This window comes from Ruminococcus albus AD2013, assembly GCF_000526775.1.
In the GTDB taxonomy this organism is placed as follows: Bacteria; Bacillota; Clostridia; order Oscillospirales; family Ruminococcaceae; genus Hominimerdicola; species Hominimerdicola alba_A.
Genome location: NZ_JAGS01000001.1, coordinates 173,015 through 288,357, shown reverse-complemented (window position 1 = coordinate 288,357; position 115,343 = coordinate 173,015). Strand labels below are relative to the sequence as shown.

The window sequence follows — 115,343 nt, the reverse complement described above, 5'->3', positions numbered from 1 at the left end:
TATCTCACCAACAGCTTCGCCGACAGCGCCAAAGCTTTTGCCCTCAAAAACTGTGCCGTTTTCAAGAATTAGATATGCCTTCTGCACTTTAAATCCTCCTTTAAACATTCTTCAAGATATTATAGCACATCACGACTTATTTGTAAAGGGCATTTAATACAAAATTCAGATATCCCGATCAGCCATTCGTACCCCATTTTGCTGTGTTGGTAAGAAACACAGGTGTGCGAAATAAAGATTTATTATTCAAAACTTTTTCTATTAGATATGCAGAACTTTCCAATATCCTGCAACGTTTCGCCATAAATATTATTTACAAATTATTAATAGCATATTAATCCCAAATATGATATAATTTATACCGTATCGAAAAAAGAGGTGTAGAACACTATGGAAAAAAAGAAAACTAACAAACATCTTAATTCATTCCAGATAATCATATTCGGTTTTCTCGGGATAATACTTCTGGGCGCACTGCTTCTGATGCTGCCCATATCTTCGCAGGCAAGGGCTTTCACGCCATTCACAGACTGCCTTTTCACTGCGGTATCCGCCACCTGCGTTACAGGTCTGGTGGTAAGGGACACGGCTACTTACTGGTCGCTTTTCGGAAAAGTCATAATACTGCTGCTGATACAGATAGGCGGCATGGGCGTTGTCACCATGGGTGTGACTATCATGCGGCTCTCGGGCAAAAAGATAGGTCTTGCACAGCGAAGCACCATGCAGGATTCCATATCAGCGCCGCAGGTCGGCGGTATCGTCAAGCTCACGGGATTTATACTCAAAACGTCCCTGATGATAGAGCTTATCGGCGCGATACTACTCTTACCCGTATTTATAAAGGATTTCGGAGTAGTTACGGGCATCGGTTACTCGGTATGGCACTCCATATCCGCTTTCTGCAACGCGGGATTTGACCTGATGGGTGTGCGCGAACCATTCTCGTCACTGTGTTCCTATCACGATAATATATACCTTAATATAGTGATAATGCTGCTGATAATCGTGGGCGGCATCGGCTTCCTGGTATGGAACGACATAAAGACCCACAAGCACCACCTCAAGAAATACAGCCTCCAGAGCAAGGTAGTACTTATAACCTCCCTGCTGCTGACATTCATACCTGCTGTATACTTTTTCTTCTGCGAATACAGCAAGCTGCCTATGGGCGACAGGATAATAAGCTCCATGTTCCAGTCGGTAACTACAAGAACTGCGGGATTCAACACTCAGGATCTTGCCGCTATGGACGGTTCGGGAACACTGGTCATGATAATGCTGATGATCGTGGGCGGTTCACCGGGATCAACTGCGGGCGGTATGAAGACCGCTACTCTTGCTGTTCTGTTTTTCTCGGCTATAACCGTATTCAGCCGCAGAAACGATGTACAGTGCTTCAAGCGCCGTCTTCCCGAGGAAGCTGTGCGAAATGCGGCGGCACTGCTCTTTACTTATCTCACCCTGTTCATAACAACAGGCATAGCTATAAGCCGTATCGAGGGTCTGCCTATACTCACCTGCCTGTTTGAAACAGGTTCCGCAGTAGGCACGGTAGGTCTTACACTTGGTATAACCAGCACACTTTCACTGGCACCAAGAATACTGCTGATGATACTGATGTTCTTCGGAAGAGTAGGCCCCCTCACACTGATATATGCGGCACTGCCTTCAACCGAAAATGTTAAGAGCAAACTGCCGATGGAGAGAATATCCGTAGGCTGACCGAAAGGAGAAAATAATTATGACAAGTGCATTGATAATAGGCGTGGGCGAATTCGGTGCCCATATCGCCAAGAGAATGAGCGAGCTCAACTGTGAGGTAATGGCAGTTGATTCCAACGAAGACCGCATAAACGAGATACTACCATACGTTACCAGCGCAAGGATAGGCAATTGTACCGATGCAGAGTTCCTGCGTTCACTGGGTATCGGTAATTTTGATATATGCATAGTTGCTGTCGGCGGACTTTTCCAGGTATCGCTTGAAACCACCTGCACGCTTAAAGAACTGGGTGCTAAGTACGTTCTTGCAAGGGCAACCAACGATGTGCAGATGAAGTTCCTGAGAATGGTGGGCGCTGACGAAGTAGCTTACCCCGAAAAGCAGACTGCTATCAGGATAGCAACAAAGTACGCATCGGAGACTATACTGGACTTTATCCAGCTTGACAACAACTACTCCATATACGAGCTGAAAATACCCAAGGACTGGTATGGCAAGAGCCTTGCACAGGTGGATATAAGAAAGAAGTACAATATAAATATACTTACTTTCAAGCGTGGAGACAACGTATTCCTGCCCACCGCCGACACCGTGGTGCTTGAGGGTGATATTGCTTTCGTTATCGGCGAGGTAAAGGACATCAACAAGTGCTTCAGGATATAAGTTATAATTTCTCATAAGACATAATGACCCGCTCATGTCACCTGACAGGGGCGGGTCAAACGATAGACGATACAGAAAACGGAGGATATAAAATGGCAATATCTGAAAAACTGCTGAGAAAATACGCACAGCTGATAGTCCGCATGGGCGCAAATGTTCAGCGCGGGCAGATAGTTCAGCTGACAGCAGCTGTTGAACAGCATGAATTCGCCGCGCTTGTAATGGAAGAATGCTACAAGGCAGGTGCAAAAAAGGTCAACATGAACTGGTCGAGCGATATGCAGAACAGACTTGACCTGCTGTATGCCGAGCAGGACACCCTCGCAAAAGTCCTGCCATGGGAAGAAGAAAAAATGAAGCAGATGGTAGAAGACCTGCCATGCAGGATATTCATAGTATCCGATGACCCGGATGCACTGAACGGAATCGACCCCAAGAAGATATCCGCAGTTTCTCAGGGCAGACAGGCAGTATTCAAGCCCTACCGCAACGCCATCGAGGGCAAACATCAGTGGGTGATAGCGGCTCACCCCTCAGAGAAATGGGCGAAGAAGTGTTTCCCCGATGCAGAAAATGCTGTTGACAAACTGTGGGAAGCTATACTTAAAACAGTCCGCGTAAGTGAGGACAACGACCCCGTTGCCGACTGGCAAGCCCATATGGACACCATAGTCACAAAGGCTGCATGGCTGAATGAGCAGGGATTTTCTTCCCTCGAATACAAAAGCTCCAACGGCACGGATTTCAAAGTCACCCTGATAGAGGGCGCTAAATGGGAGGGTGCAAAGGACCTCAATCCCCTGAACGGTGCCGAGTATATCCCCAACATACCCACCGAGGAGATATTCACCTCACCATATGCAGGAAAATGCGAGGGCACTCTTGTGGCAGTCAAGCCCCTTTCCTGGAACAGCCAGCTTATCGAGGATTTCTCCATAACATTCAAGGACGGCAAAGCCGTATCCTGCAAGGCAGGCAAAGGTCAGGAGCTTCTGGAGCAGATGATAAAGATGGATGACTGCGCTTGTATGCTGGGCGAGGTCGCACTTGTGCCAAAGGAGAGCCCTGTCAACCAGTGCGGCTTCCTTTTCTATGAAACACTCTTCGATGAAAATGCCTGCTGTCACTGCGCTTTAGGTATGGGCTTCAAGGAAGTTCTCCCAGACGGCGACAGCCTTACCGTTGAACAGGCTAAGGAGCGCGGCATCAATGATTCCATCATCCATGTGGATTTCATGGTGGGTGCTGACGACCTCTCCATAGACGGCATACGTCCAGACGGCACCAGAGTAGCTGTCTTCCGCAACGGTACATGGGCATGAGCGGAGATATTTTCAGCGAAGCTGACAGACGCATTCAGTGGGCGGATATCCGCGATGAACTCAGGCACGCCCTTTCAGAACTTGGCTACCCCACTGAATTTGCAGATGAAATAGCAAAGTACATCGGCAGTCCAAAAGGGATACAGCGCATGACATGGTACGTGAACTACGTCCGCCCCGAAAAGACCGAACTTATAGTCGATGAGATGCTTGCGATAAAAAGCGAGATAGACGCCTGGCGCGAACGCAAGGAAAGCCAGCAGGCAAACGCGGCGTACAATATGATACTCAACTACGGACTTGACGATGAAGAAGAATAGTACTTCTCTGAAATATACACCTATATAAGTTATGCCCCCAGACGCAGTCGCTTGGGGGCATTTTTCACTTAACACAGCACTACATTTTTCCACCGGTCCATCTTTTCCCGGTGCATACAGTCATTTACCCGAGATAATATCTTATTACATATTTCTCTTCACCTTTTTATAAACTGCTGAATATCAGAAAGAAACGCCATAGCACTTCTCTGAAATACTATGGCGTAAAAATTATTTATCTGCAATTTTTATTTTACAGCTATAAGCGGCTTAGTTCAGAGATCTCTTACCCTTTACAGCGGCTGCTATCCTTGCAAGGTCGCTGACATTTATCTTGCCGTCCTTGTTTATATCTGCAAATTTCTTGGCTTCATCATCAAGCTGTCTTTTGCCCTTGATGAATGCGGCAACCTTGGTGATATCAGTAATATTTATTTTACCGTCGCCGTTTATGTCGCCCATTTTTCTATCGGAAGGATCCACATGCTCACCATACTCGGGTCTGTCATAAGCACTGAGAGTGTCGTTCTTGAAAGTAGTTTCAGCGAACTTCATATCGTGAACTTCAGCATAGTCCTCGGGATATGTGCCCTTTACACCGTGTAGAGTTATGGTTTCACCGTAAGCGTTCTCATCGAAGTAGCTGAATGCCGATTCGGAGATATTTTCGATCTTATCGCCTACATAGATATCCTTGAGGGATATGCACTTGTCAAACACATTGTTGCCTATCTTCTTTACTGAATAGGGTATCTTTATCTCTTTGAGAGCATTGTCAGACTGGAATGTTTCACTCGGTACCTCTTCCAGTCTTCTGCTGAGGGTAACATCTGTCAGCTTGGGGCAGTTCTTGAAGCTGGCGCTTCCCATTTTGCTAAGGCTGTCGGGAAGAACTACCTTTTCCAGATTCTCGCAGTTCTCAAACACACCGTTGCCCATTTCTTCGATACCCATAGGCAGGGTGATCTCAGTGAGTGCGTTGCATCCATTGAATACATTGCTGCCGATCTTCTCGATTATTTCCTTGTCGCTGAAATTGACCTTTGTCAGTGCAGTACAGTCTTCAAATACGTTGCTGCCGACGGTTTTGCACTGTTCGGATACGGTAACTTCGGTCAGCTGAGTACACTTCTCAAAAGTGGAATCAGGCAGGGTTTCAAGCTTTGAGGGAAGAACAGCAGTTTTAAGACCGGAGCCTCTGAATACGCCCCTACCGAAAGCAGTAACTGTTTCGGGGATATCGATAGATGTGAGAGCGGTACAATCCTTGAAAGCTTCTTTTTCAAATTCCTCAATGCTCTTGCCGAAGTTCACCTTTTTGAGTGCTGTACAGTTATCAAAAGCACTTTCGCTTATCCTTACTACCGAATCGGGGATAGTTATTTCCTCAACTGCGGGAGCATATGCAAGCAGGTTGTTTACAACTTCAACTGCGCCGTCGGGAAGATTGACTGTTTTGAGAGAGCCGCACTTGCTAAAAGGACCTTCATTGTTTATAAATCCACAATCAACAGTCTCAAGGGACTTAGGAATATCTATCTCGGTGATAGCTGTGTTCTCGAAAGAATTTCCGCCCAGTATTCTGAGGTTTTTAGACAGCTTTACACTTGCAAGATCGGTGCAGTCTGCGAATGCGTATGTACTTATCTCCGTTACGCTGTTGGGTATCTCAACAGAAGTCAGACCTGTAGAACGGAATGCGCAGTCTCTGATAGTGACAACAGTATTAGGTATAGTTATCTGTTTTATCGCACCAAGGCCTGCAAGCAGTCCATCAGGGATAACTGTGATGCCGCTTTCGATGGTAACATCTGTCAGCGAAGGACAATTATAGAAAGGTCCTTTGTCTGTATTCAGGAAGCCTGTTTCTGTTACCTCTATCGATTTGGGTATGGTAACGGAAGTCAGACCGCTTTCCGAGAACGCATAGGTCTCCATTTTTGTAAGAGCCTTTGGCAGGTCTATCTGGGTAAGTGCCGAGCAGTAACGGAAAGCACTGTCGTTTATGGTCGTTACGGTGGAAGGTATAGTTACCGAAGTGAGCTGTTTGCAGCTTGCAAAGAAATAATCGGGAACAACAGTTATAGTATTCGGGAGAACAACGCTCTCAACTCCCGAGCCTGCAAGCAGTGCAATAGGAAGCTCGTCATCTTCGTCATTGAATTTCACTGTTTTGAGGTTTTCACATCCATCGAAAGGACCTCTGTCAAGGCTGAGAAACGTTGTTTCGACTGTATTGAGTGAAAGAGGAACAGTTATGCTCTCAACTGCGGTCTTCTCAAAACACCTTGTTCCCAGCTTTTCGAGTTTTGCGGGCAGGTCGAAGTCTTTGAGCTTTTCACAGCCTGAAAATGCAAAGTTCTCGATCTCTTTTACATTTGCGCCGAACTTTACAGTCTGGAGGTTTGAGCAGCCGTAAAAAACATTTTCACCTATGAACTCAACTGTATCGGGGATAGTTACGCTCGTAAGCTCCTTGTAGTTCATGAACAGCTTATCATCCAGCCTGACAACAGGCTTGCCGCCTATCTCTGCGGGGATATCCACAACAGCAACAGCGGCATAGTTCTTGCTGTCGGTCTTTGGCAGAAATTTGTTGAGTACTGCGCTGCCTGTTTCAGCATCTAAATAGTACTGGAACAGACCCTCGGTTTCCAGGTCGTCCGCAGATACGGTAATACTTGTCCTGAAAGTACCGATGGTACTCTCGGGCAGAACAGCCGCACCTCCGAATACAATTGTTAACGCCAGAACAGATGCCAGAATTTTTTTCATTATGGTTTCCTCCCTTATAGAAAATAAAATTTGTCCTGCCAATTATGACAGTGATTTTGACGAATGAGATATCTAACATTATAATTATATTACATTACACAAAATTTGTCAATGAGTACTAACAATTATTATTGAAACTATCAGTTTGAGAGTAGCAAACCATGACCAAATTGTTAAATATCCCCACTGAAACCAAAGCTTTGCACTTCCATGTTTCTGAAAATATAATACCATTTCCGAGTCGGTTTTTCTACCAACAGGAGTTTGAAATTACGCAACAAACAGTTGCAATTTTTCAGAATATACGCATATTATCAGCGAATATACACATTTCTGCAGCTTAGTCCGAATAAGCTCCAATAATGATACATACTGCACGTTGACCAAAGTCCATAACAACCGTCAGATCATTCCACTTGTTTCTGTCAGATATGTGTATATAACAAAAATATTCTGTTACGGAACATCATATTTAGCATTGTTAATAATTGACAAAGTCAATAGTCAGGTGTATAATTATGAACATAAAGCAAAAGCACTGTAAACAAGCAGTCGGGAGGAACTATATGGAAAAGAGATACGAACTAACCGCCGCACAGAAAATGCACTATCGGTGGATAAAAGAATACGGCACACAGCAGGTGTCGGGACTCAGCATAGTTGCGGCTTTTAAAATGGAACTTGATATCGGGGTACTGAAAAAGTGCATCGAGCTTGAAAAGCAGAGGTATTCATGTCTTCGGCTGAGATTCACCAAGCCCGATATGAACGGCGAGATACAGCAGTACATAGCCGACTATCAGCCAGAAGAGATAAGGGAATACGATCTTACCGAAATGACCTTGAGTGAAGCTGACAATATCATGCAGAACTGGGCATACGAAACTTTCGATGGCGACGATATACCAATGTGCGAATTCCGTATAGTAATGCTGCCCGAGGGGTACACAGGGTTCTTTGTGCACATGGACCATAGGCTGAACGATTCGGTGGGCGTGGCTGTTATGGCGACGGATATAATGGGGCTTTACAAGCATTTCAAATTCGGTGATGAAGAACCTGCTCCCCTTGCGGATTTTGAAAAGGTGCTGATAAGCGACCTCGAAAAAGCTTCCAACGAAAAACGTCACGCAAAGGCAAAGCGTTTCTGGGAGGAGGAACTTGATACTCTGGGCGAACCGCTGTATTCTGATATACAGGGAACTTCGGTACTGGAAGAAGCCCGTAAAAAGCATGACGACCCTGATCTACGTGCGGCGGATATCGAGCGCAAAGAGCTTTTTGTGGCGGTAAAGGATTATCAGCTTGAAGTTGACAGTATGCAAAGGGCGATAAACTTCTGCCTGCACAACCAGATATCCCCCACCAACCTGATACTGCTGGTGATACGCACCTATCTTTCAAAGGTGAACGGCGGTCAGGAAGATATCACAGTGGAGAATTTCATATCAAGGCGCTCCACCAATGATGAACTGACCTCGGGGGGAAGCAGAACGCTTTGTTTCCCCTGCAGAACTGTTATTTCGGGAGATACCACTTTCATCGACGCGGCGCGTATGATACAGAATCATCAGAACCGCATATATATGTTCAGCGGATACGACCCGCAGTTTATCCGTGATGAGATGAAACGCCGCTACAATACTCCCGATGATACCACCTATGTCAGTGTGTATCTCACCTATCAGCCCCCGATGAATACTAAAGACCTTGACCCGAACGCGGAAAATCTTCCCATGTATGTAAAGTGGTTCGCAAACGGCGCGGCTACCAAAAAGATGTATCTGACGGTGTCCCATCTGCCTGACAGAAAACTGAATTTCTCATACCACTATCAGACAGCACACCTTACTGAAAAAGATGCTGAGCTGATGTACTATTACATGATGCGTATACTGTTCAGGGGCATAGAAGACCCCGGCAGGACTATCGCAGAGATAATCGATATGGTTTAAAAGACAAAAGAAAGTTTATATAGAATGGGGGATACCCCCGAAAGGAGTTTTATTATGGAAGAAAAATTCAAGGAGATAGCTGCACGCTACTGCAAAGGAGATATCGGAGAGATAACAGATGAAATGGCTATACGCGAAGATCTTGGGCTGAGTTCACTTGACCTTATGACATTTCTGGGCGATCTGGAAGACGAGTTCGATATAGAGTTCGATCTTGAAGAGGACGAGCAGAAACTCAGCAATCTACGCACTGTCGGCGACGCTCTATGTCTGCTGAATTCTCATATGGGCTGATTCGGGGTGATATCATGAAAAAAACTATTCACACCCTGTGGAACAGAAGTGTACAGGACTATGCCGACCTCCCTGCTGTGAGATGGCTGGTAAAAAAAGATATAAAAGAGGTAAGCTACAAGCAGGCCGACGAGATCATCAGCGGGCTGAGAAAAGGTGCCGCCGCACTGGGATTTGAGCACAGACATATCGCGCTGGTGGGAACAAATTCAGTTGAATGGATAGAAGCTTATATGTCGGTGGTGACAAGTACAAATACCGCTGTCCCACTTGATTCCGCACTGCCTGCCCATGACCTCATCGATCTTATCGACCGTTCGGATTCCGAGGGCGTTTTCATCGACCCTAAGTTTGCGACACTTGCAGATGAGATAAAAGACAAATGCAAAAAGGTGAAGAAGATATGGACACTTTCCGATGAAGCGATCAGCGGAACAGATTCCCTCAACGACCTTATCACCGCAGGCGAAAAAGCTGATGAACCCTCCGCCCCCGAAGAAGAGGATATCTCAATGATAGTTTTCACCTCTGGTACCACAGGCAAAAGCAAAGGCGTTATGCTCACCCAGAGCAACCTTTACACCAATATCGAAGCTGTGCTTTATGATGAGGATCCGGGACTTGTATTTTTAAGCGTACTGCCCGTACACCACTGCTTCTGCCTTGTTATGGACTGGCTCAACGGTTTCTGGATGGGGGCTGTTATATGCATAAATGATTCGCTGATGCATATGGTAAGGAATATGAGTATTTTCGAGCCCGATGTCATGCTGATGGTACCCCTTATGGTGGAGACTATATACAAACGTTTACGAACAGCTGACCGTACTATACCAACGGATACCATCGCAAAAAAAGTATTCGGCAGAAATCTAAAGTACATATTCACAGGCGGAGCGCATCTTGAACCCTACTATATAGAAGAATTCAAAAAGTACGGTATAGACGTTTACGAGGGCTACGGTATGTCGGAGTGTTCCCCTGTTATATCCTCCAACAAGATAGGCGACAGCAAAGCGGGTTCCATAGGCAGACCTCTGCCCAATGTTGAGATAAAATTCGTTAACGGCGAGATACTCGTCCGCAGTACCAGTGTGATGAAAGGCTATTACAAAATGGAAGAAGAGACCGAAGAGACCCTCAAAGACGGCTGGCTTCACACAGGTGACAAGGGCTATATCGACGAGGACGGTTTCCTGTTCATAAACGGCAGGGTAAAGAACCTTATCATACTTTCAAACGGCGAGAACATCTCACCCGAGGAGATAGAGACACGGCTTGGAGTAAACGACCTCATTGGCGAGATAGTAGTTACAGGCGAGGACAATATGCTGACTGCAAGGATATTCCCCGACCCCGAAATGACAGGCGGTATGACCGATGAGGAAATATACTCGGCACTTCAGGAGATACTGAACGGATACAACAGTCAGCAGCCCACCTACAAACAGCTTTCAAAGCTTGTGGTAAGAAAATATCCATTCCTGAAAAACACCACCAAAAAGATAATACGTGCCGAAGTTTACAGAGATGAGCAGGGCGCATGAACAGTCTTATAAATATAGTTGAAACTACCTATACCCATATCTCTGGTACGGACGGACTTCCCCTGAGGGTGCTGAGGATAGAACCCACAGACCCCGGAAGCATACGGGGGATAGTTCAGATGGTACACGGCAAGAACGAACACAAGGGACGGTATGCGCCGTTCATGAGGTACCTTGCGGCTAACGGATATCTGACCATCTGCAATGACCACCGCGGTCACGGCGAGAGCGTTCATCGTCCGCAGGACAGAGGTTATATGTATGAGGGAGGATATAAAGCACTGGTGGAGGACATTCACGAGATAACGCTGGAAGTCAAGGACTACGCCCATAAAAGATGCGGTGGAAAAGCTCTGCCGATGATACTTCTGGGACACAGCATGGGTTCGCTGGCGGCACGGTGCTATATAAGAAAGTACGATGATGAGATAGACAAACTTCTGCTTATCGGTTCGCCCTCAAAGTCAAAAAATATAAAACAGGGACTGATGATGCTGAGATCACTTGAACATATCGAGGGCAAAAGGGCACGTTCAAAGCTTGCCGATCTGCTCATCATCGGCGTGAACTATGAATTCAAATTCAGGAAAGAGGGTTTGAAAAACGCCTGGACAAACAGCGAACGAGAAGCAGTCATAGAACACAACAATGACCCTCTTTGCAGGTTCAGGTTCACCCTCAGCGGTTACGAGGAGATGCTTAAAATGTCCATGCTGACCTACTCGGGCGGGTACACTCCGAAGAATCCCCATATGCCCATAAGGTTCTTTTCGGGTGCGAATGACCCCTGTGCTATCTCAAAAGAGCGATTTATCGGGGCACTGCATCTGCTGAAAAAGATAGGCTATACCAACGTCCGCGGAAAGATATACAACTGTATGCGCCACGATATCCTGCACGAAAAAGAGAAGCATAAGGTGTATTGCGATATCCTGAAGGCTATTGGGGAATGATAACATAGCTTTTCTCCCCGGCATATATCACCACTTATCCGAAAACTATCCCCCGGTACTTTACATTTGCAGTTTTTTGTGTTATAATTTTAGTAAATAATTGGAAATAAATTTTCATTCCAATATTAACCGGGAGGTCATAATGCAAACAAACCAAAAGTACAAGATCATAGACCGTGACTTGATAAAATTCATAGCTATCATTCCCATGGCTATCGGACATTTTGTGGATCACTATTTCGGTGCTTCAGCAAGTTTGATAAACTCACCGCTCCTGTTTCTGATAGCGCAGGCTTCAATGATAGCACCGCCGATATTCTTCTATTTCATCGCCGAAGGATTCACGCATACTCATTCCGTAAAAAAATATGCCGCGCGATTGTTTATATTCGCTCTGATAACCCAGATACCATTCTGTCTGATGCTCAACGGAACGCTGATGCTATCAGGAATGATCACATACCTGAATGTGTTCTTCACTTTGTTTCTGGGATTGGTCGCGCTGATAGTCTGCGGAAGCAACATGAAGTTATGGGCGAAGATCTCACTCGTTGCTGTCTTAGAGGCGGTCACTTATTTTGTTACAGATACAATGGCTTATCTTCGGGATCCCGATGATCCTGATACTGTATTATTTCAAAGACAGACCATCAACACGCTTCGGACTTTTTGCACTTTGCAGTGTCGGCAGCCTTTTGATGACAACACTCCCTGCTGCATTGCTTTTTTACTCAAAAGACAAAACGGAATATTTTAATTCAAGCATAATTGGCGCAGTAATTGATCTCTGTTACCTGTTGGCAGGTTATTTTATTGTCACTTCATTCTACAATGGTGAAAAAGGAAAAAATCCTGTTTTTACAAAATGGTTCTTCTACATTTTCTATCCCGCGCATCTTTTTCTGATATTCATTGCAAAATCTATCGCAGGGAAATATTAACAGAAAATATCATGATATTTTCAGAATAGTGCAAAAAAGGACAGCCCCAAAAGCTGTCCTTTTTTCGTTATCATTTATTACCGATATAAGCGCTTATCGCTTTAGTCACAAAATCCGCTGTTCCTATGCCCCCTGCCTTGTCGATGTTCTCCTTGAATTCACCGTTTGCGGAATACATCTGTCCCAGGGACATCAGAATTTCGTCGGTGCAGTTGTAGTAGTTATCGGTTATGTACTGCTGAAGTCTCTTCACCTGTTCCATCGCTTCGGGAATATCAGGGGAACCGTCTTTCAGCTTGCCGAAATCAGCAAATACAGCCATCAGACCTGCGGCGATGTTCTTTTCGTCCTCCTTGGTACGTTTGCTGCTCTTGCTGGTATATTCTTCGTATTCCTTGGTATCGCCCCATTCCGCCTTGGCACGTTTGGTATACTCTTCTATTTTGCTTGTATCGAACACATTGAAATCCATAATATTTTCTCCTTTGTCTCTGATTTTATATGCGAGCCCGATAATGGCTTCAAGCCGCTGCTTTTTCAGCGTAAGCAGTTCTATCTGCTGAGTGATGGCTTTTTTTCTGTCAAAATCGGGAGCTTCAAGTACGGCTCTAATATCGCTTAGGGAAAACTCAAGCTCACGGAAAAGAAGTATCTGCTGCAAACGCTCCAGCGCTGTATCGTCATACAGCCTGTAACCCGCCTCCGTGCGCATCGCAGGCGTCAGCAGACCTATCTTATCGTAGTATTGCAGGGTGCGTATACTCACCCCTGTAAGCTTGCTTACCTCATTTACTGTTTTCATAAGCCTTACCTCCTCGCTTGATCACATTATATACTATTACGTAGCGTCATAGTCAAGACTTATTTCATAAATTTATCTGTATGCACAATTAGCCAAATAAATACGTATATCGATATGTTTCACTTTCACAAAATTCTGTATTCTAAATATAAAATTTTATATAATGGTAAAAAGTGGTTGAACTATTCGGGATAGTATGCTATAATAAGAAAAAACCAAATAACAAGGAGGTAAATCATGAGCAATATACTGTCACTTGCAAAAAGCTACGAAAAGTTTTTTAAGATAGGTGCAGCTGTCGCTTGCAAAAATATAGACAGCTATACCGATATTCTTCGCGAACATTTCAACAGTGTCACCCCCGAGAACGAGATGAAATATATCTCCACCGAACCCGAGGAGGGCAAGTTCACTTTCGGTGATACTGACAAGATATTCGATACTGCGAGAGCGCTTGGTATCAAGGTGCGTGCCCATGCCCCTGTATGGCATAACCAGACAGGCGGATGGATGTACAAAGACGGTGATAAGCCTGCTTCCCCCGAACTTATTTATCAGCGTATCGACGCACATTCAAAAGCTCTGTGCGAACGCTATAATAACGATGTTTATGCATGGGACGTTGTGAACGAAGCTGTTATTGATGAAGTACCCGAAGGTGCTTCTGGTGATGCAGCTATCTACCGCGACAGCGAATACTTCAAACTTTGCGGCGCTGATTTCATAGCAGCAGCTTTCCGTTCGATGGATAAGTATTCCCCTAACGCACAGCTTTTCTACAATGATTACAACGAGTGTGACCCGCAAAAGCGCGGACGTATAGTCAGCCTGATAAAGCGCCTGAAAGAACAGGGCTGCCGCGTGGACGGATTTGGTATGCAGCAGCATTATTTCGGCACCCCTGATTATGACGAGCTGAAACGCTCCATAGAGATATACGCAGGTCTCGGTCTGCGCCTGCATATCACCGAACTTGATGTATCCATCATGGCGACCTTCGGTCATAATGTATTCCCGCCCAGTGCAGAGGATATCGAAAGGCTGAAAGCTTCCCGCCCCGAGGATATCGCGGCGATAGAGGATATCTATCTTAAACTTTTTGAGATATACCGCAGTTACAGTGATGTCATCGACTGCGTGACCACATGGGGCGTAGCTGATGACTACACATGGATGGACGGTTTTGTTCCTCATGACAATGCACCTGCTGTAAAGCAGTATCCCCTGCTGTTCGATATCCACCATGCCCCGAAAGCCTGCATATCAAAGCTGATAGCAGCGGCAAAATAAATATGCGATAAATCGAGCCCGAAAAGGGTCGGTATCATTGGATATCGACTTTATTGCTGGCTCGTTTTTTGTTGTCCTTTGTTCTCTCTTTTTTTATCCGCTTGTTTTTGATTAAGTTAGCTATGATACTCCTCAACATTAACCTCACAATTTCTCTGCATTAACCAATCATTAAAATTCACACTTTAATCTTGTACAAATCAAACAGTAATTTTTTGATAACTTGTCAGTTTTTCTTAAACTCTCTTGACAATTAATTCAACTTTATGTTATAATTAAACAAATGAGTATGTGCAGAGTTTAAATGCTAACTCTGCGGGAAGGAGAAACTATGGATTTTCAGATGATCGTAGACAGCTTTGAAGAACCTACCTGTATACTCTCCGTTGAAAAAGACAACGAAGGCGGATATCATCAGATACGCATAGTTGCAGGAAATAAAAAATATTTACTGCCTTTCGAAGAACCTATTACTTACAGTAACGACAATGATAGCACCAATATTAAAGAACTTCCTGAGATATTCCATAAAAAAAAGACCTTTGTGCCCGATTCGCCTTATGAGCTTTATCTGCCGAAAGACATGGGCTTTGAAGATATCTGTTTTCGCGCCGCTGTGCTGAAAATACCTGTGCATACCTGTGTACACCTCAACGACCTTGATATGTGGTTCGATATCTATGCCATGCCGATGTGCATTGAAAAGGGAGATATCTGCTACTGCACGTACACTGTGATAGCCAAAGATAATACTGACATTATGATGAATTCGGCAAGTTCAGGGATATATGCCGAAAATGTCATAAAGACCTGCATAAAACTCAACGGCACAAATGATATCGAAGGCACCATGAACGATGTCATCAACGATATCCGCCTGATATGCAGGGCGGATGTATGTACGATAGCCCTCACCGACCCCGAGACAAAGGAATCCTCGGTGCTTGCCACAAGCTTTGACAAGGACTGCAAGATAAAGCGTGTTACCCATTTTGAAGAATTCGGGAATATCACCAAGACATGGATAGATATGTTCGGCAAGAGCGATTTCATAATTGCCAAAGACATTAATGATATGGAATATATCCGCGAGAGAAATCTTTACTGGTACGAAAACCTCATCGAGGCAGGAGTCGACAGCCTTGTTATGTTCCCGCTGAAGTACGACAGCGAGATACTGGGCTTTTTGTGGGCTACTAATTTCGCGGTGGAGGATACCATACGCATAAAGGAGACTCTTGAACTGACTTCATTTTTCATATCCTCAAAGCTTTCAAACTATCAGATGCTGGAACACCTGAAACATATAAGCTACACCGACCAGCTGACAGGCTTATCCAACAGGCTCGCCTGCACCGACCTTATCGAGAAGCTTATAAAGCACGGTGAGAGATTCTGCATAGTTTCCATAGATATAAACAACTTCAAGAGCATAAACGATACCATAGGGTTTGATGCGGGCAACAGAGTGCTTACACAGATCGCTTCACGCTGGAAAAAGATAGCCGAAAATAATCTCACAGCTACGCAGGATCATCTTGCGCGTATGGGCGGTGACGAATTCCAGCTGGTGATACAGGGCTACGATGACAACGAAGCCATCATACCTACCATAAAAACATACGAAAATGCCCTGGGCACTACCATGACCATAGACGGCTGTGACCTTTACATAAGCGCAAGCTTCGGGTACTGCCTGTACCCTGATGACGCAAAGACCAGTGACAGCCTGATATCCTATGCCAACGCTTCGATGAACGAGATAAAGCGTATGAAAAGCAGTCAGCATATCATGCGTTTCGTACCCGGGCTTCTGAAAGAAGAACACACTCTTGAGATAGAGCGCAAGCTTATCTATGCCCTTGAAAACGACCTGCTGTATTTCAATTTACAGCCACAGTTCGACCTTGACCACAAGCTGAGAGGTTTTGAAGCACTGGCACGTATGAAAGACAGCGACGGTACAGTGGTATCTCCGGGAGAATTCATACCTGTGGCTGAAAAAGTGGGACTGGTAGACAAAGTTGACAGCGCTGTGTTCAGGAGGTCGGCTATGTTCATCGGCGGACTGATACGCGAAACGGGCGCTGACATCATGCTGAGTGTGAACATATCGGTTCGCCACCTGATGAAGAACGACTTTCTCGATGAAGTCAAGGATATACTGAGTGCCAGCGGAATACCTGCTGACCATCTGGAAATAGAGATAACCGAATCCATAATGATAGATTCAGCTGAAAAAGCACAGCACTGTATAAATAAGCTCCACAAGATGGGCATACAGATAGCCATTGACGATTTCGGCACGGGATACTCTTCCCTCAGTTATCTGAACAATTTCCCTGCTAATATTCTGAAGATAGACAAAAGCTTCATCGACAAGATGAACACCAGCGACCCCTCAAAACAGTACGTCGCGGCGATAATATCCATCGGGCATATAATGGGCTTCGAGGTAGTATCGGAGGGCGTTGAGGAAAAAGAACAGCTGGCAACGCTGAAACTCATCGGATGTGATTACATACAGGGTTTCATCTGGGGCAGACCGCTGTCACCCGAGGACGCTGAAAAGCTTATTCGTGAAAGCATAGAATAGTTTATAGAGGCACTTTGTCCGAAAGAACGAAGTGCCTTTTGTATGCCATATGTTCATAAAACAAGGCTGCACAGTGAAATACCGTGCAGCCTGAATTTATCCTTTTATAAGTGCTTCAACTTCTTCAAGCTTCGGGGGATACAATGGCAGAGGAAAACGGGATATCGCAACTGCAGAGCAGGCGCTTGCGAAGCGCACAAGTTCATCATCGCCCATACCTTTCATCAGACCGTATACACAGCCCGCCTTGAAGGTATCACCTGCGCCGAGAGTGCTTTTTACTTCAACATTGAAAGGCTTCATACTGTGGATATCTCCGCCCCGCCTTGCGTACAGCATATCATCGCCGCCCTGTGTTATGATGGTCAGCCCATCACTTTCAGACTGCATCTGTGCCATAACTTCTTCGGCAGACATACCCTTGTAGCGCATGGAAGTACACTCACGGGATACCACATTGACAGCCGCATGACGGTGCAGGAAAGTATTATGGGGCGTATCTATGGTCACATAGGGCACACCATGTTTTACGCAAAGCTTTGCCGCAAGCAGGGACTCTTCACCGAAAAAGGGGTCTATGCCCGCAGCACCGCAGCCAATGATATCTTCCTCGCGAGGTATGCTCCACCATCTTGTGCCGCTTGAAAAAAGCTGTTGAAATCTGCCCATGGGTGAACGCACAAGACCCGCTATGACTACGTAGTCCATAATGCCTGCGTCCTCCTGCAAGGTGCCAAGTGAAGATAGGTCAACGGTCTTGTCCTTGTAAAAGTCCTTTAGCATCGGCGCGACCTCTCTGCCTATCTGTGTGCCGTCCATTTTAACACACACGCCAAGCGATGCGAGAACAGTTGCGGCTGTACCCGTTTCACCGCCGGGCAGAAAATAATGCTCAGCTATCTCGGAATACTCATCGGGTCTTAGAAAGCCGTCTTTCAGGAGAAACGAATGTGTTCCCAGTATCTGTCCGAAAAGATACGCCCTGTTATTATCGTCCATAGTCCTATGACCTCCATTTTGAAAGTCTTTATTCAACCGTCCTCATCTGATCTGTCAGGCTTTCCTTGTTTATCCTGTGCAGAGTTATCACCGATGCGATAACAGCCGCCACAAATGCCGCCGCTGCCGCTATCCATACTCTCGGAACAGGCTCTGCAAAATTCACAAGACTTCCAAGTTCATCGTCCAGCTTAACACGTTTCAAAAGAAGCAAGGTAAGCCCCATAAGAGCCTCTATCAAACCTGTTGCCAGCACGCCAGAAGTCAGCGAATACTGTAAACACTCCACGACAGTCATTCCGTACAGCTGACCTCTCGTCATTCCCATGCACTGCATTGAAGCAAGTTCCGACTTTCGGTTGAGCAAGCCCGTTGAGAGGATATTTACCATATTCACCAGAGCTATCAGACCGATAAGCACACTCAGGAAAGCCGAGCCTATCTTTATAGCACCTACACCCGAACGCATTTTCAGCAGATCGCCGTGATAGTCTTCGTCAAGGGTCATAAGCCCTGCATTGGCTTTAACAAAGCTCTTGGCTTTTTCGTAGTCATCATCATTTACAAGGTCAACATGGATATACTCCAGACCTTCAAGGTTAGCAAGACTTCCCTTCCCTGCCAGCGTAAATGCGCTTTTGTTGTAATAATCCAGAGTTCCTGCCATTATGTATGCATTGCCCGCAAGTTCCTCCTCGGAGGTCTTCTTTTTGCCCTCCTCGGTCTTATACATGGGCGCGGCAGCCACTAAATTTAGCGTAGTCGGGTAAAGCTCCGTAGTGAAGCGGTATTCCAGCTTTTTCTCACCTGTCTTATAGTCTTCGGTTATATACTCCTTGACGTTTTCCTTATCTGCCGCGGACATATTAGCATACTCTTCGTCGGAGATAACAGTCTTCTCCATCACGCCGACTTCGATCTGCTTGGGCTCATCATAGAGTTCTGCGGGTTCTTCATCGTTCACCGACATCATTATGTACGCACCCTGCTCGGTGAGTTCATCGTAGCTAACGGGCAGTTCGCCTTGGAATTTCTTTTCAAGAACACCCCGGGGATAGTACCTGAGCACGCAGGTCTGCAAAGTGCCGTCAGACATCTGTATATAGGATACCTGCTCCTTGCAGAAATCATTTACTTCAAACAGACCGCTTTCCATTACGGCATCATAGCCCTCTTTGTAGCTTCTGGGTTTATCCTGCTCGCTCTTTATGGCTATGCCCATATCGTAATTCAGTCCTGCTATATCAACCAGCTTTTCAAATGCATTCAGCGACTGTTTCAGCACTATCGTGAATGAAGCGAACAGCGCTATCGAAACTGTCAGCGATAAAACTGTTATAGCGAAGCGCTTTCTCTGACGGCTGTTATTGCGGGATGCAAGCTTGCCCTGCCAGCCGAATACCGACCCGAAGAACGAAGCCTTTCTAACCTTTACGGTCTTGTCGCTGTCACCGAATATAGCTTGTACAGGTGTCTTTTTGATAACACGCATACCCGTCTGATACGCCGAAAGGAATACCCAGACTAGTCCTGTTGCCGCCGCGAGAAGAAGCATCAGCGGGTCGATATGCAGATGCATGAGCTTCTCTGCTTTTTCTGCTGTGAAAAATGCCTCGGCAACTCCGCTGGTATCAACAACTTTCAGAGTGACCGCACTTACTCCGATACCCAGCAGCATACCCAAGGGCAGTCCGATAACGCTGAGGAACAGACCCTCAAATGTGACCATGCGGACTATCTGTGCAGGCTCCGCACCTACGCACTGCAATACACCGAAGTGCTTTTCCCTCTCTTTTGAGCTTATCTCAAAGGCAGTATCTATCATAAGTCTCAGTGCGATAGCAAGCAGAAGAACGAACACGAAGAACGCCGCAAGGTCGCGTACAGATTCGTATCTTGATGAAAAGTCCAGCTTATCGGCGCTTATCAGGTCATAGTTAACATCTATCTGTGAAGTATCGAATTCCTCATAGCGGTCGCTGTACAGCTGCTTTTCGGGGAAAAGTCCGTATATGAAAAGACCGATATCCTCATGATAGCTATTAATCATCACTTCGGCGGAAACGGTTCCGTCTATCTCTTTTATGGGGTCGCCTGTACTGAGTTCATCATTTGCCGCAAGTTCGGCATACTCTTCCTCAGTAAGTTTCATCAGCTTGAAATGGTAAGGCTTATCCATATACACCGAGCCGCGGACTATGCCCTTGAAGGTCGCAAATCCCGTAAACAGCAGGGTCATCAGCGCGATGGCTACCGTTATGCTGCATATGGTGAAGATGCTGTGGCGCTTCTGTGCCTTGATGTATTTAAGCGCCAGTGATCTCTCGAACATACACCTCACCTCCCCGACTTCGTAAGTTCGTCTTTGACTATTTTGCCATCGGACATGGTGATGATGCGGTCGCACTGCTGTGCTATGCCCTCATCGTGGGTTATGATTATCATGGTCTGACCCAGCTTGATATTCGATTCACGAAGAAGCCTGATTATCTCAGCGGAGTTCTTGCTGTCAAGATTACCTGTGGGTTCATCGGCGAGTATAACATCCGGGGCTGTGAAAAGTGCCCTGCCTATGGAGACTCTCTGCTGCTGTCCGCCTGAAAGCTGTGACGGCAGATGACCGCTTCTGTCCTTGAGATCCATAAGTTCGAGCATCTCTTCCACCTTTGCGGGGTCGGGCTTTTTGCCGTCCATAACGGTGGGAAGTGTGATATTTTCAGCCGCGGTCAGCACGGGTATCAGGTTGTAGAACTGGTATATCAGCCCTACTCTGCGCCGTCTGAACACAGCAAGCTCCTTGTTGTTCTGTGAATATACATCGGTGCCGTCGATGATGACCTTGCCCGAAGTAGGACGGTCAACACCGCCCAGAATGTGAAGCAGTGAGGATTTACCCGAACCCGACGCACCTATTATAGCTGCCATCTGCCCTTTAGGTATTGTAAAGCTGACGTTATCCACAGCTTTTACGGCGTTTTCACCGTCTCCGTAGGTCTTGCATATCGATTCGGCTGTAAGAAAACTCATGATGCAGTTCCCCTTTCATTAATATATTATTAATAGTATACCATAATATCTTACGATTGTAAAGATACATCAGAGCAAAAACACATAAAACAGGGTAATTTCCCGACATAATGTTCATATACCGCGGGGGAGCGGATAGGGGTGGGAGATAATTATTATTCGGGTAGCGGGCTCCGTGTTTTTGTGAAGTACCCTTTCACTATCACCCTTTTACCCCCAAAAAGTTGTACGTTTTTGTACAACTTTTGCAGAAATATGTCTGAATTAAATTTTAAAACAGTTATTTGCATAATATCATATGTGAGAATATAGGCAATCCTACAAAGGTTCAGGGGAAGATATGAATAAAAAAAGTTCGGAAGAAATGCATAAGAAGCCGCATCTATCCCTTGGCATTTTCATTCTAAATCGTTTTGAAAAAAGTGCAAAATGACAGAAAGAGTGATATTACACTGATAGAAGCCAAGTTTTTCCGCACGACGCTGAAACTCGGCAGGACATACTGCATCAACGGCTTTATAATGCGCAAAGAAAAGTTCTCGTGATGGTAAAAGTCCCGATTTTTTAAATTTATCCCAAAAGGTCTTGACAAATGACTTCTGATATGTTATCATATGAACAGTAGTTCAGATGTTTAAATGTTTATTTGATACATATGTACACCGAAAGGAAGTGATCTTCAGGTGAAGGAAAACAAAAATCCCGAATATCTTGCGCTGACACAGGAAGATATCGACAGGCTTGAAAGAGAGACACCCTCGGATGAGGAGCTTTACGATCTTGCGGAGCTTTACAAGGTATTCGGCGACAGCACGAGAGTACGCATACTTTATGCACTTCTTGAAAGCGAGATGTGCGTGGGTGATATGGCGCAGCTGCTGGGGCTTACGCCGACAGCCTGTTCACATCAGCTGAGGGTGCTGAAAAACAGCAAGCTTGTAAGATTCAGGCGCGAGGGCAAGATAATGTTCTATTCGCTGGCGGATGAACACGTAAGAAGCATACTGGCGCTGGGCATGGAACACATCCTGGAATAGTACAATAATTCAGACAGAAAAGAGAAACAGTGAGAGAAAGACAGGAGAATAACTTAAATGAAAAAGAGCTTCTGGGACTGCATTGCAGGTGTTTACGACCTTTTTGAACGGCTTTACAACAAAAGGTGCTATGACGGCACAGGAGCGAAAGTCGCTTCATATATCAAAGAAGGCAGCAGAGTTCTGGAATGTGCCTGCGGGACAGGTTCTATAAGCCGTTTTCTTGCACAGAAAGCAGGCAGACTGACTGCCGCCGACCTTTCGGACGGTATGCTGAGACAGGCGGCTAAGAATCTTCGCTGGTTTGACAATGTCAGACTTTGCAAATGCAACATAATGGCACTCAGATGCAGGGACAATTACTTTGATGCGGTAGTTGCGGGAAATGTGATACATCTGCTGGACGAACCCTACAAGGCTGTTGACGAACTTATGAGAGTCTGCAAAAAGGGCGGAAAAGTAATAATACCCACATATATAAATATGGGCAAAAGCGACAGCGAACTGCTGATAAAGCTGTTCAGCTTTTGCGGGGCACATTTCACGAAGCAGTTCAATGAAGAAAGCTACAAGCAGTTCTTCATTGACGGCGGTTACAGTAATGTGGAATTCGATATGGTGGAGGGCAGGATGCCCTGCGCTGTGGCGATAATCACAAAGGATTAGCTTTGGTATCGGCTGAATAATTATTAATTAAACTTCAGCCTGCAACAGGTGAAATTTCATAAGATCACCGATGATACGTTAGAAAAGTTCACCAAAGTTGGTGTGCTGTAAATATAATACTGAAAGGACAAAATGTTATGAAAAAAGTTTACAAACTGATCGATCTGGACTGCGCAAACTGCGCTGCAAAAATGGAGAACTCTATCAAGGATCTGCCCGAGGTTGAGGACTGCACAGTTAGTTTCCTGACACAGAAAATGACCATTAAAGTTCCCGACGGCACCGATATGGATGCACTGATGAACAAAGTAGTTAATCTGTGCAAAAAGGTCGAGCCTGATTGTCAGATAGTACTCTGATACCATATTGAGATAAGCCGACAGCTAAGTCAACTAAGAAAGAAGAATCAAGATGACGAAGAAGCAGAAAAATGTTCTGATAAGGATAATCGTCGCGGGGGTGCTGCTGGTGACAGCGGCACTTCTGCCGCTGGAAGAAAAAAGCCTGCTAAGATTGGCAGCATTTCTGGTGCCGTATTTTGTGATAGGCTATGATGTGCTGTGGAAAGCTGTGCGCGGTATAATACACGGGCAGGTCTTTGATGAGAATTTCCTGATGTGCGTAGCTACCGTAGGTGCGCTTTTCGTGGGCGAATATCCCGAAGCTTCGGCTGTCATGCTGTTTTATCAGACAGGTGAGCTTTTTCAGAGCGTGGCTGTGGGCAGATCGAGGAAGTCAATATCAGACCTTATGGATATCTGTCCCGAATATGCAAACGTTGAAAGGGACGGTCAGCTTGAAGAAGTTGACCCGGAGGAAGTTGAGCTTGACAGCATCATTGTTGTAAAGCCCGGCGAAAAGATACCCCTTGACGGCGTTATAATCGAGGGCAGTTCTTCGGTGGATACTGCGGCGCTTACAGGCGAAAGCCTGCCGAGGTCGGTAAAGGTGGGGGACGAAGTAATAAGCGGCTGCATAAATCAGAGCGGTCTGCTGAAAGTGAAGGTCACCAAGGAATATGAGGATTCCACTGTTACGAAGATACTGGAACTGGTGGAAAACTCGGCTACGAAAAAGGCCAAGTCCGAGAATTTCATTACACGCTTTGCAAGGTACTATACGCCTTCGGTAGTTATCGCGGCGGCGGTGCTTGCTGTACTTCCTCCGCTGATACTGGGCGGCGGCTGGGCTGACTGGATACACCGTGCGCTGATATTCCTTGTAATATCCTGCCCCTGTGCGCTGGTAATATCTGTACCACTGAGCTTTTTCGGAGGCATAGGCGGTGCCAGCAAGCGCGGCATACTGGTAAAGGGCGGAAATTATCTGGAAGCACTGGCTAATGCCGAAACTGTTGTGTTTGACAAAACAGGAACGCTTACAAAGGGCAGTTTTGAGGTAACGAAGATACACACCGATTCTATGGGCGAGGACGAACTTCTCGACCTTGCCGCCCATGCTGAAAGCTACTCCGACCACCCGATAGCAAAGTCGGTATGCGCCAAATTCGGCAAGGAAGTCGATCACGGCAGAATAACTTCCGATGAAGAGATATCGGGTCACGGCATACGTGCTGTGATAGACGGCAGAGAGGTATTTGCGGGAAACAAAAAGCTGATGGAACAGCAAAGCGTCAGTGTACCAGAATGCGGGTGCAGAGGTACGATGGTTCACGTTGCGGCTGACGGCGGATATGCGGGACATATCGTTATATCCGATGTTGTAAAGGAGACTTCCGCAGCGGCTATAAAGAGTCTTAAAGAAAACGGCGTAAAGCAGACTGTTATGCTTACGGGCGATGCAAAGTCAACAGCAGAGGAAGTTGCAAATACGCTTGGACTTGATAAGGTTTACGCTGAACTTCTGCCTGCGGACAAGGTGGAAAAGGTGGAAGAACTTCTGAAAGAAAAGCAGGAGGGTTCTTCACTGGTATTTGTGGGTGACGGCATAAACGATGCACCTGTTCTTACACGCGCAGATGTTGGTATAGCCATGGGAAGCCTTGGAAGCGACGCGGCTATCGAAGCGGCAGATATAGTTCTTATGGACGATGACCCCGCTAAGATATCACTTGCCATGAAGATAGCACGCAAGACGGTACGTATAGTTCGTGAGAACATAGTATTCGCACTTGGTGTAAAAGCGCTGGTGCTGATACTGGGTGCGCTTGGTATCGCTAATATGTGGCTTGCAGTGTTTGCAGACGTTGGTGTATCGGTTATAGCCATACTCAATGCAATGAGGACGATGAAGATACGTTCGTAAGGCTTCGTATACGGTCGTATGATCTGGTATACTTTCGTAAAAATTCGTATGCGCTCGCATTTTTGGCGGGCGCATATTTTGTGGAATGCCGATTTTTCAGGCGTTTCACGGCTGTAAAAAAATTCTGAAAAAAATTTTTTCTTTTTTTGCAACCTTTCGGCACTCTCAAACGTGTTATTGCTGAAAGGACCTTTCAGAGAGAAAAAACTAAGGAGACACCCGAATGAGACTGACAGCAGAAGAAGCCTACCGCAGATTCGCGGACAACGCCTTTGCGGCGGCATTCAGTATATGCCGCGACAAGACTGACGCAGACGATGCGGTACACGACACTTTCATCAAGTACATATCCAAAAATATGGACTATAATGATGAAGAACATATAAAAGCGTGGCTTCTGCGTACTGCTATCAACCGTGCAAAGGATTTCACACGCTCGTTCGCAAGAAAAAATTCCGTCCCGTGGGAGGACTATATGGACGAGCTGGAATTCGCCGCACCCGAGGACAGCGAACTATTTGAGGCAGTGATGAAGCTTCCCGACAAATATCGTATAGTTATACACTTGTTTTATTACGAGGAACAGAGCATCACAGAGATATCAAAAACACTGAAACGGCGAGAGGGCACGGTAAAAAGTCAGCTCAGCAGAGGGCGGGCTCTGTTGAAAGAAATGTTGACGGAGGAATGGAACAATGACTAACAAGGAAAAATATCAGCGGACATTTTCAGTGCTTCACGCCTCCGAATTTGATTTGGAGGAAACAGCAATGAACAAGAGAAAAGGTATCAGAATTTCAAAGAGAGTAACAGCAGTTTGTGCAGCAGCAGCTATCGTGGCAGCAATGAGCATTGGTGCTTATGCGACAGATATCGGCGGTATACAGAAGAAAGTGAATATATGGCTCAACGGCGAACAGACCGAAGCTGTTGTGGATATAAAGCAAAGTGAGGATATGACTGAATACGAGCTGAAATACACCGATGAGAGCGGCGAGGAAAAGGAGATACACGGCGGCGGTGTGGCTATGGACGGCTTTGGCAGACAGAGAGCCCTCACCGAGGAGGAGCTGATGGAGCATATCGGCAGCGCTCAGCCTACTTTAGATCACGGTGACGACGGTTCTGTCTGGGTTTACTACAAGGACTACAAGGAAAATATCACCGATAAGCTCGACGAAAACGGCTGCGGCAAATGCGAACTTGAATTCGACGATGCGTTTATCTACATTGAGATCGACCCCAACGGAGACGAAACTATAAGCACTACACCAATGAACTAATACGAAAAAACAGCGCCCGCACCTTGATGATGCGAGCGCTGTGTTATTTTTATTATTACTCGGTAATATCAGCGTGGTGAGCCTGGAGAGACTTAACGCCGAAGTGAGTCTTCTGCTTGATAGCACGTATGCCCTCGGCACTTGCCTTGGCTGCTGCCATAGTGGTGATGTAGGGTATGCGGTGCTTGATAGCATTCTTTCTGATATAGCTGTCATCGTGAGCGCTGGTCTTGCCTGCGGGAGTGTTGATTATCAGCTGGATCTCACCGTTTGCGATCTCATCAGCGATGTTGGGTCTGCCCTCGTAGATCTTGAAGATCTTCTTTGCGGGGATACCTGCATCAACTATCATCTCGTAGGTCTTGCCTGTTGCCAGTATATTGAAGCCGAGTTCGCTGAAAGACTTAGCTATCTCGATAAGCTCGGGCTTATCTCTGTCGCATACGCTGAGCAGTACTGTGCCCTCTGTGGGCAGTGCTGTCTTAGTAGCTTCCTGAGCCTTGTAGTAAGCCTCGCCGAAGCTGGGTGAGATACCCAGAACTTCACCTGTGGATCTCATCTCAGGTCCGAGTACAGGGTCAACTTCCTGGAACATATTGAAGGGGAATACAGCTTCCTTAACGCCGTAGTGACCTATCTTCTTGTCCTTCAGCTGAGGTACGGGAGAAGCATTGCCTGTCAGAGGTGCAGTGATTATCTCGGTAGCTATCTTTACCATGTTGATAGAGCAAACCTTGGATACCAGGGGAACTGTTCTCGATGCACGGGGGTTAGCTTCCAGTACGTAAACGGTATCGCCCTCGATAGCGTACTGCATATTCATCAGACCCTTTACGTTCATCTCCACAGCTATCTTCTTGGTATATTCCTTGATGGTAGCTACCTGCTTCTCGCTAAGGTTCTTGGAAGGCAGTATGCAAGCGGAGTCACCGGAATGTACGCCTGCAAGCTCGATGTGCTCCATAACAGCGGGAACAAAGCAGTGCTCGCCGTCTGATATAGCGTCAGCCTCGCACTCTGTTGCGTGGTTGAGGAAACGGTCTATAAGTATAGGTCTGTCGGGAGTTACGCCTACCGCAGCAGACATATAAACTCTCATCATCTCATCATCGTGAACTATCTCCATGCCGCGGCCGCCCAGTACGTAGGAAGGTCTTACCATTACGGGATAACCGATGCGGTTAGCGATCTCCAGAGCTTCGTCAACATTGACAGCCATACCTGCTTCGGGCATAGGAATACCCAGCTTGTCCATCATTGCACGGAAGTGATCTCTGTCCTCTGCGAGGTCGATAGTTTCGGGAGTTGTACCCAGTATATTTACGCCGTACTTTTTCAGGTCGTTAGCCAGGTTCAGAGGAGTCTGTCCGCCGAACTGTGCGATAACGCCCACAGGCTTCTCCTTATCGTGGATAGCCAGAACGTCTTCAAGAGTCAGAGGCTCGAAGTACAGCTTATCGGAAGTATCATAGTCGGTAGAAACTGTCTCGGGGTTGCAGTTAACGATTATGGACTCAAAGCCCAACTTTTTCAGTGCCAGTGCCGCATGAACGCAGCAGTAGTCGAATTCGATACCCTGACCGATACGGTTAGGACCGCCGCCAAGTATCATGATCTTGGGCTTATCGGTATTTACGGGGCTGTTATCCTCATCAAGGTGGTAAGTGGAGTAGTAGTAAGCTGCGTCCTTTGTGCCGCTTACGTGTACGCCCTCCCAGGCTTCCTTTATACCGAAGCCGATGCGGGCATTTCTTATCTCCTCCTCGGTAACTTCAAGGAGAGAAGACAGATATCTGTCGGAGAAACCGTCCAGCTTAGCCTGCTTGAGTACAGCTTCTGCGGGAACAGCGCCCTTATTTTTCAGCAGAGCTTCTTCCTCGTCAACAAGTTCCTTCATCTGTTCGAGGAACCAGTGCTTGATCTTGGTCAGCTGCCAGATCTCATCTATTGTAGCGCCCTTGCGGAGAGCTTCGTACATAACGAACTGTCTCTCGCTGGTGGGATAACGCAGTTTTTCAAGGAGTTCTTCCTTGGAAAGATCGTGGAAATTCTTTGCAAAGCCCAGACCGTATCTGCCTGTCTCCAGAGAACGGATAGCCTTCTGGAAAGCTTCCTTGTAGGTCTTGCCGATGCTCATAACCTCGCCGACAGCTCTCATCTGAGTGCCCAGCTTGTCCTCAGCGCCCTTGAACTTCTCGAATGCCCATCTTGCGAACTTGATAACTACATAGTCGCCGTCGGGAACATACTTATCAAGAGTACCATACTTGCCGCAGGGTATCTCATCAAGAGTAAGACCGCAGGCGAGCATTGCGGATACCAGTGCTATGGGGAAGCCTGTTGCCTTTGAAGCCAGTGCGGAAGAACGTGAAGTTCTGGGGTTGATCTCGATAACGACGATCCTGCCGTCCTCGGGATTTCTTGCGAACTGGCAGTTGCAGCCGCCGATAACTTCGATAGACTCGATTATACGGTAAGACATATCCTGGAGTTCTTTCTGAACGTCCTCGGGGATAGTCAGCATAGGTGCGGAGCAGAAGGAGTCACCTGTGTGTACGCCGATGGGGTCGATATTCTCGATGAAACATACGGTTATCTTGTTGTTGTTAGCATCTCTAACTACCTCAAGTTCAAGCTCTTCCCAGCCGAAGATACATTCTTCAACAAGCACCTGACCAACGAGAGAAGCCTGAAGACCTCTTGCGCATACAACTTTGAGTTCATCAACGTTGTATACCATACCGCCGCCTGCACCGCCCATGGTATAAGCAGGACGAAGAACTACGGGGTATTTCAGCTCCTCAGCTATCTTTACAGCCTCGTCAACGGAATAAGCCACCTGGCTCTTGGGCATACCGATACCCAGCTCGTTCATGGCGTTCTTGAACTCAATTCTGTCCTCGCCGCGCTCGATTGCGTCAACCTGTACACCGATGACCTGAACATTGTACTTTTTCAGCACGCCTGCCTTGTCAAGCTCGGAGCAGAGGTTAAGACCCGACTGTCCGCCAAGGTTAGGCAGCAGCGCATCGGGGCGCTCCTTATCGATTATCTGGGTGAGCCTGTCGAGATTGAGGGGCTCGATATAGGTGATATCGGCAACATCGGGGTCTGTCATGATGGTAGCGGGGTTTGAATTGACCAGCACTATCTCATATCCCAGATTTCTCAGTGCCTTGCAAGCCTGAGTACCTGAGTAGTCAAACTCACAAGCCTGACCTATAATAATAGGACCGGAACCGATGATCATAATCTTGTTGATATCCTGTTTCTTTGGCATACTAAACTCCTATCCCGCACTGTATCGTGCGTAAAATTTTTTCTTATAAAAACTTCTCTTAAAAAATCCCTAACGTATATCATAACATACTTCCGCATAAAATGCAAGACCAAAATCTTAATAATTCATAATTCACAATTCATAATTCATAATTATTTGGCATAGGACTGACTATCGTTTTTCTTATCCGATGTTTGTGCTCACGCACAGAAAATCCATCAGAGTATTTTCTGAATATTTTTCAATTTATGCAGTATATAACGTTCCCTTACCCAAAATATCAAGGCGCAAAAAAAGCGCCCACATCCCCCGATATGAGCGCAAGAAACTTACGTCCTATGTCAACAATTATGAATTGTGAATTATGAATTAGAACCTGTGTGGTGGTTGATTATATCGTTGACACTGCGGTAAACATAGGGTTTCAGCTTTTCAAGGCTGACAGGTTCACCGTAGAGTATGGCTGAATGACAGGCAGAGCTTACAAGTTCAACTATCATAAACAGCATTATCTCAGGTTCTTCTATGCCGTCGGGTGCGTCCGCAAGGATAGCGTCGTATACCGAACGGAGATCCATATCATTGCCCTTTGCCGGAGAATTTACAGCGTGCTTGAAAACACCCCAGCTCAGGTTCTTCGCAATAAACGCAACCATGGGCGGATTGCCCGAAAGCTGATCGAGGATATTGTCGATAACGTATATCATCTTCTCGTTGAAAGTCATATCCTTTTTCTCGGCTTCAAGTGCTTCAAGTGCATTTTTGAAAAGCTTGGAGGACTGGTGCGCCACCAGCTTGTTTTTAAGATCGTACTTATCTTTAAAATAAAGGTAGAAAGTACCCTTTGCAACCCCCGCACTCTTGGCTATATCCGATACCGAGGTCTTGCTGACACCGTTGGTGGTGAACAGCTTGTAAGCCGTAGCAAGGAGAGAATCCTCCTTGGCTTTTTTGTTTATATCAAGTTTACCCATTTTACAATCCTCCGTTTTTACAGCCGTGCTTTCATAAATAATATGGGGTACTTTTTTTATTATATGATATTTAGAAATTTTTGTCAATAGGTCAAAATCAACAGCGATTGCAAATGACTGACAGTCATTTTGTTTATCTCTACAAAATTATGACCAAAAGTCATTTTAGATATTGACCATTAGTCATTTTAGTGTTATACTACATATAAAGAAATGACCGGGAGTCATTAAACCAACAAAGAAAGGAACGGTAGTATGAAAAACTTCGGTAAAGCAGTTGTCAGACTGCGTATATTCATCGTCATACTGGCATTGGTGCTTGCGGTGCCCGCGACGATAGGTATGCTGAAAACAAGGATAAACTACGACATACTCTCATATCTTCCCGAAGATATCGACACGATGAAAGGTCAGCAGATAATGCTTGACGAGTACGGCAAAGGCGGATTTGCCCTGGTGGTCGTTGAGGGCATGGAGGACAAAGATGTTGCGGCGCTGAAAGCCAAATTCGAGAAAGTGGATACGGTAAGCGATGTGCTGTGGTATGACAGCATCGCAGATATATCCATACCGAAAGAAGTTCTTCCCGAGGACATTTATGAAGTCTTCAACAGTAAGGACGGCAAATCAACGATGATGGCTGTTTTCTTCGACAAAGCTACTTCGGCAGATGAATCCCTTGAAGCGGTAGTCGAGATGAGAAAGATAGCAGGCGAACAGTGTTTCATAAACGGTATGACAGCCATAGTTGAAGACATCAAAGACCTGACGATGAAAGAGACCACCGCATACGTCGGAATAGCGGTACTGCTGACAAGCATCATACTTGCGGTGACTATGGATTCACTGCTGATACCCGTATTCTTTATGCTTAGCGTTGGTCTGGCGATACTTTACAACCTTGGAACCAACATTTTCCTCGGACAGATAAGTTTCATCACACAGGCGCTTACAGCTGTTCTTCAGCTGGCGGTAACTATCGACTACTCCATATTCCTATGGCACAGCTACAAGGAGCAGAAAGAGAGATTCTCCGATAAATACGAGGCCATGGCAGAAGCTATCTCACTGACCATATCCTCCGTTGTATCAAGCTCGGTAACTACCGTTGCAGGATTCCTGGCACTGTGCTTCATGAGCTACACACTGGGTCTTGATATGGGCATAGTTATGGCGAAGGGCGTTGTTATCGGCGTTATATGCTGTGTAACTATCCTCCCCTCGATGATACTTGTTTTTGACAAACTTCTGGAAAAGACCATACACAAGGATATTATTCCAAGCATGGACAACGTTGCTTCATTTATAATAAAACACCATACGGCATTCGTGGTACTGTTCATCGCACTGCTTATCCCCGGAGTTTACGGACAGACTCACACAGATGTTTACTACAACCTGACAGATACTCTTCCCACCGACCTTAACAGCGTTATCGCAAACACCAAGCTTCAGGAAGAATTCGGTATATCCTCAACACACATAATCCTCTGCAAATCGGATATGAAGCGCAAGGATGTAGTAAAAATGACAGATGAGATGAACGAGGTTGACGGAGTCAGCATGACAATGGCTTTCGATACGCTGATAGGTTCATCTATCCCCGAGGAAGCTATCCCCGAATCGGTCAGCGGTCTGCTGAAAGAAGGCAAATGGCAGATGATGCTGGTAGGCTCCGATTACAAGGTAGCGTCACCCGAGGTAAATGCTCAGGTCGATAAGCTGATAGACATTCTTAAAAAGTACGACGATACGGGAATGGTCATAGGCGAAGCTGCCGCAACAAAAGACCTGATAAGCATAACAAAGCGCGACTTCACCGTTGTAAACACAGTTTCCATCGCGGCGATATTCGTGATAATCCTGATAGCACTGAGATCACTTTCACTGCCGCTGATACTGGTCGCAGTCATCGAATTTGCGATAACAGTAAATATGGCAGTCCCCTGCTTCACACATACAAAGATACCTTTCATAGCATCAGTAGTTATAGGCACGATACAGCTGGGCGCTACCGTTGACTATGCGATACTAATGACCACAAGATACAAGCAAGAGCGAGTATCAGGCAAGGACAAGACAGAAGCCGTAACGATAGCACTTTCAACTTCAATGAAATCAATCATGGTAAGCGCACTTGGCTTCTTCGCTTCTACCTTCGGCGTTGGCGTATACTCCAGCGTTGATATGATATCACAGCTCTGCACACTTATGTCCAGAGGTGCGCTGGTATCAATGGTAACGGTAATATGTGTTCTGCCTTCGATGCTGCTTCTGTTCGACAAGGTGATAATCAACAGCACAATAGGCATGAAAGATACTGCAAGACGCGAGAGGGCTTACAGCAAACCTGCGCTGAACAGTTAACCAAATAATTTACGGCAAAGGAGATATAGTTATGAAAAAATACAGCAGATTTTTAGCAGGTGTCCTGGCAGTTCTGATATCTGCAGGTTCAACAGGATTTTACGCAGTTGCAAACAAGGACGAAACTTCCGCAAATGGCAGTTCCTCAAAAACTTCGGACAAGGATAGTTCCGAAGATGACAATGATTACAAGTCACCCGAAATAAAAAAGCGCGACAAGAAAAAGTCGGAAGATACAAAGAAATCTGACGGCACCACTACCCGCAAGGAAGAGACAGTTTATGTCCTCACCGATGCAAACGGAAATCCCACTAAAACAATAGTCAGCGACCATCTCGTTAACCCGCAGGGACTTACCTCGCTGATGGATATGTCCACACTGACCGACATCGAGAACGTAAAGAACGATGATACATTCTCAGGCAGCGGCAAAGAAATGCATTGGAACACTTCGGGCGGTGATGTATACTACAAGGGCTACACCGATGCGGCATTGCCTGTTGATATCAAAGTTACATACACCCTCGACGGTAAGACGATCTCCCCGGAAGAACTTGCAGGAAAAAGCGGCAAGGTAACTGTAAGATACGATTATATAAACAATTCGACTGCCACAGTAAAGATAAACGGCAAGAACGAGACTATCTGCACACCTTTCCTGATGGCAACAGGCGCACTTCTGGACGGTGCTAAATTCAAGAACATTGAAGTAACCAACGGCAAGATCGTTTCAGACGGAGATAGACAGGCTGTTATCGGATATGCGCTTCCCGGGCTGACTTCAAGCCTTGGTCTTGATGAAGATGATGACCTGGGCATACCCGAGTATTTTGAGTTCACTGCCGATGTTACCGACTTTGAACTGAAAACCGTATTCACCGCAGGAACTAACAGCTTCTTCAACGAGATAGACTTCGACGGAATCGACAAGCTTGATGAACTGGAAGAAAAACTGGGCGAGCTTGCTGATGCAGTAGATCAGCTTTCTGACGGCTCACAACAGCTTTATGACGGCACAAAGGAACTCAACAAGGGTGTTGGAGATCTGAAAGACGGTGCAGATAAGCTGGCTGACGGCGGCAAACAGCTCAACGATGGTGCAGTATCTCTGGCTGACGGTGCAGGCAAACTTGCTGACGGAACTAAAAAGCTGGATAGCGGCGCAGGTGACCTGGTAAACGGCATCAAGAGTGCAAAGGACGGCGGCGACAAGCTGGTAGGCGGTTTTGCTCAGGTAAACGACGGTGCGGCTCAGCTGAAAGACGGTTCTGCAAAGCTGGCAAACGGTCTGGGCGATGCGGACACAGGCGCAAAGACTCTCGATGAGGGCGCTGCTTCTCTTGCAGACGGAGCAAGCAAACTCGATGAAGGTATACAGAAAGTTGCAGGCGGTTCGGGCGCACTGGCTGAGGGTACAAAAACTCTCGATGATGGCGCAAAGACTCTGCTTGACGGAATAAAGGCTGCAAAGAACGGTTCTACACAGCTGGTGGACGGCTTCATACAGGTAAATTCCGGTGCGGCAAACCTGAAAGTTGGTACAGCACAGCTGGCGGCAGGTCTTGTCGATGCAGATGACGGTGCTTCAAAACTGAAAGACGGCGCTGAAAAGCTCAAAGACGGTGCTGACACCGCCGCCGAAGGTGCAAAGACACTCAAAGACGGTACATCATCGGCAAAGGATGGCGCAAAGGCTCTGGCTGACGGCGCTAAAACTCTGGAAGACGGCATTAAGTCAGCCAAAGACGGTTCTGCAAAACTGAAAGACGGAACTGCACAGCTAAAAAACGGCGCGGACGAACTCAAATCCGGCACAGCAAAACTGGCTGAGGGCATAGGCTCCGCCGATAAGGGCGCAGCAGACGTTCACAGCGGCGCAAAGAAAGTCGCAAGCGGTTCTAAGGCTCTGGCTGACGGGGCTGTAAATCTCAATAACGGCGCGGCTAACGTAGCGGCAGGTTCTTCACAGCTTTCCACAGGCGCAGGTTCACTCAGCACCTCCGCAGGTACTCTTTCCGCAGGCATAACCTCCTCAAAGGCTGGTTCTGCAAATGTGCTTGCAGGGGCAAAGGCACTTTCAGACGGTATCGATACTCTCGCTGAGGGTGCAGCAGCTATCCCCGAAAAGCTGAATGGTGTTTCGGCTTCTATGACAAATGCCGCAGACAGCCTTAACTCTACCATAGAATACAACAAGCAGGTGCTGGCAGGATTACAGCAGGTATATGCCGCTAACCCCTCTGATGATATATCCGCCATGATAGGCACTTTACAGCAGACTATCGCTTCGCAGGAGCAGATAGCCGCAGGTCTGGCTGATGGTTCTTCTCAGATATCGGCTGATACAACCGAGCTTACAAACGGCATCGCAAGTCTAAAAACAGGTGCGGCTTCTCTGGTGCAGGGCGCACAGACTCTCGATACGGGGCTGGCAACTCTCGATGAGGGAGGCAAGGCTCTGGCAGCAGGTGCGGGCAAGCTCTATACAAGTTCAAAAACTCTGGCTAACGGTGCGGCACAGGTATCCAACGGTGCGGCAGGACTGAAAGCAGGAAGCAGTGAGCTTCTGACAGGCGCAAATGCACTTTCCGAAGGTACAGGTTCACTCTCCAAAGGACTGACTACCGCTTCCGCAGGTGCTAAGAGCGTAGACAGCGGCGCAGGTGCATTGCAGGCAGGCATCGGACAGGTAAACGCAGGCGCAGCAGCCCTTGATGAAGGTCTTGGCAAGCTGTCAGCAGGTTCAGGCGACCTCAGAGTTGGTGCAAACACTCTGTTCAACGGCATCGCCGCAATAGATACAGGTACAATTTCCCTTTACGAGGGCATAAAAGCTCTGTCAACAGGTGCGGGTTCACTCAGCGCAGGAGCTTCTTCCCTTTCCGCAGGACTGCACTCCGCGAATACAGGTGCGGCTGCTCTTGATGCGGGCGCAGAAAAGCTTCAGAGCGGACTTGGTCAGCTTTCAGACGGCGCATCAAAGCTCGATAACGGTCTTGGTCAGCTGAACGATGGCGGCGAAAAGCTGAAAGCAGGCACAGGCACACTGGCTTCAAGTGTCACCGAGCTTGTTGCAGGGGCAGGACAGCTGGCTGACGGCAGCACAGCCGTTGCAGACGGCGCTAAGAAAGTATCCGGCGGCGCACATTCCCTCGCAGAGGGTATAGCAGCGGCACGAAACGGCGCTGTACAGCTGGATACAGGCATAGGCTCATTGCAGGGCGGACTTACACAGCTTTCAGACGGCGCATATGCACTCGATGACGGTCTGGGACTTATCTGGCAGGGCGGACAGACCCTCAAAGACGGTACCTATACCGTATCAACAGGCAGTGCTCAGCTTTTAGAGGGGGCTGAAAAGCTCTCCGACGGCAGCGGTACACTTTATGCGGGCATAACTACCCTCGATGACGGAGCCGCAAAGCTGAAAGACGGTTCACAGAAGCTTGAAGACGGTGCTAAGAAACTCAACAGCGGTATGAAGAAATTCCGCCGTGAGGGCATCGACAAGATAATCAACGCATACAACGATGATATCACTCCCCTGCTTGACAGACTTGACGCACTCAAAGAAGCAAGCAAGGCTTACGATAATTTCTCGGGCAAGGCAGCTGACACCGAGGGCGAAGTCAAGTTCATATACGAGACAGCCCCTGTTGCTGTTGATAAAAAAGAGGACTGACATCACCCCTTGCATTTGCTGCTGACTTCTCCTTTAATATAACCTTTCACCCGTTTCTCCCATTGCAGGGAGAGGCGGGTGATTTTTCGTTAATATATTAAACATCAAATTAAAATGCCTGTTTTTAATCACAAAAACTATTGACAATGCACATATAAAGTGTTATCATATACTTATGAATAAATATTATCCTTAGATTGACGATTTTGTTACATGATTATACATAAAAGTATGAAATAATGCGACTGCATGACCTTGTATACAGACCGAAATACAGCCGTTTTGCCGACTGTGGGTATAAATACGGAGAGTGAGCAAAATGAAGATCAAATTCAGCTTTATTAACAGGATAGCAAAAAAACTGCTTTGCATCACGGCTTCGGCAGTAATTCTGACATCAGCAGTTATAGGTATGCCGTTCCGCGCACAGGGCGATGAGATAATTACAGAAGAAGAGCTTTCGGTTGACCCCACAGGCAAGAGCGAGGGCTACTCCACCGTGCTTTACGATAACACCTCGGGACTTCCCACCTCGGAAGCCAACGATATTGTTGAGACCAGCGAGGGATTCATATGGATAGGCAGTTATAGCGGACTTATCCGCTATGACGGCAATACCTTTGAGCGAATAGATTCCACAACGGGCATAGCCAGCGTTGTGAAGCTTTTTGTGGATTCAAAAGACCGTCTGTGGGTGGGCACGAATGACAGCGGTGCAGCTGTGATGGAAAAGGGTGAATTTACCTTATACAATAAAAACAGCGGTCTCACATCGCTTTCGATACGCTCCATAACCGAGGACAAGGACGGCAATATCTATCTCGGCACGACTCAGGGCATAGCACTGATAGATGAAAACGGCAGTCTTTCAATGATAGATGAACCCAGACTCAACAACTCCTATGTCCGTATGCTGAAACATGACTCGAATAACACGATATACGGTATTACCATCGACGGTGCGATATTCACACTGGAGAATAAAAAACTTAAAAGTTTCAGCAGTTCAGAAGAACTCAGCATTGAAGATATCCACTCTATTCTTCCCGACCCTGCCAGGAAAGGGTATGTATATATAGGCACCAAAAGCAATGAAATATATCACGGCGAACTCGCAAAAGGTTTTAAAAATATAACTCCAACTGATATCTCGCCGCTCAGGTACGTAAACTCAATGTGTACCGTGGGTGATATGCTTTGGATCTGCGCCGATAACGGCATAGGCTTTATCGACGGCGGAAAATTCACTGTTCTTGAGAATATCCCCCTCACGACATCCATCGAGGATATGATGACGGATTATCAGAAAAACCTGTGGTTCGTATCCTCACAGCAGGGTGTAATGAAAATAGTTCCCAATCAATTCACGGATATTTTTGAGAAATACAAACTCGACAGCGAGGTGGTATACTCCACCTGCGCAGAGGCCGGAAAGCTGTTCATAGGCACAAAGAACAGCGGACTTATCGTCCTCAGCAATGGCAGAAAGCTGGAAAACCTGCACATAACATCATCAAAAACAGCTTCGGGTGAAGTCTGTGACGACACAGATCTTATCAGCCTGATGCAGGGCCGTAAGATCCGTTCGATAATACGCGACAGCAAAAACAGGGTCTGGTTCTCCACCTTCGGTGAACAGGGACTTCTGAGATACGACAACGGAAATATAATAAAATTCACCGTGGCTGACGGTATGCCCTCGGAACGTGTGAGAACTGTAATCGAACGTTCGGACGGCACTTTTGTAGCAGTATGCACAGGCGGTGCGGCGGTCATCAAAGACGATAAGATAGTAAAAGTATACGGCGAGAGCGACGGCATAAGCAACACAGAGATACTCACAGCTGCCGAAAGTGCAGACGGCGACCTTATACTCGGTACGGACGGCGGCGGTATGTTCATAATAGGAAATAATTCTACCATTCACCGCGGCACAGATGACGGATTACATTCGGATGTTATCATGCGCATAAAGAAAGATATCTCAAAGGATATCTACTGGATAGTGACCAGCAATTCTCTGGCATATATGGACTCCGATTACAATATCACCACGATACAGAAATTCCCTTATTCAAATAATTTTGACCTTTATGAAAATTCCCGCGGCGAGATGTGGATACTCAGCAGCAACGGCATATATGTTGAAAAATGCGAGGAACTTCTGGCAAATAAAGAACACTTCCCCATATACTACGGCAGAGACAACGGTCTTTCCTGCATAACTACTTCTAATTCCTACAGCGAACTCACAGCCGACGGCGACCTTTACATCTCGGGTACAACAGGCGTGGCAAAGGTCAATATCGAAGAGAAATTTGAAAACGTTGAAGGCATAAAGCTTTCCGTACCCTACGCCGAGGCTGACGGCAAGATGATCTATCCCGACAGTTCGGGGAATATAGTTATACCCTCAACCGTGGAAAAACTGACGATATACAGCTATGCCTACAATTACTCTCTGATAAACCCCGAGATAACCTATTGCCTTGAGGGCTTCGACAAGACCCCGGTGACACTCAAGCGCAGTGAACTTGCACCCGTATCTTACACAAATCTCCACGGCGGAACATACAATTTCGTCATGCAGGTAAAAGACCCTCACAACGGCACCACAAAAGAACTTGTGGTCAAGGTGATCAAGAAAAAGGCGATATACGAAAAACTATGGTTCATGCTTCTCTGTGTGGCTTTTGTGATCGGTATCATCATTTTTGCAGTGAAGAGTTACATAGGCAGAAGAACCTCGCGTTTTCTTGAAAAGGAAAAGGAGCAGAAGACCCTTATCCGCGAGATAGTTGAAGCCTTCGCAAAAGTTATCGATATGAAAGACAAATACACCAACGGCCATTCCACCCGCGTGGCAGAGTATACAATGATGCTCGCCCGTGAACTTGGACTTGATGAAGAGACCATAGAGAAATATTACAATATCGCTCTGCTGCACGATATAGGAAAAGTCGGTGTACCGCCGGAGGTACTCAACAAACCCGGAAAGCTGACAGACAATGAATTCAAGATAATCAAATCACATTCAGCGCTTGGCTATAACACGCTGAAAAATATCAGCATAATGCCCGAACTTGCCATAGGCGCGGGCGCACATCACGAACGTCCCGACGGCAAGGGCTATCCTAAGGGTCTCAAAGGCGATGAGATACCCCGCGTAGCCCAGATAATCGCCGTAGCAGATACTTTTGATGCAATGTATTCCGACAGACCCTACCGCAAGCGCATGAATTTCGATAAGGCAGTATCCATCATGAAAGAAGTCAAGGGTACTCAGCTGACCGAGGATGTCGTTGACGCATTCCTCAGGCTGGTCGAAAAAGGCGAATTCCGAGCCCCGGACGATGAAGGCGGCGGCACAACAGAGGATATCGACAATATCCACAAGCGTCTGAATAAAGAGGCAGAGCAGGGATCCTGACAGAAAACACCGCGCATATCTGACGCAGGAAGTTCACGCTGTCCAAAAAAATTCATACTAAATTTGCAAAACTACTTGAAATTTGAAAATTTCTGTGTTATAATGTAATACAGAGAAAAAAAACGTACATCATCGACCGAATAGGAGTTATTGAAATGAGATGTCCCTTTTGCAGCCATGAGGATACAAGAGTAATAGATTCAAGACCCAGCGAGGGCAAAAAGCGCAGAAGGCGTGAATGTCCCAAGTGCGGCAGACGCTTCACCACATATGAGGTTGTTGAAAAACCTCTGCTGATGGTCTACAAAAAGGATGGTTCATTTGAACCCTTTGACAGACAGAAGCTGATAAAAGGCTTGCAGAACGCCATAAAGAAGCGTCCTGTCAGTGTTGAACAGGTAACTAATCTTGTAGATGATATCGAGAACACCTATGCCAATAAGATGCAGACCGAGACCACCACAGGTGAGATAGGCGATATGGTGCTCAGCGGGCTGAAAAAGCTGGATAATGTGGCTTATGTGCGTTTTGCTTCTGTATATAAGGACTTCAATGATGTTGATTCGTTTATACAGATAATCTCTGAACTCTCCGAAAAATAATTTTTCGGACTGAAAAAGTTTTCTCATTAAACTCAAATAAAGACCGACGAACGCCCTGCATAGTATTGCAGGGCGTTCGTCGTTGTATTCATCACTATTTCAGCAGAAAAGCCGCTGCTCCATGTGGCGGAAGTTCGGTTTTGATACTTTTGCATTTCTCGGCAGCATCACCATTCCAGAGGTCGGTGCAGGTGACAGGCTCGTATATCTCCAGATCGGCAAGGTCAAGGTTAAGGCTTCCTTTATTCTCACCCACATTGAATACCGCCGCGTACTGTCCGCCGTCGGCGCATACAGCCGTCCAGAGGATATGTTCGCTGCCGCCTATTTCCTTGTGCCATACCATATGCGCATGACGCGAAAGCTTGTTCAGGCCGATGATAGCCGCATTTGTCAGCAGTCCTTCGGTTAACTCGTCGTTCTTCGTCAGCTCTCCGCCTATCATCAGCGGTGAACGGAAAATGCTCCAGAGTGTCATCATGGTGCGCTGTTCATCCTCTGTAAATTTAGTCCTGTTTTCGGGACTGTAATCCTGCAATATCGCGCCGACAGGCAGCATATCCGCATCGGGATAATGTCCCGAGCCGCTGTGTATGCTCCATTTCTCGCACCTTTCAAACATATTGTACAGCGACTGCCAGTTATCCCAGAAATCATCGGTGATACGCCACATATCGGCAGTCTGCTTGTAGAGTTCGGATTTTTCAAGCAGCGCAGGTCCCGGTGACAGGCTAAGCACCATATCCCTGCCGCAGTTATGCAGACATTTGCTTAAAAGTACCAGTTCACTCTCCTCATGGGGCAGCTCGCGGCAGATATCATCGCACTTGATGAAGTCCACGCCCCATTCGGCGTACAGTGCGAAAATGCTCTTGTAGTATTCCTCCGCACCCTCCTTATCGGGGTCAACGCCATACATATCGGTGTTCCACGCGCAAATGCTGTTCATCTTCGCGACCTCGCGGGCTGTCCTCTCCGTTCCGAGAATAGCCGTGTTCCTGTGTACAGCCTGTCTTGGTATTCCGCGCATGATATGTATTCCGAATTTGAGTCCCAAAGAATGGACATAATCAGCCAGGGGCGCAAAGCCATTTCCTCCCGCCGATGACGGAAATCTTCCCTCATCGGGGATAAGTCGGGAATACTCGTCCATACAAAGCTCGGTGAAATGGTTGTATTCGTGGCTCTTAGCCTTCGGCTCATACCACTGTATATCAACCACCACGTACTCCCAGCCATACTGTTTAAGGTGTTTTGCCATATATTCGGCATTCCTGCGGACTGTTTCTTCATCTACCGATGCACCGTAGCAATCCCAGCTGTTCCAGCCCATAGGGGGCGTTTTTATCATCATTGAAATACCTCCGTTTCTGTCATCCATATAATACGATATGATAATTATATCATCGCAAAAGTGCAGAGTCAATAGACTATCCTGCTATTTTAAAAAAACTGTTTTGCACAATATGTTAGTTGAATATCTGCTCTTGACTTCCGACAGAAAAAGCGGTATAATCATTCCAGTTATTAAAAACGGAGGTCTTCCATGTTTGATAGATTTTTTGAAGATGTCGCCGCCGCAGGGATAAAACTTCACGGCGCACAGATAACCTACCGCGGAGTACCCGTGCTCAAACGCTGTTTTGACGCGGATATCCCCTATCCCGTCTACTCTGCCACAAAGTCAGTCACATCAGCCGCTGTGCTGATAGCACATTCCGAAGACAAGCTGTATATCACCGATAAACTGTACAGTTATCTGGACAAAAGATATGCAGATATCGTTCCGGAGCCTTTCAAATCCCTGTCTTTCCGCGACTTTATGACCATGTCCGCCGCCCCCTACCCTTTCCGCCCGCAGGAAGCCGTATCCCTTGTCGAAGTAGCCGATAAAAACGACTGGATTTCAAATATCCTGCGCCTGCCTGTTGATTACACTGACAGAAGCTTTCACTATTCAAATATCCCAGCTTATCTGGTCGGTGCCGCCTGTGAAAATGCAGTTGGTATGCCACTTATCGACTACCTTTCACCCCGTCTGTTTGAACCGTTGGGCTGGAACAAAATACCATATCAGCGATCCCCCGAGGGACATTTTTACGGCGCAACGGGCATGGAACTCACGGTAAGTCAGCTGGCAGATTTCGGACAGCTTTTCGTTCAGTCGGGTATATGGCACGGCAGTACGATAATACCTTCATCACTTGTGAATGAGGCAGTACGTACACAGGTAAAGACCGAAAAAGGCGGATACGGCTATTTCTTCTGGACAACGGATACCACCTTTGCCATCAGCGGCAAATGGGGTCAGCGCTTTGTAGCCAGTCCCGAAAAACAGCTTTCTGTTACTTACCTTTCGCATCAGCCCGAAAGAAGCGGCGAACTTGCAGATATCGCACAGCGCTTTATCGACGAATTTCAGGAGGTCTGAATTGTTCCGTTAACATTCGCTCCTGCTATTGACTGCATCATTCATATAGCGAGCTAATAGACGGACTCCCGAAACAGCTTTTAGCTGCAAACAGAACCGCTTAGCACAAATGTTCCACGTGGAACATTTGTGCTGTATATGATCCGTATACATAAAAATCCCCGAAGCGCGATCTTAACGCTTCGGGGAATATTGTATCATCAAATCAATCATATACATGACTGAGAACAAGCTTTTCAGCATCCTCCGTGGATAAAGGCTTGCCCCATATGAATCCCTGTATGTAATCACACCCGATATTTCTAAGGGTATCAAGCTGTTCTTCGTCCTCAACGCCCTCAGATATAACATCGAATTTCATGATGTGTCCTATTGAGATTATTGCGGCAACATACTGCTTTGAAGATTCGTTTGTGTTCATCTTATCGATGAAAGACTTGTCAACTTTAAGCAGATCGGCAGGGAAATTATAAAGATAACTCAGTGAAGAATAACCTGTTCCGAAATCATCTATCGCTATCTTAATGCCCATCTTCTTTATTTCGTTTATGCACTGAAGTGCCTTTTCGGCAGAATCTATCAGCACCGATTCGGTTATCTCTATCTCAAGCTGTTCGGGAGGAAGCCCGCTTGATCTTAATATTGATCTGACTTCTTCAAGAAAATCATTTTTCATCAGATGCCTTACCGATACATTTACGCTGAGGGTTATCCTTGCCCCCGTCGTTCTGATAAGCTCGCCAAAAAATTCCGCAGACCTTCTGAACACTTTGAGATCGACTTTATCGACCAGCCCGACTTTTTCAGCTACGGGTATGAACTCCGTAGGTGTAAGGATATTGCCGCTGCCGTCGTCGATACGAGCAAGGCTCTCAAAGCCCCGCAGCCTGTGTGCCATATCGAACTGAGGCTGGAGTTCAAAGTATATCGTATCATCTTCAAGAGCTTTTCTGACCTTGCGCTCTATCTCCAGTGTGCGCTCGATCTTCATCAGCTCTTTGGAAAATCTCATTACTTTCTCACTGCTGCTCATTCTTTTAACTTCATACATAGCAGCGTCAGCATAAGTAAAAAGTTGATCGCGGATATCTGCATCATCGGGATAAAGCGCATATCCGAAGCTTCCCCTTACATACAGATCACAGTCGTCTATCGTTACCTTTTCTTCCAGAAGAGCCTGATAATGCTTTATTGTCGCCAGTATATCCTCATCATTGTTATACCCGCGTATAATAAGCATAAATTCATCACCGCACTGTCTGGTGATAAAATCCACAGTTCCTGTTTCACCGTTGTTAGCGGAATTCTTCCATTTTTCGGCGATCCTGATTATCAGCTCGCTGCCAACATCACGGCCCATGGTATCGTTTATGCTCTTGAAGTTGTCAAGGTCTATAGACACCACAGCGAATTTCTCACCGTCATTCAGCAATGTTTCAACAAGCTCGTGACTTGCAAACCTGTTCGGCAGACCCGTCATAATATCAGTCACCGCCTGTTCGCGGATATTCTGCTGGAATTTGTTGATCTTTTCATTATTTACATATATCACAATAACTGCAATGATCGTCAGCAGATCCGTAAATGCTCCCGGCAGACTCTGCAGATTATGGTGATTGATTATCCCGTTTATCATCATCGGAAACTGCAGGATCAGGAAAAACAACGATGTAAGAAAGCCTTTTTTGCCAAAATACACCGTCATTAACACAATCGCAATATTCGATATCGCTGAAAACACCCCTGCAAATGCGTACACACCCAACTCACTGCCCGCTATGCTGAGAACTTTCTTCGAGCCTGCTGAAATGCCAACTATAGCCGTAGCCCCCAGATACATTACCAGCAATACAAAAAACAGACCTTTTGATGCTGTCCTTTTACCCATTATCCGTGCAAGCGTATCGGGTATGCTATTGCTTTTCTTCTCACGCTTGACCATTTTAACCCCCTGTACTCTATACCTGCTCCCCGATTTTCAGTCAGCAACAGACTTTTATATATATATTTCGGGGACCCTTCATAATATCTCATAATACCCATTCAGAACAAAGCTGTACCGTGACAGCTGACCAACATTCCACAAGGCATAACGAAAAACTATGGCTTTGACTTTACAAAAACTTACAATTATATCCAATAATTACCGAAAACGTTTCAGTCATGGATTCTTATTATATATGTCACGTATGCAAAATATTTGACATATTCATTATACATCATTGCGAAAAAAATGTCAAATAAAAAAGACGTTTTCTTTAAGAAATGTACTATTCCAATATATAAATATGATTAATTATGTATTTCATCTGTCGCTTTTTTCAATTAATCATCAGGTAAAAAATAGACCGCCGAGGTATACAATGACACATCGGCGGTCAGGGGTCTATTTATGCAGAAAACTTATTCACAATTATCAGTTTCTCAGACCTGTGATATTCCTTACGATGATGTCGTGCAGGAGTTCGACTTCGTAGTCGCCTACAATGGGTTCAAGGTGAGAACCGCCCACGCCCGAATCATCGGTCAGGAAGATATAGTTGCTGTTTGTCTCGGCGGCTATCGCTCTGCCGAAAAGTTCGGTATCGCGGTCTGCACCGGAAGATACTACGGGTACAAGGTGTATGCCCTTAGCGGCTGCGGTCTTTACAGCTGCTTCAAGCTTATCCTCTTTGCCATCGTGGGGAGGTGCATCGAATATCAGGAAAGCTATCTTGTTTGCGCTCTCGCTCCAGTTATCGTTGTTGGTTATGGTCTCTTCGAGTATCTCTGCAACAGCCTCGGGGAAATCTCCGCCGCCGTCTGCGCTCTCGCCATTGAGGTCAGACTGGATAGTCTTGATATCATTAGTGAAATCATTGCACTTGGTCACATAGGTGTCGCCCTCATCGCGGTAGAAGTTGACCGAGAAAGTAGTATGTCCGTCATCTACATCTTCCGCTATGGAAGCAAAATCCATCTGGAGATAGCTTATCTCATCACCCATGGAACCTGTGGTATCAAGTATGAACATTACCTGAGTATCATCAAGCTTCTTGCTGTCCCTGACTTCAAGGGTAGTTTCGGTAGTGCCTGCATTGCCCTGACCGTCACTGCTTGCGCCGACAACTTCCTGTTCAGCTTCGCCGCTCTTCACCTTGGCAGGATCCATACCCTTCTTATAGAACACATAAGCCATACCGTTCTTATCAGTACGTGCTGTCCAGATAACATTGCCGTCAGCATCGAGAAGTTCAACGGGCTGTTCACGAGCGGGCTCGCCATCCTTGGTGACTGTTACCGCTATCCTGTGGGTGGGATCAAAACCGAACACAGGGAAGCTGATAGTTTCGTTCTTGACAAGATTTGTAAAGAAGCCCCAGTTGTTGTTATCGTTCCACTCCCCTGCTGTAAGCACGAATGCTTTGCCGCTGTTTACAGGCTCTCTATCTTCGGGTGCGGTATCAGTATCTTTGTCTGCTGTGGGTGAAGCCACATCGTCCGCAATACCCTCTGCTTCGGTCGCCATGTCGGTCAAACCAAAGTCAGCTCCCGCATCTTTGGCTTCAGCTTTCATCTCGGATTCATACACCGCTTCGTCAGATGTTTCTCCTCTTGCAGCCGCAGGAGCGGTCGTTGTCTCGGCAGTCTCATCACTTGTGGTACTCTTCGATGTTCCTGTGGCTCTGCCGCCCTTGGCACCTTTGGTAGACGAAGTATTTGTCCGTCCGCAGGATGCCATTGATATGGTCATCACCAGAGCCGCTGTCATTGCTGTTATTTTTCTTATATCCATCTTTTTCATAGTTGTTCCCTCCGTTATTATTTTTCATCTGTTCTGCGGCTCTCTGCCGCTTACATCATATATACGTTTCGTCAGAAGAGTTTTTTTGGTGTGATTTTTCACAAATATGCAGAGCAGTCTATGTTTGATTTGCACAAAGTTATATTGATCTCTATTTAGATAATATATCAGGCATAGAAATTGGCATACGTCATCTTTATCACGATCTATCGGTTAAGGGTACCGCACACCCACATCAGGACTTTACTTTTCGAGGATAATATGTTATAATGTTTTTTGTGAATTCGCAGATATTCTGCGATATAAGGATATGGAGGTATATTAAAATGTTTACACGATCAGTGAAGCGGACAGCATCTGCCGCGGCAGCAGTTGTCTGGTTATTGAACATTGCTGCACCCCTTGGGGTAATGGCGGGTCAGCAGCTCGGGCAGACGGATTTCGATGACGGCGTTGGTCTGCCGTGGCATATATGCGAATCGAGGACTGCTGAGATGGATTTCGATATCTCGGGCGGAAAATACAAAATAACCATTGTAAATCCGGGCGGTGCTTCAAACGGCGGCGAGGACAGATGGGACTGCCAGTTTCGCCACAGAGGACTGAAGATCGTATCAGGACATCAGTACAAGGTCTCCTACGAGATAACACCCTCAAAGAGCGGAAAATACTACACCAAGATAGGCAATCTCGACGGCGATGTTGAGGTGTGGCACAATATGTCCAACGGCTATGACCTTGACGGAACATGGGACCCGATACCCGTAAGCGCAAAGGAGACCAAAAAGGTGGAACTCACCTTTACCGCAAGCCAGTCCCTTGATGTTGCTGAATGGGCTTTCCATCTGGGCGGTGACGGCCAGTACACTCAGGGCGGGTGCTTCCCTGCGGGCACTGAGATAACCTTTGATAATATGTCGCTTATCGACCTTACCAGTGACGAGAACGATTATCAGTTCCCCGAGGAATGGGTCCGTGCGGATATCCTCACAAATCAGGTCGGTTATTTTGCTGACCGCGAAAAGAAAGCGACTCTGCTCTGCACCGATAAAGGTTCTGTCAGCTATGAGGTAGTTGACGATTCGGGCAAAACAGTTTATGAAGGCAAAAGCGAATATTTCGGCTACGATGAAGATTCCGAGGATACAGTGCATATAATCGATTTTTCAGACCTTGATGAGAGCGGAACTTTCCATATAGTTGCCGACAACGGGGCTGAGAGCCGTGATTTCAAGGTATTCGCGGCGGACGAAGTCAGCGATTACTCGGCACTGCTGTATGATTCGCTGAACTATTTCTACCAGAACAGGAGCGGCATCGAGATAGAGAGCGAATATATCAGCTCGGGCGATAAATCAGACCTTGCCCGTGCGGCTGGACATACCTCTGATGATGCCGAGATACAGCACACATGGGGGTACAGCGCCACAAGCGGCAGAGTTGATGTGACAGGCGGCTGGTACGATGCAGGCGACCACGGCAAATACACCGTAAACGGCGGACTTTCACTATGGATGCTGCAAAACCTCTACGAGTTTTTCGTGTACACGGGAAATGAGGAAATATTCGCTGACGGTTCAATGATAATACCCGAGAGCGGAAACAGCTTCCCCGACCTGCTGGACGAAGCAAGATGGGAAATGGAATGGATGCTGAAAATGCAGTTGGATTCCAGCGAATACGAGGGCATGGCTTACCACAAGGCTCACGATGAAACATGGACGGGTCTTGGTGTAGCCCCTGCGGACGATGACAAAAACAGGATAATCAAGCCGCCTACGACAGCGGCAACACTGAATCTGGCTGCCTGCGCGGCACAGTCTGCAAGACTTTGGGAAGACCTCGACAGTGATTTCGCGGATACCTGCCTTGAAGCCGCCAAAAAAGCCTATGCTGCAGCAAAAAAGCACCCCGAGATGTACGCTCCCCTTGATGAGAGCGTGGGCGGAGGTGCTTACGGCGACAACGATGTTACCGATGAATTCTACTGGGCGGCTATGGAACTTTACGCCACCACAGGCGACAAGGATTACCTGAAAGATGCCGAGAAATCCGATTACTATATGTCAGTTCCAGTTTCTATGGGCAGCGGCGAGAGCGTTGACAGTGTAGGTACTTTCGACTGGGGAAATACCGCGGCACTGGGTACATTCACAGCACTGCTGAATGAAGACAGTTTCGATGATGCTGACAAAGCCGAGAATTCGCTGAAAAAGGCGGCTGACTTCTATATGGATATCGAGGAAAAGCAGGGCTACGGACTTCCCTACGGGCAGAGCACCCTCAGCTACAACGACAGCGACAAGGGCTACCTCTGGGGCTCGAACTCATTCGTGGCAGATAACGCCATCGTACTTGCTTATGCGGCTGTACTCAACGAGAACGACAGCTACACCGACGGTGCATTGCAGGGTCTTGACTATCTGCTGGGGCGCAACGCAATGGATTATTCCTACGTTACGGGCTACGGCAGTCACACTACGGAAAATCCACATCACCGCTGGTGGTCAAACCAGATAGATGACAAATTCCCGAAAGCGCCCTGCGGCGTACTCTCGGGCGGACCAAACTCGGGTATGCAGGACCCATGGGTAAAGGGCATGGGCTGGAAGAAAGGCGAGATAGCTCCCCAGAAGTGCTATGTTGACTCCATCGAAGCATGGAGCTGCAACGAGTGTACCATAAACTGGAATGCCTCCCTTGCATGGCTGACTGCTTTCTCTGCCCTTAACGCCGACATCAAACCCGGCGAGGGCGGCACGGACATCGGCAAGGAGAATGACGGCGGTGATGGTAAGCCTGCTGAGAAATCAACCTATGACAAGGACGAAGCTGACAAGAACAAGGCTAAGAACAAGGACAGAAAGTCAAATGATGACGACACCGCCGATGATGAAAATGACGGCGACAATAAAAAGTCAGCCGCATCAGGCAATGACAACAAGGTGCTTTACATAGCCCTTATCGCAGGAGCTGTGATAGTTCTTGTGATAGCCACTGAGATTTTCGTCTACAAAATGACAAAGCTGAAAATGCATAACAAGCCAAAAGAATAACACTTCAAACGGACAGGCACCACGCTTGTCCGTTTTTTTATGGTCAAACCGCTACATTTTTATTTGTGTATTCTGCAATTAACTTATTGACTAATCTGTTAATTTATGGTATAATTAATCAATAGCAAATACGGACACAGATATCATCGCAGGAGGCATTGTTATGAAAAAAAGAAAAACTATCTGCCTTATAACTGGTATGCCTGAAAGACTGCACGTAAGGCGTGTGGCTAAGGGCGTTTTTGGGCAGTGCGATAAGTACGGCTACAACGTGGCTGTGTTTGCTTCAATGTCTCACTTTCAGTTTTTTATCGAAGAGCACACGCGTGGCGAGAACAATATCTACTCTCTGCCGAATTTCATGCTTTTTGACGGCGTCATCATTGATACTGTGACCCTTTCGGAAGACAACAAGGGCAAGGTCATGAAAACTGTCAGCCGCAAGATAAAGGAATGCGGTGATATACCTGTGGTATGCCTTGGCATGGCTTATGAAGATCACCATACGATCAGCGGATACAATGATGATATCCTCCGCGAGATGTGCCGCCATGTTGTGAATGTTCACGGTAAGCGCGATATATGCGTTTTGACGGGTCCGAAAGGTCATTCAGAAGCAGAAGAACGTCTGGCGGTAATGGTGGATGAACTGGAAAAGCTTGGTATCACACTTGATGAAGATCACAAGATATACGGAGATTTCTGGTATACCAGCGGCATAGCCGTTGCTAAGGAGATAATCGATGGCAAACGCCCAATGTACGAAGCAGTGATAACGGCGGGCGACTACATGGGGCTTGGTCTTATTGAAGAACTTACAAAGCATGGTATAAAGGTGCCTGAGGATATCATAATTCTGGGATTTGACGCCACTGATGAAGGTATGCTTTCGGAGATAACACTGACTTCATATGAAACCAATTATACCAAAGTGGCGGCAGACGCCGTTGACTATCTGCGGAAATTTATCGACCCCGACGGCAGTATCGAACCTTATACGCCAGATATTCAGAATCTCTGCCACAAAGGTATGAGCTGCGGCTGTCAGCCCGATATCACAAAGTCTGCCCGAACTTTCAGAGATTCGCTATACTACATTTACCATAATTTTACTGCTGAAGACCTCTTCGATAATATCGATATAGGTATGCTGATGGAAAGCTATGCCTCCGAGACACTGACGGCTTCTGATACACCCGAGGAGTGTCTGGAAAACATATTCGGCAAGGTATACCTGCTGCTTCCCTTTGTGAATTTCAGGCTTTGTCTGCGTGAGGACTGGCTGAGCTACGACACTTATCTCAAAGAGGGCTATCCCGAAAAAATGCTGGTCGTGGTGGCGGATTCAACAGTTGGCGGATTAAAGTTCGGTAACGCGGAGGAAGCTTTCACCATCGATACCAAAGATATGATACCAGAGCTGAATGAATACACCGAAGAACCATGTGTGTTCTATTTTGCGGCAGTGCATTTCAGCGACAATACTCTGGGATATGCTGTGCTGCAAAGGAAACTTTCCGACAGGCATCTGCTGAATCTTGTGTTCAGAAACTGGCTGAGACTTGTGAACAATTCTCTTGAAATGGCAAGGGCGAAGAACAGATATGTTCAGCTTTCAACAAGGGATAATATGACGGGCTTATACAACCGCCGCGGAATGTACGAAAAATACAGCGAGATGGTGAAACGCGCCGGCAGCGGCGACAGGCTGATGATATGCGCCATAGATATGGACGGTCTGAAATACATAAACGACACCTTCGGACACAGCGAGGGCGATGACGCGATTATCAAGATAAGCAGCTGCATAAAGAAACTCTGCGGCGACAAGGAGATATGCATCAGGTCAGGCGGCGATGAGTTCATCATTATCGGCATTGGAAAATATAATGACGATGAACCGCAAAAGCGCATCAAAGGTCTGGCGGATATACTTGAAAAAATCAACGCGGAACAAGACAAGCCCTACCGACTTGATGCCAGCATCGGCTGTGAGTTGGGTGAAGAAAACAGCTTTGAGCTTGAAAAACTTCTGACCAAAGCTGATGAAAAGATGTACAGCTGCAAATCGGAGCGCAAGAAAAGCCGTACGGTCTTCCGACCAAACAGAACATAAAAAAATCCGTCGGCTCGTTTAGAACCGACGGTCTTTTTATTATCATGAACTATCGCAATTATTTAATAGTAACAGTGACAGCGTTCTTGATAGGATCAGTTGTATTCCACTTACCATTAACTCTTGCAGCAATAGCAACCTTGTAGGTCATGCCGGGAGTCAGGTTCTTAGGAGTTACAAAGCTGTTAGTTGTGATGTTGGAAGTCTGGATTCTCCACTTACCAGCCAGATATACGGCGATACCGTACTTGTCAGCACCCTGTACCTTATCCCAGATAAACTGTACCTGGTGATACTGAGTGTTGTAATTGACCTTAATGTTCTTGGGATAATCATCAGCGTTTGAAGTTGTCTGCTTGGGAGTTACAGTGATAGCATTGGAGTAATCATTAGTCCATGCATTGTTAACTCTTGCAACGACAGCTACCTTGTAGTTTGTACCATAGGTCAGACCTGTCCAGTTGTAGGAAGTGCTTGTTGTTTCGGTAACCTGCTTCCAGGAACCGTTAACGTTCTGGTATACAGCATACTTATCAGCGTTGCTGATGGAATTCCAGCTGAGCTTAACACTGCCTTCACCGGCTGTGGAAGAGATCTTGATGCTCTGAACAACAGGTGTATCATTGTTGACATTACCATTAGATTTCTTTCCGCCGTCAAGGTTGCTGCCCTCAGTAGATGAATACTTTGAATAGAACTCATTCAGAGAGATACCGTTCTTGCCAAGTGCTACCTGATGGTCAAGACCGATGTACTTGCCGGAAGAAGCTGTCTGCCAGAGTGCCTCCTCGAAGAGCTCATACTTTGGCTCGTTCCACTTGATAGTTGTACCTGTGCCTGCCATGAAACCGAGACCATCCCAGAGTCCGCCGGTATCGCCGGAGTTCGTATTGAGGCACCAGAATGTATGGCTGATATGGTGCTTGATCATGTAGTCACGGAGAAGAGTCATCCACTTCTGGTTCTCCTTGCCGTCCATATGACCGCCCCACTCACCGATAAGCTCGGGACCTATATCTTCAGCATTGATATATGCCCATGTATCATACCAGTAATCTTTCAGAAGAGTTTCCTCTGTAAAGTTCTTATTGAACCATGTCTGTGCATAAACAGAAGGACCGTAGTCATGAGGTGAGTAAACTATCTGTGATGTGCCCTGCTTGGGAACGATAGGATACTTTCTTGCGCCGCGGAAGTTACCGCCCCACCATGCGCCTATGTAAGGTGAGTTATCTCTTCTGTCAGGCATACCCCAGTAGTCGCCTGCCATAGCACCGCTCATGGACTGCTCAACGCCTTCAACGAGGATAAGTGCATTGGGGTTGACATCAAGGATAGCTTCTGCACATCTTGTAGCAGCATAAGCCCAGTTGTTCTCATCCTTGGAACCGTCCCACTTAGCTGCTTCATCGCCTTCCTGACCCTTGCCGTGAGGCTCGTTCTTGAGGTCATAAGCGATCAGTGTATCGTCGTTCTTGTACTTGTCAGCAAGCCATACCAGTGACTCTATCCATACATCGGTAGTAACGCCTGCCTTGCCGTACCAGAGGTTGTAGTTGTGACCCGAGTTGTCGGTATGAGGGCTGTGAACATCGATGAAAGCCTTGATACCGTACTTCTTGCATTTCTGCATCATGATATCGAATACTTCCATACTGTTCTTTGCAGTTTTACCATCAGCCTCGCAGAAATCGGCATTGATGGTGTAAGCAGGGTCTGTGTTGCAGGAGAAGCTGCTTACGGGCATTGGCTTGCCCTTCATCCATGAAACCAGGAGCTCGGAAGAAACAGGGAAACGGATAATGTTGATGCCGCGGTCTGCGATCTCTTTCAGACAGTCGTCAGCGTCAGCACTCCAGAGGTAGTGAGGGCAAGCCTCGCTGCAGTTGAAACCGAACCAGTTTGCACCTGTCAGCCATACCTCGTTGCCGTTTTTGTCATAAAGTCTGCTGCCCTTAGCGTGCAGCCAGTCGTCGTTGCAGTCATCAACTGTTGCAGCCGATGCTGTGGTGGTTCTGACTGCTGAAATGCCTGTAGCTGCTCCCGAAACGGAGAGCGCAGCTATTGAAGCAATAGCAGCCATTCTCTTCATCAAACTATTCATAAAATATTCCCCTCTCGTGATACCGAATGTTAATTTATTAAGGTATCTTACTATTTTTAATTGTATCATCGTTGCCGAAAAATGTCAATACCAATCTTGTAAAAACTAAACATAAAGTCGCGAAATCGATTAAACTTTTTGTTAATATATTATACGATACACAACATTGGAAAATTTATTGAAATTTTAAACAAAAAGACAGATGTGCGGTCGGGCACATCTGTTTTTCTGCTTTATAAAAATATCCGTTTTGTCTATTTTCTCTCTTTGATTATACTCTTGCTGCTGAAGAATGTTATGAGGAAATATCCGCCGTAGATCAGAGCAAGTATCAGTGAGGTAACAGTTATGGAAAGTCCCATATCCTCGGTACCGAATACCTCCAATGTCTTTACTGCAAAGTTCATGCCGAATACCGAATGTAGCACTGCAAGTATCAGGGGAATAAGGAAGAATATGCCTGTCTGTCTGAACAGTGATCTGTTGAGATCCTTTTCGTCTGCACCTATCTTTCTGAGCATCTCATATCTGCCTACACTGTCAGCACTCTCAGAAAGCTCTTTCAGCGCAAGTATCGCTCCGCTTGCTATCAGGAATACAAGTCCTACATAAAGTCCCACGAATGTAGCGATAGCACCTAAGCCAGCCGAATTTCTGTTAACTTCCTGGCGCGATGTGAACATGCAGGCGCCGAAATTTTGGTTTTTCATCAGTTCGTTGATTTTGTTATTTACGGTCTTTTCAGCTGTGTCTTTGTCATCGGAAAGATAGTTGCCTATAAAGTATTCCATTTCCAGCGGACTCGATTCCGTTATAACATCGTCGGGTACTACTATTATACCCTCGTTGGTCTTTGTTGAGCCGATCGAGATAAATCCATCGACTGTATCATCGTACTGCGATCTCAGCGTTCTGCCGAATACATTTATCTCATCGCCTTTGTCAAGGGTGCGGTCACGCAGTTCTTTAGTAGACTTGAAATTGCAGGAAACGATAAAGCTGTCTTTCTCAAGTTCAAGTTCGTCTCTGCCGTAAAGTCTCATAAGGTCGTTGTAATCACTGACTTTTACTATATACTCGGGATAATCGAACATTATCATACTATTACTTTTCTTGATCTCTTCCGCATCTTCGCCCAGTAATTTTTCAAATGTCAGACTTTCATCCAGGTAGGTGTAAAAATGAACATATTCACTGAAATCTTCAGTAATATCAATACCCTCCTCCTCAACGATCTTCATAACGTCATGTTCCGGATAATGACCGTTTAAATAGAACTGAAGGTCGTAATCCGCAGGGCAGAGTTCCTTGATATTTTTGTTCAGCGAATTGCGTATGCAAAAGGCTGCCGCAAGCATACAGATAGTTACGAAAAGCATAAGGCATATCATCGTCATGGACATTACCATAGTGTTCACCTTGCTGCTTATCTGGCGGAATGTGAAACTGTTAAGGCTGCGGAAGTACATACCCTTCATGGACATCACTGTGCGCAGAAGCATACCGGATACCGACCAGAATATAAAGAAAGTTGAAACAGCACCTGTTATGATGCTTCCTATGAATTTTGCTCTGCTGAGATCCTGATATCCCGCAGTTACTGTGTAGTAAGCCGCACCCAGAGCTATGGCGGATATGATGAATATAACCACGCATACGATTGGATTTTTCAGCTTTATCTGCTCGGAGCGTTTGCCCGACTGCATAAGATCAATAAGCTTCATCTTTGTGACCACTATGCTGTTGAATATCATCACAACCAAGTACATCACACCGAAGTAGAGGATCGTCTTTGTTATCGCCTTTACAGATACCGTGAACTTGTATGCGGTCATATCAGCTTCAAAAAGGTTCGCCACCAGTGCACTCATCAGCTGAGAAAGTCCTATGCCCACCAGCAGACCCGCTGCCAGTGAACCCAGACCGATGATACCTGTCTCTATAAGCAGCAGCCTTGATATACTACCCTTGCCCATGCCGAGAGTCATATAAAGTGCGAACTCCCGCTTTCTTCTCTTCATCAGAAAACGGCTGGCATAAACTATCAGCAGACCCAGTACGCCTGCCACGAAAATGCTTATGCCCGAGAGGACGGTGGAAAGCAGATCAATTATCTCATAGCTGCTTTCGTCCAGCTTCATCATGGCAGCCTGTCCGCTGATGGCGTTGAAAACGTAGAAGACCGAAACGCCTATCATCAGCGTGAAAAAATATATCGCATAGTCCCGCAGACTTCTGCGGATATTGCTTATCGAGAGCTTAAAGAGCATCGCTCATGTCACCTCCCAGAAGAGTTACTACATCTATTATCTTATCAAAAAACTGCTTGCGTGTATCACTGCCGCGATTTATCTCGTTGAATATCTTGCCGTCCTTGATGAATACCACACGGCTCGCATAGCTCGCAGTGAAACTGTCGTGGGTGACCATCATTATCGTTGTGCCGCACTCAGTGTTCAGATAACGGAAACGTTCGAGCAGCATCTTTGCCGACTTTGAATCCAGCGCACCTGTAGGTTCGTCAGCAAGTACAAGTTTAGGAGAAGTAACAATGGCACGGGCGGAAGCTACTCGCTGTTTCTGTCCGCCTGACATCTGGTAAGGGTATTTCGAGAGTACCTCGGTTATGCCAAGCTGTTCTGCAACTGTATTAACTGCTGTTTCTATCTCCTTGACAGGTTTCTTCTGTATAGACAGTGCCAGTGCGATATTCTCGTAAGCTGTCAGGGTATCCAGCAGGTTAAAATCCTGAAAGATGAAACCCAGCTTCTCTCTTCTGAACTTATTGAGCGCCTTGCCCTTTATCTCGGTGATATCGCTGTCTTCCAGATAGATATGACCTGCGGTAACACGGTCGATGGTGGAAATGCAGTTGAGCAGTGTGGTCTTACCGCTTCCCGATGCTCCCATTATAGCAACGAACTCGCCTTTTGATACGCTCATGGATATATCATCTATCGCCTTGGTAAGGCTCGATCTGCTGCCGTAGTATTTTTCGATATTCTCTATCCTCAGTAATTTCTCCATTATCTGTTTCTCCTTATCTTTGATATTCATTAAGACTGCATATCTCGCAGTGATCTTCTCTTTTGTTGAGGTAAGCCAGATACGCAAAAGCATATCCCAGTGAAGCAGTACCAAAAGCCGCGATGCTCATGATATCGAATCCTCTTATCTTTACGCAGTGTACTGCGATATATATCATTATAAATGCTATAAGCACTGTGCTCATCATGAGCATTTTTCTTGTCTCTTTCATACCTGTCACCTTTCTTCTGTTGGGTTTCCTTTACTGTATCTATATTATATCATACGTTCTGCTGTCTGTCGTTATTTCTATCTTACGCAACATTACAGATTTGTAATGTTGATATCTTTATAAAATCTGCTCTGCTTTCATTTTGTCATACTTTGTCTTTGCCGAACAGTACATTACGGTGCATATTGCAAGTACCGTAGTTCCCTGAGTATCAAAACTTCCTGTCTGAACAGTATTTATTACCATGCCTGCCAGAACTGCCATCATCGTTGCAAAACAAATCATTACCGAGATCTTTACCTTTTTCATAATTATCGACCTTTCCGCTTTAGCTCAATTTAATGTCTCAGGGTCGTTCCCCTTACTGTATCTATATTATATCATACGTTCTGCTGTCTGTCGTTATTTCTATCTTACGCAACATTACAATTCTGTAATGTTGGGTCTTCATCCTCTGCCTCTTCGGTCTCCTCTTTGTACTTCTGTGAAGCGCAGCAGTAGATGCCTGTACCGAAAGCTATCATCGTGCCAAGTGCGGGATCGAACACATCTGTGTGCGAGTAGTTTATCACCGCTATCAGAAACATAACGATCGTTGCCAGTGCGCTTATCACCATTACTTTTCTTGTGTTCTCCATAAAATATCATCCCTTCTTTTGTTACTTTTTTCGTGGGGTCTTTCCCCTTGCTGTGATCAAAGTATAACACAAAAAGGTGATCGGGTCGATATTTTAATATTACCTGACATTACAGTTTTGTAATGTTACTGATGGCATAAATACTCCCATATCCCGTGATCGGAATATGGGAGAGATGTATTCTACTGCTGAATATCGTGAAGCTTATCCTTGCCGAAAACTATGGTTATCTCGGTATATTTCCCCTGCACCGAATCTGCCTGCACGCTGTGTCCAAGCTTCGTACAGAGCATTTTTACTATATACAGACCCATGCCTGTTGACTTGGTATGAGTTCTTCCGTTTTCACCCGTGAATGACTTTTCAAAAATATATGGCAGGTCGCTTTCGGGAATACCAATGCCGTTATCACGGAAATGCAGTACGGTCTTGTCATCGTAGTCCTCTGCATAGACTTTTATCTCGTTTGCTTCGTACTTTATGCTGTTGCCCATCAGCTGCCCCAGCATAAATGCCAGCCACTTTGAATCGGTCATTACTTCGATATCAAGCCCCTCAGCCGAAAGCGAAATATTGCGTTCCAGAAGTTCACTGCGATTCTTTATTGCTATCTCGCTGAATACACGTTTCAGCGATACCGACTTGATGATATAATCCTTTTCAGCGTTGCGGCTTCGGGCGTAGTAAAGCACGTTCTCGATGTAATCATCAATGCGTTTCAACTGTTCTGAATAACGTGTACTTCCGTCGTTGTGGCACATCAGCTGAAGACTTGCCACGGGGAGTTTTACCTCGTGCACCCACATCTCGATATACTCGCGGAATTCAAGATTTTCGCGGCGGTACTCGGCTATGTGTTCGCACATCGCTTTGTCGGACTGCCTGAGAACATCGCATAGAAGTCTGCCGTCAAAAAAGTCAGGAGTTTCGGTCATTTCTACCAGAAGATATTTTTTATCAAGATTATCAAGGCAGTATATAAGCTTATCATAGAAACTCTTTTTCCTGAAAAATGTCCATAGTTCGGAAAAGGCACCGCCAATAAGGAGTATCACATATACTATGATGATGCACTCCCTGCTGATATGGAAAGCTGACATAAATATCAGCGCTATGACCAATGCGGAAAGGTATATCATGTATGCAGAAAGTCTGTCCTTTAAATATTCGGTGAAACTCATTTCAGTACATACCCCTGTTTCTTTCTGGTCTCGATGGCGTCTTCAAAGCCAAGGTCGGCAAGCTTTCCGCGGAGCCTGCTTATGTTCACAGAGAGCGCGTTGTCGTTGACGAACTCGTCATTGTCCCATAGGGCGGTCATAAGGTCATCGCGGGTGACTATCTCACCTTGTCTGTCAAGCAGCAGCTGAAAAATTATCATCTCGTTTTTAGTAAGCACCTGCTCTTTGCCGTTACGGTCGATGCTTCCCTTGACGGTGCTGACCTCGGCATCGTGATACATCTGGGAACCGCTTGTTTTGGTAAAGCGTTTAAGCACAGCGGATATCCTCAGCAGAAGTATCGTCGGGTTATAGGGCTTGGTGATATAATCATCAGCGCCGAAGCTCATGGAAAGCACCTCATCTATCTCTGTGCTCCTGCTGGTCAGCATAATAACAGGGGTATCGCTGACCTTGCGGAATTCCTGCAAAAGGGTCTCGCCGCCCACAAAGGGGAGGTTTATATCCAGCAGTATAAGGTCAGCCCCCGAGGACTTCATCTGTTCAAGAGCAGTACTTAGGTCAGTTACAGCATGAACATCATACCCTGAATTTTTTAGCAGAGTTGCCACTTCATCGCGCAGTACGGTATCGTCTTCGATTATCATTATCTTTTTCATGATCTTTCTCCTGTTCCAAGATATTCATATAATCATCGCTTTAATAATTATATCTTATTTACTTCGATACGTCAAGCGCGTAAACGCGCATTTACGTAAAAAACGGCAGTTTCCGAAGAAACTGCCGTTTTAGGTTCTGTGAAACTATATATTACTTAACAGTAACAGTGATAGCGTTCTTGATAGGATCAGTTGTATTCCACTTACCGTTAACTCTTGCAGCAACTGCTACCTTGTAGCTCATGCCGGGAGTCAGGTTCTTAGGAGTTACATAGCTGTTTGTGGTGATGTTAGTTGTCTGAACTCTCCACTTACCAGCCAGGTATACAGCGATGCCGTACTTGTCAGCGCCCTGTACCTTGTCCCATACGAACTGGATCTGGTGATACTGAGTGTTGTAATTAGCCTTAACGTTCTTAGGATAATCATCAGTAGGAATAGGAGTAGAACCACCGTTAGCATTATCCATCATGAATGTTGTCATCCATACCAGAGGAGCGTTCCAGTTGATGGTTACTTCGTTTACAGACCAAGACTCTGCGCTGTCTACGTAGCACTTCTGGTTAGCCAGTGTGCCTCTCTTGTAGCCCAGACCGCCGATGTAAGGATCCTGCATACCAGCACCGGGACCACCGGACAGAACTCCATCAGGAGCCTTCGGGAATTCAGGATCTATACCATTGGACCAGAATCTGTGGTGAGGCCATTCCATAGTCTTGTCGCCGTAGCCGGAAACATAGGAGAAGCCAAGACCGTTACGTCCGAAGATGTAGTCCAGAGCTTCAGCAGCACCGTTCAGGTACTTAGAGCTCTTAGAAGCATCATAAGCATAAGCAAGTACCATTGCGTTGTTGATTACGAAGGAGTTGGAACCCCACTCATAACCTGTTACATCGATACCTTCGCCGATGTTGATAGCATCCTGGAATGTTGCACCCTTGTAAGGAATGCCCATGCCTTCCTTGCTCATCTGAGTTACATAAGCATCAGCTGCAGATGTGATAGAAGACTTGATTGCGCTCTGCTCGGAAGAAGAGAGCTTGCCGGAGTTCAGGTACAGAGAAAGGGTACCCAGACCGGATGTACAACCCCAGTTGAAGGAGCTGAATGAACCGTTGTTCTCGCCGCCGCCCAGGTTAGTTGTCAGGCTGAATGCCTTATCATTGCCGGACTTATCGTTGGGGTTGCTGTACTTCTTGAGGAAGCTATAGTAAGTAGAATCGCCTGTTGTTGCGAAGAGTTCGCAAGCTGCCCAGTAAGCATCGTCTACTACATAGGTATCGCCGTAAGCACCGCCGCCGATAGCCTGATCCAGAGGAGCAAAGTAAGGATCAGTAGAAGAATCGCCCTGCTTAACATTCCACTTGCTCTCCTTAGCCATTATAGCTGTCCAGCTGGACTTAGCGTGGCTCAGGCACTCCTGAGCAAAGCTGTCATCGATGCCCTTCCACAGACGTGCTGCCTGTGCTGCGCAAGCGATCATGTTGAATGTAGCTGCATAGGTTGCGGGCTTAACTATACGAACTGTGCCCCAGCCCTTCTCGCCGTTCTCCATCTTTTCCTTATCATAGTCCCAAGACTTGGTAGCCAGACCTGTCCACTTATGGTCGTGCAGCTTGTGATATACAAATCCGTCGCTGTCGATCATCTTGAACATCCACTCCAGCTCATATCTTGCTTCATCAAGGATATCAGGAGCCTTGTCAGTGTTCTCGGGGATAGCTATAGTGCCGTTTGTCCACTTCTTGGTGGTGCCGTTCTTCTTGGTGAACTCATAGTCGTTCTGGAGAGTCCATACAGAGATACCGCCGTTAACAACGTACTTACCGTGGTCACCAGCATCGTACCATCCGCCTGTACCGTCGATAGTCTTGCTCTTCTCACCATCGGAGAAATCGCTGTCATAAGACTTGACCCACTTGCTCTGAACGTAAGCAGTATCAGGATTATGACCATACTTATCGTGAGCCAGCTTGCTCTTATCACCGGAAGTGATGTACTGAGACTTTATCGGAACGCCGGAACGGTTCTGATAGTAGTAGTTCATGGAGTCCTTCAGGAGCTGCTCACCATAGATGCTGTCGCTGATCTCGAAATCATGGCTCTTGTTCATTACGAACTGCTTCTTGGTCTTAGGATTTGTCCATACAAGATTGCCATTGCTGTACTTGGTATCGTTTGCACCCTTATTAAGCAAAACCTGAGTGCCGCTTACACCAACAGTATCCTTTACGAAGATATTATATGTACCCTTGGTCTGGAAGTCGGAGAAATCAATGATATGTACATAAGAACCGCTGTCCTTGAATCTGGTAACATTCTGGTTGCCTACCTTAACAGTAGTAGTCTTGCCTGTACCTGAATCAGGGTCATCACCGAATACCTTTGTTGTGCCCTTATACTTAACGTTGCCGTTCTTATCTCTGATCTCATACTGCAGAGGTGAAGAAGCGTCAGTTACATAAGAAGCCTTCTTAGCGAGCTTGGTATAATAACCCAGCTGGTTCAGACGAACGTTGCTCTCAGGTCTTACAACACCCATCTCATCGGAAGGATCCCATTCATCAACACCGATAAGTGAAAGGTTATCGAACTTCAGGACTGTACCGTTAGGGAAGCAGTCAACATCCTGATACTGACCCTTGCCGCCGTAGTGGAATGCCCACTCAGCAACTTCAACATCCTGCTCAGCAGTAAATGTTGCATCAAATTCATTATGACCCTTCTGGATCTTTACGCAGTTCCAGCACTGATTGAATGTGCCGTCTGTGTTGTTGTTGTGCCAAACTTCAACAGTTCCGCCGTAGTTACCGATCTTGGTGTACATCTCACCATCGCTGGTAGAATCAACTTCCCAGTGTACGGTATACTTACTGCCTGCACGAATCTTGAGCTTTCTGTGACGAAGCTGGAGATCCCATCTGGACTCGGGGCCGTCGTTGTTTTCAATAGTTACGTTGTAAGTACCGCCGCTGATGTCGAAAGACTGCTTAGCGGGGTTGGTCTCACAAGTGTGCCAAGGCAGACCTACGCCGTCATCAAAATTAGTTGCTCCGAGCATTTCGCCATCTGCAAATGCGCTGAAAGGAGCCATTGCAGCTGCTGTGGACAGAGAAACAACGCTTGCCAGAAGACCACTGGCAATTTTCTTCATTGGATTCTGCATGAATTAACCCTCCCTGAAAAAATAGAAAAAATTAAATTTGTTTGTGCTGCGGCATCAGTGCGACTGTCGCAACCACGCTCATTGTTGAATGAGAAATAAGGAAGCCGTTTTGCACGACTTGCACCACCCTTTTTTCCACCTGTTTATATTATAATAGATTTCTCAAAAAAGTCAATTGTTTTGATTAAATTTCATTTACTTTAACGATTACGCACGTGTTTATTTATACAATACGTACAACTCGTGATATGTCAAAAGTCAAGTAAAAACTGTTTTATCGTATAGTCTGTTAATTCTTAGCAGATTACATATGAATAAGTTGTATTATCACAAGTTAAAGCTTAATATACCTACAATAATCAATATTCTTTTATGCTGTTTCAGGCAGATATCCTTGAAAAAGTTCTGAAATGTCCATATAAATTCATTTCACAATTCAAGTCAATATCTTCACATCTGAGTTTTAAAAAATATTTAACATTTGTTGCTGTTAACAATTATCGCAAACGTTTTCTTGAATATTTTGTTCATTACATCCTTTGATCATTCTTACCGACAAAAAAAGCGGCAGCTTTCGAAAAAGCTGCCGTTATAGGATATGTTAAACTTTGTTTTTTACTTTACAGTAACGGTTATAGCATTCTTGATAGGATCAGTTGTATTCCACTTACCGTTTACTCTTGCAGCAACTGCTACCTTGTAGGTCATGCCGGGAGTCAGGTTCTTGGGAGTTACATAGCTGTTAGTAGTAACATTGGAAGTCTGGACTCTCCACTTGCCTGCCAGGTATACAGCGATGCCGTACTTGTCAGCGCCCTGTACCTTATCCCATACGAACTGTACCTGATGATACTGAGTATTGTAATTAGCCTTTACGTTTGTAGGATAGTCAGTTGTCTGAGTGCTGCTCTTCTGGGTTGTAACTGTTATAGCCTTAGAGTAGTCACCATCGTATTTGCCGTTGTTGTTTGCAAGAACTGCTACCTTGTAGCTTGTACCTGCTGCCAGACCGCTGACGGTGTAGCTGTTAGCGGTAGTCTCAGCAAGACCTGTCCACTTGCCGTTCTTGTAGATGTATACGCCGTACTTGGATACGCCGCTTACCTTGTTCCAGCTGATCTTTGCGGAGGAGGTAGTTACACTATCGCACTTAACGGTAGGATTGCTTATTGTAGAGCTTGATTCGCCGCCGTTTCTCTTGAACTTATACTCGGAACCTGTTGCAGTTGTTCCGTCAGGCTCAGTACCCCAAACGAGTACGCCGTTTACGTACATAGGAATATTCTTGTTGAGAGCAGAATCGCTCTTGATGTCGGAAGCTGTTGCTAAACCGCCCTTGTAAGACCAGTCGTTTGTAGGATCCCAAGCGCCTGCGGTAGACTTGCCGTTTATAGCATCGGGGATAGAGATCCTGAACTGTACTTCATCTCTGTGCTCGCTCTGACCAGTAGGCTGGATAGCTCTGCCGTCCTCGAACTTGACCTTAGCATAAAGTGTTTTGCCGGACTTATCGCCCTCGTATACATAAGGACCACTTACAGTACCGTAACCCTGCTCGCCTTCCTTATACTGCTGGCTGTTGCTTATTACCTTGATGTCGTCGATAGTCAGACCTGCGTCGAAAATCTCGGAAGCATCAAAGAAGTATCTGTATTCGATATCCTTAGCAACTCTTGCAGGCCAAGCGGTATGGTTCATAGCCCATGCCTTGATCTCGGAGTAGCTGTTGCCCTTGCCGTTAAGAACTGCTGCGACTTCCCATTCAGCCCACTTGGGAGTTTCCTTTACAGGGAAGTTATTGAGAGGTTTTCCGCCATAATCGTCGATCATAGCACACAGACAAGCAGTGTAGCCTGCGTTGTAGTCGATAGCAACCTCTGTATACTGGAAGTCAGCTACCTTGTAATCGCCGTAGTCGCCTGAACTGTCAGGACCGCCGATAAGCGCACCATAGAGAGTATGAGCATATTCTGTCTGCCAGCCTTCGTTTCCTCCGGATTCCTGACCGAGCTCGTTCCAGTGGTCATCGTGTACGCCGGAAGCGGTTCTGTGGTGGATAGCAGTAGGAGACTTATCGCCCATACCGAGAACATAGCTGTAGCCCATTTCGTTATCGCCAAAGCAGTAGTTCATCTGGAGATCGCCCCATTTGCTGAACTTATTCTCAACATCTGTACCCTTGAAGAGTGTATCAGAACCGAGCTTTGCAAGGAATGCTGTAGTAGTAGCGTGACGCAGACAGCCCCACTGGAACAGCCATGAAAGTCCCTTAGGTGTTATCTTGCCAAAGAAAGGCTTGGAATCCTCGCCCATCCAGTAAGTGAGGTGACGCTTTACGTGAGCAGTCCATTCCTTGTTACCTGTTATCTGAGCGTAGAGGAAAGCTGCACCCTGTGAGGTATCGTCCCAGCAGAGACCCCATGTGAACTTACGAGCTGTATCCTGTTCTTCCTTCGGGAATAACGGGATATAATCCTGTTCAACCTTATTGAGATATGACTTATCCCCTGTTGCCTTGTAAAGCCAGAGAGCAGCAAACATACAGTCGTCTACCCATGACTCTGTTTTGTACATACCTGTCATACCGCCGATATCTGAACAGTCTCTTATCTGGTCAGCTCCCTTGAAAAGGGACTTAGCGTGCTTGAGGTATTCGCTAGCTCTGTCGGGATCTGTATCCTTGAATACAAGATATCCTTCTGCAAGAGCAGCAGCAGAAAGACCTGCAACAGAAGCATTCTCGATCACATCATACGGACGCTTCCAGTCACCGTTGTTGAGGTGATGTTTGCGGAGATAAACTTCTGAGCTGCACCAGATGTTATGGTCAGTAGAACCACCTTTGAAATCACCGATAGTTCCGACCATTTTTCCGTTGCCCATATCGCAGTTCATTACATAGTCAAGTCCCCACTGGAGATTGTTTCTGTAAAGCTCGCCCATGCCTGCATTATCGACAGCATCTTTGTACTCAAGGTAGCCCCATGCAAGCATTGAAGCTGAATAAGCATTTGTAAGACAGAACTTGAAGTGGTCGCCTGCATCGAACCAGCCGCCCTTTACATAGTCAGTCTCATTGCCGTCTTCATCGACCATACAGTCGTCCTTCCACTGTACGGTGTTCCACTCGGGAAGTACACCCGACTGCTGTACCTCATAGAAGAACATAGACTTCTGGAGTGCCTCTGCATAGTTGTATGCCGAAGCTGCATTTGCCGTCAGTACCGGTGAACTGTTCTGAGGCAGTACAGAAACCATTCCTGCTGCCATAACAAGTGCCGAAACTGCTGCGGTAATCTTCTTAAATATCATTTCCATTCTCCTCTCGATAATTAAAGATTTCCGGTTTAGGCATAATAAATATAATATCCCTATATTTTTAAAATATACTATATTGTTTGTTGTTTGTCAATAGCTAATATAATTAATTAAACGATTACATGAAACAAAATCATTTAACGTATACACATTTTATCTTATCATATCAGTGCAGATTATTCCGAAAAACATACAAATTTCGCAGATACAGACAAGTTTTTCCGCCGCATATACTTACTAAAAAATCGATACCTTACATAATCTCAAAGAAATAAACGTGCAATTTTACCAAAACAAAAACAGGACAAAGAGAACAGCCTCTTTGTCCTGTGATATTCATATCAATGATCTGTTATTCTCTGATGGTAACCTCGAAAGTTCTGGATTCAAACTTTCTCAGATCCCACTCGCCGTTTATTCTTGCACAAACAACCATCTTGTAGGTGCCTGGCTCAAATTCAGGCGAGATAACGCTTGTAACGTCAGCGTCTTCTCTTGCAACTACGACCCATTCACCGTTCTTATAGATAGCGATAGCGTATCTTTCTGCATTTTCAACAGGTGTCCAGGTGAGCTTGAATCTCTTGTGGGATACTTCAACATCCACACCCGGGAACTTCGACTTGCAGCCAACACCAATTGCATTGGAGGTATCGGTGCTCCAGCTGCCGTTTGCATAAGCGATAACAGCTACCTTATAAACTGTTCCGGGGTTCAGACCCTTTATCTCGTAAGATGTACCGTCTACTTCCTCGAACTTGCGCCATACACCGCTGATATAAGCACATACAGCATATTTCTCGGCATCGGCTACAGGTGTCCATGAAAGCACTGCAGAACCATTGCCTGCTTCGTAAGAAAGCTTAGTAGCAGTAGACAGCTTGTCGATCTTTATCGTTCTGACATCGGTATACTCAACGCCCTCGATGGTCGCTGTTGCAGTATATATCTTCTTGCCCTCGGTGTTGTATGTAGGATTGATGATCTTCACTGAGATCTCAGCTTCGGCTGTAAGAGTATCACCGCACTTATCGCAGATGACATTTACAGTTGCACCGCTTGCATTCTTTTTCCATATCCACTCGGTCTTGGTATAAGAATGACCGGTTGCGTGAAGAACTATTTCCTTTGTTTCTGTGTATACCTCACCGCCAAAGGTTACAGTTGCAGTATAATAACCCTCGCCGTCCTTGGTACAGGTAGCGTCCATTATCTTAGAAGTTACGACAGCCTTTATATTCTCAACGTGGTCACAGTCTTCGCATTTAAATGAAGCCACAGCCGACCTGTGATCCTCTGCCCACTTCCACTCAGGCTCGCCATAGGTGTGACCTGTTGCGGGTATCTTCCAGGAATCCTTCTCGATCTCCTGATATGCACCGTCTGCAAAAATGTAGAATTTTCCGTCAGAACCTTCAAAATAACCGCTATTGCCATCCTTATCGCATGAAGCATCAGCTGCTTCATGCCAGGTGTACTTTATTTCAACATCAAAGAAGCAATAAGCCTCACCACCGAAATAATTCTCGGTCTCGGGTATTGTTGCCTTTACAACGTATTTACCGACCTCAGCAGGAACTTTATCGGTATAGGTCTTGTCATCAGAATCAATCGGCTTGTACTCGAAAGTAACTTCGCCATCGCCCTTGTTGCCTTCAACAACAGGAACTGAGGGTTCATCGCCGATAGCCCAGTTAGCTACGTATACAGAGGGTTCGATATCTGCTTTTCCAACAGTAACTTTCACAGCCTTGGCTGTGCAGTTGCCCATGCCATCCAGCTTATACCATACATTATATTCGCCTGCATCAGTTACCTTAGGTGTTTCCTCGGTGTAAGTGCCGTTAGCCGAAAGGCTGTAGACCAACTTAGCACCCTTTACAGAACCTGCTTTAACAAGCTCATGCTCTTCTTCGTCATATACCAGTTCCTCTTCAACAGCAACAGGAGCAGTGAAATCGGAAATTGCCTTTACTTCACCTGTGAAAGAAAGTGCGTTTGAACCAACAGCTTCAACAGTTGAATAAGTATCCTTTATAGTTACCTTGCCGCCCATACCATCGGAAATAGGGTTAATGATAGCTGCATCAGTACACTTACCGTCTATCAGGCAGTTATTTACAGTTATGTCAGCATTAGGACCGCACCAGCCTACAAGTGCGCAGGCAACGTCGGTAGCGCTTACAGTACCGCTGAAAGCGCAGTTTGTGAGCTTTACAGATGTTCCATAGCTGTGACCCACAAGACCACCGTTATGGGTTCCGCCACTTATATCAGCAGTAACCAGTACATTCTCCATCTCCAGAGTGCCCAGCACAGCGCCAACAACGCCTGCAGAATGTATACCGCTCTTAACAGAACCGTCTACTGTCAGATTCTTGATAACAGCGTCCTTAACGCCGCAGAAAGGTGCAGCGCAGTGAGTCATCTTATCTGCGTCCTTTTTGGACTCATCTATCTTTAAAGTCATTGTATGACCGTTGCCGTCAAATATACCTGAGAAAGGACGGCTCACGGTCTCTGTGGGATGCTCGTTCTTGCCGATCATCTCGGTAACTGTTATATCCTTTGTAAGCTTGAAATACTTGCCGCTGAAGCTTTCGCCTTCATTTACCTTTTCAGCAAGCTGTTTCCATTCCTCAGCAGATGCGATCTGAAAAGGATCAGCCTTAGTGCCCTTTCCTTTACCGCTCCAGATCTCTTTTTCTTCTTTCTCTTTCTCAGCGGTAACAGCAACAACAGCTGTTCCATCTTTTGAAATAGTTTCTGCGCTGACAGGCATCATTCCTGCCGCAAGCACAAATGCCAGAAGTCCTGCAGTTGCTTTTTTCAGAGTATTGTTTCCACTCATTGGCTTGTTCCTCCTTACGTGAACATCAACAGTGCGCACAGCGCATATTTCCGATATACCTCTCACCTCAGCCGATACCGACCTCGTGATACGGTATATATGTCTCCGTTTTTGTTTTTTGATATCTCATAACCGTAAAAAATATATGCCACGGCCATATAAGTAATTTTTTATATTATATCACACTTTATACACTACGTCAATCATTTTCACAGAAATTTCAGTAATTGACATATATTTTAACAAAAAGATCGAAGGAGACCTCAAATGAGATCTCCTCCGAACTTTTTAATATGGTCTTTTAAATGAAATTATCAGCTTGCTCTTGTGTAAACCTGACCACCGTTGAGGGACTTGCCCTTAGCCTTGAACATATCAGAGATTGTAACTACCTGATAGCCCTTAGACTTCAGCCAGGGAAGAACGTTCTCCATAGCAGTTGCTGTATTGTCATAAGTCTCGTGACAAAGAACAATAGCGCCGTCCAGAGAACCGTTGTTAGCTGCATTCTTGATAGTGTTCTCGATCTGGTATGCAGATGCGCCGTTCCAGTCCTGAGTATCGATAGCGCAGGTGATCAGGGGAACATCGTTCAGAGTCTGCTGTACCTGCCAGTTGGAAGCCAGGTAAGGCAGTCTCATCAGCTTAGAAGGCTCTGCGCCGATGATGCTCTTCAGCTTGCTTGCGCAGTTGTCATACTCAGAACGGATCTGGTAAGACTGTATCTCAGTCAGATTGGGGTGAGAAGTGGTGTGGTTTGCGATCTCCATGCCCTTGCTGTAAGCATCGCGAACCTGATCGGGCTTGCCGATCCAGTTGCCAACATAGAAGAATGTTGCGCGGAAGCCGTTCTTATAGAGAGCGTCGATGATCTTCTGACCGGAATAACCCTGTGCAGTACCGTCATCGAAAGAGATAGCTACCATAGGCTTGCTGGGGTCAACGTAGTAACCGTTGTTGCCACCGTTGTTGCCACCGTTGTTACCACCATTGTTTCCACCGTTGTTTCCGCCGTTATTGCCGCCGTTGTTACCGCCGTTATTTCCTTCGTTACCGCCGTTGTTAGTGTATATAGGGGTGCGGTACTGAATGTTGTTGTAGGATCTGGTAGTAACTACTACGTAGCTGTCCAGAGCGCCTGCAGTATCCCACTTACCGTTTACTCTTGCAGCAATTGCTACTCTGTAGCTCATGTTAGGAGTAAGACCCTTGGGTGTAGTGTAAGAAGTACCGGAAATGTTGGAATCCTGAACTCTCCACTTGCCTGCCAGATAAACTGCGATGCCGTACTTGTCAGCGCCCTTTACAGCGTCCCAAGTGAATCTCATCTGCTTGTACTGGTTGTTGTATTCCATCTTTACGTTGGAAGGAGTGGTTGCGCTGCTGCCGCCGGTGGAACCTGTACCGGTAGCGGAGCTGCCGGAAGCAACATAGCCCTTGTTAGCGATTATAGCTCTGTCAACATAGATGTCGCACAGGCTGTCGGGAGCTTCAACATACATCTTAACATTGGATGCGCCCGAAGGAATTGTGAAGCTTGTGTTCTCCAGCTTGGACCACTTGCCTGCTGTGCAGGAACCCTCAGCTATCTGAGTGTAATTTGTGGAACCGTTCTGATCATACTGCATAGACAGCTGAACAGTTGTGCTCTCGGTAGGATTTACCATAGCGCTGAAGCTGTAGGTGCTGCCGGGCTTGAAAGTAGAAGTGTTGATCTCTACCTCACCGCCGTTCCAGTTATCAGTTCTGCCGCTTACATACAGGGACTTGCTGCCCTCATAAGCCTTGGAAGAAGATGATGCTACACTTGCAGAACCTCTGCCGCTCCAGTAATTGGTGCCTTTCTCGAAAGTAGCGGAGTACAGTGTACCTTCAATCTCGGATTCCTCCTCAACGGGGTCGGGTGTGTAGCCACTGTCGCCCTCATACATATTCAGAGTAACGTTAGCCTGACCATCGGACTCCCAACCTTCAACGTTGAAAGCAACCTCGTACAGGTTACCCATCTTCATGCCCATGGACTCCCAAGCCTTGAAGTGCTCGGAAACGCTGATGGTACCCTTTGTTCTCAGGTTCTGACGGATGCTGATGTACTGTGTGAAATTCTTGTTGCCCTCGATGGTGTAGGAATTTCTTGCACAGGTATATATCTTGTACTGGCTTCCGTCAATATTTGCGGTACCCTTGTACTGTGCAGAACCATCCTGTGCAGGAGACCAGTTCTTCCAGTCTTCAATGATGTAGTACTCTACCAGAGGATTCTGTGCCCAGCCGTAGATACAGATTCTGGAGTTACCGGATGAACCTGCATACCAGCTGCAGTCGTAGTCACAGTAGAAAGGCTTATAATCCTTATAAGTCTTAGGGTTATTCAGACCCCAGTACAGACCACGACGAGCGAGGAAGTTACCTCTCGAATTGTTAGGACCACACTTCCACTGTGTGCTGAAACCGCCGTCATTATCGTGCAGTGTCATAGTAGAAGAGTTAGGAGTATCTGCCTGCCAGATCTCGTGGTGGTAGTCGTTGTACCAGCCAACTTCCTGTGTGTGTGAAGGGCTCGTAGTGAGCGTCTTGGCTGCAGATGCAGTAACTGATGATATAATAGGTGAAACCATCAGCACTCCGGCAACAAAAGCGCTAGCAATGCGTTTTGAAACGGATTTCTTCATAAACCAATTACCTCTCTTTCAGTTTAAGTTTGGGTGTTCGGACGGTCCAACCACATTCCATCGGGAACCTCCCCCGAGATGCAAAAACATGGGCCCAATGCACATCTGTAATGACACCCGGCAGATCATGCGATGCTGGATTTCTCACTACCGCTGACTGATCTTTGTCATAATCGAAGTGCAATAGTGTTTTCGCAATTTTTGACCGTCTCTATTAAAAATTTTACCAAATTTGCGAAAATTTACAAGGCATTTTTTGCTGATTAAACGACTACATTTGTTAATTATTGCGATTAATTGCCAAACAGCATAAAAAAAATCGCTCCAAACCTGTTGAAATTAGGGGCTTTTCGGTACAACTTGTATCCTAAAAATGTTAAATGTAAAAATTTCGACCATACAAATAAGCAATAAACGATACGAAATAATTTCGTAATAATTTTAACGAATAATTGAAAATCCCCATGTTTTCGGACTTTTTGTAAAAGCGTGCCAATTATTAAAAATCGATAAAATAGCAATATCTCGTTCACATTGACCAATTATTGCTTTTTTGCCCTATTTTATGAAACCTATACACAGAAAACGAGACTGCCAATATTTGGTCAGTCCCGCTTTGAAAACATATTCAGATCGCTACGGCTGTATCAGCTGTCCTCTCCCATCATATATACTTTGAAGGGATAGGCTTCCTGCCTTTAACGTGTGCCGCTATGGTAATGATATCATTGATATCTATTATGCCTGATTCGTTAACGTCAGCAGTCAAAGGTCCTCTTCCGTCAAGGAACCTTCTGCCCTTGATGTGTGCCGCGATCATAACGACATCGGTAACATCGATAACACCGTCGCGGTTGCAGTCACCCAGCAGCAAAGGTTTTTTGTTGATCGTCACGTTGAATTTCTGCATATCCTTTGTATCAGTAACATTCAGCTTGCTGCGGCTCAGCGTGTAATCCCTGCTGTCGCCCTTGTTGTCGATATAAAGAGTGTAGGTCTCAGGCTTTACATTATACAGACAGTATCCTTTCTCGGGATACTCAAATACGAAATTCAGGTCTTCGATGCTCTTAGGCAGATTAGCAGTTCTTACAGAGCCGCCGCCTCCGCCGAATACAGGTGAACCTGTGTCCAGAGTATATATCCAGTCATAATCGTAATCCATTTCAGCTGATGGAGCTTCATTGGAGATCCAGAACTCAACATAACCATCCTTATCGGGGATAGGTGTGGTTATCACAGAACCGCTGTGATAGACAGCCGAAAACGTAAGTTTGCTTTGATCGCCGCGGAGGTCAAATACCAGGGTGTGATTTTCATTAAAACTTGAAGTTTCTTTGGTTATTTTCAGATTTTCATCAGCAAGCCCCGGGAAAGCGTCATTGAACTTCATTCTTACCTTGCTGTAAGTAACAGGTTTATTATATACCTCACAGTAATCACCTACATAACCACCGCTGCAATATATTTTATACTTTCCGGTATCCGCATTAAAGGATTTTTTCTCACCGGCGTGCTGATACATAAAGTAATTGCCTTTTAAGTCGCAGTTCTGACTATCTTCGTAGGGTTCCAGTTTGACATAGCTGGAGGTATTTTTCAAATCGGGGAATTTACTATCGATATCAACAAAGACAGTATTTGCAGGTACAGTCATGGTATCAACGACCGTCATTTTATTTATGTCATTATAATAATAGTAGCATTCATCGTCCAGTCTGATATAGTATTTATGATCGCTGTAACTGCTGTACTTGGTACTCCTGCCGTTCATCAGCCCACCTCCCGGACGCAAGCCTTTCAGCTTATCGGGAATGAATTCATCATATGGTATGCTGCTCCTCTTGCTGTAGTTTTTCATATCAGCCTGAGAATGGATATCTGAAAAATCGTATAAAGTATCATCCAAAATTTTCAGATTGCCCTCAGCACCTGTGAATTCCGCAACTTTTTTGCCTGAACTGTCCTTTATGGCAAACTTCATGTTCGAGATATCAACATCTTCTCCCGCCTTGACGCCGATATTCATGTAAGGCTTGTTCTGCCTTATCTCCGTTGCTGAATCCGCCGGCAGATCATCGATATGTGTTTGTGCACCTGCAGGTATTGCGCACATCACAGCGACCGCCATAACTGCCGAAAGAACTCTGATCTTCTTTGAAATCATAATTAACATCTCCTTTTTAAAGTATACTATAATAATGTATTTATCATACTTCCTTGTAGGGTATCAGCCTTTTGCCCTTAACATGGGCTGCTACAGCTGTAATATCAGCTACATTGATGCTGTTGGATCCATTCACATCAGCAGCTACAATGCTTCTGCCCTTAAGTATTCTGACACCCCTGACATGAGCAGCTAAAACTATTATATCGTTAACATTTATGATACCGTTGCGGTCACAGTCACCAAGGATCAGCGACTTTTTTTTCACCTTGACATTCGCGGTCTGCATCTTCCTGGTGTCGGTGACTGTGAAGCTGTTTCCCGAGATATCATAATCCCTTACGTCGATCTTGTCCTCCATAACTATGGTGTACTTATCTGGCTTGAGTGCTGCAACACAGTATCCTGACTCAGGGAATTCCATTAGCACGCTGATCTTTTCTCTGGTCTTCGGAAGATCTGCTTCTATACTGGAACCGCCATCCAGACCGAATCTTGCAGAACCGTCAACCATTTTGAAATAGCTGAACGAGTATGACATTTCTGCCGCAATAGCTTCATCGCTTACCCAGAACTCAACATAGCCGTCTGAATCTGGAACAAAAGCCGTTAACACAGATCCGCTGTAACACAATGTTGAAACTACAGCATAACTCAGCGAAGAATCCAGAACCGTGCTCATCTTTCCTCTGAGATCGTATGTAACGGAGAACTCGTCAGGAGATTGATCGTACTGTCTGGTTATTTTAAGATTATTGTCCGCTAAACCGGGGAACGCTTCATTGAACTTCATCCTGACCTTTGAATACTTTACTGCGTGATCGGAAACATAACAGTACGAAGCGCCTCTAACGTCGGAACAAGCAATTGTGTATTTTCCTTTGCCCGCGGATATCGTTTCTCTCTTACCGGCATGATCATACATGATGAATCTGTTATCCTTAGTTATCCCGCACTTCTGACTGCTTTCCGACGGTATAAAATAACAGTTGTCGGTTTCATTCTCAGTTTGCAGGAATCTTTTATCCACATCAATTACTATCTTATTGGCTGGAACAGTCATCGTATCAACTATCTTGAAAGTTGACTTGTCATTATATGTAAGGTATAGCTCATCATCGGGTCCTACATCGATACCTCTGTCACCCTCCCAGTAATATTTGATACCGTTGATCTCTATTTTGCCTGAGGGGTAGTTGCTCTTGTAATCAGCACCGGTATAATACGGTTCGAGAAAGCGGTTTTCATATCTGGCTTTTTCCTTATAGCTGTCAACATCGTGTATGCCCGTAAGATCAACAGCTGTACCGTCAAGTACCTGAAGCTCGCCGTTCTTGCCGGTGAAGGTCGCAACCTTTTCACCCTTTGAATTTTTCAGTGCAAACTTGATATTGCTGATATCCGTGCCGCCTGAAGACTGCATATTGATGTTCAGATATGGCTTGTTTAGACGGACTCCCGTGACGATATTACGCTTTATGTTTTCTGCCGAGGCAGTGACCGTTGTAAACAGCATCATTGCCGCTGCCGAAAACGCAGCGATCTTTTTTAACATCATCTCATTTCTCCTTATTGATATTAGTGTTATCATTACAGCGTATCATCGCCGTATATTTAGAATAATATCACGATTTTAAACTTTTGTCAATCATTCCCAATATATTTTTTCAAGGGATCGATCGTTATCTGCATAAGATCTGTACAATAAATCTCCCTCGATCCTATAATTCGTAAATTTTTTTGACACACTCTTTACAAAACGCGGTAAAGTGTGGTATAATAACTATGTTTGCAAATAAACAGAACAGTTGTTCTCTGCTAAAGCGGAGAACATATTATATGATGTGAGGTTATGAAATGGCTAACAAAAAGCAGGATTACGGCAATGAAGACATTACACTGCTGAAAGGCAAGGACAGAGTTCGTCTGCGCCCTGCGGTAATGTTCGGCTCGGATGGTCTGGGCGGCTGTAAACATTCGGTATTTGAGATTATATCTAACTCCATAGACGAAGCCCGCGAGGGTCACGGCGATAAGATAATCGTCACAAAGTATTTCGATGATTCCATAGAGGTGCAGGACTTCGGCAGAGGATGTCCCGTGGATTACAACCAGCGTGAAAAACGCTATAACTGGGAACTTGTTTACTGCGAGCTTTACGCAGGCGGCAAGTACAACAATAACTCGGGAGATAACTACGAGTACTCCCTTGGTACAAACGGTCTCGGTGCCTGTGCTACCCAGTACTCTTCCGAATATATGGACGTTGAGGTCATCCGCGACGGTTTTAAGTATGAACTTCGTTTTGAAAAGGGCGACAATATCGGCGGTCTTAAAAAGGAAGAATGCAAGAGCAAAAAGACAGGTACCCGCACCCACTGGAAGCCTGACCTCGACGTATTCACCGAGATAAGCATCGAGAAAGAGTACTTTGAGGATATTCTGAAAAAGCAGGCTGTGGTAAACCCGGGCGTGACTTTCCTGCTGAGGATACAGCGTGAGAATATGTCATTTGAGGAGACCACCTACTACTATGAAAACGGCATAGAGGACTATGTCAAGGAAATAGCAGGCGAAAATACCCTGACAAACGTGCAGTACTTCTCGGGCAGCAGACGCGGACGTGACCGTGCCGACAAGCCCGAATACAACGTCAAGCTGGGCGTATCCTTTGTATTCTCAAACAAGGTGCAGGCGCTGGAATACTTCCACAACTCCAGCTTCCTTTCCCACGGCGGCTCACCCGATGACGCTGTAAGGAGCGCTTTCGTTTCTCAGATAAACGCTTATTTAAAGTCCAATAATAAGTACAATAAAAATGAAAAGCCCATAACTTTCCAGGACGTTGCAGACTGTCTGGTGCTGGTATCAAGCTCATTCTCAACACAGACATCTTATGCAAACCAGACCAAGAAAGCTATAAACAACAAGTTCATCAAGGAGTGCATGACAGAATTCTTAAAGCACAACCTTGAGATATACTTCATCGAGAACCCCGATGAAGCCCTGAAGATAGCCGAACAGGTACTGGTCAACAAGCGTTCGCGTGAAAGTGCGGAATCTTCAAGACTGAATATCAAGAAGAAGCTTCAGGGCACCATCGACCTTTCAAATCAGGTGCAGAAGTTCGTTGACTGCCGTTCAAAAGACCTGAGCAGACGCGAACTTTACATCGTGGAGGGTGATTCGGCGCTGGGTTCCGTTAAACTGGCAAGAGACGCTGAATTCCAGGCAGTTATACCTGTAAGAGGTAAGATACTCAACTGTCTTAAAGCTGACTACGACAAGATTTTCAAGAACGAGATAATCACCGACCTTATAAAGGTACTGGGCTGCGGTGTTGAAGTAAACACAGGCAAGAAAAAGGATCTCTCCGCTTTCAACCTCGATAACCTCAGATGGAACAAGATCGTCATATGTACCGATGCGGACGTGGACGGTTTCCAGATAAGGACGCTGATACTCACCATGCTTTACCGCCTTACACCCACCCTCATCGAGAAGGGCTATGTGTATATCGCGGAATCTCCCCTGTTTGAGATAACCACCAAGGACAAGACCTACTTCGCCTATGATGAGCCCGAAAAGGACAAGATACTCAAAATGATAGGCAACAAGAGCTTCACCATACAGCGCTCGAAGGGTCTTGGTGAGAACGAAGCCGACATGATGAGCCTTACCACCATGAATCCCGAGACACGCCGTCTGATAAAGGTCAACCCCGACGATATCGAGATGACACAGTGGATGTTCAATATGCTGCTGGGCGACGACCTTGCGGGACGTAAGGAATTCATCACCAACAACGGTGCTGAGTATCTGGAAATGGCAGATATATCCTGATAAAAAAGGAGATGTATTGCTGTGAAAAAGTTCCAGTTCACTTTCCGCATTATATTCTGTGTACTGTTTATAATAGGCGGTATCGTAACGGCAACTATGTTTTCATCATTACAACATAAAATTGAACATAGGTGTACCGAGTACGTATACGGTAAGGTAATGACTGTCGAGCTAAATAAAAATAAGAAAAGCAGGTCTTTCCATACGACCGTTCAGTTTGAGCTTGACGGCAAGACTATCATTGATGAGAGCAACAGCAGCACGCAGCTCACAGAAGGTGAGTCTGTCAAAGTGATGTACGATCCCGATGACCACAATGTATACTATATCCCGGAACTATATACCTCATCGAAAACTTTGATCATATGCGGTTTCGGATTGATCGGCATAGGTATCATTGTTCTGATAAAGGCGCTGAAAAACAGAACCTGACAGCATCGCGTCTTTGAGAGACGGTCGCTGAAAGGTGATACAACTGAGCTGTTACCAATACAAGTTTAATGAAGGGGAAGTGCTATGAAACAAAAAGTATTTCTGATCATCTCACTGCTGATCATGTTTACAGGCATATTCATTTCTACTTTTGGAGCAAATAATCGTGAAAAACAGATCAGGAAATGTACAGCTGAAACCATCTGCACTGTTACCAAAGTTCAGGGCCCCGATGATGATGGTGGGTCCGAGATAACAGCATATTTTATGGCAGGTACTAAATACATTATCGAATTCAGTTCGTACAGATCTATTGAGACAGGAGAAACGTTCTCTATAAAATACGACCCAAACGATCCAATGAATTATGTTATCCCGGGTCATAACGACGACAATGTAGAGGAAAAAGCCCACGGCATTCTTTTGGCAAAGATGGGCTTGATACTCTCCGTCATATCTGTAGTTCTATATATAGCAGCACTCAGGCAATCGGAAAAACAAAGTGATATTATGGCTAAGCAGACTTTACCATCAGACAAACATGAAGACTGGTAAAGTCAGTGTACTACCTCAAATCTTATAAATCATTCACCGCTGTGCAGACATAACAGCCTTTACATCAGCTGTCATTCTGTCACCAATACAAGTTAACGAAAGGAAAGTTTATAAATGGCAAAAAAGAAAGCAGAGCCGAAAAAGGCTGCTGCACCTAAGATAGATGCTTATATCGAGGGCGCCGGGCTTGTCGCTGAACAGAAGATAACCCAGACCCTTGAAAAGAATTATATGCCCTACGCCATGAGCGTTATTGTATCCCGTGCTTTCCCCGAGATAGACGGTTTCAAGCCTTCTCACAGAAAGCTTTTGTACACAATGTACCTCATGGGGCTGATAAAGGGCAAGCTGACCAAATGTGCCAATATCGTCGGCGCGACAATGAAACTGAACCCTCACGGCGACGCGGCTATTTATGAGACCCTCGTAAGACTCTCCCGCGGCAACGAGGCACTTCTGCACCCATATGTGCAGTCAAAGGGTAACTTCGGTAAGTCCTATTCAAGAGATATGGCTTATGCGGCTTCACGATACACCGAAGCTAAGCTTGAACCCATATGCGAGGAGCTTTTCAGGGATATCGACAAGGAGACCGTTGACTTTGTCCCCAACTACGATAACACCATGACAGAGCCTACCCTCTTCCCTGCTACATTCCCGACGATACTGGTAAATGCAAATGTCGGAATCGGAGTATCTATGGCTTCATCGGTATGCCCGTTCAACCTCAAAGAGGTCTGCGAGACAGCCATAGCCCTTATCAAAAACAGCGATGCTAACGCACTGGATACCCTGAAAGGTCCCGACTTCCCCGGCGGCGGATATCTGCTTTACGACGAGGAAGAACTGGATAAGATATACCGCACTGGCAGAGGTTCCGTAAAACTGCGTGCGAAGTACCGTTTCAATAAGGAAGAGCGCTGCATTGAGATAACCGAGATACCTGCAACCACAACTATCGAAGCGATAATCGAAAAGATAATCGCACTGGTAAAGGCAAGCAAGATCAAGGAAATATCCTATATCCGTGATGAAACAGACCTGAACGGCTTGCAGATCGGTATCGACATCAAAAAGGGCGTTGACCCCGACAAGCTGATGCAGAAGCTATACAAGCTGACCCCCCTGCAGGACACCTATTCCTGCAACTTCAATATACTTGTGCACGGATATCCCAAGGTAATGGGTGTGTACGAAATTTTGGACGAATGGACAAAATTCCGCGTAAGCTGTGTCCGCAGGCGTGTTGAATTCGACCTTAAAAAGAAGAAGGACAAGCTCCACCTGCTGAAAGGTCTGGGCAAGATACTGCTGGATATCGACAAAGCGATACGCATAATCCGCGAGACCGAAGAAGAAAGCGAAGTCGTTCCCAACCTGATGATAGGCTTTGGCATCGACGAGATACAGGCTGATTACGTAGCTGAGATAAAACTTCGTCATCTGAACCGCGAGTATATCCTCAAGCGTACCTCCGAGACCGAAAAACTTGAAAACGAGATCGCCGAACTGGAAGAAGTCCTCGGCAGTGAAAAGAAGATACGCGATATAATAGTCAGCGAGCTGAAAGATGTTATCAAGAACTACGGTCAGGAGAGGAAAACTCAGTTCTTCTATCAGAGCGACATCGAGGAAGTTGAGGAAGAGGAAGAGATCGAGGATTACCCCTGCAAGCTGTTCATCTCCGAAAGCGGCTATTTCAAGAAATGTACCATGCAGTCCCTTCGTATGGCAAGCGACCAGAAGCTGAAAGAGGGCGACCGCATGATGTCAGAAACAGAGTCCTCCAACCGCGCTGAACTGCTGTTCTTCTCGGACAAGGCGAGCGTTTACAAATCCAGAGCCAGCCGTTTCGGCAATACAAAGGCAAGCGACCTTGGCGATTATATCCCCGCAGTGCTGGGCTTTGATAACGGTGAAACTTTCCACACAATGGTGGAGACCATGGATTACTCGGGCTATCTGCTGTTTGTATTTGAGAACGGCAAGGCTGCGAAAGTACCTCTGGATTCCTATGCCACCAAGACCAACCGTAAAAAGCTTGCAAATGCTTACAGCGATAAATCGGGTCTTGTGGCGATACTGAAACTAACCGATAATGCTCAGGTAATGCTGCGCACAACCAACGGCAGAGCACTGCTTTTCGATACCGCACTGCTTCTGCCCAAAACCACCAGAAACACACAGGGCGTTCAGGTCATGACCCTCAAAGCCAAAAATGCAAAGGTGGAAAAGGCGTACATCGTATCCGATGAAGAAGCCGAGACACTTGCTAAATACCGCAGTAAGACTATCCCCGTAGCAGGCAGCCTTTCCAAAGACCTTGAAGACCCAGACCAACTGTCGTTTTAATTCACAATGCCCTCGGCCGGGCGGGCCGATTCCGCCTATTTATAGCTTTTTTAGAGCGTAAGTTTGTTTGACGGCTGGTCAGCACATGGCAAGTAAATTATTTGTAAGCGCAAGATACTTTGACGCTGACTAAGCCATATAAGCTTAACAAAGCTGTGCGCGAATAGAGCTTTGGCTCAAGCCTTTCGCGAAAGGCTTGCGGAGAGCTCGAGAGGCAGAGCCTCTCGGTCAAGGTGCAAAAGCAACGTAAAAATATGCTGTGATAGTAAAGCGAACGGCGCGGCAATAAATACATTCAGAGCGTGGATAAACAAACGTCCACGCTCAAATTATTTGCGTAAAATTATTGCCGCGCCCGCCGTCAAACAGCGATAGCGTATTTGACGGCTCGACCCGAGAAACGAGGGTCGAAAACTCACAAACTACCCATCACAACAAATATCCAACCAGCCCTACAAAATCAGAATAAAAGCCATAGTACTTCTGACAATAATGCAGAAATACTATGGCTTAAATTTTATAGGAAATAATTATTTATTCTTCTTCCTCATACTCACCGTTTCGGATGGCTTCAATAACCCGGCGCTCGGTATCGGCGCAGTAGGCTTTTATCTCCATACTGCAAATGTAGGTTGTCAGGGCATTTTCGCTCTCATCGAATATCTCCGCAGAAGTCGTGCCTATACGAAGCATACCTGTCTGATTGTATAATTCCACCTGTATCTGAATATTTTTGAGTATGGGACTGACACCTGTTATCATCAGCACGCCCCATTCACTCTGCAAAGTCTCGCAGTCACGCAGATCGTACTCCGCTTCCTCGACTTCATCGGTTATCTCCTGCATTGGCGCACCTGCTACCTCTCTTACCGCAAAGCGAACTTCAGCATCACTTTTCAGCAGGTCAATGTCTATGATCTCCTGTACAGCATCAAGAATGAAATCCCAGCCATAAGGCCATGTCGTCTGATATTCCGCATATTTCCAGCCGTTTGTCTCGTAAAGTCTTCTAAGTATCATAGTTCAGTTCCTCGTTTTCTTAGTAACTTTTAGTTACTATCTTTCACTGATTACATTATAACACAGTTTATAATCTATGTCAACATAAAAATCTGCACAAATATCAGCGTCAGAATTCAAAAAGGGCTGTACCAAAAGTACAGCCCTTAAATTATCAGATGTTCTGGTTGATGTATCTGTTCAGGTCGTTTGCGTTTACGCACTTTTCAAGTGCAACTTCCTTGGAGATAGTTCTGTTTCTAACCAGCTTAGCAAGCTCCTGGTCCATAGTCTGCATTCCGACAGCCTTACCTGTCTGCATTGCGGAACCGATAAGGTGAACCTTATCATCACGGATCATAGCCTTGATGGAGTCAGTAGCGTTCAGGATCTCACAGCAAGCTACACGGCTTGTACCATCAAATGTACGGCAGAGAGTCTGAGTACAGATACCAACAAGTACGGACGCCAGCTGAGTTCTGATCTGGTGCTGCTGGTGTGCAGGGAATACGTCGATGATACGGTCGATAGTCGAAGCAGCGTCAGTTGTATGAAGTGTGGACATAACCAGGTGACCTGTTTCTGCGGCGGTTACGGCAGCTTCGATAGTCTCGAAGTCACGCATTTCTCCGACGAGTATGATATCAGGGTCCTCACGGAGAGCAGCTCTCAGCGCCATGGAGAAGCTGGGAACATCGGGTCCGATCTCTCTCTGGTTGATCATACATCTCTTGTGGGAGTGCAGATACTCGATAGGATCCTCAACAGTGATGATATGTGAAGACTTATGGATATTAACGTGGTCGATCATCGCAGCCAGTGTTGTAGACTTACCGGAACCGGTAGGACCTGTTACAAGCACAAGGCCACGTGGACGCATTACGAATTCAGCCAGTACGGGAGGCAGATCCAGATCGGTAAGAGTAGGGATATCGTTTCTCAGCAGACGGATAGCGATAGCGGTGTTACCTCTCTGATGGTAAACGTTAACTCTGTGACGGAAACCTCTGCTTGATACATATGTAAAGTCAGTATCGATCTTATCCTTGATCTGCTGTCTCTGTCTGTCGTTACACATATCCTCGCACACTCTGAGAATTTCGATCTCGGTCATATCAGGATAGCTTGACAGCTTTCTCAGGTTACCACCCTGTCTTACTATGGGGGGGATACCAACGGTAAAGTGCAAGTCCGAGCAGCCCAGTGCTCTGGATTCGTCCAGTATCTTGTTAATATCAATTGCCATTTGTTTATACCTCCAAACAATATATTTATAGCTGACTGTTTATCGTCCTGAACTGCATAGTATAGTCTGACACAAAACCCCAACAGCCATCTAAGCTTAACTAATTTATACGGCGTAGGTAACACGTACCAGCTCGTCCATAGTGGTTCTGCCCTGCTGAACAAGTTCGGATACGTTATCACGCAGCAGACGGCAGCCCTCTTCCTTGGCGAGTTCCTGTATCTGCTCACTCTTGGCACCTGCGGCGATGATCTCTTTCATCTTCGGGGTAGCCAGAAGTATCTCATGGATAGCGGTACGTCCAATGTAACCTCTTGTACACTTGGAACAACCCACAGGCTTGTATACCGGTACGGACTCAGTGATGCCCATCAGTTCATTATCCTCATCTGTGGACATATAACCCTCACGGCAGTTAGGGCAAACGACCTTGGCAAGTCGCTGTGCAACAACGCCGATAAGCGAAGTAGCGACCATGTATGCGTCAACGCCCATATCCACAAGTCTTGTAACAGTGGAAGCTGCGTCGTTGGTATGAAGTGTGGACAGCACAAGGTGTCCTGTGATAGCGGCTCTGATACCGATCTCAGCTGTCTCGGTATCACGCATCTCACCGATCATTATGATATCAGGGTCCTGACGAAGGATAGAACGCAGAGCAGCCGCAAAGGTCATGCCTGCCTTCTCATTTATCTGACACTGATTTATGTTAGCGATCTTCTTCTCGACAGGGTCTTCGACGGTGATAACATTGAGGTTCGGCTTAGCGATCTCACCAAGGGCTGCGTACAGTGTGGTAGACTTACCTGAACCGGTAGGTCCTGTAACCAGTACCACGCCCTGGGGAACCTTCAGACAAGAAACGAATCTCTTGTAGTTATAGTCAGTCATACCCAGATCCTGTATACGTCTTACGGAGCTGTCGCCCGCAAGGATACGGAGAACGACCTTCTCGCCGTATACCATTGGCAGGTTGGACACACGGAGGTCAACGGTAGTGCCGTCGATGACCTGTGACATACGGCCGTCCTGAGGTATACGCTTCTCTGCGATGTTCATACCAGAAAGGATCTTGAATCTTGTTACCAGTGATACATGAAGTCTTGAGTCAAGGTCTTCCATAAGAGGTACCAGGTCACTGTTGATACGGACTCTGATCTTTGTGTGATCCTTGAAAGGCTCGATGTGGATATCTGTCGCACCCTGACGGAAAGACTGCTCAACGATAGCAGTTGCCAGCTTAACGATAGGCGCATTATCAACACGGTCGGAGCTGAGATCGATCTCATCAAGGCTTACGGACTCTTCTTCCTTCTCCTGCTTAGCCTCTTCAGCCACCTTAGCGGCAGCACCCTCGGAGTACATCCTACCGATGGCTCTGTTTATCGAGGCCTTTGTAGCCAGCTGAGCTGTGATATTACAGCCGGTGATAACTCTCAGATCTTCAAAAACGTAGAAGTTCATGGGGTCGTTGGTAGCGACCATCATACGTCTGCCTATCTTCTTGACAGCAATAACAGTATACTTTCTTGCTGTTGCCTCGGGTATCAGCTTGACAACCTCAGCATTCAGCTGAGCATTATCAAGATCTATAAACTCTACGTTCATTCTTTCTGCCAGCGTTTTAGCAAAATCTATATCGCTGACAAGCTTCATCTCGATTACGATATCACCGAACTTTTTGTCCTTTTCAGTCTTCTGTCTTTCAAGGACTGCATTAAGATCAGCCTCACTCAGAAGGTTCTTTTCAACCAGATATTGTCCAATTGGTCCGTTTCTCATAGATACGCTCCTATCTCCGACTCATGCGGAAAAATAAAATTTTGAATAAATTCTTAAATTATTAATACCTCTTGTAATTCTCGTAAAATTGTGGTAAAATATATATATGAAATGCGAATGCATATCAATTCTATTAAGAAAGGAGGAGATCAAAGGTGGATACCGAAACACTATATCTTATAATAGTATACGTGTTCGTTTTTATCTTCGGAATATGCATCGGCAGCTTCCTGAACGTGTGTATTTACCGTCTGCCACTTGGTGAGAGCCTTATAAAAAGCAATTCTCACTGCATGACCTGCGGAACACCGATCAGAAAACGTGATCTGATACCTGTTGTAAGCTGGTGTCTGCTGCGCGGCAAATGTCATGCCTGCGGTGCTAAGATCTCGCCCAGATACACAGTAGTCGAGCTGCTCAACGGGATATGCTACCTCGTTATCTTCCTGCATTTTGATGTAATATCCCATCCGCTTTACGCAGCTATCGTTTCGCTGATGACCTCAGCACTGATAGTGGTATTCTTTATGGACTGGGACACACAGCTGATAAACACATGGGTAGTTGTCTTCATCGGTGCACTTGCGATACCGAAGTACATATTCTGCCGTGAAGAAAGCAACATTACCCTGAAATCGATGATAATCGGTGCGTTGATCATCAGTATACCGCTGCTTGTGATCTCACTTGTGAGCCATGAAAAAGCCATGGGCATGGGAGATGTATATCTGATGGCAGCTGCGGGACTTTTCCTCGGAGTGCCAAACGTACTTATCGCCATGCTGATAGCTCTTGTGTCAGGCTCGATAGTCGGAATGATACTGAAACACTCAAACGGCAGTTCAGTATTTGCGTTCGGACCTTACCTTGCATTAGGCATCGCGGTAGCTGCCCTTTACGGTGACGCCATCGCAGATTTCTATGTACATTACACAGGTCTTGACAAAACAATTGAAGTAGTTTCATCAGTTATCGCAAATATCCTTTAAAAAACTCAAAAATATCCGCTGAATTATTCAGCGGTATTTTTTTGCCCTTTTTTACGAGCTTTACACATTTTGCTCAAAAGGTTTCCGCAGGAATACCTGCGGAAATCTTTTCAGCAAGCGGCTGATAATAGCCGCTTGTGAATTTTGTTATTGATCATCCTATTTGTACTAAATTAGAACCATCAAATTTCCATTTAGATTCTCCTTCAAATAATTGTTCGAATCGATTATTAGGTATTTCGAAATTAAATTTAGCCTTTTCACCAAAAACATACATCTTTATTGTTTCACCCTCAACAAAAGGAAATTGAACCGTAGAACCAGGTCTATCCATTAGAATAGTACCGTCTTCATGAAGTATCAGAACATCTGAGTCAGTATACTGATTATAGGGACCATAATTATAACCAGCAGTTTGAATATGATAATAGCCACTAGGAACGGATTCAATTGTAATAGTAACTAAGAACGAACCGGGATAAGGATTAGAATCAGCATCACCAATAATTGTATAAGTTTCATCTGGTGTAAGTGTACTAAGATCTAATCCGGAAAGACTACCGTAATCAGTACCGTCACTGCCTACAACTGTCCATCCCGTGAATGATAAGCCCTCATTGAGAAGCGATTCAAATTTGTTTGTAATATTAATATATCTGGTTTCTGACAAGAATGTAGTTATACTATATTCATCATCAATTCTAACACTAATATCAGCAGCAGGGAATGGTGCAGTCAGTTTACTATCATCTGCTGCTTCAAAGTGGAAAGTAACAGTAGGCTTTTTCTCATAAACAGCTAAGTAAGTAGCCTCATTATCGTACTCCTGACCGTTTACAAACCAACCTGCTGCCATAGAACCGGAAGGATCATCATAATCAGGTTTAACACCGGGTGCTGGCGGATAATTAGCTTCTAATATCCAACCAACAAAGGTATACTCGCCGTTTAAATCACCGACTCCTTCATCAACGCCGGATACTGTATGATAATCATCCCAGATACCTGATCTTTGTTTTTCAAATGAAGGAGGTTCGCCCCAATCATTATGTCCATTATCAAATCTGTCTTTGAAATATAAATACTTAGTGGGATCATTTTTATACTCAGGCTCTGTTCGAATATAGAAACTAAGGGGTGAGAGAACACCGGATTCTCTGAATTCTTCAATATCCTTATCGCCCTCAGTCGTCTTGATACCAACGAATTTTTCCCTTCTCCACTTACCTCCAACAAAACTATACTCAGTAGTTCTTGACTGTCCTATAGATACCCAAGAATCAATAATGTTACTGGGAATAGGGCTGCCTGCATTAATTTGCTGAGTATTAATAGGAACTGTGTCACCGAGATTTTCATACAGAGATAATTTGACCTTTTCTACAACAGGAGGCTGCTTGGTGTACAGAATGTATGTGAAAGTATCATTTGAATACATTCCGCTTTCAGTTGCCTGAGGATTTGTTCCGGGATCAGCAGCTCTTGAAAACGTATTATAGTCAAGAGCCTGACCTGCTCCTGTAGAAGAGAAGAATGAAGCTTTCATACCGTCTTTAGTATTCAGATTGACGTTAACAAGCTCAAAATCTCTGCTCTGATTATATCCGAACTTGTCAAAGACATAATTCGCGCCTTCACGTCTTGGTCTTGTCAGCTCCATGTTTACTGTAACGCAACAGCTGCCATTTTCAAGAGTATTCATGGATGCTTCAAAATTACAGCCATAGTCATTATAAAGAGGTTCGTTACCAAGGCATCTCATATTTTCGGTGTCGATACCATCATTTGTAACAAGCGCACTGATTATACAGCCCCTTGCACCCTTTCTGCGTGATACAGTTAAATCAGCAACATAACCACTGAAACGGGAACCTCTTATAGCACTGTTATCAAGTATCAAAACATTTGTGAACTTACCATAGGAAAGAGCATTTCCACTGCTGTCAGTAAGCATTTGACCCGTTAATCTGGGAACGCCCTGATAACCCTGCAATACAACTAAATTAGTAGCATATCGCAATTCATCATCTACATAGTCCATCAGCATCGAGCCGATATCATTTGTATCGGAAAGTGCCTGTGTCCTTTGATAGAACTTATTCATAGGTCTGATCCAGTTGAGTATTGCTCCCATAATCATAACCATGATGGTCGCAACAATGACAAGCTCGATCAGTGTGAAACCTTTTTTGTTATTCTTCTTCATCGCAATACCCCCTTACTCCTCAGTACCTTCGTCAGCAGTATTGTATTCATCAGGAGAGAGGAATGGATTCTCATCATAACCGGGTAAATAGTAGATAGAGCAGTAATTTTCGCCTTCGTTGACCCTCTTGTCTGTTATTGTGATTGGTCCTGAGCTGTTACCCTCATCATCTGTTATTACCAGACAATTGTCGATATCACCAACACCGGCAGTTCTCTGTCTGATACCAAACCTCATATAGCCACCGTTCGGTGCCCATATATGGGTCGGCAGAGCCTGCCCTGCAGATGAATCCTTTTCATTGTTGAAAAATTCGAAGTCCTGCAGATCGCCAGGAACGGTACAAGTAATATTCCACTGCTTCTGTTCAGTACTGCAATTGTAGAGTGTTATCCAGTACTCATGGGAATCCAGACTTACCTGCTCAGCAGGCGAGAAGAATGAAAGTTCAAAAACTCCGTCGGGTGAATCTTCATCAAGTCTGGATTTATAACCGTAAACATTATTATTTACGATATCTCCTGATTCAAAAGGAAAAGTGATCGTGAACTTGTTTGTACCGGTCTCCATTTTATTAACATTGGAATACTCCGGATCCAATACTTTTGAATAAGTCGAAAAATGCTCAAGATTAGTTGTTTGGTTATTGGTAGCTGTCATTCTCCTGTTTGTTTTTGCCTGAGCCTTCATACAAGCAGTTGCAGCCATAGTAAAGCCTGTTGTGGCTACAGCAAATACTGCCATAGCGATAATGCATTCAACAAGGGTCATACCTTTTTTATTAGTTTTCATAATAAAATCCTCCCTTCAGCATTACGAAGCAGCATAATGATCAAGCTCATAGCTTGTTGTAGCATGTTCATCACCATGTCCCTTGATAACAGAAAGCATCGAGCAAGGTGAGAAGCCGAGATAAACGATTGCATTTCTGTTACCTTTCTCTACCTCATAATGATTACATACAAGGTTTCCTATTATAGCAACAGATTCCATGTCGTTTGTAACGAAATCAGGAGATATCTTTATATTTCTGCCCTTATTGCTTGTGCGATAAGTTGCTCTGGGCATATAAACACTTGCCTGTAAGATCGTATTAGCTTCATCACAGAACAGCTCACTGCCTTCTGTAAACAGGAAGAATATGTTATTTGAGCGAAGCTGAATTCCGTTAGGTGTTGTATTAGCGGGATCGGGTGTCGGGTTAAGAGGTTCACCTGAGCACTTTGCTCTTGTTTTGCTGGGATCACCGTTATTAACATCTGTATAAACATTGCTGTTGAAGTATGTTTTGAGATCCATTACAATGTTTGTTGCACCTGTGAAACTAAACTTAGGCTTATCAATAAAAGTGCTGTGATCATAAGTTGATATTTCGCCGGAAGTAGCATATTCATTATATGTTGTACCAACACCGGAGTCACTTACAAAGTATACGAACTTAGCTTCACCGGGAACTTCGGGATCAGTGCTGTTGTTTACAAGTATAACGTTATTATTTCTGGTATAACCTCCATTTTTCAGTACAACAACGATATCATCCTGTGCCTCATCAACGTCAATAACAATATAAGCACCACTAGCATCGCCCCTAGAGTCTTCTCCAAGCACATTGATATAGCAGCTTTCAGTTACTACATAATCGGGTCTGAATACGGGACCTTCACCTGACGGGTCACCATATACCTTTTTATAGGTACCGTCACTGTTCTTATTTCTGAACCTATCGTCTGTGATCTGCGGAACATGATCAGAGTCAGCATGATAAGGGTTAGCAGTGTCAACATTAAGCTCATCAGTACCGGGCTTATACATAGCCTCATACTTGCCCTTGATAGTAGAAACGCCATCCTGGCACAGAAGATGTTCAGGGAAGTAGTAGTAAGGAGTTTCGCTAAGCAGCGGGAACTGAGGTCTCTTACCTCTGGGAACAGACCAGTCATCCCATTTAATTTCACCTACGCCCTTAAGAGTTGTAACTATATCACTCGTGGAAGGAGTTATTACATTGCCGTTAGCATCATATTGTCTTTTACAATTATAAACATGACGGCCGTTCTTCATATGAACTGTTTTTGTAGTAAGCTGAGCATCCGATCCCCACATATAGAGATCTCCGTCTACATATACATCACCGGTAACCTCTACTTTTGCGTTAGCTATTACCATATCGCCGTTAAACATAGTATCGCCAGTTGCTTCCTCAATATTAGCAGCATCACGACCATGTGTGAAAACGTGTCCATGAATAATATTACCGTTACCATCACCAAAGTTGAAACCTGCTCTGATATTTTCCCAATACTCGTTTACATCAACTGTAGTATCAGTCTGATTTTTTCTAGCGCAAGCAGTTTCCAGTGCTGATCCTATGTTGTCTTTATTTCCAAAATAAAGCAAACCTGCATGAACATCAACTGAATTTTCATCATTTGTGCCTATCTTAGCATTGTTGCTGCAGAAAATCAGTGCCTGACGAACATTCAAAAAGTTATAATCAGATCCTGATAAATTAGGATTCAGCTCCATGTTGTCCAGCTGTTTACCAAATCTGGGTTCAAATGTAGGAGTATTTGCAACAAAAACCATTGATCTGGATACATTAAGTACGCAGCCCATTGTATCATCTACGCCTTCAAAGAAGTAAGGGTTGCTGTAGAAACGGTTGTTGTTCTGAACGCCCATAGAACCGTTTATATCAGTTTCACCATACAGTTTATTTTCGTTGTGATTGAACTTGTAAACTGTATTCATGTCATGTGATTCCATAGAAGTAGCGCCTGTTGCACCATATACCTGAAGATTTTCAAATTTTGTATCGATACCGCCGTCAGTACCGATGATCTCCAGAGCCTTAGGAGTAAACTTGTGGTTTCTCAAAGTTGCAACATTAAGATAAGCAACAACTGTCTTTGTCCGGCCAAGATAAGTTGCAGTTGAGATTACCTTCAATGGAGCATTAATATCAGATGTGAGTGCTTCTACTTTGAGAGTGCATTTTGCGTTGTTCCATCTTGGCTGAGAGTCTCCGACTTTGGAACCACCGTGACTATCGCTTGTGATCTTTACTTCGACCTCATCTTGAGTAGCCAGCTGTTGAAGCTGTCTGATCTGCTCTGTGATTTCTTCATCTGTGTTTCCTGCGTCGTGTGAAAAGCCTGTTGTCTGTGCTACAAACGCTCTGATACACGATGCAGCTACATAGTACGCCTGCTTGTCACGGTAAACTTCATTTGTCTTGGAATTTGTATGTGATACCAACTGAGTAGCCGACATTATAATAACGACCATCATAACTGATACCACAGTTACTGTTGCCAAGACTGCGCCTTTGCGCTGGGACTTGAACTTAGTTTTCATAATTACCACCTTTCGTTTTTTTGGGGTTCCCCGACTTTTGTGTGAAATGATCAAAATAAAAATTTTAATCATTTTTTATAGCACGATTTGGCAGGCGGATAATTCCGCCCACCAAACGCTATAAACTAATTAATTATACGTTGGGTTCAGGCAGCTTCTTGATAACCATCATGGTAAGAGTCATTGTACCCTCAACATCTGTCTTGGATATCTTTGTCTTCTTGACCTTCTTCTTACCGTCATCAACCTCTTCTGTTAAAGGCTTGCCCTCGTCGTCCGTTTCAGCAGAGAACTTGTAATCGATAGACTGTACTACCATTGTCTTTTCCTTGGCAGACTCCTGCATCTTGTCACAGAACTTCTCTACATCATCGATCTTGCCCTTATAGGATAATGTAACGCCATAGCTACCGATAACAACGGGAGCTGCTACAGCCTCACCCTTTTCACCTGCTTCAGCATCAGCTGTTTCGGGAGTAATAGGATCTGCACCTGTCTCTTCGATATACTTCTGAACTTCTGCATCCATATCTGTCATAGCTTCGCTGCTTATATAAGCATAAGGTTTGAGTGTGACAGGAGTGTACTGCGAAATATTCAGGTCGAGATTCTTTATCTCATTTTCATCAAGCAGATCATCGATCTTCTGAGAAGCAACCTGGTTTTCCTGAATCGAATAGAAAGTTTCAGTCATCTTAGTTACTTCCTCATATGCAGCTTTGATCCTCTCAGGGAGATTCTCATCTTTTTTATTTCTCTCTTTCAATTCCGAAAGAGTAACCTTAGCATCATCAAGTGCAGCCTGCGAATCCTGAAGATTTTCGATCGCAGGTTTTATGAAGAGCATTACACCTGCTACCCATACCAGAATTACAATAACTGCAGTAAGTACGATCCTATCACGATAATTAAGCTTCATCGATTAAGCACCTTCCTTCTCAAAATAAATAGTCAGCGTAAATTTAACATCCTCGCCATCTTCGCCAGAACCGTTATAGCCCTGATATCCGACATTAGCAACAAAATCAAGAGCTTTCAGGTCATTGGTAACCTTTTCAACCTCTTCCTGCTTTTCAACAGTGATATTGTTGACTATCATTGTACCGGAGAGAAGATCGAAGGTAGTGCCATCGTATGTAGCTTTGTGATTTTCAAGTACTTCCTGTATCTTATCGAACTTACCCTGCTTCAGTACAGGTAAAGTATCGATATCCAATTCTACTGTCTGTACATAATTCTTGTACTTGTTGATGATTTCAAGTCTGTTATGCAGAAGCTGGTTCTTAGCCTTTATTTCCTCTTCAACAGCTATCTGCTCATCGACTTTTGCTTTCTGGCTGTCGATATTGCTTGTTCTCATAGCGATGAAGCCGTAAACTGCAGCGATCAGTATTGCAGAAGCAGCAGACAGGATACCTGCAGTAGTCAGCATAGAACTCAGGCCTGCAGAAGAATCCTTACCTGAAGAGTGATCAACTTCAAGAAGGTTGATCCTCTCGGTCTGCTTGTTTCTTCTATAAAGTGCACCGATAGCATTAGCGAATACGGTGAACTCAAAATTCTCGTAACCTGTTATCTGAGAAGGTGTACCCAGAACAGATGCTCTGATCTCCAGTCCATCCAGAGCATCGACAATCTTCTTGTAGTCCTCGATGAAACCGTAAAGGATAACATTTGACAGACCGTTGCCGCCTCTTGCCTTATTGAACTGCTCCATTCTGAATATGTTCTCGTTCAGAGCTTCCAGAACGTAGTCATCAGCATCGTACTCATCAGGTGAGATCGGTACATATCTCGCGAAAGCCATCTGACCGTTCTCGAACAGTGTCAGACCCAGGAAGTTGTTGTCCAGCTGGCATACCAGCAGAGGCATCTTATCGGCATTGGACTTATCGCTAAGAACGATTCTGGAGATCGAGTTACAACCGATATTAACAGATCTGAGGTTGATGTTCAATACAGCGAAAAGCTTTTTGAAACCTTCAACAATGGAGCTGGGGCAGGCAGTAGCCAGTACTTTCAGAGAACCGGGGTTCTGCTCGCCGGCTTCGCCAACTACTGTATAAGAGATAGCATACTCATTGGAGATGCCCATTTCCTGGCTCATATGGTTCTGTACCATCTGCAGGAATTCGCTTCCCTTAGCCTTAGGAACTATAAGCTCCTTGAAAACAATGTTGCTGGACGAGAATGTTACTACTGCGTCTCTGTCCATCATCTGCTCAGATCTCAGTGTTGTGAGCAGAAGCTCTGACAGACCTGACAGCTGGATAACTTCACCGTTAACGATCATATCCGCAGGAACCTGTATGGATGTCGAATTATCGATGCGGATCCTGTTGGCTGTGTTATCACCTTTTACGATATTGATCTGCCTATCAGAAAAATCGAATGATAGCATTTATTCCTTCACCTCAATATAAAAATTTTTATGTTCTTTATACCGCCTTTGACAGACGGCTATCATATACGAGAGGCTTATCGCCTCTGCGTATATTATTCCTTTTCCATCTCCGCGATACCACCGTAAAGCATAGGGAATACAGCAGCAAGTACGAGACCGATACCAACACCGAGGATGATGATCATCAGAGGTTCCATCAATCCTACGAGTCGTGTTACTGCGGAGTCTGCTTCTTCTTCATAGAAGTCCGCAGTCTTTTCAAGAATTTCATCCAGAGCACCGGACTCTTCACCAACGTAGATAATGGAGCAGAACATGCCTTCAAATATCTCTGTCTTTGAAAGAGCTGTAGATACAGGCGAACCCTGTTTAACTTCATCTACGACCTGAATGAACATCTTGTCGATATATGTATTGTTAAGTATTCTTGAAGATCTTTCAAGACAGTCAACCATCGGTATACCGCTGGAATAAAGCGAAGAAAGAGTTCTTGAGAAACGGCCTTCAGCTATCTTTACCATCAGAGGTCCGATAAGGGGCATTTTAAGCTTTGCCTGGTCAAATTTCAGTCTTACCGATTCGACTTTCAGTGCATAAACGATAACGCCTATCAGTACAACTATACCGATCAGAAGTGCATACCATTTGTCTATGACGAAATCACTGAATCCAAACAACGCCTTCTGCAGACCATTCAGCTTATCTTCAGGCATCATACTCTTGAATATAGGCAGGATCTTTATACTCATCAGTATAACAACTGCAATGACCAGTACGAGCAGAACGCAAGGATATATCATAGCACCCTTTATCTTATTGTTCAGCTTATTGGTATTTGCGTAGTATTCCTGCAGTCTCTTCATGGTGATATCAAGCGAACCTGAGATCTCGCCCGCGTCTACCATTGAGATAAAGAAATCGGGGAAGCATCCACGTTTTGCTTCAAGCGCATTTGAGAAACTTTCACCTTTCTGAACGTCTTCATACACCTGCTTCCAGACTTCCTTGGGGCCCTTCTTTTCTTCCTCTTTATAAAGGATATCAAGAGCCTTTACTATCGTCAGTCCCGACGACATCATTGCAGCCAGCTGTCTGCAGCAGTACGCCAGCTCAGCTGTGTTGAACCTATGAGCGACCTTTCTGCTACCGCCCAGAGCTTCACTATAGCTTACACAGAACAGACCCTGCTCATAGATCTTGTCAAGCAGTTCCTGCTCGCTGTCAGCCTCGTAGGTACCTTTAATGGTTTTACCCGTGGTATCCTTAGCGACGTAGCTATAATTCTTCATATTGTAGATACACCTCCACCATTTTAATGCTTCACAGCTTATGCCGTCTGACTCAGCAGTGCATCAAAACACAACAAGGCAAAAACTACAAAACATATTTTTATTATTATATCATTTTTTTGATTTTTTTACAAGTCAAAATACCGATTTTTTTGCAATTTTATTCACAAAATACTAATGTTATTTTTAGTAAATTCCCACTATAAAGATACATATTTTAACCAATTAACAAATTTATAAATTTTACTGAGAATTTTTTTGTACTCATTTATTCTTCTAGTCAAACATCGGATGACGATCATTCATCTGTATCATCATCCCCTGCATCTTCATCCTCATCAGATGTCACGGAACGTCCGCCGGAAGACAGCAGAACGGGGTGTTTCTTCACATAATTCTTATATGATATAACATATGCCGCAAATGCCGTTCCCAGCATGACCAGAATAGAGAACATTATACCTATTATATAGTTATCATCGAACAGATCGATCAGCCAACCCGCAGGATAGTACAGTACCATATAAAAGATATCGCCCTTTCCCTCAGCATGAAAAGAATCCCTAAAAATCGCGGGTATAAAGTAAAACATACCGACCAGAATCAACACTGCAAGTATAGTTGTCAGACTCCATTCTTCATAAGCCGTATGCTTTTTTCCGTCATCAAAGAAAACCCATATAAGGAACAGGCATATCACCACTGTACCCACCAGCGACTTGACATCGGGCTGGGTAAAGAAGTTCTTCACTCCTACCATTGAATAAGGCAGAAACGTTACAAGTGAGGGAAAAAGAACAGCACCCGTGAACGCCCCGAAAAGTACCAGTGCCAACAGCAGACCAAGTCTTGTGATAGTATAACCGACAACAAATCTCAGCCAGTCATATTCTTCGCTGCCCATTCTGCGCCTCCCTACTGCAAAGTTATAACACTTTACGCGTCACATTTCCAACACATTTTCTTGTGAAAAATACACAAAATTCAATCATTAGCTATATCCTGCTCAAACAGCTGTTCTACCAGTTCTCTCAATCCTCTGTTTTTGCCCTTGTCAAGTTGTGGATCTTTACATAGCATTTCCTTGGCAGTTTCCTGTGCTTTTACAAGGATTTCCATATCCTGGGACATATCCGCTATTTTCATTTTCGGCAGACCGTGCTGTCTGCTGCCGAAGAAATCGCCGGGTCCCCTGAGTTTCAGATCTTCCTGTGATATTTCAAAGCCGTCATGACTTTTTGAAAGTATCTTCAGACGCTGAACGACTTCCTCTGTAGGATTATCTGTTATCAGGATACAGGTCGATTTATGCTCACCTCTGCCGACTCGTCCTCTCAGCTGATGCAGCTGTGAAAGTCCGAATCTGTCGGCATTTTCTATAACCATCACCGCCGCGTTCGGCACATCAACACCGACTTCCACAACAGTGGTGGAAACAAGTATGTCAAGTTCATGAGCTTTAAACTTCTTCATGACCTTTTCCTTGCTGTCGGCAGAAAGCCTGCCATGGAGAAGACCCACCCGATACTCGCTGAAAACGCCCTCGGATATCTCCTTGGCGTAGCTTTTCACATCACGGAGGTCGCTGTCGCTTTCCTCAATCATGGGGCAAACGATATATGCCTGTCTTCCCTCTTCGATATACTGCTTCACATACCCGAAAGCCCGTTCTCTGAGCTTTCCCGTGACTGCGTAAGTCTCCACAGGCTGTCTGCCCTTCGGCAGTTCTTTCAGCACCGATATATCAAGGTCGCCGTATATCATCAGCGCCAGAGTTCGGGGTATAGGCGTTGCGGACATTACCAGCTTATGGGGATTGTCCCCTTTTCCCGCCAACAGAGCCCTCTGCTCAACTCCGAAACGGTGCTGTTCATCGGTTATTACCAGTCCCAGCCGCCTGAATTCGGTGCTTGCCTGAACCAGCGCATGAGTACCCACTATTACATGATATTCACCCGCCGCAATATCTGCCTTGACTTTTTCCTTTTTTTTCGGTGTCAGAGAGCCTGTCAATAGTACCACCTTGACACCCAGCGGTTCAAGAAAACCTTTCAGCGTTTCATAATGCTGACCCGCCAGTATCTCCGTGGGCGCCATCAGCGCCGTCTGGAAACCGTTCTTATAAGCGAAGTATGCCGCACCCGCCGCAACAGCGGTCTTACCCGAGCCAACATCGCCCTGTACAAGACGGTTCATGGGATAATCCTTCTGCATATCACATATGCAGTCGTTTATCGCGCCTTTCTGACCATCGGTCAGTTCAAATGGCAGAGCGGAGTAATACTCGTCAATGCTTTCCGCCCCCATGGGACATCCTGCCTTTTCACGGCTTCGGCTCTTCATCATCAGCATACCCAGTGCCAGCGTCAGCAGTTCATCAAAGACCAGCCTGTTTTTCGCCAGTTCAAGGGTGTGCATATCCGTGGGATAGTGGATATTCTGCAAAGCGTAACTCAGTGAACACAGCCCCTGCTCCCTCACCACATCGGCAGGCAGAGGTTCATATATGAACCCGCCAAGAGAATCCAGCGCAGTGCGCATATTCAGCCTAAGCTGATTCTGTGTGATGCCCTCGGTAAGCCGATACACGGGCTGAACAGGCTCAGCATCGGCAGGATATATCTGGGGTGAATTTATCTCACGCCTTATCATATTGCCAGTCAGCTTTCCCACAAGAAAATACTCATGCCCGACTTCCAGTGCCTTGAACATGAATCCCGCGTTGTAGATAACGATAGTTAAGTCGGCGGTATCATCGGTGAATATCGCCTTGTAGACCGTCAGCCCCCGCCTGATATTGCCTTCGGGGAGCTTGCGCACCACCCGACCTTTCAGCACCACCTGTTCATTAAGCGGCGCATCGCGGATAGCCTGCGGTTCATTCATGTCGATATAGTATCTCGGGAAATGGTACAGCAGGTCATAGACCGTTTTCACGCCAAGCTTTTCGTAAAGCTCGCTTTTTTTCGGTCCGACCCCCGTGAGGTACATCACGGGCTTTGCCAGTTCACCGAGCATATAATTTCACCGCCTTAACATATCTTCATTCATATTATAACACATTCACATAAAAAATGCAAGCCCATGGCACACATCTTTTGTAAAATGTCACCAAACCGTAATATTCGTCAATTAAACAGAACAGCTTTCGGTGCATCTGTGGAAAATTCGTTTCCCGGGAAAAATTACCGAAAGCTGTTCACTTATTATTTGATTTTTCGCTGTTTTCGCCCTTATCCAGATTCTCCAGTGCGAAATTCATGCACTGTATCACCGCATTTTTAATTTACACATCAATAAACTTCATATTTGATCCATGCATTTCTTTTGTTTATGTTTACAATTGTATTTTCGCTCTCACCGTGGTATAATTTGAATCGCAATATACCTTAAAATCAAAAGCATTAAGATAAGGAGATCAACTATGAAAACAAAAAAGACAATATCGATACTGTGTGCGGCTTTGCTGACTATCGCCATGACATCATGCGATAAAAAAGAGCAGAATAGTACCGATACCGATTCAAGCTCCAAAGTGACAACAATAATTTCTGCCAATGACACCGAAACCGAAAGCACCACCGGATCAACAATTGAATCAACAGCTGAAACCGTGAACGCTTTCGAATCGGAAATCGAATCAAAAGCCGAGAGCACAGCTAACAATGTCAGCATTGAATCTAAATCCGAGGACAGCGAAGCTAAAAAATCCGACGATAACACATCAGAAACAACCGATAATAATGGGGAAGATAAAACTGCTTCCGAAACAAACTCCAATGAATCCGATACCATGGAAGTCAAAAATGGCGGTTTGATTTATCATATGCCAAGTAATTTATCTCCCCAAGAAGTCAACCAAGAAAACACTTTGTACTATTATTACGTCGATCCTGATGGCATACTTTCAATGTATGTAATAACATATATACCAGAGTTAGCCTCAGTTGAACTTAACGAAGAAACTTTTACTTCAACTATACAACAATTTATGAAAGGTTATATGAAACACGCTGAAAATGATGCTGGATATACACCAACAGAAATTAAGCAGAATACAATTTTAGGTAGAACAGAATATGAAATTGCTTATGTAAGAAATGAACAATCAAACGAAACCATTGATTATATATTATATGCCTTTATTAAAAATCCTGACAACGGATACGTAAACTTCATAACCCAGTCTTTTTCTTTCAAAGACCACGAAATTGATTATGATTACATAGCTGATGCCGCAAAAATAATCTATTCTATCGAAGAAGACCCTGATTTTGTCGGCTAAAAATCCGCGGCACTTCTTTCAGCTGAATATAACCACAAAAAGACCGCCCCACCCGGGACGGTCTTTATTATTGCCTTATTGAATTATCAGCCCATCACAACAGTGATATTGGTCTGCTCGGTCATCTTGCACTCGCATACGAAATCGCCCTCAACTGCCTCGCCGTTAACGGTTATCTGCTTGATACCGCTCTCAACGTGGTTCGGGTTCTGTATGTCGATGGACAGGTGCTTGCCGCGGAAGTTCTTCTCGATCTTGAAGCCGTCCCACTCAGCAGGTATAGAGGGGCTTATAACCAGACCCTCAGCGTTGGGACGCATACCGCATATGCCCTCAACACAGCCTACCATAACTGTCGAACCTGTGCCTGTCAGCCAGTGAACGTGGCTTCTGCCTGCGTAAGGTGAACGTGTTGACTCGGTGAACTGACCGTGTACGTATGGCTCCATCACTCTCTGCTCTGCCTTGTCGTTCATGCTTGCAGGTGCGCTCTCCTTGAAGTACTCGAAAGCTCTGTTGCCGTGACCCATCAGGGATTCTGCCAGGATTATCCAGCCCTGTGTCTGGCTGAATATACCGCCGTTCTCCTTGGTGTCGGGGTTGAAGATGTGCATCAGCGCACCGTCGAAGTAGTGGTCTACATAAGGAGGATCCATCAGCTTTACGCCGTAAGGAGTGTTCAGTATCTCGTGTACCTTGTCGAGAGACTTTTCAGCCTGCTCCTTGCTTGCAAAGCCCGAAATAACTGCCCAGCTCTGGGGATTCAGCCACATTGAAGCCTCGGGGTCTTTCTTCGCACCAACGATAACGCCGTTGTCGCGGATACCTCTGATGAATCTGTCCTCGTCCCAGCAATCGGAAAGTGCCTTGGAAAGGTCAGCCTGTGCCTTGGTGATGTACTCGATATAATCGGTATCCTTTCTCTCCTCGGCATAGCCCTTGATAACGCTCATAGCGTAGTACAGCTGGAATGCAACGAAGGTGGATTCGCCCTGCTTGCCCAATCTCAGGCAGTCATTCCAGTCAGCGTGGAGACCTGCGGGCATATTGTGTGCACCCAGTCTCTCCTGTGAGAATCTGATAGCGTTCTTGAGGTGCTCGTAAACGGTAGCCTCTCCGCCGCCCTCTTCTGCATATACGATAACTTCGTCCAGGAATGCCTTGTTGCCTGTCTCACCGATATACTTAACGATAGTCGGGAAGAGCCACAGAGCATCGTCTGCACGGTAAGAGGGGTGACCTGTCTCCTTAGCGTATACGCTGTTTTCGTCATTCTCATCGGGACAAGTCTCGTGACCTGCCTTGTGGTCGAACTTAACCAGAGGCAGACCGCCGCCGTTGGATACCTGTGCGGAAAGCATGAATCTGATCTTCTCAGCAGCCAGCTCGGGATTGATGTGGATAATACCCTGAATATCCTGAACGGTATCTCTGTAACCGTAACCATTTCTCAGACCGCAGTATATAAATGAAGCAGCTCTCGACCAGATGAATGTGATGAAGCACTGGTAAGCGTTCCAAACATCGACCATGTTGTTGAATTCCTCGGAAGGAGTCTCAACCTGGAAGTTGTTCAGCTGACCGTGCCAGTAATCAACAAGTTCCTTTACCTCGGCATCTACCTTGCCCGCAGCCTTGTATTCGCTCATGATGTTCTCTGCGGTGATGGGGTCTTTCTGACCGAGAATGAATATAAGCTCCTTGGTCTCGCCTGCTGCCAGTGTGAAATCAGACTGCAAAGCACCGCAGGCATTGGAGTTGTAGTTGAGCACGTTATTGCACTTGCCGCTCTCAACTGCGATAGGGTTGCCGTAATCTCTGTAAGCGCCGATGAAGCTGTCGAGATTACCATTGTAAGCACTTACGTCAGCGCCCACCAGACCGAAGAATCTCTCTCTGTGGTTGGAGCCGTTAGCGTCCTTGCCGCTGTTTTCGTTGATGTGCTGTACTATCTTATTGCCCTCAAAGGAGGTACGTGTGATGAACAGGGTGTACTGGAGATTTACCTGATCCTGCTCGTAGTTATTTTCGTTGGTGAACTCGATAAAGCCCCAAGTTGAAAGGTTTCTTGCCTTATCGCTCTCGTTAGTTACCTTTACTCTCCATACCTCATAGGTCTTGTTCAGGGGCACATAGTAAGTTAGCTCACTCTTGATGCCGCTGTACTGTGAAGTGATGGTGGTATAAGCTGTACCGTGACGGCACTCTGTCTTGTACTCGTCAAGGCTCTTGCCTACGGGCTGCCATGTAGCAGACCAGTAATCCTTTGCATCATTGTCTCTTATGTAGACATATCTGCCGGGGAGACCGATGTTCGAGTTGAAACGGTATCTTGCTATTCTTCCGTTAGCACCGCTCTTGACAAAGCTGTAGCCGCCGCCGTTGTTTGAAACGATAGCGCCGTACTCGGGTGAACCGAGATAGTTTGCCCAGGGAGCGGGAGTATCAGGGCGGGTGATGACATATTCCTTGTTTTTCAGATCAAAATAACCATACTGCATTGTCATTCTCTCCTTAATATTATTTTCATATCGTATTCCGAACGCATATGCGTTACTGTTATTGTAACATAAAACCTGATTTTTTACAAGGGGGTCAGCACGTTTTTTCAAATCTTTCTGCAAGATATTTACAAAAATTTCGTAATATTTTTAGTGCAGGATAGCCCATAACCTCAGATTTATTAACATATGAACTTATAGAAAATATATGAAAACGCACCCGCGGGTCATTGCGGGTGCGAAAAGGGTTTCGTTATAGCAGCGGATACTATCATTCCGTCTGATCTATTATCACATAGTTTTTATCAATGTTATTATCCGAAATACATTCAAGTACTTTTTCTCGAATACCGCCAAGATACTCATCCCAATTTTCGATTTTAGAACGATTTTTATAACTTATAAAAAGCCCAACAATTACAATATCGTGATTAGGTTCATCATGTATCCAACGATTTGAATCCTGTATTTCCACCCTAACACCATATTTGTATCCATTTTCCTCTATGCAGTTATCTATCAGATTTTTTATCTTTTCAGGGTCGGTTATCAGTTCGGCAGATGAAACTGAGGACTTCCCGCTGTCATTCTTCACAAAAACAAAAATCGCCACAACTGCCCCAACAAGAACACAAAGCAATACTGCTATTATAACTTTCTTTTTCATAGCCTTCACCCTCCATGATATTATCTGCCGTGATTATATCAGTTTACAGCAAAAATGTCAATATCAGGAAAACACAAACTTTATATCTCGTTTTCAGCTATACTGTACAAAAAAAACGGACTGCCGTACCTTTTCGCGACAGTCCGCAAATATCACTGTTCAAGCTTTCTAAGAAAAGCCTGTGTTCTCTCGTTTGAGGGATTGTCGATAACGTCAGCAGGCTTGCCCTGCTCCACGATGACGCCGCCGTCCATGAATACCACATGGTCGGATATGCTCCTTGCAAAGGCTATCTCGTGTGTGACTATCACCATAGTCATCTTCTCCTCTGCCAGTTCTTTCAGAACTTTCAGTATCTCTGCCGTAAGCTCAGGGTCAAGCGCCGAGGTCGGTTCATCAAAGAACAGCATCTTCGGCTTCATGTTCAGAGCCCTTGCTATCGCAACACGCTGCTGCTGTCCGCCCGAAAGCTGATAGGGATAATAGTCCGCCCTTTCAGCAAGACCCATCTTTTCAAGCAGCACCTCGGCATCGCGTCTTACTTCTGCCTTGTTGCGCTTCATAACGTGTATCGGCGCATCACAGATGTTCTTCATCACCGTATAATGCGGGAACAGATTGAAGTTCTGGAACACCAGCGAAAAATAGCTCTTGATCTCTTTCAGCTCTTTTTTAGGCATATATTTCGCATTATCCACCGCGGTCTTTCCGCAGTACACCATAGTGCCGCCGTCCACCTTTTCAAGCATCGACATACATCTTAACAGCGTGGATTTTCCCGAACCTGAAGGACCCAGTATCGACACCACCTGTCCCTCGTTAACGTCCATGCTGATATCTTTCAGCACCTCAAGGTCATCGAAGCTTTTGCGGAGGTTCTTTATCTCAAGTAATTTCACAGCACAGACCTCCTATTTGAAATAGTTCATCTTCTTCTCGATGAACTCCATCACGAAAGCCACCAGGAAGTTGAACACATAGTAGAAAAATCCTGCCACGAAAAGCGGCATTATCGTAGACTGCGACGCAGCCACCTGCTTTGCAACGGTGAACATCTCTGTGTACGCTATCGCAAAAGCCAGCGAGGTATCCTTTACCAGTGTTATGACCTCGTTGGTTATGGCAGGCAGAATGTTCTTCATCATCTGGGGAAATACTACCTTGAAGAATTTCTGCGACTTTGAATATCCCAGTATTTCGCAGGCTTCGTGCTGACCCTTGGGCACAGCCTGTATGCCTGCACGGTATATCTCGGCAAAATAAGCCGCATAGTTCAGCGAGAATCCTATTACTACCGCGTAGAATCTGTATTCCGGAGTAGTACGTACACCAAAAAGATAGAAAGGTCCGAAGAATACCACAAGTAATTGAAGCATCAGCGGAGTACCCCTGACTACCGAGATATACAGCTTGACCAAAAGGCTCAGCGGCTTGAATTTAGACATCCTGCCGAATGCTATCAGCATACCGAGCGGCAGTGCGAACAGCAGTGTCAGGAAAAATATCTCCAGGGACGCGCCCACACCGCTCATCAGCTTCTGACAGACGTCCAGCAGTTTTTCAAGGGTCCCCATTTGTTCTGCAAGTATCATCATTCAGCCTTTGCGTCGGGGTCAAAGCAGATGCTCTGCTTGTCAATACCCTTGTCAGCCCATTCATCGGCTATCTTCTCAAGTGTGCCGTCCTTTGCCATCTCAGCAAGTGTGGACTGTACCTTATCTCTCAGCTCGGTATTACCTTTCTGGAAGCCTACGCCGTACTGTTCGGTGGATATCTTTTCATCCAGTATCTTGAAATCGCTTCCTCTGTTTGCGACTTCGTATACAGCAACGCCGTAGTCAAGACATACAGCCTCTGCAGCGCCCGAATCAAGGTTCATGAAAGCGGAATTGTAATCGCCCACCTGCTGAAGATCAGCAAATGAAGCCGCCAGAGCCTTGTTGTCATCGCTTGCGTCATCGCCTGTAAGTGCGTGCAGAGCAGAGCTGTCAGCCTGCACGATAACTACCTTGCCCGAAAGATCAGCAAGCTTTTCAATGCCCGAATCAGCCTTTACAACAACTACCTGCGAGTTGTCAACATAGGGAGTAGTCCAGGTATATGCGTCCTCTCTGCCGTTGATGGTGAAACCGTTCCAGATGCAGTCGATAGAACCCGATGAAAGCTCCATATCCTTGGAATCCCAGTCGATGGGCTGCTTTACCAGCTCCCAGTCATTGCGCTTGCATACTTCCTCAGCGAGAGAAAGGTCGAAACCTACATACTCGCCGTTATCGTCCTTGTATCCGTACGGAGGAAACTCAGCGTCAAAACCAACAGTAAATGTATTCTCGCCTTTGCTGTTCTTCTTGTCGCCGCTCTTGCTGCCGTCCTTGGCACCGCAGCCAGCCAGTGCAGCGGTCATAACTGCCGCCGACAGCACTGCTGTCAATATTTTTGTATACTTCATAATGATATCCTTCTTTCTCGAATTCACTTACGCACAAAACGGCTGCCTGAGCAGCCACAAGGCTAAGTATACCACATTGGTTGAGAATTGTCAATAGAAACGTCACGCCGCACAGAATTTTAATATTCCGTGCATAAGGAACTCACACATCATCACTGCTTATGGCTATGCCCAGTACCCTAGCCTTGATAGCAAGTTCGGTGCGGCTTCTGAAACCCGTCTTATCAAGCATGGACCGCACATGGGATTTCACCGTATTCTCTGATATGCCCAGCTGTTCCGCCACCTGCTGGTTAGTCGCACCCGTTGTGACTATCCTGAGTATCTCCAGTTCCCTCTCGGTAAGTTCCGAACTGTCCGCCAGCCCCAGCTTTACACGCGGGCTGCTGTCGGGATAAACGCTCTCCCCTGCCATAGTCCTGTCCATTACTTCCAGTATGGTCTGCTCGTCGGCTTCCTTGTACCAGAAGCTCTCTATACCTATGCTTTTTGCCTTTTCAAGCCAGGAATACTCGGGCATTGACGTAACTGCGATTATCTTGATATCGGAGCGCAGTTTCTTTATTTTCTCGGCGGCTTCAAGTCCGTTGGAACCGTCATTCATAAGTATATCCATCAGTATCAGGTCAACCTCATGCCGAAGTATATATACATCCGCCGCCGAAGCCGAACTCAGTGAGAACACCAGCTCATACTTCGGTGAATTGTTGACGTACATCTCAAAAAGATGCCGTGATATGGACTGGTCGTCAACTATCATAACCCTGTACTTTTCCATAGTTTATTCCTTTCCGCTGACCCTTATGGTCAGCATGAATCTCGGCTCTGATGCTATCTCCATCTCGCCCCTGAACTGTTCGACAGTGCTGCGCAGGCTTTTAAGACCGCCGCTCTCGCTTATCTCACTCTCGGGTGGCTTGCCGTCGTTTGTGAAGACGACTGTTACTATTCCGTCCTCATCTGTTATATCAACAGTAAGCTCGCTTCCGTCGGCGTGCTTTACAGTATTTGTCAGACATTCGTGTATGGCTATGGCTATCAGCTTGCGCAGTTTTCTTGGTATATCGCCGTTGAGTATCAGCTTCACACCCACCGCATCCGCCGCTTCTTTCAGCGCACCTATGGGGTCGGCGCTGTCGTCGGGGGTATTTTCACCACTCAGCAGACCCGCTGTGAACTGCCACATTTCTATGAGGTCTTCCCTGTCGCCCCCGCGTATCAGGTAGCTTTTCAGCGCCAGCAGAGCCCTTCCGACGTCATCGTGTATGCGTATCTTCGCCGCCAGAACTTCCTCTTCGCGTATGATGGCGTTCATCTCGCGGGTGTAGTTCCTTATACTGCGGTTTACTTCTTCAAGATGGACATTTCGCTCTTCCAGTTCAAGACTCTTGCGGTATCTCTCGGTAACATCGTAAGCAAGAAGTTCCCAGACCTTTCTGCCATCTATCATCATAAGACTTTTCTGTATATCCCAGACACTGCCGTCAGAAAGGTGGAGATAGTAGCCCTTACCGTGTATATCTGCTGAACAGCCCACGATAAGCGTCTGATTCTGCATACTGTATTCAAAATCGCGTATATCAAAATAAGGTGAGCCCATAGATTCACGGAAGAGCCTCTGCATAGTACTGTTTACCAGCAGCGGTACTCCCTTTGAGCTGACAAAAGCCACTCCGTCCGGCATACTGTTAAGTCCGTCTTCCAGCGACTGCGGTGTGAGCCTGCCTATGATATTCAGTTCCTGTCTGAGCCACAGAACGCCCCATACTATCGTCATAACGAACTCGATTCCGATACATAAAGGTGCGCTGAGCTTCTCAGCAAACTTTTCAAACTCCGATGGAACAGAATCGCTTGTAACATATCTGCAGACCTCGGTTATGCTCATCAGCAGCAACAGACATATCACAAGCGGGGGTATGAATATAGCTCCACTGCGTTTTCTGCCGGCTACTCGTCCTCTCATCATTCCCGCAAGGAAAAGAATATTCAGAAAATATCCCGCTATACCGAGAGCCTGCAGCGTAAGTATTGATGACCCTGCAAGTTTCACTGAACAGCCTCCCCCTTTGCCGTAAATATCACATAGGTACTGCCGTCCTCGCGTACTGTTTCAATACTGCCTCCCAGTTCTTCCGCACGGCTGAAAGTCTCATCTTTCACGGGCTGACATTCGCAGTCCAGCTCAATGCGGAAATCTATGCCATCATCAAGCCTGAGAGTGACCATAATAGCGTGTACATCATCAAGTGCGCACTTTGCCGTCCCGTTAAAAAGCTCGTACATGAACAGCACCGTTTCTGCGGGAAGTTCCCTGCCTTTTGGTATATCAGCCTGTCCCCATATATCGGAAAGCTCAAGATATCCCAGAGATTCCCCCACCGAAAGACCAAGCTCGCCGCTGTCGATATGATCACTGCTGCCTGCCAGCAAAAGAAGATTTGAACACCGCTTGATGAAAACGCCGTCTATCGCTGCCCGTTTCATTACTGCGCGGAAGTCATCTTCGTCAGCGGGAAGTTCGTTCAGCAGTTTTGAAAGGCTCTCAAATTCGGGATTGAGCCGCTCTGATATGCTGTCATACAGCTTGTTCTGCTCCGCGGTGCGGCGGCGGCTCTCTTCCAGTTTATTCGCAGTATCCAGCATAACGTGCTCCTCTTCCAGATAACTGCGTGTCTCTTCAAGGCGCTCATTCAGCTCCTGCAGCTCACTGATATCCTCCAGCCAATAGAAATATCCGCCCACAACAGGCTGTACTTTCAGCACATTGCTCCCGCTGAGCACTTCCTTCACACAGGCTTCGGTCAGCTGATCTTTCGTGGGTCTCGGACTGTTCTCGCCCCGCAGATATATCTCCATCTCGTCATCAACAAGTCCCGCACTTATGGATGAAGCGCTGAAAAACTCCTTATGGTCGGCATTTGACGGCAGCATATGGGTGATGACAAGACTCTCCCAGAAGCACATGAAGAACAGGCAGGTGAAATCAGGGAAATCATACATACGCTGAAAAAGCATAGGCTCATCGGAGATCCTGTAACTGATAAAATAAATGCCGCCAAGTGCGGTTATTGCGGCGGGCAGCATGAAGCTCCGTGAAAACTGCCTTTTTGAACAGCTTCTCAGCGTCTTGAAAAGTATACCCACCACAGAGAATATGAGTATTCCTATTGCGCAGTAGTAAAGCGGTCCGCAGCGATATCTTTTCATAGAACCGTTTTCAAATTCAAAAGCCAGCTGATGCAGATCGTTGGTGCCAATAGCCACAGCCAGACCCAGTACGGGGATAAAAGCTATAAACCATTTTCGCGGAAGCTCATAGCTGTCTGTTCTGCCTATGTAGAACGCCGCCATAAGAAGCAGAATCGGCAGCATCACCATTGGCAGATAGTACCAGTACCATATTTGCCTGCTCAGATCAGAGTCCTTGGTTATAAATTCGTTATTCAAAGTATCGACCGTGTTCCAGAGCATCATGAGTAAGGCAGACACAGTGAGTATACGCCGCATACCCTTATGGGGAAATCTTCTGCGTGAAGCAAAAAGCCACATCAGATAGACCGTCATCAACAGCAGCGAGATAAGGTAGTCGTATGATAAGGCTGTCTTATCCAGAACTGCCCTTGCCATGCCCGCCACCATTACAGCTGACATTCCGAATATGAGCTCTATACGGTGTTTGCGATTTATCGGCAAATACTCACTCCCTTTCCGAAGCCCGAACAAGGCGGACAAAAATACATTAATTATTATAACATATTTTCCGTCAAAAGTAAAGATACCCATAAACTATAGGATAACAAAAAGAGACCGCCGAAGCGATCTCTTTGAAAATGCGATATGATATTAAAGCATCGAAGCTCTCAGCTCATCGCCGCTCTTGGGCGAGAGGTATGCGGGAGCAATATCAAATACGGTCTTGCAGCCTGTCATGCCTTCGTTCTTCATTCTAACAGCTGCTCTGGCGTATGCTACCAGTATGCTGGAAGTAAATTCGGGGTTGGAACCAAGCTTCAGGCTGTACTCGATGATGTGACGGGTCTCGCCGTTAACGCCTGTCTTACCGCTGCGGAATACGAAACCACCGTGGGGAATACCGCTGTGGTTCTTGTTCAACTCATCCTGAGAGATGAAGTTTACTGTGGTATCATAGTCTGAGAAGTAGTTGGGCATAGTCTTGATAGTCTCTTCGATCTTTGCCTTGTCAGCGCCGTCTTCAGCAACTACGAAGCACTCTCTTGTATGCTTCTGTCTTGTGGTCAGATCGGGATCTTCGCCGTTTCTTACAGCGTCCATAGCAGCCTGTACGGGAACTGTGTACTGCTTGCCGTCAGCTACGCCCTCAACACGTCTGATAGCGTCGGAATGACCCTGAGAAACGCCCTTGCCCCAGAATGTGTAATCCTTGCCTTCGGGGAGGATGCAGCTGCCGTAAAGTCTCTGTACAGAGAACATACCGGGATCCCAGCCCACGGAGATAACGCTAACGTTGCCGCCCTTCTTTGCAGCAGCGTCAACATTTGCGAAGTGCTCGGGGATACGAGCGTGAGTATCGAAGCTGTCGATAACATTGAACAGCTCAGCGAACTTGGGAGTCTGCACAGGCAGATCGGTAGCGCTGCCGCCGCAGAGGATAAGTACATCTATCTTGTCCTTGAAATCAGCTACGTCATTTACAGAATATACGCCAACGCCCTCGGTGAGTATCTTCAGAGAAGAGGGATCTCTTCTGGTGAAAACAGCTGCGAGCTCGGTATCGGGGTTCTGTCTTATAGCGAGTTCAACGCCCCTGCCGAGATTGCCGTAACCGACTATACCTATACGAATATTGCTCATGAATATCAATTCCTTTCAGATAAAAATCTTACGCTACATATTTTATCACAATTTTGCGCAAACGTCAATAGCAAAAATGCAAATGTATACCTTTTTAAATTGATTTTATGCCTGATTTTTCAGACATTTTCCGAGTTCTAAAGCACATCTTACATAAGTAAAACGGCGTATTACAGGGAATATTAGTATCATACGCCCCTCTATGTGCCGGAATAGGCTGATAATTTTATGCAAAATGCAGAAAATGAAAGTTTAGCGACTGCAACTTGCATATTCAACCATAAGAGTGATGACGCAGCGGGTCTGAGAAAAGAATGCCAAGGAAACAAAGCGCGCGGTCAAGCCTCGCGCTAGCAGGCTTGCGGGAGTTTGAGGGCAGAGCCCTCAATTCAAGGCGCAAAAGCGACGTGAAAATGGTGCTGTAAATAGCACAGCGAACTCCCGCTCCTGTCAAAAAGGCGCGGCAATAACGAAGTCCCGAGCGTGTGCAAAACTAAAGCCCCGCACAAACTACCCGCGTAAATATTGCCCGCGCCCGAAATCAACGGCGGAACGCTCGTTGATTTCTCGACCCGTCAGGGGCGACCTGATAGCGCAGTTCTCGGGATAAAAGTGCCGCACTCTTGCAGATCGGAAACTGATAGCTGTGTGAAAGAATAAATAGGGCTTTGCTGGACTGGTAGTACATTTGCTTTGACGGGTAATTGGTGAGTTTTCGCCCCTCAGCTGCGACTGCGTCGGCAGAGCCTCTCAACAGTCAGCTTTGCTGACTGTTGCTCCCCGCAAGCCTTTCGCGAAAGGCTTGAGCCAAAGCTCTATTCGCGGCTTAGTTTGTTTTTGAGCTTGGTTTTTCTGCCGCGCAGAAAGTTTTTTATGCTTAAATTACGCTATAAATTATTTCCAATTTGTTATTTCAGTTAGCAAAACTCTTTTTCGAGATTTTTTCTTAAATAATATTGAAAAATTTTTAGTTTTGTGCTATAATTTATATTAAATACATACAACAAACCCGAACAGAGGTTTTGATAATGACGAACAACAGAAAACACATCGCTTTATTTGTCGGACAGGCAGACGAAAGCTATCAGAGCAGATTCATAACAGGCTTCCTGAAAAACGCTTTTGCTCTCGATATGGACGTGTGCGTGTTTTCGATGTACCATAAATATCAGAATACAGCTATCCGTGAAAAGGGCGAATCAAACATATTCACACTTATGCGTCCTGAACTTTTTGACGGTGCAGTAGTTCTTGCGGATACTATACAGACTGCGGGTGCGGCTGAAGAACTGGACGAATGGCTGCACAAGAACTTCCATAAACCCGTTCTGATGATAGAATCCAAAAGCAAATACTTCCCAAGTGTTTACTCCGACTGTCGGGAATCCATTGAATCCCTTATAAACCATCTTGTTAAGGTACACGGTGCAAGAGATATCGCTTTTCTCTGCGGCAAGCAGTGGCACGAACACTCTCAGCAGCGTCTGCGTGCGGTGGAATCTGCGCTAAAAAAACATGGTCTTTCTCTGCCCGAAGACAGGATAATATATGGAGATTTCTGGTATCTCAGCGGCGAACTTTGTGCTGACCGCCTGCTTGCGGGGGGCAGAAAGCTTCCCGATGCTGTGTTATGTGCAAACGACTGTATGGCGATAGGTCTTTGTCAGGCATTTGAGGAAAGGGGCATATCAGTACCCAAAGATATCGCGGTGGTAAGCTACGATTCCACTATCGAAGGTCATACCTCGCCAAAGCCTGTGACATCTGCATTTATTCCCGCGGAAGACCTGGGCGAATATTCAGCGGGGTATATGGCTGACAGATTTGCAGGAAGGGAAACTCCCCTGTTTTATACGCCGCCGAAGCTTTTCATGGGCGAAAGCTGCGGATGCATACATGAAGATATCCCCAAAATAAGCGTTCGACGCGGTGAGTGGGGCACCGTCATATCTCAGGAAGGTTTTGATTCGGTAAACAATACGATGGCTGACGACCTCATATCTCAGACCGACCTCTCGGGATTTGCAGGGACAGTATATTCCTATGCTTTTCAGCTGGGTGCAGAGAATTTCCACCTCTGCCTTGGGGATCTGTGGAGATACATGGGCAAAAGCAATGATGTTCATTACGGCAACGACGGCTATCCCGACAAGATGATATACGCTGTCAGGTTCAATAAAAGCTTTAAAGACGGTATTGCAGGACTTGATGTTACCTTTGACAGCTGCAAGCTTCTCCCTGACCTTTTTGAAGAGCGTGAAAAGCCAAGGGCTGTTTTCTTCACGCCTGTATTTTCCGAGAATGCCTGCTTCGGGTATGCGGCAGTGGAATACGGCAACAAAGCAAGAAGCTATGATGATGTATACCGCAAGTGGATAATGCTGGTAGCAAAGGGACTTGAAGCACTGAGAAGATATCTTGAAGCGAACCGCATACAGGAACAGCTGAATAATCTTAAAAGTTCCAAGTTTGCGGCGATAAATGCGGCTTACGAAAATCTTGACAGCGAAGAAAAAGCCGACTATCAGCTTGTAACACAGATACTGGACAACAATCTTTTTACATACAAATTTCAGCCGATAGTAAGCACCAAGGACGGCTCGGTATTCTCATATGAGGCATTGATGCGCTCTGACACCGAGAGAAACCTGCCGCCGCTGACGATCGTTCGGTACGCGGATATGCAGCACAGACTGGTGGATATCGAAAGATCGACATTCATGAACGTGCTGAAGATCGTGGAAAACAATCAGGACAAGCTTGGCAAAGCCAAGATATTCATAAACAGCATCCCCGGCATAATGCTTGAAGATGACGACCTTGAAATCGTTAAGGGCTACCTTGAAAAGCTTTCGGATTCAGTGGTAGTTGAACTGACCGAAGAAGCCGAGCTTGGCGATGAAGATCTGGAGAGACTGAAAGATATACTTCAGCGCCGCAATATAAAGATCGCTGTTGACGACTATGGTTCAGGCTATTCAAACATTAACAACCTGCTGAGGTATATGCCTAACTTCGTAAAGATAGACAGGGCACTCATCAGCGATATACAGATAAAACCCCAGAAACAGCACTTTGTCAAGGAGATAATAAACTTCTGCCATGATAACGACATACTTGCACTTGCTGAGGGCGTTGAGACCTCCGATGAGTTGAGAGTCGCTATAATTCTCGGTGCAGACCTGATACAGGGATTCTACACAGGCAAACCTTCAAGGGAATTTATCGGGGAGATAAATGAAAATGTCCGCAAAGAGATAGCTGCATATCACAGCGAATTCGTTGCAGGTGACAATGTTCAGCGATATATCGCGGGCAAGACCAACCGTGTTTCACTATCGGCACTCACAAAGGAGAGCATATCGGAGATAGTTGTGGGCAAGGGTGCTATGATATACAAGGATATCACCTTCTACGGAACTCCAGGGGCAAAATCGAACCTGCATATCAGTATCGAAAACGGCTACAAGGGCAGGATAACGCTGGAAAACATCACCCTGACCAACAGCGGCAAATGTCCCGCAGTAGAAGTGGGTGAGAATTCTGATGTAACGCTGGTGCTTTCAGGTGACAACATACTGATGAATTCAGGCATCATCGTGCCAAAGACCTCAAAGCTCACCATAGAGGGTGACGGCAATATGGTCATAGTGCTGAATTCTCCTGAATTTTTCGGCATAGGAAATCTGCCCGATCAGGCGACGGGTGAGCTGATATTCGCCCAGAGCGGTACTATCGAGATCAAGGGTCACGGCAGTACAGGGGTATGTATCGGCGGCGGTGACGGCGGAAAGGTTCGTATGTTCAGCGGACAGTACATACTCAGCACCAACGGCAGCAGAACGGTGGGGATAGGCTCACTTTCAGGCGATGCAAATGTGCTTATAGACAGCAGCAACATCATCATCGACTTCAACTCTCAGGAAGGTGCAGCTATCGGTTCTGTTACCGGAAGTTCAAAGATATCCATATCCAAATGCGCTTTCAAACTTCGCGGCGACGGTTCGGAGATGGTCGGACTGGGTTCGCTCAGAGGCGAGACCGCGCAGGTATCGGTGGATATCTCCAGCCTGAATATGGATATCGGCGGTATCTCACTGACAGGAATAGGTGCACTTCGTGGAACCACAAGGTGTGAGATCTTTTCGACTATAGTAAAGTTCACGCTGTCAGGTGTGGATTCGCTGGCTGTCGGAGGGTATTCCGATGACACTTTTATAAGAATGAACAGATGCGATGCAAAGTGGGATATAAGGAACAATCTTGATACAGACTGTTTTGCAGATGAAGAGAATTTCAGGATAATAAATGGCAGCGGCAGGTTCATCGTGAACGGCAAAGAGATCATTCGTAAAAACAGCATCGACTGAACCGATGATATTGTGATCATCCTGAAGAGACAACATGATAACAAGGCAAAAACTCTATAATATGATCATAGCGGATGATCATCCGCAGAAGGATAGATAACAAGGGGAAATTTTTATGTTTACATGGAATTTCAGGTATGCTTCAAAGGCGCGTCTTGCAGATACGTTCCAGCAGCTGAAGCTGGATCCTAAAAACGGAGATATACTTATAAGGATACATACTGCCATACATCTTGAGGATGAAGCGGTGGAGCTTGCTCGTTACATATCACAGCTGATACCCGAAGCACATATATTCGGCACTAGTACATCTGCCACGATATGCTGGGGCAAACTTATACAGAACCAGTGCATAATCTCTGTCACACAGATGTCGAAAGGCACCGTAAGGACAGCCATGCTTCCTACCTTTGAGGAGAATGGACTGCCTGTGACCAGCGACAAGCTCTGCAAGTCTGTAAAGGACGCTGTTATAACTGATGATACGAAGCTGATGCTGACTTTCCTGACAAGAAAGTATCTGGGCGTATATAACTTTGTTGAAAAGAGCAATACCTTCTTCCCCGGGGTGCAGATGATAGGC

At 45.7% G+C, this 115,343-nt stretch carries 78 protein-coding genes (2 of these 78 running past the window's edge); 33 read left to right on the top strand and 45 right to left on the bottom strand.

Annotated features, from left to right (window positions below):
* Positions 1-108, bottom strand: partial view of a carbamoyl phosphate synthase small subunit gene (locus N773_RS0101230; RefSeq protein WP_037287015.1) — the start only. Its footprint begins 1,011 nt before the window's first position; 108 of the gene's 1,119 nt are visible here — the first part of the coding sequence; its start codon is at positions 106-108; its stop codon lies off the left edge, out of view.
* Between the two features lie 282 nt (positions 109-390).
* On the opposite strand from N773_RS0101230, the gene N773_RS0101225 reads away from it, so the two are divergent.
* From N773_RS0101225 to N773_RS19505, 4 genes are all read left to right on the top strand, one after another.
* On the top strand, positions 391-1,725 hold the full coding sequence (locus N773_RS0101225; RefSeq protein ID WP_024856066.1) for a TrkH family potassium uptake protein: 1,335 nt from the start codon (positions 391-393) through the stop codon (positions 1,723-1,725).
* A 19-nt stretch (positions 1,726-1,744) separates the two neighbouring features.
* Positions 1,745-2,389, top strand: a complete 645-nt coding sequence (locus N773_RS0101220; protein WP_024856065.1) for a potassium channel family protein — start codon at positions 1,745-1,747, stop codon at positions 2,387-2,389.
* 92 nt (positions 2,390-2,481) lie between these two features.
* A complete protein-coding gene (locus tag N773_RS0101215) occupies positions 2,482-3,711 on the top strand; it encodes an aminopeptidase (protein ID WP_037287003.1) in 1,230 nt (409 codons plus the stop codon).
* On the top strand, positions 3,708-4,031 hold the full coding sequence (locus tag N773_RS19505) for a hypothetical protein (RefSeq protein WP_024856063.1): 324 nt from the start codon (positions 3,708-3,710) through the stop codon (positions 4,029-4,031). Before N773_RS0101215 ends, N773_RS19505 begins: the two co-directional genes overlap by 4 nt.
* A 270-nt stretch (positions 4,032-4,301) precedes the next feature.
* On the opposite strand, the gene N773_RS0101205 is transcribed toward N773_RS19505, so the two are convergent.
* Entirely contained in the window at positions 4,302-6,806 is a 2,505-nt protein-coding gene (locus N773_RS0101205; RefSeq protein ID WP_024856062.1) for a leucine-rich repeat protein, read from the bottom strand.
* Between the two features lie 566 nt (positions 6,807-7,372).
* Here N773_RS0101205 and N773_RS0101200 point away from each other — a divergent pair.
* The 5 genes from N773_RS0101200 to N773_RS20955 all read left to right on the top strand — a co-directional run bounded on the left by N773_RS0101200 (position 7,373) and on the right by N773_RS20955 (position 12,312).
* On the top strand, positions 7,373-8,761 hold the full coding sequence (locus tag N773_RS0101200; protein WP_024856061.1) for a condensation domain-containing protein: 1,389 nt from the start codon (positions 7,373-7,375) through the stop codon (positions 8,759-8,761).
* Between the two features lie 54 nt (positions 8,762-8,815).
* Positions 8,816-9,055 carry an acyl carrier protein gene (locus N773_RS0101195; RefSeq protein ID WP_024856060.1) on the top strand — a complete coding sequence of 80 codons (240 nt, stop codon included), beginning with the start codon at positions 8,816-8,818 and terminating at the stop codon, positions 9,053-9,055.
* Between the two features lie 14 nt (positions 9,056-9,069).
* Complete coding sequence (locus N773_RS0101190; RefSeq protein WP_024856059.1) at positions 9,070-10,602, top strand: AMP-binding protein; 1,533 nt, start codon at positions 9,070-9,072, stop codon at positions 10,600-10,602.
* Positions 10,599-11,555 carry an alpha/beta fold hydrolase gene (locus tag N773_RS0101185; protein ID WP_043537718.1) on the top strand — a complete coding sequence of 319 codons (957 nt, stop codon included), beginning with the start codon at positions 10,599-10,601 and terminating at the stop codon, positions 11,553-11,555. The genes N773_RS0101190 and N773_RS0101185 overlap by 4 nt, the downstream gene beginning before the upstream one ends.
* 142 nt (positions 11,556-11,697) lie before the next feature.
* On the top strand, positions 11,698-12,312 hold the full coding sequence (locus N773_RS20955) for a TraX family protein (RefSeq protein ID WP_024856057.1): 615 nt from the start codon (positions 11,698-11,700) through the stop codon (positions 12,310-12,312).
* Between the two features lie 254 nt (positions 12,313-12,566).
* Here N773_RS20955 and N773_RS0101175 read toward each other — a convergent pair whose 3' ends face one another.
* Positions 12,567-13,298, bottom strand: coding sequence for a MerR family transcriptional regulator (locus N773_RS0101175; RefSeq protein ID WP_024856056.1), 732 nt, complete (start codon positions 13,296-13,298; stop codon positions 12,567-12,569).
* A 237-nt stretch (positions 13,299-13,535) separates the two neighbouring features.
* On the opposite strand from N773_RS0101175, the gene N773_RS0101170 reads away from it, so the two are divergent.
* Positions 13,536-14,588, top strand: coding sequence for an endo-1,4-beta-xylanase (locus N773_RS0101170; protein WP_024856055.1), 1,053 nt, complete (start codon positions 13,536-13,538; stop codon positions 14,586-14,588).
* A 331-nt stretch (positions 14,589-14,919) separates the two neighbouring features.
* A complete protein-coding gene (locus N773_RS20950) occupies positions 14,920-17,184 on the top strand; it encodes a putative bifunctional diguanylate cyclase/phosphodiesterase (RefSeq protein WP_024856054.1) in 2,265 nt (754 codons plus the stop codon).
* Between the two features lie 96 nt (positions 17,185-17,280).
* Here the strand turns inward: N773_RS20950 and N773_RS0101160 are convergent, their stop codons facing one another.
* From N773_RS0101160 to N773_RS0101150, 3 genes are read right to left on the bottom strand one after another with little or no spacing between them, the layout of a single operon-like run.
* Positions 17,281-18,183: a carbohydrate kinase family protein gene (locus tag N773_RS0101160; RefSeq protein WP_024856053.1), complete on the bottom strand. Its 903-nt coding sequence runs from the start codon at positions 18,181-18,183 to the stop codon at positions 17,281-17,283.
* 28 nt (positions 18,184-18,211) lie between these two features.
* Positions 18,212-20,515, bottom strand: coding sequence for an ABC transporter permease (locus N773_RS0101155; protein ID WP_024856052.1), 2,304 nt, complete (start codon positions 20,513-20,515; stop codon positions 18,212-18,214).
* A gap of 5 nt (positions 20,516-20,520) precedes the next feature.
* Positions 20,521-21,210 (bottom strand): ABC transporter ATP-binding protein, encoded by a 690-nt coding sequence (locus tag N773_RS0101150; protein ID WP_024856051.1) that lies wholly within the window; start codon positions 21,208-21,210, stop codon positions 20,521-20,523.
* A gap of 413 nt (positions 21,211-21,623) precedes the next feature.
* On the opposite strand from N773_RS0101150, the gene N773_RS23235 reads away from it, so the two are divergent.
* From N773_RS23235 to N773_RS0101120, 7 genes are all read left to right on the top strand, one after another.
* A complete protein-coding gene (locus tag N773_RS23235) occupies positions 21,624-21,755 on the top strand; it encodes a hypothetical protein (RefSeq protein WP_278245317.1) in 132 nt (43 codons plus the stop codon).
* A 171-nt stretch (positions 21,756-21,926) separates the two neighbouring features.
* On the top strand, positions 21,927-22,247 hold the full coding sequence (locus N773_RS0101145; protein ID WP_431602409.1) for an ArsR/SmtB family transcription factor: 321 nt from the start codon (positions 21,927-21,929) through the stop codon (positions 22,245-22,247).
* 57 nt (positions 22,248-22,304) lie between these two features.
* Entirely contained in the window at positions 22,305-22,913 is a 609-nt protein-coding gene (locus N773_RS0101140) for a class I SAM-dependent methyltransferase (RefSeq protein ID WP_024856049.1), read from the top strand.
* 137 nt (positions 22,914-23,050) lie between these two features.
* Positions 23,051-23,272, top strand: coding sequence for a cation transporter (locus N773_RS0101135; RefSeq protein ID WP_024856048.1), 222 nt, complete (start codon positions 23,051-23,053; stop codon positions 23,270-23,272).
* Positions 23,273-23,324: 52 nt separating this feature from the next.
* Complete coding sequence (locus N773_RS0101130) at positions 23,325-25,178, top strand: heavy metal translocating P-type ATPase (protein WP_024856047.1); 1,854 nt, start codon at positions 23,325-23,327, stop codon at positions 25,176-25,178.
* Positions 25,179-25,401: 223 nt separating this feature from the next.
* Positions 25,402-25,881: a sigma-70 family RNA polymerase sigma factor gene (locus tag N773_RS0101125; protein WP_024856046.1), complete on the top strand. Its 480-nt coding sequence runs from the start codon at positions 25,402-25,404 to the stop codon at positions 25,879-25,881.
* 67 nt (positions 25,882-25,948) lie between these two features.
* Positions 25,949-26,461 (top strand): hypothetical protein, encoded by a 513-nt coding sequence (locus tag N773_RS0101120; protein ID WP_155250843.1) that lies wholly within the window; start codon positions 25,949-25,951, stop codon positions 26,459-26,461.
* A 55-nt stretch (positions 26,462-26,516) separates the two neighbouring features.
* Here N773_RS0101120 and carB read toward each other — a convergent pair whose 3' ends face one another.
* Positions 26,517-29,741 (bottom strand): carbamoyl-phosphate synthase large subunit, encoded by a 3,225-nt coding sequence (gene carB / locus N773_RS0101115; protein WP_024856044.1) that lies wholly within the window; start codon positions 29,739-29,741, stop codon positions 26,517-26,519.
* Between the two features lie 362 nt (positions 29,742-30,103).
* On the bottom strand, positions 30,104-30,715 hold the full coding sequence (locus tag N773_RS0101110) for a TetR/AcrR family transcriptional regulator (protein WP_024856043.1): 612 nt from the start codon (positions 30,713-30,715) through the stop codon (positions 30,104-30,106).
* Positions 30,716-30,970: 255 nt separating this feature from the next.
* Between N773_RS0101110 and N773_RS0101105 the strand changes: the two genes are divergently transcribed.
* From N773_RS0101105 to nrdR, 4 genes are all read left to right on the top strand, one after another.
* Positions 30,971-33,082: an efflux RND transporter permease subunit gene (locus N773_RS0101105; RefSeq protein ID WP_024856042.1), complete on the top strand. Its 2,112-nt coding sequence runs from the start codon at positions 30,971-30,973 to the stop codon at positions 33,080-33,082.
* 31 nt (positions 33,083-33,113) lie between these two features.
* Positions 33,114-36,764, top strand: coding sequence for a hypothetical protein (locus N773_RS0101100; RefSeq protein ID WP_024856041.1), 3,651 nt, complete (start codon positions 33,114-33,116; stop codon positions 36,762-36,764).
* A gap of 319 nt (positions 36,765-37,083) precedes the next feature.
* The gene (locus N773_RS0101095) at positions 37,084-40,194 is read left to right on the top strand and encodes an HD domain-containing phosphohydrolase (protein ID WP_024856040.1); all 3,111 of its coding nucleotides are present in this window, start codon (positions 37,084-37,086) and stop codon (positions 40,192-40,194) included.
* Between the two features lie 155 nt (positions 40,195-40,349).
* Positions 40,350-40,796 carry a transcriptional regulator NrdR gene (gene nrdR, locus N773_RS0101090; protein ID WP_024856039.1) on the top strand — a complete coding sequence of 149 codons (447 nt, stop codon included), beginning with the start codon at positions 40,350-40,352 and terminating at the stop codon, positions 40,794-40,796.
* 94 nt (positions 40,797-40,890) lie between these two features.
* Here nrdR and N773_RS0101085 read toward each other — a convergent pair whose 3' ends face one another.
* Positions 40,891-42,150 (bottom strand): glycoside hydrolase family 27 protein, encoded by a 1,260-nt coding sequence (locus tag N773_RS0101085; protein WP_043537716.1) that lies wholly within the window; start codon positions 42,148-42,150, stop codon positions 40,891-40,893.
* Positions 42,151-42,342: 192 nt separating this feature from the next.
* Here N773_RS0101085 and N773_RS0101080 point away from each other — a divergent pair, with 192 nt between their 5' ends.
* Positions 42,343-43,227 carry a serine hydrolase domain-containing protein gene (locus N773_RS0101080; protein WP_024856037.1) on the top strand — a complete coding sequence of 295 codons (885 nt, stop codon included), beginning with the start codon at positions 42,343-42,345 and terminating at the stop codon, positions 43,225-43,227.
* 205 nt (positions 43,228-43,432) lie between these two features.
* On the opposite strand, the gene N773_RS0101075 is transcribed toward N773_RS0101080, so the two are convergent.
* On the bottom strand, positions 43,433-45,169 hold the full coding sequence (locus tag N773_RS0101075; RefSeq protein ID WP_024856036.1) for a putative bifunctional diguanylate cyclase/phosphodiesterase: 1,737 nt from the start codon (positions 45,167-45,169) through the stop codon (positions 43,433-43,435).
* Positions 45,170-45,643: 474 nt separating this feature from the next.
* Positions 45,644-47,011, bottom strand: coding sequence for a VWA domain-containing protein (locus N773_RS19490; RefSeq protein ID WP_024856035.1), 1,368 nt, complete (start codon positions 47,009-47,011; stop codon positions 45,644-45,646).
* 326 nt (positions 47,012-47,337) lie between these two features.
* Here N773_RS19490 and N773_RS0101065 point away from each other — a divergent pair, with 326 nt between their 5' ends.
* Positions 47,338-50,067, top strand: coding sequence for a glycoside hydrolase family 9 protein (locus N773_RS0101065; RefSeq protein ID WP_024856034.1), 2,730 nt, complete (start codon positions 47,338-47,340; stop codon positions 50,065-50,067).
* A 163-nt stretch (positions 50,068-50,230) separates the two neighbouring features.
* Positions 50,231-52,183 (top strand): substrate-binding and GGDEF domain-containing protein, encoded by a 1,953-nt coding sequence (locus N773_RS0101060; RefSeq protein WP_024856033.1) that lies wholly within the window; start codon positions 50,231-50,233, stop codon positions 52,181-52,183.
* 58 nt (positions 52,184-52,241) lie between these two features.
* Here N773_RS0101060 and N773_RS19485 read toward each other — a convergent pair whose 3' ends face one another.
* The 14 genes from N773_RS19485 to N773_RS0100990 form a co-directional block, all read right to left on the bottom strand.
* Positions 52,242-54,287, bottom strand: coding sequence for a cellulase family glycosylhydrolase (locus tag N773_RS19485; protein WP_051454241.1), 2,046 nt, complete (start codon positions 54,285-54,287; stop codon positions 52,242-52,244).
* A 254-nt stretch (positions 54,288-54,541) separates the two neighbouring features.
* Positions 54,542-56,557 carry an ABC transporter permease gene (locus tag N773_RS0101050; protein WP_024856031.1) on the bottom strand — a complete coding sequence of 672 codons (2,016 nt, stop codon included), beginning with the start codon at positions 56,555-56,557 and terminating at the stop codon, positions 54,542-54,544.
* Complete coding sequence (locus N773_RS0101045; protein ID WP_024856030.1) at positions 56,547-57,314, bottom strand: ABC transporter ATP-binding protein; 768 nt, start codon at positions 57,312-57,314, stop codon at positions 56,547-56,549. The genes N773_RS0101050 and N773_RS0101045 overlap by 11 nt, the downstream gene beginning before the upstream one ends.
* 13 nt (positions 57,315-57,327) lie before the next feature.
* Positions 57,328-57,546 (bottom strand): hypothetical protein, encoded by a 219-nt coding sequence (locus N773_RS0101040; RefSeq protein ID WP_024856029.1) that lies wholly within the window; start codon positions 57,544-57,546, stop codon positions 57,328-57,330.
* A gap of 117 nt (positions 57,547-57,663) precedes the next feature.
* Positions 57,664-57,855, bottom strand: a complete 192-nt coding sequence (locus N773_RS0101035; RefSeq protein ID WP_024856028.1) for a hypothetical protein — start codon at positions 57,853-57,855, stop codon at positions 57,664-57,666.
* Between the two features lie 104 nt (positions 57,856-57,959).
* Positions 57,960-58,184, bottom strand: a complete 225-nt coding sequence (locus tag N773_RS0101030) for a hypothetical protein (protein ID WP_024856027.1) — start codon at positions 58,182-58,184, stop codon at positions 57,960-57,962.
* Between the two features lie 182 nt (positions 58,185-58,366).
* Entirely contained in the window at positions 58,367-59,365 is a 999-nt protein-coding gene (locus tag N773_RS0101025) for a sensor histidine kinase (RefSeq protein WP_024856026.1), read from the bottom strand.
* Positions 59,362-60,024, bottom strand: a complete 663-nt coding sequence (locus N773_RS0101020) for a response regulator transcription factor (protein WP_024856025.1) — start codon at positions 60,022-60,024, stop codon at positions 59,362-59,364. The genes N773_RS0101025 and N773_RS0101020 overlap by 4 nt, the downstream gene beginning before the upstream one ends.
* Positions 60,025-60,175: 151 nt before the next feature.
* Positions 60,176-63,190 (bottom strand): glycoside hydrolase family 9 protein, encoded by a 3,015-nt coding sequence (locus N773_RS0101015; protein WP_024856024.1) that lies wholly within the window; start codon positions 63,188-63,190, stop codon positions 60,176-60,178.
* Between the two features lie 615 nt (positions 63,191-63,805).
* Positions 63,806-66,502, bottom strand: coding sequence for a glycoside hydrolase family 9 protein (locus N773_RS0101010; RefSeq protein ID WP_024856023.1), 2,697 nt, complete (start codon positions 66,500-66,502; stop codon positions 63,806-63,808).
* Positions 66,503-66,860: 358 nt separating this feature from the next.
* Positions 66,861-69,359, bottom strand: coding sequence for a fibronectin type III domain-containing protein (locus tag N773_RS0101005; protein WP_024856022.1), 2,499 nt, complete (start codon positions 69,357-69,359; stop codon positions 66,861-66,863).
* 314 nt (positions 69,360-69,673) lie between these two features.
* The gene (locus N773_RS20945; RefSeq protein WP_024856021.1) at positions 69,674-72,031 is read right to left on the bottom strand and encodes a glycoside hydrolase family 11 protein; all 2,358 of its coding nucleotides are present in this window, start codon (positions 72,029-72,031) and stop codon (positions 69,674-69,676) included.
* A 664-nt stretch (positions 72,032-72,695) separates the two neighbouring features.
* Positions 72,696-74,198, bottom strand: coding sequence for a dockerin type I repeat-containing protein (locus N773_RS0100995; protein ID WP_024856020.1), 1,503 nt, complete (start codon positions 74,196-74,198; stop codon positions 72,696-72,698).
* A gap of 43 nt (positions 74,199-74,241) precedes the next feature.
* On the bottom strand, positions 74,242-75,756 hold the full coding sequence (locus N773_RS0100990; RefSeq protein ID WP_024856019.1) for a dockerin type I repeat-containing protein: 1,515 nt from the start codon (positions 75,754-75,756) through the stop codon (positions 74,242-74,244).
* A gap of 299 nt (positions 75,757-76,055) precedes the next feature.
* On the opposite strand from N773_RS0100990, the gene N773_RS0100985 reads away from it, so the two are divergent.
* The 4 genes from N773_RS0100985 (at position 76,056) to N773_RS0100970 (ending at position 81,380) form a co-directional block, all read left to right on the top strand.
* Positions 76,056-78,041 (top strand): DNA gyrase/topoisomerase IV subunit B, encoded by a 1,986-nt coding sequence (locus N773_RS0100985; RefSeq protein ID WP_024856018.1) that lies wholly within the window; start codon positions 76,056-76,058, stop codon positions 78,039-78,041.
* A gap of 21 nt (positions 78,042-78,062) precedes the next feature.
* Positions 78,063-78,473 (top strand): DUF3592 domain-containing protein, encoded by a 411-nt coding sequence (locus tag N773_RS0100980; RefSeq protein ID WP_024856017.1) that lies wholly within the window; start codon positions 78,063-78,065, stop codon positions 78,471-78,473.
* Between the two features lie 84 nt (positions 78,474-78,557).
* Positions 78,558-79,028: a hypothetical protein gene (locus N773_RS0100975; RefSeq protein ID WP_024856016.1), complete on the top strand. Its 471-nt coding sequence runs from the start codon at positions 78,558-78,560 to the stop codon at positions 79,026-79,028.
* 114 nt (positions 79,029-79,142) lie between these two features.
* A complete protein-coding gene (locus tag N773_RS0100970) occupies positions 79,143-81,380 on the top strand; it encodes a DNA gyrase/topoisomerase IV subunit A (RefSeq protein ID WP_024856015.1) in 2,238 nt (745 codons plus the stop codon).
* A gap of 534 nt (positions 81,381-81,914) precedes the next feature.
* Here N773_RS0100970 and N773_RS0100965 read toward each other — a convergent pair.
* From N773_RS0100965 to N773_RS0100955, 3 genes are all read right to left on the bottom strand, one after another.
* Positions 81,915-82,400, bottom strand: coding sequence for a hypothetical protein (locus N773_RS0100965; RefSeq protein WP_024856014.1), 486 nt, complete (start codon positions 82,398-82,400; stop codon positions 81,915-81,917).
* Between the two features lie 154 nt (positions 82,401-82,554).
* Positions 82,555-83,625 (bottom strand): type IV pilus twitching motility protein PilT, encoded by a 1,071-nt coding sequence (locus N773_RS0100960; protein WP_013499005.1) that lies wholly within the window; start codon positions 83,623-83,625, stop codon positions 82,555-82,557.
* A 105-nt stretch (positions 83,626-83,730) separates the two neighbouring features.
* The gene (locus N773_RS0100955; RefSeq protein WP_024856013.1) at positions 83,731-85,407 is read right to left on the bottom strand and encodes a GspE/PulE family protein; all 1,677 of its coding nucleotides are present in this window, start codon (positions 85,405-85,407) and stop codon (positions 83,731-83,733) included.
* A gap of 155 nt (positions 85,408-85,562) precedes the next feature.
* Between N773_RS0100955 and N773_RS0100950 the strand changes: the two genes are divergently transcribed.
* Positions 85,563-86,396, top strand: a complete 834-nt coding sequence (locus N773_RS0100950; RefSeq protein ID WP_024856012.1) for a prepilin peptidase — start codon at positions 85,563-85,565, stop codon at positions 86,394-86,396.
* A 154-nt stretch (positions 86,397-86,550) separates the two neighbouring features.
* Here the strand turns inward: N773_RS0100950 and N773_RS0100945 are convergent, their stop codons facing one another.
* The 8 genes from N773_RS0100945 to recG all read right to left on the bottom strand — a co-directional run bounded on the left by N773_RS0100945 (position 86,551) and on the right by recG (position 98,670).
* Positions 86,551-88,602, bottom strand: coding sequence for a type II secretion system protein (locus N773_RS0100945; RefSeq protein WP_024856011.1), 2,052 nt, complete (start codon positions 88,600-88,602; stop codon positions 86,551-86,553).
* A gap of 12 nt (positions 88,603-88,614) precedes the next feature.
* Entirely contained in the window at positions 88,615-89,394 is a 780-nt protein-coding gene (locus tag N773_RS0100940; RefSeq protein ID WP_024856010.1) for a type IV pilus modification PilV family protein, read from the bottom strand.
* A gap of 21 nt (positions 89,395-89,415) precedes the next feature.
* On the bottom strand, positions 89,416-91,959 hold the full coding sequence (locus N773_RS0100935; RefSeq protein WP_024856009.1) for a hypothetical protein: 2,544 nt from the start codon (positions 91,957-91,959) through the stop codon (positions 89,416-89,418).
* Between the two features lie 133 nt (positions 91,960-92,092).
* Positions 92,093-92,878, bottom strand: coding sequence for a hypothetical protein (locus N773_RS0100930; RefSeq protein WP_024856008.1), 786 nt, complete (start codon positions 92,876-92,878; stop codon positions 92,093-92,095).
* A gap of 3 nt (positions 92,879-92,881) precedes the next feature.
* Positions 92,882-94,360 carry a pilus assembly protein PilM gene (gene pilM, locus N773_RS0100925; RefSeq protein WP_024856007.1) on the bottom strand — a complete coding sequence of 493 codons (1,479 nt, stop codon included), beginning with the start codon at positions 94,358-94,360 and terminating at the stop codon, positions 92,882-92,884.
* A 95-nt stretch (positions 94,361-94,455) separates the two neighbouring features.
* The gene (locus N773_RS0100920; RefSeq protein ID WP_024856006.1) at positions 94,456-95,652 is read right to left on the bottom strand and encodes a type II secretion system F family protein; all 1,197 of its coding nucleotides are present in this window, start codon (positions 95,650-95,652) and stop codon (positions 94,456-94,458) included.
* Between the two features lie 298 nt (positions 95,653-95,950).
* Positions 95,951-96,556, bottom strand: coding sequence for a hypothetical protein (locus tag N773_RS0100915; RefSeq protein WP_024856005.1), 606 nt, complete (start codon positions 96,554-96,556; stop codon positions 95,951-95,953).
* A gap of 80 nt (positions 96,557-96,636) precedes the next feature.
* Positions 96,637-98,670: an ATP-dependent DNA helicase RecG gene (gene recG, locus N773_RS0100910; RefSeq protein WP_024856004.1), complete on the bottom strand. Its 2,034-nt coding sequence runs from the start codon at positions 98,668-98,670 to the stop codon at positions 96,637-96,639.
* A gap of 406 nt (positions 98,671-99,076) precedes the next feature.
* Here recG and N773_RS0100905 point away from each other — a divergent pair, with 406 nt between their 5' ends.
* Entirely contained in the window at positions 99,077-99,937 is an 861-nt protein-coding gene (locus N773_RS0100905; RefSeq protein ID WP_024856003.1) for a hypothetical protein, read from the top strand.
* Positions 99,938-100,023: 86 nt separating this feature from the next.
* Here N773_RS0100905 and N773_RS0100900 read toward each other — a convergent pair whose 3' ends face one another.
* The 9 genes from N773_RS0100900 to N773_RS0100860 form a co-directional block, all read right to left on the bottom strand.
* Complete coding sequence (locus tag N773_RS0100900) at positions 100,024-102,438, bottom strand: GH36-type glycosyl hydrolase domain-containing protein (RefSeq protein WP_024856002.1); 2,415 nt, start codon at positions 102,436-102,438, stop codon at positions 100,024-100,026.
* 271 nt (positions 102,439-102,709) lie between these two features.
* On the bottom strand, positions 102,710-103,105 hold the full coding sequence (locus N773_RS0100895) for a hypothetical protein (protein ID WP_024856001.1): 396 nt from the start codon (positions 103,103-103,105) through the stop codon (positions 102,710-102,712).
* Positions 103,106-103,257: 152 nt separating this feature from the next.
* Positions 103,258-104,004 (bottom strand): amino acid ABC transporter ATP-binding protein, encoded by a 747-nt coding sequence (locus N773_RS0100890; protein WP_024856000.1) that lies wholly within the window; start codon positions 104,002-104,004, stop codon positions 103,258-103,260.
* Between the two features lie 12 nt (positions 104,005-104,016).
* A complete protein-coding gene (locus N773_RS0100885) occupies positions 104,017-104,700 on the bottom strand; it encodes an amino acid ABC transporter permease (protein WP_242836125.1) in 684 nt (227 codons plus the stop codon).
* A complete protein-coding gene (locus N773_RS0100880) occupies positions 104,697-105,554 on the bottom strand; it encodes an amino acid ABC transporter substrate-binding protein (protein WP_024855998.1) in 858 nt (285 codons plus the stop codon). Before N773_RS0100880 ends, N773_RS0100885 begins: the two co-directional genes overlap by 4 nt.
* Positions 105,555-105,696: 142 nt before the next feature.
* Positions 105,697-106,332: a response regulator transcription factor gene (locus N773_RS0100875; RefSeq protein ID WP_024855997.1), complete on the bottom strand. Its 636-nt coding sequence runs from the start codon at positions 106,330-106,332 to the stop codon at positions 105,697-105,699.
* Positions 106,333-106,335: 3 nt separating this feature from the next.
* Positions 106,336-107,607, bottom strand: a complete 1,272-nt coding sequence (locus N773_RS0100870) for a sensor histidine kinase (RefSeq protein ID WP_024855996.1) — start codon at positions 107,605-107,607, stop codon at positions 106,336-106,338.
* A complete protein-coding gene (locus tag N773_RS0100865; RefSeq protein ID WP_024855995.1) occupies positions 107,604-109,250 on the bottom strand; it encodes a histidine kinase N-terminal 7TM domain-containing protein in 1,647 nt (548 codons plus the stop codon). The genes N773_RS0100870 and N773_RS0100865 overlap by 4 nt, the downstream gene beginning before the upstream one ends.
* A gap of 150 nt (positions 109,251-109,400) precedes the next feature.
* Entirely contained in the window at positions 109,401-110,390 is a 990-nt protein-coding gene (locus N773_RS0100860; RefSeq protein ID WP_024855994.1) for a diaminopimelate dehydrogenase, read from the bottom strand.
* A gap of 1,028 nt (positions 110,391-111,418) precedes the next feature.
* Between N773_RS0100860 and N773_RS0100855 the strand changes: the two genes are divergently transcribed.
* Positions 111,419-114,760 (top strand): EAL domain-containing protein, encoded by a 3,342-nt coding sequence (locus N773_RS0100855; RefSeq protein ID WP_024855993.1) that lies wholly within the window; start codon positions 111,419-111,421, stop codon positions 114,758-114,760.
* A 115-nt stretch (positions 114,761-114,875) separates the two neighbouring features.
* Positions 114,876-115,343, top strand: the 5' portion of a protein-coding gene (locus N773_RS0100850) for an EAL domain-containing protein (RefSeq protein WP_024855992.1). 2,136 nt of this gene lie beyond the right edge of the window; the window shows 468 of its 2,604 coding nt (coding positions 1-468); its start codon is at positions 114,876-114,878; its stop codon lies off the right edge, out of view.

Coding starts and splice junctions, on each gene's coding strand:
- N773_RS0101050 (WP_024856031.1), bottom strand. CDS start 56,557: ATGCTCTTTAAGCTCTCGATAAGCAATATCCGCAGAAGTCTGCGGGAC.
- N773_RS0100955 (WP_024856013.1), bottom strand. CDS start 85,407: ATGAGAAACGGACCAATTGGACAATATCTGGTTGAAAAGAACCTTCTG.
- N773_RS0101160 (WP_024856053.1), bottom strand. CDS start 18,183: ATGGACGATAATAACAGGGCGTATCTTTTCGGACAGATACTGGGAACA.
- N773_RS0100860 (WP_024855994.1), bottom strand. CDS start 110,390: ATGAGCAATATTCGTATAGGTATAGTCGGTTACGGCAATCTCGGCAGG.
- N773_RS0100960 (WP_013499005.1), bottom strand. CDS start 83,625: ATGGCAATTGATATTAACAAGATACTGGACGAATCCAGAGCACTGGGC.
- N773_RS0101025 (WP_024856026.1), bottom strand. CDS start 59,365: ATGAGTTTCACCGAATATTTAAAGGACAGACTTTCTGCATACATGATA.
- N773_RS0101020 (WP_024856025.1), bottom strand. CDS start 60,024: ATGAAAAAGATAATGATAATCGAAGACGATACCGTACTGCGCGATGAA.
- N773_RS0100895 (WP_024856001.1), bottom strand. CDS start 103,105: ATGAAAAAGAAAGTTATAATAGCAGTATTGCTTTGTGTTCTTGTTGGG.
- N773_RS20950 (WP_024856054.1), top strand. CDS start 14,920: ATGGATTTTCAGATGATCGTAGACAGCTTTGAAGAACCTACCTGTATA.
- N773_RS0101190 (WP_024856059.1), top strand. CDS start 9,070: ATGAAAAAAACTATTCACACCCTGTGGAACAGAAGTGTACAGGACTAT.
- N773_RS0100905 (WP_024856003.1), top strand. CDS start 99,077: ATGAAAACAAAAAAGACAATATCGATACTGTGTGCGGCTTTGCTGACT.
- N773_RS0101035 (WP_024856028.1), bottom strand. CDS start 57,855: ATGAAAAAGGTAAAGATCTCGGTAATGATTTGTTTTGCAACGATGATG.
- N773_RS0101140 (WP_024856049.1), top strand. CDS start 22,305: ATGAAAAAGAGCTTCTGGGACTGCATTGCAGGTGTTTACGACCTTTTT.
- N773_RS0101065 (WP_024856034.1), top strand. CDS start 47,338: ATGTTTACACGATCAGTGAAGCGGACAGCATCTGCCGCGGCAGCAGTT.
- N773_RS0101080 (WP_024856037.1), top strand. CDS start 42,343: ATGTTTGATAGATTTTTTGAAGATGTCGCCGCCGCAGGGATAAAACTT.
- pilM (WP_024856007.1), bottom strand. CDS start 94,360: ATGCTATCATTCGATTTTTCTGATAGGCAGATCAATATCGTAAAAGGT.
- N773_RS0100935 (WP_024856009.1), bottom strand. CDS start 91,959: ATGAAAACTAAGTTCAAGTCCCAGCGCAAAGGCGCAGTCTTGGCAACA.
- N773_RS0101125 (WP_024856046.1), top strand. CDS start 25,402: ATGAGACTGACAGCAGAAGAAGCCTACCGCAGATTCGCGGACAACGCC.
- N773_RS0100970 (WP_024856015.1), top strand. CDS start 79,143: ATGGCAAAAAAGAAAGCAGAGCCGAAAAAGGCTGCTGCACCTAAGATA.
- carB (WP_024856044.1), bottom strand. CDS start 29,741: ATGCCAAAGAAACAGGATATCAACAAGATTATGATCATCGGTTCCGGT.
- N773_RS0101135 (WP_024856048.1), top strand. CDS start 23,051: ATGAAAAAAGTTTACAAACTGATCGATCTGGACTGCGCAAACTGCGCT.
- N773_RS0100995 (WP_024856020.1), bottom strand. CDS start 74,198: ATGATTTCAAAGAAGATCAGAGTTCTTTCGGCAGTTATGGCGGTCGCT.
- N773_RS0101030 (WP_024856027.1), bottom strand. CDS start 58,184: ATGGAGAACACAAGAAAAGTAATGGTGATAAGCGCACTGGCAACGATC.
- N773_RS0101040 (WP_024856029.1), bottom strand. CDS start 57,546: ATGAAAGAGACAAGAAAAATGCTCATGATGAGCACAGTGCTTATAGCA.
- N773_RS0101010 (WP_024856023.1), bottom strand. CDS start 66,502: ATGATATTTAAGAAGATTACCGCAGCAGTTTCGGCACTTGTTATGGCA.
- N773_RS0101200 (WP_024856061.1), top strand. CDS start 7,373: ATGGAAAAGAGATACGAACTAACCGCCGCACAGAAAATGCACTATCGG.
- N773_RS0101110 (WP_024856043.1), bottom strand. CDS start 30,715: ATGGGTAAACTTGATATAAACAAAAAAGCCAAGGAGGATTCTCTCCTT.
- N773_RS0100875 (WP_024855997.1), bottom strand. CDS start 106,332: ATGGAAAAGTACAGGGTTATGATAGTTGACGACCAGTCCATATCACGG.
- nrdR (WP_024856039.1), top strand. CDS start 40,350: ATGAGATGTCCCTTTTGCAGCCATGAGGATACAAGAGTAATAGATTCA.
- N773_RS19505 (WP_024856063.1), top strand. CDS start 3,708: ATGAGCGGAGATATTTTCAGCGAAGCTGACAGACGCATTCAGTGGGCG.
- N773_RS0100880 (WP_024855998.1), bottom strand. CDS start 105,554: ATGAAGTATACAAAAATATTGACAGCAGTGCTGTCGGCGGCAGTTATG.
- N773_RS0100945 (WP_024856011.1), bottom strand. CDS start 88,602: ATGAAGAAGAATAACAAAAAAGGTTTCACACTGATCGAGCTTGTCATT.
- N773_RS0100920 (WP_024856006.1), bottom strand. CDS start 95,652: ATGAAGAATTATAGCTACGTCGCTAAGGATACCACGGGTAAAACCATT.
- N773_RS0100930 (WP_024856008.1), bottom strand. CDS start 92,878: ATGAAGCTTAATTATCGTGATAGGATCGTACTTACTGCAGTTATTGTA.
- N773_RS0101085 (WP_043537716.1), bottom strand. CDS start 42,150: ATGATGATAAAAACGCCCCCTATGGGCTGGAACAGCTGGGATTGCTAC.
- N773_RS0101185 (WP_043537718.1), top strand. CDS start 10,599: ATGAACAGTCTTATAAATATAGTTGAAACTACCTATACCCATATCTCT.
- N773_RS0100975 (WP_024856016.1), top strand. CDS start 78,558: ATGAAACAAAAAGTATTTCTGATCATCTCACTGCTGATCATGTTTACA.
- N773_RS0101095 (WP_024856040.1), top strand. CDS start 37,084: ATGAAGATCAAATTCAGCTTTATTAACAGGATAGCAAAAAAACTGCTT.
- N773_RS0101130 (WP_024856047.1), top strand. CDS start 23,325: ATGACGAAGAAGCAGAAAAATGTTCTGATAAGGATAATCGTCGCGGGG.
- recG (WP_024856004.1), bottom strand. CDS start 98,670: ATGCTCGGTGAACTGGCAAAGCCCGTGATGTACCTCACGGGGGTCGGA.
- N773_RS0101170 (WP_024856055.1), top strand. CDS start 13,536: ATGAGCAATATACTGTCACTTGCAAAAAGCTACGAAAAGTTTTTTAAG.
- N773_RS19485 (WP_051454241.1), bottom strand. CDS start 54,287: ATGAATAGTTTGATGAAGAGAATGGCTGCTATTGCTTCAATAGCTGCG.
- N773_RS0100915 (WP_024856005.1), bottom strand. CDS start 96,556: ATGGGCAGCGAAGAATATGACTGGCTGAGATTTGTTGTCGGTTATACT.
- N773_RS0101225 (WP_024856066.1), top strand. CDS start 391: ATGGAAAAAAAGAAAACTAACAAACATCTTAATTCATTCCAGATAATC.
- N773_RS0101015 (WP_024856024.1), bottom strand. CDS start 63,190: ATGCAGAATCCAATGAAGAAAATTGCCAGTGGTCTTCTGGCAAGCGTT.
- N773_RS0101105 (WP_024856042.1), top strand. CDS start 30,971: ATGAAAAACTTCGGTAAAGCAGTTGTCAGACTGCGTATATTCATCGTC.
- N773_RS0100990 (WP_024856019.1), bottom strand. CDS start 75,756: ATGATGTTAAAAAAGATCGCTGCGTTTTCGGCAGCGGCAATGATGCTG.
- N773_RS0100965 (WP_024856014.1), bottom strand. CDS start 82,400: ATGATACTTAGAAGACTTTACGAGACAAACGGCTGGAAATATGCGGAA.
- N773_RS0101120 (WP_155250843.1), top strand. CDS start 25,949: ATGAACAAGAGAAAAGGTATCAGAATTTCAAAGAGAGTAACAGCAGTT.
- N773_RS19490 (WP_024856035.1), bottom strand. CDS start 47,011: ATGAAAAAGATGGATATAAGAAAAATAACAGCAATGACAGCGGCTCTG.
- N773_RS0101175 (WP_024856056.1), bottom strand. CDS start 13,298: ATGAAAACAGTAAATGAGGTAAGCAAGCTTACAGGGGTGAGTATACGC.
- N773_RS0101215 (WP_037287003.1), top strand. CDS start 2,482: ATGGCAATATCTGAAAAACTGCTGAGAAAATACGCACAGCTGATAGTC.
- N773_RS20955 (WP_024856057.1), top strand. CDS start 11,698: ATGCAAACAAACCAAAAGTACAAGATCATAGACCGTGACTTGATAAAA.
- N773_RS0101155 (WP_024856052.1), bottom strand. CDS start 20,515: ATGTTCGAGAGATCACTGGCGCTTAAATACATCAAGGCACAGAAGCGC.
- N773_RS20945 (WP_024856021.1), bottom strand. CDS start 72,031: ATGAAGAAATCCGTTTCAAAACGCATTGCTAGCGCTTTTGTTGCCGGA.
- N773_RS0101100 (WP_024856041.1), top strand. CDS start 33,114: ATGAAAAAATACAGCAGATTTTTAGCAGGTGTCCTGGCAGTTCTGATA.
- N773_RS0101205 (WP_024856062.1), bottom strand. CDS start 6,806: ATGAAAAAAATTCTGGCATCTGTTCTGGCGTTAACAATTGTATTCGGA.
- N773_RS0101045 (WP_024856030.1), bottom strand. CDS start 57,314: ATGGAGAAATTACTGAGGATAGAGAATATCGAAAAATACTACGGCAGC.
- N773_RS0100985 (WP_024856018.1), top strand. CDS start 76,056: ATGGCTAACAAAAAGCAGGATTACGGCAATGAAGACATTACACTGCTG.
- N773_RS0101075 (WP_024856036.1), bottom strand. CDS start 45,169: ATGGTCAAGCGTGAGAAGAAAAGCAATAGCATACCCGATACGCTTGCA.
- N773_RS0101220 (WP_024856065.1), top strand. CDS start 1,745: ATGACAAGTGCATTGATAATAGGCGTGGGCGAATTCGGTGCCCATATC.
- N773_RS0100900 (WP_024856002.1), bottom strand. CDS start 102,438: ATGCAGTATGGTTATTTTGATCTGAAAAACAAGGAATATGTCATCACC.
- N773_RS0100940 (WP_024856010.1), bottom strand. CDS start 89,394: ATGAAAACTAATAAAAAAGGTATGACCCTTGTTGAATGCATTATCGCT.
- N773_RS0101060 (WP_024856033.1), top strand. CDS start 50,231: ATGAAAAAAAGAAAAACTATCTGCCTTATAACTGGTATGCCTGAAAGA.
- N773_RS0101005 (WP_024856022.1), bottom strand. CDS start 69,359: ATGAGTGGAAACAATACTCTGAAAAAAGCAACTGCAGGACTTCTGGCA.
- N773_RS0101150 (WP_024856051.1), bottom strand. CDS start 21,210: ATGAGTTTTCTTACAGCCGAATCGATATGCAAGACCTACGGAGACGGT.
- N773_RS0100885 (WP_242836125.1), bottom strand. CDS start 104,700: ATGATGATACTTGCAGAACAAATGGGGACCCTTGAAAAACTGCTGGAC.
- N773_RS0100855 (WP_024855993.1), top strand. CDS start 111,419: ATGACGAACAACAGAAAACACATCGCTTTATTTGTCGGACAGGCAGAC.
- N773_RS0101195 (WP_024856060.1), top strand. CDS start 8,816: ATGGAAGAAAAATTCAAGGAGATAGCTGCACGCTACTGCAAAGGAGAT.